General features: G+C 59.3%; 101 protein-coding genes and 2 tRNA genes (2 of these 103 only partly in view). 56 read left to right on the forward strand and 47 right to left on the reverse strand.

The annotated features are described in order from the left end of the window. Positions 1-291, forward strand: the 3' portion of a protein-coding gene (locus BLU07_RS16975) for a cytochrome c oxidase subunit 3 (protein ID WP_092389266.1). Its footprint begins 612 nt before the window's first position; the window shows 291 of its 903 coding nt (coding positions 613-903); its start codon lies beyond the left edge, outside the window; its stop codon occupies positions 289-291. A gap of 28 nt (positions 292-319) precedes the next feature. Here BLU07_RS16975 and BLU07_RS16980 read toward each other — a convergent pair whose 3' ends face one another. After that, entirely contained in the window at positions 320-532 is a 213-nt protein-coding gene (locus BLU07_RS16980) for a twin transmembrane helix small protein (RefSeq protein ID WP_407920084.1), read from the reverse strand. A 68-nt stretch (positions 533-600) separates the two neighbouring features. Between BLU07_RS16980 and BLU07_RS16985 the strand changes: the two genes are divergently transcribed. The 5 genes from BLU07_RS16985 to BLU07_RS17005 all read left to right on the forward strand — a co-directional run bounded on the left by BLU07_RS16985 (position 601) and on the right by BLU07_RS17005 (position 4572). Continuing rightward, complete coding sequence (locus BLU07_RS16985) at positions 601-1338, forward strand: SURF1 family protein (RefSeq protein WP_157719242.1); 738 nt, start codon at positions 601-603, stop codon at positions 1336-1338. Continuing rightward, positions 1331-1927, forward strand: coding sequence for a hypothetical protein (locus BLU07_RS16990; RefSeq protein WP_092389270.1), 597 nt, complete (start codon positions 1331-1333; stop codon positions 1925-1927). The genes BLU07_RS16985 and BLU07_RS16990 overlap by 8 nt, the downstream gene beginning before the upstream one ends. A 5-nt stretch (positions 1928-1932) precedes the next feature. Further along, complete coding sequence (locus BLU07_RS16995) at positions 1933-2970, forward strand: COX15/CtaA family protein (RefSeq protein ID WP_092389981.1); 1038 nt, start codon at positions 1933-1935, stop codon at positions 2968-2970. A gap of 70 nt (positions 2971-3040) precedes the next feature. Continuing rightward, positions 3041-3949 (forward strand): heme o synthase, encoded by a 909-nt coding sequence (cyoE, locus tag BLU07_RS17000; protein ID WP_092389272.1) that lies wholly within the window; start codon positions 3041-3043, stop codon positions 3947-3949. After that, positions 3946-4572 (forward strand): SCO family protein, encoded by a 627-nt coding sequence (locus BLU07_RS17005; RefSeq protein ID WP_092389983.1) that lies wholly within the window; start codon positions 3946-3948, stop codon positions 4570-4572. Before cyoE ends, BLU07_RS17005 begins: the two co-directional genes overlap by 4 nt. Before the next feature lie 7 nt (positions 4573-4579). Here BLU07_RS17005 and znuB read toward each other — a convergent pair whose 3' ends face one another. Genes znuB through BLU07_RS17020 form a run of 3 tightly spaced genes read right to left on the reverse strand, consistent with a single transcriptional unit; the run spans position 4580 to position 6616 of the window. Next, positions 4580-5365 carry a zinc ABC transporter permease subunit ZnuB gene (gene znuB, locus BLU07_RS17010; RefSeq protein ID WP_092389274.1) on the reverse strand — a complete coding sequence of 262 codons (786 nt, stop codon included), beginning with the start codon at positions 5363-5365 and terminating at the stop codon, positions 4580-4582. Then, the gene (gene znuC / locus BLU07_RS17015; RefSeq protein ID WP_092389276.1) at positions 5358-6128 is read right to left on the reverse strand and encodes a zinc ABC transporter ATP-binding protein ZnuC; all 771 of its coding nucleotides are present in this window, start codon (positions 6126-6128) and stop codon (positions 5358-5360) included. Before znuC ends, znuB begins: the two co-directional genes overlap by 8 nt. Then, complete coding sequence (locus tag BLU07_RS17020; RefSeq protein ID WP_092389278.1) at positions 6128-6616, reverse strand: Fur family transcriptional regulator; 489 nt, start codon at positions 6614-6616, stop codon at positions 6128-6130. Before BLU07_RS17020 ends, znuC begins: the two co-directional genes overlap by 1 nt. A gap of 95 nt (positions 6617-6711) precedes the next feature. Between BLU07_RS17020 and znuA the strand changes: the two genes are divergently transcribed. Further along, positions 6712-7728 carry a zinc ABC transporter substrate-binding protein ZnuA gene (znuA, locus tag BLU07_RS17025; protein ID WP_092389280.1) on the forward strand — a complete coding sequence of 339 codons (1017 nt, stop codon included), beginning with the start codon at positions 6712-6714 and terminating at the stop codon, positions 7726-7728. Between the two features lie 6 nt (positions 7729-7734). Here the strand turns inward: znuA and BLU07_RS17030 are convergent, their stop codons facing one another. After that, the gene (locus BLU07_RS17030; protein ID WP_092389282.1) at positions 7735-8691 is read right to left on the reverse strand and encodes a homoserine kinase; all 957 of its coding nucleotides are present in this window, start codon (positions 8689-8691) and stop codon (positions 7735-7737) included. Positions 8692-8698: 7 nt separating this feature from the next. Then, positions 8699-8986: a DUF2782 domain-containing protein gene (locus BLU07_RS17035; RefSeq protein WP_092389284.1), complete on the reverse strand. Its 288-nt coding sequence runs from the start codon at positions 8984-8986 to the stop codon at positions 8699-8701. Between the two features lie 72 nt (positions 8987-9058). Between BLU07_RS17035 and polA the strand changes: the two genes are divergently transcribed. Further along, the gene (gene polA, locus BLU07_RS17040; RefSeq protein WP_092389286.1) at positions 9059-11845 is read left to right on the forward strand and encodes a DNA polymerase I; all 2787 of its coding nucleotides are present in this window, start codon (positions 9059-9061) and stop codon (positions 11843-11845) included. 223 nt (positions 11846-12068) lie between these two features. Here polA and BLU07_RS17045 read toward each other — a convergent pair whose 3' ends face one another. Further along, positions 12069-13736 carry a hypothetical protein gene (locus tag BLU07_RS17045; protein WP_092389288.1) on the reverse strand — a complete coding sequence of 556 codons (1668 nt, stop codon included), beginning with the start codon at positions 13734-13736 and terminating at the stop codon, positions 12069-12071. A gap of 184 nt (positions 13737-13920) precedes the next feature. Between BLU07_RS17045 and BLU07_RS17050 the strand changes: the two genes are divergently transcribed. Then, complete coding sequence (locus BLU07_RS17050) at positions 13921-14946, forward strand: cyclase family protein (RefSeq protein WP_092389290.1); 1026 nt, start codon at positions 13921-13923, stop codon at positions 14944-14946. A gap of 67 nt (positions 14947-15013) precedes the next feature. Here BLU07_RS17050 and BLU07_RS17055 read toward each other — a convergent pair whose 3' ends face one another. From BLU07_RS17055 to BLU07_RS17095, 9 genes are all read right to left on the reverse strand, one after another. After that, entirely contained in the window at positions 15014-16957 is a 1944-nt protein-coding gene (locus BLU07_RS17055; protein ID WP_092389292.1) for a TRAP transporter permease, read from the reverse strand. A gap of 47 nt (positions 16958-17004) precedes the next feature. Next, positions 17005-18165: a TAXI family TRAP transporter solute-binding subunit gene (locus BLU07_RS17060; protein WP_092389294.1), complete on the reverse strand. Its 1161-nt coding sequence runs from the start codon at positions 18163-18165 to the stop codon at positions 17005-17007. Positions 18166-18338: 173 nt separating this feature from the next. Further along, positions 18339-20027 (reverse strand): GGDEF domain-containing protein, encoded by a 1689-nt coding sequence (locus BLU07_RS17065; protein ID WP_092389296.1) that lies wholly within the window; start codon positions 20025-20027, stop codon positions 18339-18341. 130 nt (positions 20028-20157) lie between these two features. Continuing rightward, the gene (locus BLU07_RS17070; protein ID WP_092389298.1) at positions 20158-21087 is read right to left on the reverse strand and encodes an electron transfer flavoprotein subunit alpha/FixB family protein; all 930 of its coding nucleotides are present in this window, start codon (positions 21085-21087) and stop codon (positions 20158-20160) included. Then, complete coding sequence (locus BLU07_RS17075) at positions 21088-21837, reverse strand: electron transfer flavoprotein subunit beta/FixA family protein (protein ID WP_092389300.1); 750 nt, start codon at positions 21835-21837, stop codon at positions 21088-21090. Positions 21838-22008: 171 nt separating this feature from the next. Then, positions 22009-23142, reverse strand: coding sequence for an acyl-CoA dehydrogenase family protein (locus BLU07_RS17080; RefSeq protein ID WP_092389302.1), 1134 nt, complete (start codon positions 23140-23142; stop codon positions 22009-22011). A gap of 11 nt (positions 23143-23153) precedes the next feature. Continuing rightward, positions 23154-24350, reverse strand: coding sequence for an acyl-CoA dehydrogenase family protein (locus BLU07_RS17085; RefSeq protein ID WP_092389304.1), 1197 nt, complete (start codon positions 24348-24350; stop codon positions 23154-23156). A gap of 63 nt (positions 24351-24413) precedes the next feature. Continuing rightward, a complete protein-coding gene (locus BLU07_RS17090) occupies positions 24414-26507 on the reverse strand; it encodes a 3-hydroxyacyl-CoA dehydrogenase NAD-binding domain-containing protein (protein ID WP_092389306.1) in 2094 nt (697 codons plus the stop codon). Positions 26508-26939: 432 nt separating this feature from the next. Beyond that, entirely contained in the window at positions 26940-27737 is a 798-nt protein-coding gene (locus BLU07_RS17095; protein ID WP_092389308.1) for an IclR family transcriptional regulator, read from the reverse strand. Between the two features lie 191 nt (positions 27738-27928). On the opposite strand from BLU07_RS17095, the gene BLU07_RS17100 reads away from it, so the two are divergent. Next, positions 27929-29557, forward strand: coding sequence for an AMP-binding protein (locus tag BLU07_RS17100; protein ID WP_092389310.1), 1629 nt, complete (start codon positions 27929-27931; stop codon positions 29555-29557). Then, a complete protein-coding gene (locus BLU07_RS17105; protein WP_092389312.1) occupies positions 29554-30225 on the forward strand; it encodes a crotonase/enoyl-CoA hydratase family protein in 672 nt (223 codons plus the stop codon). Before BLU07_RS17100 ends, BLU07_RS17105 begins: the two co-directional genes overlap by 4 nt. Positions 30226-30261: 36 nt before the next feature. Here BLU07_RS17105 and BLU07_RS17110 read toward each other — a convergent pair whose 3' ends face one another. The 5 genes from BLU07_RS17110 to BLU07_RS17130 form a co-directional block, all read right to left on the reverse strand. Continuing rightward, positions 30262-31065, reverse strand: coding sequence for an acyl-CoA thioesterase (locus BLU07_RS17110; protein WP_092389314.1), 804 nt, complete (start codon positions 31063-31065; stop codon positions 30262-30264). Positions 31066-31137: 72 nt separating this feature from the next. After that, positions 31138-31620, reverse strand: a complete 483-nt coding sequence (locus BLU07_RS17115) for a YbhB/YbcL family Raf kinase inhibitor-like protein (RefSeq protein ID WP_092389316.1) — start codon at positions 31618-31620, stop codon at positions 31138-31140. Positions 31621-31713: 93 nt separating this feature from the next. Beyond that, complete coding sequence (locus BLU07_RS17120; protein ID WP_092389318.1) at positions 31714-32010, reverse strand: hypothetical protein; 297 nt, start codon at positions 32008-32010, stop codon at positions 31714-31716. A 94-nt stretch (positions 32011-32104) separates the two neighbouring features. Beyond that, a complete protein-coding gene (locus BLU07_RS17125) occupies positions 32105-33310 on the reverse strand; it encodes a 3-oxoadipyl-CoA thiolase (RefSeq protein ID WP_092389320.1) in 1206 nt (401 codons plus the stop codon). Between the two features lie 3 nt (positions 33311-33313). Further along, on the reverse strand, positions 33314-34828 hold the full coding sequence (locus BLU07_RS17130) for a 3-hydroxyacyl-CoA dehydrogenase (RefSeq protein ID WP_092389322.1): 1515 nt from the start codon (positions 34826-34828) through the stop codon (positions 33314-33316). 252 nt (positions 34829-35080) lie between these two features. Here BLU07_RS17130 and BLU07_RS17135 point away from each other — a divergent pair, with 252 nt between their 5' ends. The 9 genes from BLU07_RS17135 to BLU07_RS17180 all read left to right on the forward strand — a co-directional run bounded on the left by BLU07_RS17135 (position 35081) and on the right by BLU07_RS17180 (position 47856). Then, on the forward strand, positions 35081-35509 hold the full coding sequence (locus BLU07_RS17135; protein ID WP_092389324.1) for a PaaI family thioesterase: 429 nt from the start codon (positions 35081-35083) through the stop codon (positions 35507-35509). A 10-nt stretch (positions 35510-35519) separates the two neighbouring features. Continuing rightward, entirely contained in the window at positions 35520-36863 is a 1344-nt protein-coding gene (locus BLU07_RS17140; RefSeq protein ID WP_157719243.1) for a hypothetical protein, read from the forward strand. A gap of 105 nt (positions 36864-36968) precedes the next feature. Further along, on the forward strand, positions 36969-37922 hold the full coding sequence (locus BLU07_RS17145) for an AraC family transcriptional regulator ligand-binding domain-containing protein (RefSeq protein WP_157719244.1): 954 nt from the start codon (positions 36969-36971) through the stop codon (positions 37920-37922). A 271-nt stretch (positions 37923-38193) separates the two neighbouring features. Continuing rightward, positions 38194-40158 (forward strand): alkyl/aryl-sulfatase, encoded by a 1965-nt coding sequence (locus BLU07_RS17155; protein WP_092389332.1) that lies wholly within the window; start codon positions 38194-38196, stop codon positions 40156-40158. Between the two features lie 293 nt (positions 40159-40451). After that, a complete protein-coding gene (mutM, locus tag BLU07_RS17160) occupies positions 40452-41264 on the forward strand; it encodes a bifunctional DNA-formamidopyrimidine glycosylase/DNA-(apurinic or apyrimidinic site) lyase (protein ID WP_092389334.1) in 813 nt (270 codons plus the stop codon). Positions 41265-41521: 257 nt separating this feature from the next. Beyond that, positions 41522-41854 carry a hypothetical protein gene (locus BLU07_RS17165; protein ID WP_092389336.1) on the forward strand — a complete coding sequence of 111 codons (333 nt, stop codon included), beginning with the start codon at positions 41522-41524 and terminating at the stop codon, positions 41852-41854. A 56-nt stretch (positions 41855-41910) separates the two neighbouring features. Further along, positions 41911-43764 carry a Na/Pi cotransporter family protein gene (locus BLU07_RS17170; protein WP_092389338.1) on the forward strand — a complete coding sequence of 618 codons (1854 nt, stop codon included), beginning with the start codon at positions 41911-41913 and terminating at the stop codon, positions 43762-43764. 72 nt (positions 43765-43836) lie between these two features. Further along, positions 43837-44685: an SDR family NAD(P)-dependent oxidoreductase gene (locus BLU07_RS17175; protein WP_092389340.1), complete on the forward strand. Its 849-nt coding sequence runs from the start codon at positions 43837-43839 to the stop codon at positions 44683-44685. 33 nt (positions 44686-44718) lie between these two features. After that, the gene (locus BLU07_RS17180) at positions 44719-47856 is read left to right on the forward strand and encodes a bifunctional cytochrome P450/NADPH--P450 reductase (RefSeq protein WP_092389342.1); all 3138 of its coding nucleotides are present in this window, start codon (positions 44719-44721) and stop codon (positions 47854-47856) included. Here the strand turns inward: BLU07_RS17180 and ggt are convergent, their stop codons facing one another. The 6 genes from ggt to BLU07_RS17210 all read right to left on the reverse strand — a co-directional run bounded on the left by ggt (position 47857) and on the right by BLU07_RS17210 (position 54148). Next, positions 47857-49569 carry a gamma-glutamyltransferase gene (ggt, locus tag BLU07_RS17185; RefSeq protein WP_092389344.1) on the reverse strand — a complete coding sequence of 571 codons (1713 nt, stop codon included), beginning with the start codon at positions 49567-49569 and terminating at the stop codon, positions 47857-47859. It lies immediately after the preceding gene. Continuing rightward, positions 49566-49817: a YfhL family 4Fe-4S dicluster ferredoxin gene (locus BLU07_RS17190; RefSeq protein WP_092389346.1), complete on the reverse strand. Its 252-nt coding sequence runs from the start codon at positions 49815-49817 to the stop codon at positions 49566-49568. Before BLU07_RS17190 ends, ggt begins: the two co-directional genes overlap by 4 nt. A 27-nt stretch (positions 49818-49844) precedes the next feature. Continuing rightward, positions 49845-50324, reverse strand: a complete 480-nt coding sequence (gene coaD, locus BLU07_RS17195) for a pantetheine-phosphate adenylyltransferase (RefSeq protein WP_092389348.1) — start codon at positions 50322-50324, stop codon at positions 49845-49847. Positions 50325-50434: 110 nt separating this feature from the next. Further along, positions 50435-52027, reverse strand: a complete 1593-nt coding sequence (locus BLU07_RS17200) for a GMC family oxidoreductase (protein ID WP_092389350.1) — start codon at positions 52025-52027, stop codon at positions 50435-50437. 13 nt (positions 52028-52040) lie between these two features. Further along, a complete protein-coding gene (locus BLU07_RS17205) occupies positions 52041-52571 on the reverse strand; it encodes a hypothetical protein (protein WP_092389352.1) in 531 nt (176 codons plus the stop codon). A 137-nt stretch (positions 52572-52708) separates the two neighbouring features. Further along, entirely contained in the window at positions 52709-54148 is a 1440-nt protein-coding gene (locus BLU07_RS17210) for a coniferyl aldehyde dehydrogenase (RefSeq protein ID WP_092389354.1), read from the reverse strand. A 131-nt stretch (positions 54149-54279) separates the two neighbouring features. On the opposite strand from BLU07_RS17210, the gene BLU07_RS17215 reads away from it, so the two are divergent. Next, positions 54280-54936 (forward strand): TetR/AcrR family transcriptional regulator, encoded by a 657-nt coding sequence (locus tag BLU07_RS17215; RefSeq protein WP_092389356.1) that lies wholly within the window; start codon positions 54280-54282, stop codon positions 54934-54936. Here the strand turns inward: BLU07_RS17215 and BLU07_RS17220 are convergent. From BLU07_RS17220 to BLU07_RS17235, 4 genes are read right to left on the reverse strand one after another with little or no spacing between them, the layout of a single operon-like run. Beyond that, positions 54909-55913, reverse strand: coding sequence for a hydrolase (locus BLU07_RS17220; protein WP_092389358.1), 1005 nt, complete (start codon positions 55911-55913; stop codon positions 54909-54911). The genes BLU07_RS17215 and BLU07_RS17220 overlap by 28 nt on opposite strands. Next, positions 55910-56503 (reverse strand): 16S rRNA (guanine(966)-N(2))-methyltransferase RsmD, encoded by a 594-nt coding sequence (gene rsmD / locus BLU07_RS17225; protein ID WP_092389360.1) that lies wholly within the window; start codon positions 56501-56503, stop codon positions 55910-55912. The genes BLU07_RS17220 and rsmD overlap by 4 nt, the downstream gene beginning before the upstream one ends. Next, positions 56500-57984: a M16 family metallopeptidase gene (locus tag BLU07_RS17230; RefSeq protein WP_092389362.1), complete on the reverse strand. Its 1485-nt coding sequence runs from the start codon at positions 57982-57984 to the stop codon at positions 56500-56502. The genes rsmD and BLU07_RS17230 overlap by 4 nt, the downstream gene beginning before the upstream one ends. Further along, positions 57984-59336: a M16 family metallopeptidase gene (locus tag BLU07_RS17235; RefSeq protein ID WP_407920116.1), complete on the reverse strand. Its 1353-nt coding sequence runs from the start codon at positions 59334-59336 to the stop codon at positions 57984-57986. Before BLU07_RS17235 ends, BLU07_RS17230 begins: the two co-directional genes overlap by 1 nt. Positions 59337-59456: 120 nt before the next feature. Here BLU07_RS17235 and ftsY point away from each other — a divergent pair, with 120 nt between their 5' ends. Genes ftsY through ftsX form a run of 3 tightly spaced genes read left to right on the forward strand, consistent with a single transcriptional unit; the run spans position 59457 to position 62329 of the window. Continuing rightward, entirely contained in the window at positions 59457-60653 is a 1197-nt protein-coding gene (gene ftsY, locus BLU07_RS17240; protein ID WP_092389366.1) for a signal recognition particle-docking protein FtsY, read from the forward strand. Positions 60654-60656: 3 nt separating this feature from the next. Further along, positions 60657-61325 carry a cell division ATP-binding protein FtsE gene (gene ftsE, locus BLU07_RS17245; RefSeq protein WP_092389368.1) on the forward strand — a complete coding sequence of 223 codons (669 nt, stop codon included), beginning with the start codon at positions 60657-60659 and terminating at the stop codon, positions 61323-61325. Further along, on the forward strand, positions 61322-62329 hold the full coding sequence (ftsX, locus tag BLU07_RS17250) for a permease-like cell division protein FtsX (RefSeq protein ID WP_092389370.1): 1008 nt from the start codon (positions 61322-61324) through the stop codon (positions 62327-62329). The genes ftsE and ftsX overlap by 4 nt, the downstream gene beginning before the upstream one ends. Positions 62330-62375: 46 nt before the next feature. On the opposite strand, the gene recN is transcribed toward ftsX, so the two are convergent. Then, on the reverse strand, positions 62376-64046 hold the full coding sequence (recN, locus tag BLU07_RS17255; RefSeq protein ID WP_092389372.1) for a DNA repair protein RecN: 1671 nt from the start codon (positions 64044-64046) through the stop codon (positions 62376-62378). Positions 64047-64168: 122 nt separating this feature from the next. Between recN and grpE the strand changes: the two genes are divergently transcribed. The 4 genes from grpE (at position 64169) to dapB (ending at position 68844) form a co-directional block, all read left to right on the forward strand. Further along, entirely contained in the window at positions 64169-64795 is a 627-nt protein-coding gene (gene grpE / locus BLU07_RS17260; protein WP_407920117.1) for a nucleotide exchange factor GrpE, read from the forward strand. A gap of 89 nt (positions 64796-64884) precedes the next feature. After that, on the forward strand, positions 64885-66801 hold the full coding sequence (gene dnaK / locus BLU07_RS17265; RefSeq protein WP_092389376.1) for a molecular chaperone DnaK: 1917 nt from the start codon (positions 64885-64887) through the stop codon (positions 66799-66801). Between the two features lie 85 nt (positions 66802-66886). Next, positions 66887-68026: a molecular chaperone DnaJ gene (gene dnaJ, locus BLU07_RS17270; RefSeq protein ID WP_092389378.1), complete on the forward strand. Its 1140-nt coding sequence runs from the start codon at positions 66887-66889 to the stop codon at positions 68024-68026. A gap of 11 nt (positions 68027-68037) precedes the next feature. Next, the gene (gene dapB, locus BLU07_RS17275; protein ID WP_092389985.1) at positions 68038-68844 is read left to right on the forward strand and encodes a 4-hydroxy-tetrahydrodipicolinate reductase; all 807 of its coding nucleotides are present in this window, start codon (positions 68038-68040) and stop codon (positions 68842-68844) included. Positions 68845-68921: 77 nt separating this feature from the next. On the opposite strand, the gene BLU07_RS17280 is transcribed toward dapB, so the two are convergent. Next, positions 68922-69686, reverse strand: coding sequence for a hypothetical protein (locus tag BLU07_RS17280; RefSeq protein WP_092389380.1), 765 nt, complete (start codon positions 69684-69686; stop codon positions 68922-68924). 366 nt (positions 69687-70052) lie between these two features. Here BLU07_RS17280 and carA point away from each other — a divergent pair, with 366 nt between their 5' ends. The 4 genes from carA to BLU07_RS17300 are packed head-to-tail and all read left to right on the forward strand — an operon-like array spanning position 70053 to position 75320. Next, positions 70053-71189, forward strand: a complete 1137-nt coding sequence (gene carA / locus BLU07_RS17285) for a glutamine-hydrolyzing carbamoyl-phosphate synthase small subunit (protein ID WP_092389382.1) — start codon at positions 70053-70055, stop codon at positions 71187-71189. Positions 71190-71213: 24 nt separating this feature from the next. Next, positions 71214-74429, forward strand: a complete 3216-nt coding sequence (carB, locus tag BLU07_RS17290) for a carbamoyl-phosphate synthase large subunit (protein ID WP_092389384.1) — start codon at positions 71214-71216, stop codon at positions 74427-74429. A gap of 4 nt (positions 74430-74433) precedes the next feature. After that, a complete protein-coding gene (greA, locus tag BLU07_RS17295) occupies positions 74434-74907 on the forward strand; it encodes a transcription elongation factor GreA (protein ID WP_092389386.1) in 474 nt (157 codons plus the stop codon). After that, on the forward strand, positions 74904-75320 hold the full coding sequence (locus BLU07_RS17300) for a DUF4149 domain-containing protein (protein ID WP_331457070.1): 417 nt from the start codon (positions 74904-74906) through the stop codon (positions 75318-75320). Before greA ends, BLU07_RS17300 begins: the two co-directional genes overlap by 4 nt. On the opposite strand, the gene yhbY is transcribed toward BLU07_RS17300, so the two are convergent. Further along, positions 75321-75635, reverse strand: coding sequence for a ribosome assembly RNA-binding protein YhbY (gene yhbY / locus BLU07_RS17305; RefSeq protein ID WP_092389388.1), 315 nt, complete (start codon positions 75633-75635; stop codon positions 75321-75323). Positions 75636-76014: 379 nt separating this feature from the next. Between yhbY and ftsH the strand changes: the two genes are divergently transcribed. The 15 genes from ftsH (at position 76015) to BLU07_RS17380 (ending at position 91055) form a co-directional block, all read left to right on the forward strand. Beyond that, the gene (gene ftsH / locus BLU07_RS17310) at positions 76015-77955 is read left to right on the forward strand and encodes an ATP-dependent zinc metalloprotease FtsH (RefSeq protein ID WP_092389390.1); all 1941 of its coding nucleotides are present in this window, start codon (positions 76015-76017) and stop codon (positions 77953-77955) included. A gap of 6 nt (positions 77956-77961) precedes the next feature. Next, positions 77962-78816: a dihydropteroate synthase gene (gene folP / locus BLU07_RS17315; protein WP_092389392.1), complete on the forward strand. Its 855-nt coding sequence runs from the start codon at positions 77962-77964 to the stop codon at positions 78814-78816. 76 nt (positions 78817-78892) lie between these two features. Continuing rightward, positions 78893-80236, forward strand: a complete 1344-nt coding sequence (glmM, locus tag BLU07_RS17320) for a phosphoglucosamine mutase (RefSeq protein ID WP_092389394.1) — start codon at positions 78893-78895, stop codon at positions 80234-80236. A 72-nt stretch (positions 80237-80308) separates the two neighbouring features. Next, a complete protein-coding gene (gene tpiA / locus BLU07_RS17325; protein WP_092389396.1) occupies positions 80309-81070 on the forward strand; it encodes a triose-phosphate isomerase in 762 nt (253 codons plus the stop codon). After that, positions 81067-81441: a preprotein translocase subunit SecG gene (secG, locus tag BLU07_RS17330; RefSeq protein ID WP_092389397.1), complete on the forward strand. Its 375-nt coding sequence runs from the start codon at positions 81067-81069 to the stop codon at positions 81439-81441. Before tpiA ends, secG begins: the two co-directional genes overlap by 4 nt. Before the next feature lie 18 nt (positions 81442-81459). Further along, positions 81460-81544: transfer RNA gene (locus BLU07_RS17335), tRNA-Leu, on the forward strand. A gap of 100 nt (positions 81545-81644) precedes the next feature. Continuing rightward, positions 81645-81721 (forward strand) — tRNA-Met (locus BLU07_RS17340). Positions 81722-81897: 176 nt separating this feature from the next. Next, entirely contained in the window at positions 81898-82353 is a 456-nt protein-coding gene (gene rimP / locus BLU07_RS17345; protein ID WP_157719245.1) for a ribosome maturation factor RimP, read from the forward strand. Between the two features lie 44 nt (positions 82354-82397). After that, a complete protein-coding gene (nusA, locus tag BLU07_RS17350; protein ID WP_092389400.1) occupies positions 82398-83879 on the forward strand; it encodes a transcription termination factor NusA in 1482 nt (493 codons plus the stop codon). A 60-nt stretch (positions 83880-83939) separates the two neighbouring features. Next, entirely contained in the window at positions 83940-86453 is a 2514-nt protein-coding gene (gene infB, locus BLU07_RS17355) for a translation initiation factor IF-2 (protein ID WP_092389402.1), read from the forward strand. 98 nt (positions 86454-86551) lie between these two features. Further along, positions 86552-86947 carry a 30S ribosome-binding factor RbfA gene (gene rbfA / locus BLU07_RS17360; RefSeq protein ID WP_092389404.1) on the forward strand — a complete coding sequence of 132 codons (396 nt, stop codon included), beginning with the start codon at positions 86552-86554 and terminating at the stop codon, positions 86945-86947. A 2-nt stretch (positions 86948-86949) separates the two neighbouring features. Next, on the forward strand, positions 86950-87867 hold the full coding sequence (truB, locus tag BLU07_RS17365; RefSeq protein ID WP_092389406.1) for a tRNA pseudouridine(55) synthase TruB: 918 nt from the start codon (positions 86950-86952) through the stop codon (positions 87865-87867). Positions 87868-88012: 145 nt separating this feature from the next. Next, a complete protein-coding gene (gene rpsO, locus BLU07_RS17370; RefSeq protein ID WP_092389408.1) occupies positions 88013-88282 on the forward strand; it encodes a 30S ribosomal protein S15 in 270 nt (89 codons plus the stop codon). Positions 88283-88376: 94 nt separating this feature from the next. Continuing rightward, positions 88377-90485 (forward strand): polyribonucleotide nucleotidyltransferase, encoded by a 2109-nt coding sequence (gene pnp, locus BLU07_RS17375; protein WP_092389410.1) that lies wholly within the window; start codon positions 88377-88379, stop codon positions 90483-90485. Between the two features lie 144 nt (positions 90486-90629). After that, positions 90630-91055, forward strand: coding sequence for a CopD family protein (locus BLU07_RS17380; RefSeq protein ID WP_092389989.1), 426 nt, complete (start codon positions 90630-90632; stop codon positions 91053-91055). An 11-nt stretch (positions 91056-91066) separates the two neighbouring features. Here the strand turns inward: BLU07_RS17380 and BLU07_RS17385 are convergent, their stop codons facing one another. Further along, entirely contained in the window at positions 91067-91546 is a 480-nt protein-coding gene (locus BLU07_RS17385) for a DUF2231 domain-containing protein (protein WP_092389412.1), read from the reverse strand. 123 nt (positions 91547-91669) lie between these two features. On the opposite strand from BLU07_RS17385, the gene coxB reads away from it, so the two are divergent. From coxB to BLU07_RS17415, 6 genes are all read left to right on the forward strand, one after another. Further along, positions 91670-92305: a cytochrome c oxidase subunit II gene (gene coxB, locus BLU07_RS17390; protein WP_197675035.1), complete on the forward strand. Its 636-nt coding sequence runs from the start codon at positions 91670-91672 to the stop codon at positions 92303-92305. Next, on the forward strand, positions 92298-94802 hold the full coding sequence (gene ctaD / locus BLU07_RS17395) for a cytochrome c oxidase subunit I (protein WP_092389414.1): 2505 nt from the start codon (positions 92298-92300) through the stop codon (positions 94800-94802). The genes coxB and ctaD overlap by 8 nt, the downstream gene beginning before the upstream one ends. Next, positions 94802-95161: a hypothetical protein gene (locus tag BLU07_RS17400; protein ID WP_092389416.1), complete on the forward strand. Its 360-nt coding sequence runs from the start codon at positions 94802-94804 to the stop codon at positions 95159-95161. Before ctaD ends, BLU07_RS17400 begins: the two co-directional genes overlap by 1 nt. After that, the gene (locus tag BLU07_RS17405; RefSeq protein WP_092389418.1) at positions 95161-95958 is read left to right on the forward strand and encodes a cytochrome c oxidase assembly protein; all 798 of its coding nucleotides are present in this window, start codon (positions 95161-95163) and stop codon (positions 95956-95958) included. The genes BLU07_RS17400 and BLU07_RS17405 overlap by 1 nt, the downstream gene beginning before the upstream one ends. A 123-nt stretch (positions 95959-96081) precedes the next feature. Beyond that, positions 96082-96414 carry a hypothetical protein gene (locus BLU07_RS17410; RefSeq protein ID WP_157719246.1) on the forward strand — a complete coding sequence of 111 codons (333 nt, stop codon included), beginning with the start codon at positions 96082-96084 and terminating at the stop codon, positions 96412-96414. Next, positions 96411-96839 (forward strand): group II truncated hemoglobin, encoded by a 429-nt coding sequence (locus tag BLU07_RS17415; protein ID WP_092389422.1) that lies wholly within the window; start codon positions 96411-96413, stop codon positions 96837-96839. The genes BLU07_RS17410 and BLU07_RS17415 overlap by 4 nt, the downstream gene beginning before the upstream one ends. Before the next feature lie 9 nt (positions 96840-96848). Here BLU07_RS17415 and BLU07_RS17420 read toward each other — a convergent pair whose 3' ends face one another. From BLU07_RS17420 to metE, 6 genes are all read right to left on the reverse strand, one after another. Next, positions 96849-98846 (reverse strand): trypsin-like serine protease, encoded by a 1998-nt coding sequence (locus BLU07_RS17420; RefSeq protein WP_157719247.1) that lies wholly within the window; start codon positions 98844-98846, stop codon positions 96849-96851. Between the two features lie 100 nt (positions 98847-98946). Further along, positions 98947-99162 (reverse strand): dodecin, encoded by a 216-nt coding sequence (locus BLU07_RS17425; RefSeq protein WP_092389426.1) that lies wholly within the window; start codon positions 99160-99162, stop codon positions 98947-98949. A 116-nt stretch (positions 99163-99278) separates the two neighbouring features. Then, complete coding sequence (locus BLU07_RS17430; protein WP_092389428.1) at positions 99279-99944, reverse strand: alternative oxidase; 666 nt, start codon at positions 99942-99944, stop codon at positions 99279-99281. Continuing rightward, entirely contained in the window at positions 99941-101575 is a 1635-nt protein-coding gene (locus BLU07_RS17435) for a BCCT family transporter (RefSeq protein ID WP_197675036.1), read from the reverse strand. The genes BLU07_RS17430 and BLU07_RS17435 overlap by 4 nt, the downstream gene beginning before the upstream one ends. 73 nt (positions 101576-101648) lie before the next feature. Next, positions 101649-102353: a pseudouridine synthase gene (locus BLU07_RS17440; protein WP_092389433.1), complete on the reverse strand. Its 705-nt coding sequence runs from the start codon at positions 102351-102353 to the stop codon at positions 101649-101651. 232 nt (positions 102354-102585) lie between these two features. Then, positions 102586-104877 carry a 5-methyltetrahydropteroyltriglutamate--homocysteine S-methyltransferase gene (metE, locus tag BLU07_RS17445; protein ID WP_092389435.1) on the reverse strand — a complete coding sequence of 764 codons (2292 nt, stop codon included), beginning with the start codon at positions 104875-104877 and terminating at the stop codon, positions 102586-102588. Positions 104878-104991: 114 nt separating this feature from the next. Here metE and metR point away from each other — a divergent pair, with 114 nt between their 5' ends. Then, positions 104992-105921 (forward strand): transcriptional regulator MetR, encoded by a 930-nt coding sequence (gene metR / locus BLU07_RS17450; RefSeq protein ID WP_092389437.1) that lies wholly within the window; start codon positions 104992-104994, stop codon positions 105919-105921. Here metR and BLU07_RS17455 read toward each other — a convergent pair. Both BLU07_RS17455 and BLU07_RS17460 read right to left on the reverse strand, forming a co-directional pair. Then, positions 105908-106255: a hypothetical protein gene (locus tag BLU07_RS17455; RefSeq protein WP_092389438.1), complete on the reverse strand. Its 348-nt coding sequence runs from the start codon at positions 106253-106255 to the stop codon at positions 105908-105910. The genes metR and BLU07_RS17455 overlap by 14 nt on opposite strands. Before the next feature lie 11 nt (positions 106256-106266). Then, positions 106267-107592 carry an NAD(P)/FAD-dependent oxidoreductase gene (locus BLU07_RS17460; RefSeq protein ID WP_092389440.1) on the reverse strand — a complete coding sequence of 442 codons (1326 nt, stop codon included), beginning with the start codon at positions 107590-107592 and terminating at the stop codon, positions 106267-106269. A 265-nt stretch (positions 107593-107857) separates the two neighbouring features. Between BLU07_RS17460 and BLU07_RS17465 the strand changes: the two genes are divergently transcribed. Further along, positions 107858-109489 (forward strand): methyl-accepting chemotaxis protein, encoded by a 1632-nt coding sequence (locus BLU07_RS17465; protein WP_092389993.1) that lies wholly within the window; start codon positions 107858-107860, stop codon positions 109487-109489. A 74-nt stretch (positions 109490-109563) separates the two neighbouring features. Then, the gene (locus tag BLU07_RS17470) at positions 109564-110244 is read left to right on the forward strand and encodes an MOSC domain-containing protein (RefSeq protein WP_092389442.1); all 681 of its coding nucleotides are present in this window, start codon (positions 109564-109566) and stop codon (positions 110242-110244) included. On the opposite strand, the gene dbpA is transcribed toward BLU07_RS17470, so the two are convergent. The 4 genes from dbpA to panC all read right to left on the reverse strand — a co-directional run. Then, positions 110245-111627, reverse strand: coding sequence for an ATP-dependent RNA helicase DbpA (gene dbpA / locus BLU07_RS17475; RefSeq protein WP_092389444.1), 1383 nt, complete (start codon positions 111625-111627; stop codon positions 110245-110247). A 108-nt stretch (positions 111628-111735) separates the two neighbouring features. Then, positions 111736-112917 carry an acetyl-CoA C-acetyltransferase gene (locus tag BLU07_RS17480; RefSeq protein WP_092389446.1) on the reverse strand — a complete coding sequence of 394 codons (1182 nt, stop codon included), beginning with the start codon at positions 112915-112917 and terminating at the stop codon, positions 111736-111738. Between the two features lie 90 nt (positions 112918-113007). Further along, the gene (gene acs / locus BLU07_RS17485; protein WP_092389448.1) at positions 113008-114948 is read right to left on the reverse strand and encodes an acetate--CoA ligase; all 1941 of its coding nucleotides are present in this window, start codon (positions 114946-114948) and stop codon (positions 113008-113010) included. A 93-nt stretch (positions 114949-115041) separates the two neighbouring features. Further along, a protein-coding gene (gene panC / locus BLU07_RS17490; RefSeq protein ID WP_092389450.1) for a pantoate--beta-alanine ligase crosses the window boundary here: on the reverse strand, positions 115042-115343 show its final stretch. The gene runs 562 nt beyond the window's last position; 302 of the gene's 864 nt are visible here — the last part of the coding sequence; the start codon falls outside the window, past its right edge; the stop codon is at positions 115042-115044.

Below are 115343 nucleotides of genomic sequence, written 5' to 3' on the forward strand. Positions count from 1 at the left end.
GCGCTTGGCGCGGTGTTTCTGGTCGTCCAGATATACGAGTACGTGCACGCCTATCGTGATCTTGGACTGACGCTGGATTCAGGCATCTATGGCGCGACCTTCTTCATGCTCACTGGTTTCCATGGTGTGCACGTGACCATGGGGGCATTGATTCTGCTGGTGATGCTGATCCGGATCATCAAGGGTCACTTCAGCGCCGAAAGCCACTTCGGTTTTGAAGCGGCCTGTTGGTACTGGCACTTTGTTGATGTGGTCTGGGTCGGGCTGTTCCTGTTCGTCTACGTGTTCTGATCCATTCTGTGCAGGCCGCCCTGGTTGCTCAATGCAGCCAGGGGGTATTCCAGCCCAACTGGCCACTCCAGAAGCCCCAGCTAACCAGAATCATCAAGGCGACCGTCAGACCGATACGAAAGCTTAACGCCGTGAACAGGCGGCCACTGTTGTCCGTATCCTTCATCAGAAAGAACAGGCCGCTGAACAGGCTGGCCACCAGCGCTACCAGCAGGATAAGAATGAGCAGTTTCAACAACATGCGTTTGTCCAGAGTTGTAAAGGGTGCAGCAGAGTATAGACCCTCTGGGTGGCGTAGTGGACAACCGCATGCCTGCTGATATTAACAGCCGGCAGTTCGCTCCGGGTTGGCCCCTGTGGTTGTTCACGCTGGGTTTTCTGCCGGTACTGATCAGTCTGGGTTTTTGGCAGCTGGAACGCGCCGAAGAAAAGCGGGTACTTGATCGCCAGTTGAGCGCCGCCCAGGCGCAACCGGCAGTACCCTTGTCGAGCTTGGGACCGTCGGCAGAAACTGACTGGCGCGCGGTCACCTTGCAGGGGTATTTCGATCCGCAATTGATCTGGCTGCTGGATAACCGTATCCGGGGTGGCGTAGCCGGGGTGGAAGTTTTGCAGATTTTGCACCTGGCCGACAGCGCAGAACCGGTGTTGATCAATCGCGGTTGGCTGGCTTGGCCGGATCGCAGCGAACTGCCGCAAATTCCTACGCCAGAGCAGCTCCAGTTCCTGCATGCCGAGGTATTGCCGCCAGTCGACAGTGGCTTTACGCTGGGTGACAACGACGCCGCAGGCTGGCCAAGACTGATCAGTCGTATTGAGCTCGAGCTGATGGCAGAGCAAGCCGGTCTGGCCGATAGGCCGCAGCGGTTGCGTTTGCGCGAGCCGGGCCCGGCCAGTTTCACGCTGGACTGGCCAGGGCTGCCGACATCCGCCAGCAAGCACACCGGCTATGCGGTGCAATGGTTTGCCATGGCGTTGGCTTTGATAGCGTTGTTTGTTTGGGCCGGTTTGCGGCCCGCTTCCGGGGGAAATAACAAGAATGAGTAGTCAAGAAAGCGGCCTGGCCGACAAACCCAAGGGGCAACTCAAGCTGTTGCTGATCATGGCCATCGTTATCGGCCCGATGGTAGCGGCCTGGGTGATGGTAAAAATGGAGGTGGGCATACCCACGACCTACGTCAATCATTCCACCATGGTGCCATCCGGTGTGACGGTGCAGGATTGGAGCGCCGACGTTGAGCCGCTGGGCTTCGGCTCGCCCTGGCGCTTGCTGGTGACGGCCCCGGAACAGTGCGATAACGCTTGCCTGGACCTGATACATCGAGCACGACAAATCCACGTGGCGCTGAACCGCGATGCGGTTCGTGCCCGGCATGTGTTGCTGCTTGGTCAGCAGGAGAGTGAGCGCTGGATGGAAGAGCTCCAGACCGAGTTTCCCCAGGTCAGGGTTGCGGCCCTGGACAGCACGGCCTATCAACAGAGCCTGCAGCAGCATGCACCCGAGTTGCCGGCAGGTGTCCAGCTCTGGCTGGTTGATCCACTGGGTGCCGTGGTCTTGCAGCAGGGGCCGGAAGATGACGGCAAACAGTTGCTGGAAGACCTCAAGCACCTGTTGAAATTGTCCAAGGTGGGGTAGTGAGCATGCGCAAACCTGGATTCTGGCTGGCTCTTTGCGCCCTTGGCCTGGGCTTTGTGGTGGTGATTCTCGGTGCCTATACGCGGCTGGTACACGCTGGCCTGGGTTGTCCGGACTGGCCTGGTTGTTATGGCTTTCTGTCCGTGCCACGCAGTGAAACCGGCCTTGAGATGGCGCAGCTGCGTTTTCCCGATGAGCCGCTGGAAATGTTCAAGGCCTGGGTTGAAATGATTCACCGCTATGTCGCCGGTGTGCTGGGTCTGATGATTCTGGGTCTGGCTGTATACAGCCTGCGCCAGCGCAAGCAGCCGGGCTATCCGGTATTGCTTTGCTTCGGGTTGTTGTTGATGGTAACCGCTCAGGCCATTTTCGGCATGTGGACAGTCACGCTCAAGCTCTGGCCACAAGTGGTCACCGGGCATTTGCTCGGTGGCTTTGCCACCTTGAGCCTGCTGACTCTGTTATGCCTGCGTCTGTCCGGGAAATTTCCGGCACTGAGTGGTCAGCGCGTAGCACGCTTGCGCAAACTGGCCTGGGTGGTGCTGGCCATCGTGATAACGCAGATCACCCTGGGTGGCTGGACCAGTACCAATTACGCGGCAGTGGCCTGTGTGGATTTTCCGACTTGCCACGGTGAATGGTGGCCGGAGACCGACTTTGCCACCGGCTTCAACGTGATGCAGGAAATTGGCCCCAACTACCTGGGCGGGCAAATGGACGGTCCGGCGCGTACCGCGATTCACATGACTCATCGGATCGGCGCGCTGGTTACGTTGTTTGCGGTATTGCTGCTGGCCGGGCAATTGCTGAGCCTGGGGCTGGTGCGCCTGGCAGGCCTGCTGGCGCTGGCGTTGGCGGTGCAAGTCGCTCTGGGCATCACCAACGTGCTGGCGCATCTGCCGCTGGCGGTGGCTGTTGCGCACAATGCTTTCGGGGCAGTATTGCTGTTGGTCATGGTCACGGTGGTTTACCGTTTGCGCAGCGATCGGCACAGCCGGGTTTTTTCCCGATCTGCGGATGGATTGGGGCTGGCCAGCCACTGAATCAGACCGCATACTGGGCGGCAAAACATACAAGAATAATCAGGCGCTTCGGGCGTTGGGGGAGGTAGCCATGGCAACGTTGAGCAATACTCGCGAAGGGACGACAGTCGGCTGGCGCGACTATCTGGAACTGACCAAGCCGCGTGTCGTCGCGCTGATGATCATTACATCGGCTATCGGCATGCTGCTGGCAACCGAAGGCGCTGTGCCGTGGCATGTGCTTATCCTCGGCAATCTGGGTATTGCCCTGTGTGCCGGCAGCGCTGCCGCGATCAATCATCTGGTTGACCGACGCATCGATATTCATATGGCGCGTACCCAGCGTCGTCCGATGGCCCAGGGCCGCGTCAACCCGCTGAATGCCTTGCTGTTTGCCCTGGTACTGGGTGCCACCGGCATGCTGATCCTGCTCAACTGGATCAACGCGTTGACGGCTTGGCTGACACTGGGATCGCTACTCGGTTATGCCGTGGTTTACACCTCATTTCTCAAGCGTGCAACACCCCAGAATATCGTCATCGGTGGTCTGGCAGGTGCGGCACCACCGCTGCTTGGCTGGACAGCAGTCACCGGGCAGGTCAATGCTGAAGGGCTGTTGCTGGTGCTGATTATCTTCGCCTGGACTCCGCCGCATTTCTGGGCTCTGGCAATCCATCGCAAGGAAGAGTACGCCAAGGTGGATATCCCCATGCTGCCGGTCACCCACGGCGTGGCTTACACCAAGCTGCATATCCTGCTGTATACCTTTATTCTGCTGGCGGTCAGCGTGTTGCCTTTTGTTATCCAGATGAGCGGCCCGATCTATCTGGCTGCTGCGCTGGTGCTGGGTGCGCGGTTTATTGACTGGGCCTGGGCGCTGTATCGCGACAGCCGAGAGCAGGCCGCGATCAAGACGTTCAAATTCTCTCTCTGGTATCTGTTGTGGCTGTTTGTTGCCCTGCTGGTCGATCATTACGTGGGAGTGGCCGGATGGCTCTGACCGGGATTCAGAAAACCGTAATCGTGATGGTTGCTGCGGTAGCGGTAGTGATTGGTTTGACGGTGAACAAGGTGACTCGTCCGGTGCCGCTGGACCGTGATCAACTGTCCCGCGCGGGGATTTTCCTGTTCGAGCAGCCGCGCTCGATCCCCGAGGTCAGCTTGCGTTCGGCGGCTGCTACGGCCTGGGGACGCGATGACCTGGTTGGTCAATGGGACCTGCTGTTCTTCGGTTACACTTTCTGCCCGGATATTTGCCCGACGACCATGGCTGAATTGCGTCAACTGGTCAGCGCCTTGCCGGAAGAGCGCCGCGAGCAGTTGCAGGTGACCATGGTCAGTGTCGACCCCAATCGCGATACGCCGGAACAGATGAGTAGCTACCTGAGTTTCTTCGATGCCGGTTTCAAGGGTGCGACCGGTGATCCGGAAGAGTTGGCGCGTTTGGCCCAGGCCTTGTCGGTGGCCTATATCGAGCCGGATACCAGTGAAGAAAACTATCTGGTCGATCACAGCGGCCAGGTGATCCTGGTCGATCCGCAAGGCCAGTATGCCGGTTTTATTCGTCCGCCATTGAAGCCGCAGGAACTGGCGCACTGGCTGCCGCGCGTAATGCAGGAATAACCTTCGCTCAACTGCGCCGGGGAATGCTCAGCGCGAAGATGAACAGACCGGCGGCGGTCACCACAATCGAGGGGCCGGCCGGTGTGTCGAGATACCAGGACATCGCAAGCCCTCCCAATACCGCCAGACAGCCCAGCAGGCTGGCTCCGAAGGCCATCTGCTCCGGGGTGCGGGCGTGGCGCTGAGCCGCCGCCGGCGGAATGATCAACAGTGATGTGATCAGCAGCACACCGACGATCTTCATCGCGACGGCGATCACGATGGCAATCAGCAGCATCAATGCCAGGCGAATGGCAGTGACCGGCAAGCCTTCTACCCGCGCCAGTTCCTCATGCACGGTAATCGACAACAGGCTGCGCCAGAGCAGGCCCATCAGCAGCATGACCAGCAGAATTCCGCCGAGCATCCACTGCAAGTCTTCGATGCTGATAGCCAGCAGATCGCCAAACAGATAGGCCATCAGGTCGATGCGTACATTGTCGGTCAACGCCAGCACGACCAGGCCCAGTGACAGTGTGGAGTGCGCCAGAATACCGAGCAGGGTGTCACTGGCCAGCCAGTTCTTCTGTTGCAGTGCGACCAGCAAAACTGCCAGCAGGATGCAACCGACGGTAACCGCCAGGGTCAGATTGATGTCCAGCAGCATGCCGAAGGCAATACCCAGCAAGGCCGAATGCGCCAGCGTGTCGCCAAAGTAGGCCATGCGCCGCCAGACCACAAAGGAACCCAGCGGGCCGGCGACCAGCGCCAGCGCAATGCCGGCAATCAGAGCATAAAGCAGAAAATCAGGCATGTTTGCAGTCGGGTCCGTGGCTGTGGCTGCCGGGAATCACTTCACCATGCAGGTCATGGTCGTGGTCATGATGGTGGTTGTAGACCGCCAGAGCACTGGCCTGCTCGCCAAACATGGCGACAAAAGCCGGGTCCGTGCTGACCTGTTCCGGATGTCCGGAACAGCAGACATGGCGGTTCAGGCAGACTACGGTGTTGGTGGTGGCCATAACCAGGTGCAGGTCATGCGAGACCATGAGCACGCCGCAATTGTAGCGGTCACGCAGGCGGGTGATCAGCTGATAGAGTTCGATCTGACCGTTGACGTCAACCCCCTGGACCGGCTCATCCAGTACCAGCAGGTCTGGCTTGCGCAGCAGTGCGCGGGCCAACAGGATGCGTTGCAATTCGCCGCCGGAGACCTGTTGCAGCGGGCGCTTGAGCAAATGGCTGGCGCCGACTTCACTCAGTGCGGCTTCCGCAGCCGGGCGCCGGGTGCCGGGTGACAGCAGCAGAAAACGTTCCACCGTCAACGGCAGGGTGGCATCGACCTGCAACTTTTGTGGCATATACCCAATGCGCAGACCCGAGTGGCGCTGAACCTGGCCGGAATCGGCGGCCAGCAGGCCGAGAACGATGCGTACCAGGCTGGTCTTGCCGGCGCCATTGGGCCCAATCAGGGTAACGACTTCACCGCGGCGAACCGACAGGCTGACCTGTTCGAGAATGTTGTTGCCGTTGAGTTGCAGGTTGACGTCTTCAAGACCAAGCAGCTGTTCACTCATCAATGGCTCCGGCATTGACGGCACAGGCCGAGCACTTCCACCGTCTCCGATTCCACGGCAAAGCCATGTGCCTGGGCACTATGTTCGATTGCCTGGTGGATGTCGCTGTGGTCAAGCTCAATGGCAACGCGGCATTCACGGCAAATCAGGAACTGGCCCTGATGGCTGTGTTCAGGGCTGGTGCAACCGATAAAGGCATTCAATGAGGCAATGCGATGGATCAGGCCATTGTCGAGCAGGAAGTCCAGAGCGCGATACACGGTGGGCGGTGCTGCGCGGCGACCGTCATCGCGGGACAGGGTCTCCAGAATGTCATAGGCGCCAAGTGGTTTGTGACTCTGCCAGACCAGTTCCAGCACCCGTCGGCGCAGGGTGGTGAAGCGAACGCCATCACGGGCGCAGACATGCTCGGCGGCAGCCAGCGCGTGATCAACGCATTGCTGATGGTCGTGCTGGTGCTCGTCACCGTGGTGGTGCTGGGTGGTCATGCAATACTCCTGGCGAGCGCCAAATGGCGCGACGCTGTATCTGACAGGCAATCAGCTGTTATTATATAACAAACCCGTTCCTTGAGGTATGCCCCATGCTGCGTCTGTTGCCGGCCATCCTGCTGTTGCTGGCCTTGCCATCCTTTGCTCAGGCTGATCAGCCCCGAGTCGTCACCACCATCAAGCCGCTTCAGCAGATTGCCACGGCAGTTCTGGCCGATGTTGCCCAGGTGGATGTGTTGTTGCCACCAGGTGCCTCCCCGCACGCTTACGCCATGCGCCCGTCCGATCGCCGCATGCTGATTGCGGCCGACCGTATTTACTGGGTGGGCCCTGATCTGGAATTGTTCCTGCAAAGCCTGATGGCGGAGGAAGGTAGCGCCAAAGCCCTGCTGAGCATTGATGGTCTGCAGACGCGCAGTTTCCCACAGCAACGCCATTCAGAGCAGAGCCATGCCAGCGAAGAGGGCCATGCTGGCCATGACCATGATGATCATCACGATCATGCGGAGCATTCAGGCCACAATGACCACGCCGACCACGCCGACCACGCCGACCACGCCGACCACGCCGACCATGACCATGGCCCGGGCTCTGTGGATGCGCACATCTGGTTGTCACCGGACAATGCGCGGGTGATTGCGCGTTTCATGGCGGCAGACCTGAGCGCGCTGTTTCCTGAGTATGCCGAACAAATTCAGGCCAATCAGGCTGCTTTTGATGCGCGCATCGCGGCACTCGACGCGGAACTGACAGAGCGGTTTGCGCCACTGCAAAACAAAGGCTATTTCGTATTTCATGATGCCTACGGGTATTTCGAGGACCACTACGGTCTGCAGGCTCGTGGCGTATTCAGCGTATCCCACGAGGTTCAGCCTGGTGCGCGACAGATCAACCTGTTGCGTGAGCAATTGCGCAGCAGCGGGCGCGTTTGCGTATTTACCGAACCGCAATTTACCCCGCGACTGGTGCAGAGCCTGACCCGTGATTTGCCGGTTGAGCAAGGTGAACTGGACCCCCTGGGTGTTGATCTTGCTGTTGATGCTGAGGGTTATGCGGCTTTGCTTCAGCAGCTGGCGGACAATCTGGCGGGCTGTCTGGAGCAGTTGTAACCGGTTTCAGAGTGCCAGCGGCAGGCCGATGCTGACCTGCCGGTGCTGGGCAAAAATGCGCTGGAAATGCGCCGGGTCTTTGACCAGAACACCGGGTTGGTCCTGATGCTGTGTGGCTGCATGCTGGCGTGAAAGCCAGAAGCGCAGTGCCGCAATACGCAGCATCTCCGGCCAGGCATCCAGTTCCGCAGGATTGAATGGGCGCAAGGCGGCATAGCCGGCCAGCAGTGCCCGGGTTCGTGCCGGATCCAGCTGGCACTGGCTGTTCACGCACCAGTCATTGCAGGCGATTGCCACGTCATACAGGGTAATGCCGCTGTGGGCATTGTAGAAATCGATGATTCCACTCAGGTGGTGACCATCAAACATCACGTTGTCGCGGAACAGGTCGGCATGCACAATCGCACGAGGTAAAGCCGGCGGTTGTTGCCGCCACTGGTTGATGCAGCTTACTGTCCGTTCCAGCTGCGAGCGCAATTCACCCGTTTCCAGTTCGGCAGCCAGTAAGGCACCTTGCTCTGACAGCCAGTCCAGGCCACGGTCACTGCGCCGCTCCAGTCGGCTCTGACTGCTGGCCTGGTGCAGCTGTGCCAGAGCAGTACCGACTGCCTGGCAGTCACTCGGGTTGGGTGCATTCAGGTGCTTGCCGGGCAGGCGCGGTTGCAGCAGTGCTGGTCGACCATTCAGCTGTTGCAGGCATTGTCCGTTGCGATTTTCAATGGCGTAGGGCACAGGCAAGCAGGACTCATGCAGCTCTGCCAGCAGCTGGATAAAAAAATCCAGCGCCTGCACCGGGCCACGCTCAATCAGGGTCAGCACATATTCACCGCGACTGGTGGCAACGAAAAAATTGCTGTTTTCGCTGCCCCCTTCGATGCCTTGGTAATCCAGTAACCGGCCGAGGTCAAAGGCAGTGAGAAAATCTTCCAGCTCGCTGCGATTGACCGGGGTAAATACCGACATCAGCGATCTACCACTCGAAGACTTTCCAGCTGGGAATGCGTAGCCCCTGCTGCACCTGATCAGCACGGGCAAAGTTGCCTTCCTCGTCGACCGCGACAAGGAAATAAGGGGCGCCACTGGGCGGTGTGATCTTGATCGCGTAGAGGAAACCGTTCATCCGGTATTCCTCGATAATGCGGTCGCCATCTTCGCGGATGGTCACTTCCGGTTCAGCGGTCAGGTTGTCCTGCGCGCTCAGTGGTAGACACAGGGCAAGCAGCAGCGTGCCCAGAGCAAGGCGAAGTTGTGTGGTCATGATACTCTTGTCCTTTGTATGAATGATGCTTCTATCTTAGACCCTTTTTCACTTGCATAGTTGATCCAGCGCATGACCGACCACGCTCCACTGATTCTGGTAGATGGCTCTTCCTACCTATACCGTGCCTTTCACGCCCTGCCGCCCCTGACCACATCCAGCGGTCAGCCGACCGGGGCGGTCAAAGGGGTGCTGAATATGCTCAAGAGCTTGCGCAAACAGTATCCGAAGAGTCCCTTTGCCGTGGTGTTCGATGCCAAGGGGCCAACCTTTCGCGATGAGCTGTTTGCCGAATACAAGGCTCAGCGCCCGCCCATGCCCGATGAGTTGCGTTCCCAGGTCGAGCCGCTGCATGCCAGTGTCCGCGCCCTGGGCTTGCCATTGCTGTGCATCGAAGGGGTTGAGGCGGATGACGTGATCGGCACCCTGGCGCGGCAAAGTGCAGCGGCCGGCCGTGAGGTGGTGATTTCCACCGGTGACAAGGACATGGCACAGCTGGTCGATGCCCATATCACCCTGGTCAATACCATGACCGGGACGGTAATGGATATTCAGGGTGTACACGACAAATTCGGTCTTGGTCCTGAGCTGATCATCGACTATCTGGCGCTGATGGGTGACAAGGTCGACAACATTCCCGGCGTGCCGGGTGTGGGCGAGAAAACCGCGTTGGGTTTGCTGACCGGTATTGGTGGCGGCCTGGATGTGCTCTACGCCAACCTGGAACATGTTCGCGAGCTGCCGATTCGTGGTGCAAAAAAGCTGCCGGAGAAACTGCTTGAACACAAGGACATGGCCTATCTGTCCTATGAGCTGGCGACGATCAAGATTGATGTACCGCTGGAGGTCAAAGTCGATGAACTGGAACCCCAGGCACCGGATCGCGAGGCCCTGCTGACACTGTATCGCGAGCTGGAGTTCAAGACCTGGCTGGATGAACTGTTGCGTGCCCAGCGCAGCGAAGAGGCTGGCGACGAGCGTAATGCCAAAGGGGCGACGCTAGAGGAATCCAGCGAGACAGCGGCAGAGACGCCGGAAGCCGAGGTGGAGAATGATTACCAGACAATCCTGGACCAGGCCGGGTTTGATCTCTGGATAGACAAACTGCAGCAGGCCGAGCTGTTTGCCTTTGATACCGAAACCACCAGTGTGCATGCACAACTGGCCGAGCTGGTGGGTGTATCCCTGGCGGTCAGCCCGCATGAAGCGGCGTATATCCCGTTGGCCCACAACTACATGGGCGCGCCTGACCAACTGGACCGCGAGACGGTACTGGCCGCGCTCAAACCGCTGCTGGAAGATCCGGACAAGCCGAAAGTGGCGCAGCACGCCAAGTACGACATCAACGTGCTGGAGCGCTGTGGTATTCAGGTGCGCGGGGTACGCTTCGATACCATGCTGGAATCCTATGTGCTGGATGCGACAGCCACCCGGCATGACATGGACAGCCTGGCGCTGAAGTACCTGGGGCAGAGCACTACGCGTTTTACCGATATCGCCGGCAAGGGTGCCAAGCAACTGACCTTTGACCAGATTGCGCTGGAGCAGGCGGGTCCGTATGCCGCGGAAGATGCCGATATCACACTGCGTTTGCACCAGCATCTGTGGCCGCGCCTGCAAGCCGAGCCGGGTCTGGCCAGGGTGTTACAGGAGATTGAAATTCCTCTGGTGCCGGTACTGGCGCGGATCGAGCGCAACGGCGCTCTGGTTGATCCTAAATTGTTGGGTGTGCAAAGCCGTGAGCTGGGCGAGAAAATGCTCGATTTGCAGCAGCAGGCCTATGATCTGGCCGGCCAGGAATTCAACCTGGGTTCACCCAAGCAACTGGGCGTTATCCTGTATGAAAAGCAGGGCCTGCCGGTGATCAGCAAGACCGCCAAAGGGCAGCCTTCGACCGCTGAATCGGTCCTTGCCGAGTTGGCCGAGCAGGGCTATGAGCTGCCACAGGTAATCATGCAGTACCGCACCGTGAGCAAGCTGAAAAGCACCTATACCGACCGTCTGCCAGAGCAGATCAATCCGCGTACGCACCGCATTCATACCAGTTACCACCAGGCGGTGACGGCCACCGGGCGATTATCGTCCTCCGATCCCAATCTGCAGAATATCCCCATCCGCACCGCCGAAGGGCGGCGTATTCGCCAGGCTTTTATTGCCCCCGAGGGCTATCGCCTGGTCGCAGCGGATTATTCACAGATCGAGCTGCGGATCATGGCCCATCTGGCCCAGGATCCGGGCCTGCTGGAGGCCTTCCGCAATAATCTGGATGTGCACAAGGCCACTGCCGCCGAAGTTTTTGGCGTGCCGCTGGAGGAGGTCAGTGCCGATCAGCGGCGTCGCTCCAAGGCAATCAACTTCGGCCTGATCTATGGCATGAGCGCTTTCGGTCTGGCCAAGCAGATCGATGTCGACCGCAAGCAGGCGCAGGAATATATCGACCGCTATTTCGAGCGCTACCCCGGTGTGCTGGATTATATGGAGCGCACACGGAAGCAAGCGGCCGAACAGGGCTATGTGGAAACCCTCTTTGGTCGTCGCCTCTACCTGCCGGAAATCAACGCCAAGAACCAGGCCATGCGCAAGGGCGCTGAGCGCACCGCTATCAACGCGCCAATGCAGGGCACTGCTGCAGACATCATCAAGCGTGCCATGCTGGCGGTGGATGCCTGGCTAGAGGAGAGTGGGCTGGACGCGCGCATGGTCATGCAGGTACACGATGAACTGGTTCTGGAAGTGCGTGACGACCAGCTGGACGCGCTGAGCGAGGGCTTGCGCAAACACATGAGTGAAGCGGCCGAGCTGGATGTGCCGCTGGTGGTGGATGTGGGTGTCGGTGATAACTGGGATCAGGCGCATTAGGGACGACTTATAAACAGCCCTGGCCTGATAACTTATCCGTCTGACAACTTTTTTGAACTTAACCCGCACAGCCTCGTCAGAGTTAGTGAATGGCTGGTAAGCCCTTCAAGCTCCCTAGATGTGATTTAGTGTTGGCAAATCGAACCGGGCATTCTTCCCCTAGCACAGCCCGGTGGTTAGACCCCGAACTTTTCTCCCCATAGAAGTTCGGGGTTTTTTTTGCCTACTCGAACGCTGCTGCAATGGGCTGCAAGACGCGTATCGGGCCGAAACGGGCGCTTTCCGTATAATGCTCGCGGAAAAAAACATCCAATGCATGGTTGCCACTGGACTGAGCCGACGCATTCGGCTCCTGCATGCTGTCCCAGCGCTCATCAAGTATTGCCAGGCGGGGCGGCTGGCGCGTGAAGCTGTCGATCATCTCCTGCTGTACCCGTGCCTGGGTCTGGATGCCCGGGTGCAGCTCATGCCAATAGGTCGCGCTTGACCGGTCGAGCAAAAAGTACAAGCCGACAGCATTGACGAAAACCTTGTCGTGCCGGCCACTTCCGACATAGATAGGGTCGCCTGGCTGGGTGTGGGCAAGGATATAGTCACTTGCCCGTTGATAGTCAGCATCCACTGCCACGCAGTGGCCGCGTGGCAACTGGCTGTCCTGGCACGGCAGCTGGACGGGTGTGCTGAGCCAGTGGTCAAGATTCTGGCTCAGGTTGTTCTTCACCAGTTGAATCCCGGGCAGGCAGGCCGCGCCGGCCAAGACAGCGGATACCAGTAGCAACGCCAAGCTGGCCGGCGCGCGGATAAGCCCGGGTCGCAGCTGCGGCCACAGGCTGGCCAGGCAAATCACGGACAGCAGAATGGCAGGCAACATATGCACAGCGGACACGCGAACACTGCCTTTGAGCGTAAACAGCAAACTGCACACAGCCAACAGCACCAGCAGGCTCGAGCGCTCGGGTTGCGCTGTGTACGTTCGCTGACGGCGCAGCCTGATATGGGTGAGCAGCAGAATCGGTAGAGCCAGAAAGGGCAGATAAACCGCATACTCTGCCAGAACTGAATAATGGTGGCGGGAGATGGCCAGCAAATCGCTGCCGGGCCACGGCAAAGCGCGGTGGTCGGCGTAGATGGTAGCCGGCGCCAGAACCAGGTTGAACCACAAGTCCTCAGCCCCGGCAGCCCGGAGTAAAAGCAGGAACACGGGCAGCAGAACTACCAGCACGCCGAGCGCATACCCACTGCAGATGCGTCCTGTGTGCCAGAGCGCCTCGGTCTTGTTGGCCCGGCTGACGAATTGCTGGTGGCTGACCATGGCTGCCAGTGCCAGGCAAAAATAGAACCCCAGGTCATGGCGGAACAACGCTGCCAGACCAATGATCGCGCCTGTCAGCAACAGGCGAGGGGCAGCAGGGTTGCTGGACCGCGGTAGACTGAGTATGGCCAACATCAGCAACAGCAAGGCGGGGAAAACCGGAAAACCATCCAGTTGCATGCCGAACAGAACAAGGAAGCCGATAGCGGCTGCCCCCATGGCGACCAGTGGGCCGGTATTCAGACGCACCAGGCTGAAGCATGTTGCGGTACTCAAGGCTTTCAGCGTTATGCCATACAGGCGCACAGTCAGGTCATCGGTACCGAAAGCTGCAAACAAGCCGGCCACAGCATAGAACTGGCCGGGTCCATACATGCTCCAGAAATCCCGATAGGGTATTTCGCCACCCAGTACGCGCATGGCACCAAAGGCAATGATGCCGTCGTCGTATAAGTTGAATACCGGAGCAAAGGCCAGTATTTGCACGATGAACGCTGCCAGGGCGATCGACAGAAAACCGATCAGGTTCTGCCTGGCAGAGCTGCACTGGGTAGCGGTGGATGAGAAAGTAGCCGACAAAAGGGGCTCGCTTGCGCTGTCTGGAATCCTGTGGCTGGATTATGGTTGCCTGAACAGTGGCCGTAAAGCCAGACAGGTGAGTTTCGCCTGATCACCAGCCAACACGCAGATCAATAGAGCTGCTCCGGTTGTTCGCCGGGTGGCATGGTGGCTATACAACAATAAATATGACAGAGAGGCACTCATGCGCTGGAAACACCGACCACCGGGCTCCAACTGGGGCGATTTTGGTGCCGATGACGAAGTCGGCCGACTCAACATGCTGACCCCGGAAAAGGTGCTGCAGGGAGTCGCTGAAGTCCATGAGGGACGCAGTTTCTGTCTCAGTCTGCCGCTGGATTATCCCGGCGGCAATGCGCTGAACAAACTGCGGCATCCACCGCGACGCTTCACCTCCGGTCGAGCCGCCACGCCAAACTGCAACTTTCCATTGCAGCGATTGAATCCGCAATTTACCGATGTGGTCAGTGACGATGCCGTGCTGCTGTTTACCCAGTACTCGACCCAGTGGGATGCGCTGGCGCATGTCGGCGGACTGTTTGATGCCGATGGTGACGGCGTGGCCGAACCGCTGTACTACAACGGCTGGCGCGCCGGTGAGGATATTCTTGGCCCCCGCGGTAGCGAAGATGCCCTGGAAGGGGTAGAGGCAAAGCGACTGGGTATCGACAAGATGGCGGAAACTGCCGTCAGCGGCCGCGCGGTGATGATCGATCTGGAAAAACACTGTGGTCATGCCCGCGAACTGATCGACCATGCTCGCCTGCAGTCCATTATGCAGGCAGACGGTATCGAAGTGGAGTCCGGCGATATGGTCTGCCTGTATACCGGATTTGCCGATGTCGTTCTGGGGATGCAGCGCGAACCGGATGCGCACACGCTGGAAAACAGCTGCGCCGTTCTGGATGGGCGTGACGCGGCCTTGCTGCAGTGGATCACCGACAGTGGTCTCAGCGTGCTGATCGCCGATAATTACGCGGTAGAAGCCTACCCGGCACGCCCGGGTACCGCCGATCACTGCTGCGCCGCGCTGCCACTGCACGAACACTGCCTGTTCAAACTCGGCATTCATCTCGGCGAGCTTTGGTACCTGACCGACCTGGCGCACTATCTGCGTGCCAATAACCGCTCTCGCTTTATGCTGACGGCGCCACCGCTGCGCCTGCCGGGCGCGGTGGGTTCACCGGTTTCCCCGGTGGCGCTGGTGTGAGGAAGTCGGCGGTACAGTTACGAAAATGGCCACCCGAAGGTGGCCATTTTGCGTGACTGACGCCGGCTCAGGCTGGTTGCAGTTTCTTGTGCAAGCCTGCGAGTACAAAGGCAGCGACAAGAATGCCGATCGAGAGCAGGAACAGCTGCAATTCGTTGAGCGCCAGCAGTGGGTTGTGTGGCATGGCCAGTAACAGGCCGCCGACCACCAGCATCAGGCGCAGCGGCCAATGCAGAAAGCCGCGTTCAGTCAGATTGCCGAGCCGTGGCAGGTAGCCCTGCAGGCCGCCTGCGACCATCAGAATCCCGCCGACGGCGCAGACAATGGCGACCACGATTTCGCGCGGCGTGCCTTGCAGTATCAACGCCGGTTCAAGGACGAAGAAGAAGGGAATGAAGTAGATGATACTGCCCATCTGCATCGACACGAAGCTGGTTTTCATCGGGCTGGAGCCGGCCACCGAAGCAGCGGCAAAGGCACCAATGGCGACTGGCGGGGTGATAAAGCTGAGCATGCCCCAGTAGAGTATGAACAGGTGCACCGCCAGTGGATTCATGCCGCCGTTGACCAGCGCGGGTGCAAGGGCAATGGCGAGGAAGATGTAGGCGGCAGTAACCGGCATACCGATACCCAGAATAAAGCTGGTCAGTGCGCCCATCAGCAGCAGGATAAAGATATCGCCACCGGCAATAAACAGCAGGTCATTGGCAATGGTGCCGGACATGCCGGAGACTGCCAGTGCGCCCATAATCAGGCCGACCCCGGCCATCAGGCCGGTCAGTTCGGCGAACAGTGCGCCACAGGATTCGGCAAAGTCCTTGAAGTCTTTCCATACCCAGCGGCTGTGCTTGCGCAACTGGTTGATGACCAGCAGCAGGGCGGTGGCATAGAAAGGCGCAATGGCTTCCTGTTTCATGAACAACAACATCCAGATCAGGAAGGCGAAAACGAAAATGTAGTGCCAACCTTCTTTCAGGGTTTGTCGTACGCTGGGCAGCTCGATTTCCGGCAGGCCCTTGAGGTTGTTGCGGCCGGCATAGAAATCGATCTGTACAAACAGGCCGAAGAAATACAGCGCCGAAGGAATCGCTGCGGCCATGGCGATTTCGCCGTAGGGAATATCCAGGAAGGTTGCCATAACGAAGGCAGTTGCCCCCATCACCGGAGGCATCAATACGCCCCCGGTTGACGCACAGGTTTCTACCCCGGCGGCATAGGACCTGGAAAAACCAACCTTGCGCATGGCGGGAATCGACAATGGGCCGGTGGTCAGTACATTGGTCACCACGCTGCCAGACATTGAGCCCATCAGGCCGCTGGAAAAAATCGATACCTTGGCCGGGCCACCGCGCACCTTGCCGAGCAGGGCAAAGGCAAGATCGATAAAGAATTTACCGCCACCGGTACGTTGCAAGGCAATCCCGAACAGCAGAAAGCCGATGACCAGATTGGCAAAGGCCTGCGAAGGAATGCCGAGCAGGCTCTCGTCACTGTTGGTGTGATAGATGGCGACCAGATCAATTGGCGTATGAATACCGGCAAAACTGTCGGGCAGCTTGCCGGCGAACATCGGAAAAATAGAGGCGAGAAAGACCACGGTGAAAATCGGCCAGCCACCGCAGCGACGGGTGGCTTCGAGCGCCAGTGCCCAGGTCAGCAAGCTGATGTAGACCACGTATTGCGGTGCTTCATACTCCCAGCCATGTTCGACGGCAGTTTCTGAATGGTAGATAAAGAAAATACAGCAGGCCGAGCTGGTGATAGCCATGATCCAGTCATACCAGGGGACGCTGTGGATGCGTCGGCCACGGGCTGCGGGGATGGCGATAAATACCATTGGCAACATCATGGTCAGCAGGCCGTAGATGTACTGGCCGGTCAGCATGGTATAGCCGGTGTAACTGCCCAGATTGAAAATATGATAGATCGCCAGTGCGGCGGTCAGCACAGCAACAATGCGCAGCAACAACCCGGCAACGGGATTGCGCAAGGCTTCTTGTAGTTCTGACATGCGGTGTACTCGATTCAGGTGATGGTGGTTGGATGCGGGTTCGTCGCTCAGTTGCGCCGGAAGCCGGGATCAAAGCCCTCGGCGCTCAGAGCCTGGGCACGTGTACGCATCCAGCCCATGGCAAAATCATCTTCACTGGCCTGGGGCAGGTACTCGGCCCAGGCGTTGAGCAGAATGGCCTGGCGTTGCAGCAAGGCGTCGTTGTGCGCCTGATGCTCATCGGTCCAGACGCCGGCCTCACGGAAATAGCGGATAGCCCCTTCATGGTAAGGCATGACCCAGTCGAACACCTGGCGGCTCAGTTCCCAGCCTTCGGCCCCCGGAGCCAGGCTTTTGAAATCATCATAATGCTCATCGACGAAGCGGGTCAGGGCGTAGACTTCTTCGTCATCACGGTTGGCATTGGTGACCAGAATCGGCAGCGCATAGCCGCCGCCTTGCCAGGGGTTGGACTCGGATACGCCGGCGCCCCGGGTTTCCAACTGCGGCAGGTAGTATGGAATAACCTGTTGCGCGCGTGCCCAGGCGGCCTGTTCCTCTTCGGTTTCATTTGGCATGTCGAGCCAGTTGATGCCGCGCGGACTGGAGGCAATGCGCTCCATCAATGGTGTGCGGGTCGACATCGGCATCACGTCCGCATGGCCGTTGATGATGGCTTCGATGGCTTCATTGGTGCCAGCGGCATCGACCCGGCGCACATCGTCCCAGGTCAGGTTGGCGTAAGCGAGAATGGCGGTGGTGATCATGTTGATCGAGTCGGCGCCACGAATAAAGATGATGCTTTGTCCGCGCAGGTCCGAGGGTGAATCCAACCCTGTATCGGCGGCTGCAGCCAGGCCAAAGCTCTGGGTGCCCTGGCTGGCCAGCACCATGCGAATCGGTTGTGGACCCCAGGTGGGGCGATTGAACAGAAAAATGCCTTCCTGACCAAAATAGCTGGCGATACCGCACAGACAATAGTCGGCACGGCCATTCTTCAGCGGGATCATCCGTGATACGTCATTGCGGCCGGGAAGAATACGGATGTTGCTGCCTTCCTCGTGTTTGAGCAGGCCGCCGAGAGCCGCTGCCTGGGCATAACCTGCAGCACCTGTGCCGTAGGCAGTCCAGACCATGACCCGGGGCAGGGCAGATTCGGCGAGGGCTGTCAGCGGCAGAATCAGGCCGAAAGCCAGGGTGCCGGCAAGGTGACGAAAACGCATGCGCATAGTGTAAGGCCTGTCTTATATTTGTTTTGCACAGCGAAACTGAATAGCAATTATGTTTCGCCTGTCAGAATGGTATTCTACTCATCGTGAGACACAATGCAAAAGGTCGTAGGCACAGTTAAGCTTATTTTGTCACTAATTGCAGGGACGGAAAGTGTAGGTAAAACAGGAGGTCAAGGGGTTACGATACTGCACTGATTGCGACCGGCCTCTTTGGCCTGATACAGGGCGTCGTCTGCTGCTTGCAGTACGTCATGCAGCGAGGTGTCGGCAGCGGCCAGGTAGGCGCCAACGCTGACAGTAAAGGCTGGGCCATCTTGGTCCGAGGCGTCAGCGATCATTTCACGCAGGCGTTCGGCGGTCAGGCTCAGGGTGGAACGGTCACAGGGATTGAGCAGGACCAGGAATTCGTCGCCACCCCAGCGTGCGGCATGGTCGTAGGGGCGAATGCCCGCCCGCAATTGGGTGGCAACGGTCTGCAGTGCCAGGTCGCCCTTGCCATGCCCGTGGTTGTCATTGATGTCCTTGAAGTTGTCCAGATCCAGCCAGATCAGGCCGTAGGTCTGGTTGTCCCGAAGGCAGCGAGCCTGGACTTCATGCAGCAGTTCATTCATGCCGCGGCGGTTGAACAGGCCGGTCAGGTCGTCATGCCGGGCCAGGCGATCCAGCGCCATGGTGCGTTCATGCACTTTGGCTTCGAGGTGCCGGGTGTTGTCACGAATAGCGCGGGCCATGGTGCGGAAATGGCTGATCACGCGGCCAATTTCTCCTTCGCTTGATGGCAACTCATCGGCTGCCTCGAAGTTGCCGGCCTGCACTTTTAGCATGGCTTGCTCCAATGCCAGTAGCGGGTTGAGCAGCAAGCGGCGCAAGGCAATATGCATGATCAGTAGTGCACCCAGCAGCATCAGGCTGAACACCAGGGCAACCGAAGCGAAATGGCTGACCGGCATGAGTTCGTCCAGATCGATCAGGGTGACTTCAAACCAGTCAATTGCGGGCAGGTAGGCGATACCTGCCAGATGGCGCTTGCCATCCATGCTGACGAAATCGGTGAGCACCTGTTCCGGCCCGGCGTGTTCAGCGCGAAGTTGCTCCATCATCTGGCGCATGCGCACTTCGCCGCCGTCCAGCAGCAGGTCGATACTGTTTTTCTGGCCTTCGGGTTTGACCAGGCTGGCGTAATCAATGACGTCCGGATCGCGGTGCAGCTGAATGGCACCACTATGATCAACAAACAGAGTAGTAATGCCGGGTTGACCGATGTCGACGATTTCTTCCAGAAAACTGTCAAGTTCCAGGCCGGTGCCGACCATGCCGGTGATTTCGTTATCATCGTGCATCAATACATCGATCCACAGCTTGGTAACGCCCAGCTCGACATCGGGGTTGATGTTGATATGAAATTGCTTGCCCTGTTCGATCAGCAAAAAGAACCAGGCATCGTCGGGATCATCCGGATCAAGACTGTACCGATAGGGTTCATCGACAAACTCGTTGGCGGCGTTGTTATGGTAATAAGCGCCGGATTCGCGCAGGGCAACAAAATAGTTCTGATCGCGGAAGTTGCGCCGGAAGCTTTCCATTTCGTCTTTGGCGGCTGCGAGCAAATCGGCATCTCGCGGGTTGCGCGACCAGCGACGCAATACGGTAGAGTCGGCCATCTGCATGGCCAGGGCAATTTCCCGTTCAAGGGGTTGCAGCAGGCGAGCGCTGTCATAGCGAACCTGGATTTCGGCTATGCGCAGCCCCCACTCTTCAACGATACCTTCGGCGATGCGCTCGAACACGGCCCAGGTTGCCGCCGAGGTGATCAGCAGTACGGCGGCTATCAGCAGTTGAAAGCGGGTTTTCAGGCTCACGCAGACGTATCCCGAGTACGGTGGGGTCGATGCCATTATGCTGGCATGGGTATTTTGCCTGCAACCGGCTGGCAATAAAAAACCCCGACGCTTGCGAGCCGGGGTTTTTGTCTTGCTGCAAGCGTGGTGCTTACACCTTGCTTTCCAGTTCGGGTACAGCTTCGAACAGGTCAGCCACCAGGCCATAATCGGCAACCTGGAAGATCGGGGCTTCTTCATCCTTGTTGATCGCAACGATCACTTTGGAGTCTTTCATGCCCGCCAGATGCTGGATAGCACCGGAAATACCCACGGCAACGTAGAGTTGCGGTGCAACGATCTTGCCGGTCTGGCCGACCTGCATGTCGTTGGGTACAAAGCCGGCATCAACCGCAGCGCGTGAGGCACCGACGCCTGCGCCCAGCTTGTCAGCCAGTTTGTAGAGCATTTCGAAGTTGTCGCCGTTCTGCATGCCGCGGCCACCAGAGATAACGATCTTGGCGGAAGCCAGCTCGGGGCGGTCGGACTTGGCCAGTTCTTCGCTGACGAAGCTGGAAATACCGGCGTCATGGGCAGAAGAAACGGCTTCTACACTGGCGCTGCCACCTTCGGCGGCGACGGCGTCAAAGCCTGTCGGGCGCACGGTGATTACTTTGACATCGGCAGTGCACTGCACGGTGGCAATGGCGTTACCGGCATAGATCGGGCGCTTGAACGTATCAGCGCTTTCAACGGCGATGATTTCCGAGACCTGATCGACGTCCAGCAGGGCAGCAACGCGCGGCATGAAGTTTTTGCCGTTGGTGCTGGCCGGAGCCAGAATGTGGCTGTAATCCTTGCCCAGTTCAGCGACCAGCAGGGAGATGTTTTCCGGCAGCTGGTGGCCATAGGCGGCGTTGTCAGCCAGCAGGACCTTGGTAACGCCTTCTGCTTTGGCAGCGGCGTCAGCCACGGCGGAACAGCCTTCACCGGCGACCAGAACAGCGATGTCACCGCCGATCGCCTTGGCAGCGGCCACGGTGTTCAGGGTGGCGCCATTGAGTTCGGCGTTGTTGTGTTCAGCAATAACCAAAATCGTCATTTAGATCACCTTGGCTTCGTTCTTCAGTTTGTCGACCAGCTCGTCCACAGTCTTCACCTTGATACCGGCGCTGCGGGCGGCAGGAGCTTCAACCTTCAGGGTCTTGACGCAAGCCTTGACGCTTACACCCAGATCTTCCGGCTTCAGGGTTTCCAGCGGCTTTTTCTTCGCTTTCATGATGTTCGGCAGCGAAGCATAGCGCGGCTCGTTCAGACGCAGATCGGTAGTCACGATAGCCGGCAGTTTCAGATCAATGGTCTGCAGACCGCCGTCGATTTCACGGGTGACCTTGACGTTGTCACCATCAACGGCAACTTCAGAGGCAAAGGTGCCCTGAGCATAACCGCTCAGTGCAGCCAGCATCTGGCCAGTCTGGTTGTTGTCGGAATCAATCGCCTGCTTGCCGAGGATGACCAGCTGCGGCTCTTCTTTGTCAACCACACCCTTGAGCAGTTTGGCGATGCTCAGCGAGCTCAGGTCGTCAGCTGACTCGACCAGTACTGCGCGGTCGGCACCCAGTGCCAGAGCGGTACGTAGCTGCTCCTGGGCAGCGGTCGGGCCAACGGAAACAGCGATGATTTCAGTCGCGACGCCTTTCTCTTTCAGACGCACGGCTTCTTCGACGGCAATTTCACAGAAGGGGTTCATCGACATCTTGACGTTGGCGAGGTCTACACCGGAACCGTCCGCTTTGACGCGAACTTTGACGTTGTAATCGACCACGCGCTTCACGGCGACGAGGATTTTCATGGACGTTCGTCCTCCACAGGTCTATGAGACGCCCGGCGGGCGCATGACATTCAAAAGGGTGCATAGGATAACGGTCGAAGCGGTTATCCGATAGTGCAATTTAACAGATTTCTGTGACAAAAACGCCTGATCCGGTCATTTTCTGCCCGAATCAGGCGGTAGCGCTCACGATCAGGCCAGGCTCAAGCCTTTCGAATAGGCCTGCAGATGATGGTCATCATCACCCAGTTGGTGAGAAATGGTCACCAGACGCTTGGCATAATGCGCGCCGCTGTATTCCCAGGTCATGGCAATACCACCGTGCAGCTGGATGCTCTGCTCGGCGACATACTGCGCTGCACGGTTGACGATGAACTTGGCTGCGGACAGCTTGGCAGTACGCTCGGCACTGTCATCATCATCTGCCAGACAGGCAGCCAGGATGGTCATGGACGTGGCCCGCTCCAGCTCGCTGATCATGTCGACCATGCGATGCTGCAGCACCTGGAATTTACCGATCGGTACGCCAAATTGCTTGCGGGTTTTCAGGTAATCCAGGGTCATGTCACAGGTGATGCGCATGGCGCCAACGGCTTCGGCACACAGGGCGGCGATGGCGCGGCCGGCCTGATAGGCGATAGCGTCATAGGCATTGCCGACGCTGCCCAGCAGCTCGCCTTCAGCGTTATCCAGGAACAGCTCGCAACCCTTGCGGCCATCGACGGTGGAGTAGACGCGACGGCTGACACCGTCAGTGCCTGGGTCGACAAGGAACAGGCTGATGCCTTGCTGGTCACGGACATCGCCGGCGGTACGCGCAGACACCAGAATCTTGCCGGCTGTGTGGCCACCGATAACGACACCTTTACGACCGTTCAGGGTCCACTTGTCACCGGATTGCTTGGCGGTGGTTTGAACTTCCTGCAGGTTGTAATGGCTGTGCAGCTCGTCCAGTGCGACGGCAGCTTGCAGCTCGCCACTGGCGATCTGACCCAGCAGTTCGTCTTTCTGTGCATCGCTGCCCAGTTGGGTGATCAGGCCACCGGCCAGAATCACGGATTCCATGTAGGGCTCGAGACAGATGCCGGCACCCAGCTGTTCCATGATCAGCATGGTTTCCACGCCCTTGCCACCAAAACCACCCAGCTCTTCCGGGAAGGGGATGGCGGTCAGGCCCAGTTCGCCCATCTGCTGCCAGAACTCGGTACTGAAACCGGCCTCGCTGTCGCTGAATTTAAGGCGCTTGTCAAAGGTGTATACGTCGCGTACCAGTCGCTCCGCAGTTTCCTTCAACATCTGTTGCTCTTCAGTCAATTTGAAGTCCACGGTCGACCTCCTTAAAGTTCAAGAATCATTTTCGAAACGATATTCTTCTGGATCTCGTTGGATCCGCCGAAGATCGACAGTTTGCGCATATTGAAATACGAGCCGGCCAGTGACGGACTGTAGTCTTCCAACAGGACGTCACCGTCGTAGCCATACTCCATTTCTTCCGGCAGGAAGGGCAGGGCGTAGGGCCCCAGCGCCTTGCGCATCAGATGGGTAATGGTCTGACGGATTTCAGTGCCCTGAACCTTGAGGATCGAGCTTTCCGAGCCAGGCACGCCACCTTCGGAGGCTGCCGCGACGATGCGCAGGGTACTCATTTCAGCCGCCATCAGTGACATTTCGATTTCGGCGATCTGGCTGCGGAACATGCTGTCTTCGATCAGCGGCTGGCCATTTTTCAGTTGCTTGCTGGCAATGCGCTTGAGGTTGCTCAGCGCTGCCTTGGAGGCGCCGATGCCGGCCAGACCGGTACGCTCGTGGGTCAACAGGTACTTGGCGCAGGTCCAGCCCTTGTTTTCTTCACCGACCAGGTTTTCCACCGGTACCTTGACGTCATCGAAGAAGACTTCGTTGACTTCATGCTCGCCGTCCAGGGTATGGATCGGGCGCATGGTGATGCCGGGGGTGTCCAGGTCGATCAACAGGAAGGAAATGCCTTGCTGTTGCTTGGCTTCAGGATTGGTACGTACCAGACAGAAGATCCAGTTGGCGTGCTGGCCCAGTGTTGTCCAGGTTTTCTGACCATTGACGATGTAGTGGTCGCCATCGCGTACGGCGCGGGTTTTCAGCGACGCAAGGTCGGAACCGGCGCCTGGCTCGGAGTAACCCTGACACCACCAGTCGGTACCGTCGAGGATACGCGGCAGGTAGTGGGCTTTCTGCTCTTCAGTGCCGAACTTGATGATAACCGGAGCCACCATGTTGACGCCGAAAGGCACCAGGCGCGGGGCGCCGGCAGCAGCGGATTCTTCGTCGAAAATATGCTTCTCGATCGGACCCCAATCGGTGCCGCCGTGCTCGACCGGCCAGCCGGGCGCGTACCAGCCTTTGGCGGACAGAATTTTCTGCCAGCGCTCGTGGTCTTCCTTGGACAGGTGCTTGCCCAGTTTGACCTTGGCTGAAATATCCGCAGGCAGCTCCTGCTTCATGAATTCACGCACTTCATCGCGGAAGGCGATTTGTTCAGGGGTGAAATGGATTTCCATGGGTTTTCCTCGTTTAAATACAGGTAGTGGATGGCCCGCCTCACGGCGGACCATCCCGAGTCATCACAGATCAGCGAACTTGCGCCCTTCCTTGGCCAGCTTTTCCAGCAGCGGTGCGGGTTTCCACCAGGCACCATGCTGTTCATGGAATTCGCAGATGCGGGCATAGACACGGTCCAGGCCAATGCTGTCAGCATAGAACATCGGACCACCCTGATGCGATGGGAAGCCGTAACCATTGATGTAGATTACGTCGATGTCACTCGCCCGCTGGGCAATGCCTTCCTCGAGGATCTTGGCGCCCTCGTTGATCAATGCATACATGCAACGCTCAAGAATGTACTCATCCGAGAGCGGTTGACGCTGGATACCCTGCTCTTTCGAGGCTGCTTCCAGAATGGCGGGCAGCTCAGGGTTCTCCAGCGGTGTGCGCGACCCTTTTTCGTAGACGTAGAAGCCCTTGCCGGTTTTCTGCCCCAGCATGCCGGCATCTGCCATCTTGCCGAGAATGGTCGGCAGTTTGTATTCCGGGCTCAGGGTCTCGCGTTGACGGTTGCGAATCGCCAGGCCGATATCCAGGCCAGACAGGTCACGCATGGCGAAGGGACCCATGGCCATGCCGAACTTTTTCAGCACACCATCGACTTGAGCCGGGGTAGCGCCTTCTTCCAGCAGGAATTCGGACTCGCGACCGTACTGGAACACCATACGGTTGCCAACAAAACCGTCACAGACGCCAACCGGCACGGCGACTTTCTTCAGTTTCTTGCCGATGGCCATGGCAGTGGCCAGCACATCGTTGCTGGTCTTGGCGCCACGCACCACTTCCAGCAGGCGCATCACGTTGGCCGGGCTGAAGAAATGCAGACCGACGACATCTTCCGGGCGCTTGGTGAAGTTGGCAATCTCGTTCAGATCCAGCGAGCTGGTGTTGGACGAGAGAATAGCGCCGGGCTTGCAGTTGGCGTCCAGTGCCTCGAAGACCTTCTGCTTGACGCCCATATCTTCAAACACGGCTTCCACGACCAGGTCGACATCGGACAGGTCGGCATAATCGGTAATACCGCTGACCAGCGCCATGCGCTTTTCCAGCGCCGCTTCGCTCAGGCTGCCGCGCTTGACGCTCATGCCGTAGGTGTCGCGGGCACGTTCGATGGCCTTGTCGCGGGCTTCGTCGCTGATTTCCAGAATCTTCACCGGAATACCGGCATTGGCAAAGCACATGGCAATACCGACACCCATGGTACCGCCACCGATCACACCGGCGGATTTGACCTCACGTACCGGGGTATCTTTCGGCAGGTCGTCGACCTTGGAGGCCAGACGCTCGGTAAAGAAGGCATGCACCAGTGCCGCGCGCTGCGGTGATGTCAGGCATTCGCCGAACAGCTCGCGCTCACGCTTGAGGCCGTCGGCCAGTGGCAGGGTAAAGGAGGCTTCGACGGCGGATACGCAGCGTTGCGGCGAGAACAGGCCGGGCATTTTCTTGTCGATCTCGGCACGCTTGGCGGCGACCAGGGCAGCGTTATCCACGCCTTCCAGCTTGTCGGTACGCTCACCGGTGCGGCGGGCACCCTTGCCATCGGCAATCAGTTGCTCGGCAAAGGCTTTGCCGGCTGCCAGCAGGTCACCGTCGAACAATTCGTCGACTACGCCCAGCTCGTTGGCTTCCACTGCGCTGATCGGTGCACCGCTGACAATCATGTCCAGTGCTTTTTCGACGCCCACTACGCGGGGCAGGCGCTGGGTACCACCGGCACCAGGCAGCAGACCCAGTTTGACTTCCGGCAGGCCGACCTTGGCGTCTTTGCGCGCAATGCGATAATGACAGCTGAGGGCAACTTCCAGGCCACCGCCCAGAGCAGTTCCGTGGATCACGGCGATGCTCGGCTTGCTGCCGGCTTCGATGTCGTTGACCACTTCCGGCAGGCCCGGGCTCTTCGGTGGCTTGCCGAATTCCTTGATATCGGCACCGGCAATAAAGGTATTACCTTCACAGACCAGAACAATCGCCTTGACCTCGGCATCCGCCTCGGCTGCCTTGAAGCTGTTCTGCAAGCCTTCACGTACGGCAATACCCAACGCGTTGACCGGGGGGTTGTTGACCCGAATGACTGCTATGGGGCCCTGGCGTTCCAGTGTGACCACGTCCGACATGCGTAACCTCCGTTAAGGTGATTCATTTCAGGAAACCGCTGCAAACTCGCTGCGTGGCCTCGAACGCGTTAAAAGCCGGTGCGAGCATGCGCTTGCTCAGCGTGCTCATGTGCAACCGTCAACTGCGCCTTCTGGTCTGTTCTGGCCTTGTTGAGAAGGCCGGCCTGCGTTTGCAGAGATTTCTGAATTCCACTATGCGAAATAATGAAATCATATTCCGCTAGGCAAAATACAAAAAATAAAGCGGCTTGTCGATGCCTGGTTTGTGGAGAATGGGGATTTATCAGTAAAGATGATGTGTCAGCGACCCGCCAACCGGACCGATAGCCGGTTATAGACCGGCGATCAGTTAATGCCGCATTCAGCCCTGTTTGCGCTGATTGGCGATGGAAAAGCGAGTGCCGTTGCGAGGTAAACCCGGATTGCCTGGCGTCAGACGCCGAGGCGTTCGATATCCCGGGCGAGCATCGCCAGTTGGTGAGCCAGCTGGTTTTTGACTTTCTCTTCGGAGACCAGATAGGACGGCGCGCCGCAGGTCAGGGCCATGATGGTGCCGTCCTGCAGATACAGGGGTACCCCGGCGGCATTGACGTTGCGGTCCCAGTTACCCAGCGACAGGCAGAAGCCGTGCTGACGGAAATCTTCGAAGCAGTCATCCAGTTGCGCTCGCCATTCCGGCCATTGCTCCGGATTGCGCGACTCGATGGCGGCCAGTACGTGGGCCCGCTCCTCGTCTTTCATTGCGGCCAGATAAGCGCGTCCGGCAGCCGTGGTGGCCAGCGGCAAGCGCACGCCCACATCCATGCGTAGCGAGGTCGTTTCGGCGGGTCGGCAATTTTCCACATAGATCATCGACAGGCGATCACGGCAAGTCAGGCCGACCGAGGTGTTGGTGGTGCGCGCAAACTCATCCATATAGGGTTTGGCCAGTTGACGCACGCGCAAATTGGATACATAGGCGTAACCCAGTGCCAATACCCCTGAATCCAGTTGATACTTTTCCAGTTGCGGCGAGTAGCTGAGGTAGCCCAGCTTGGTCAGGGTATAGGTCATGCGCGAGACAGTGGGTTTCGGCAGCCCGGTGATGCGGGCGATATCCTGATTGCCCATGACTACAGCGCCCTGGCTGAAGGCGCGAAGAACGTCCAGGCCACGCGACAGCGCCTCGACGAATTTGCGGTCTTTGGGCTCGGCAGGGGTAGCTGGGCTGGTTTCCAGGTCGTCGTTCATACGCTCTGCTTGCTGTCTGTTCGGGCCGGCACTGCGGTCTCCGACGGTCTATTATTACGGACGTGTCCGAGTCTCATTTCGACTTTGACGCCATTGATCGTCTCAATCATTGCACAGTCATATCGGATAGAATAGCATCTTTTTGGTATTTTATTCCGCTCTGCAAAACAATAGTCCGTTAAGAGGTTTCTATGACGTCACCCGGTCAATATCAGGTCAATTCCCAGTTGGCTGAACTCGGGCACCGCAGCATTTACGACATTCTCGCCAGGGCTCGGCAAGATTATGGCAACAAACCGGCGTTCTCTTGCGGTACGGATACCCTGAGCTTTATCGACCTGGATGATCGCGCTGACCAGCTGGCCCGTTACCTGCGCCATGGGCTTGGTCTGCAACCGGGTGATCGCCTGGCGATCCTGCTGCCCAACCTGCTGCAATATACCATCGGAATCTTTGCTGCGCTCAAGGCGGGGCTGGTAATCGTCAACACCAACCCGCAGTACACCGCCAGCGAAGCATGCCATCAGTTCAGTGACTCGGGCGCCAAAGCCGTACTCGTCCTGGACAAGCTGGTCCCTCTGGTGCGCAAGGTGCAGGCAGAGACTGACATCCGGCACCTGATAGTGACGAGCCTGGATGACCTGCAGGTGCCGCAGCTGACAGCCAACAGTAGCGATGAAACGCGCTTCATGCAGGCATTGCAGCTAGGCACCGAGTTGCCGGCAGTGAGCCCCGAGCGGAACCCGGATGATCTGGCTTTGCTGCAGTACACCGGCGGCACCACCGGAGTGTCCAAAGGCGCCATGCTGACCCACCGCAATATCCTCTGCAATGTGTTGCAGGCAGTCAGTATCTTCAAGCCCGGAGAGGTCGAGTACGGCAATGAAGTGCGCGTCTCGCCCTTGCCGCTGTACCATATCTTCGCTTTTACCGCGAACTGCATCGCCTCGGTATTTACCGGTTTCCATAGCGTGTTGATCAGCAATCCGCGTGATCTGGATGGCATGATCGCTGATCTCAAGCGGCATCCTTTTACCCTGCTGACCGGGATCAACTCACTGTTCGTTTCGCTGATGGCGCATCCTGAATTCGACACCATCGATTTCAGTCGACTGAAATGGGTCAATTCCGGCGGCGCGCCCTTGAATACCGAAATTGCCAAGCGCTGGTTGGCGCGCACCGGCAGTGTGATCCGCGAAGGCTATGGCCTGACCGAAACCTCACCGGTGGTCGTCGCCTCGACCGCGAACACGCCCTACCGCGAGGGCTATATCGGCAAGGCGGTGATCGATACCTTTATGCAAACCGTGGATGATGACGGCAATCCGACCGCGCGCGGCGAGCCGGGTGAGTTGCTGATCAAGGGGCCGCAGGTGATGCTGGGGTACTGGCAGCGGGAAGACGAGACGGCCAAGACCTTCAGCGCCGATGGCTGGCTGAAAACGGGTGATGTCGGGGTGATCGACGAGGAAGGCTTCCTCAAACTGGTCGACCGCAAAAAGGACATGATTCTGGTGTCCGGATTCAACGTCTACCCGAACGATATCGAGGATGCGGTCATGCGCCATCCCGGCATCCGCGAATGCGTGGCCGTGGGTATTCCTGACGAGCGCACCGGCGAAGCGATCAAGCTGTATGTCAGTCTGCACGATGCCGAGCTGGATACGGCAAGCATCATTGCCCATTGTCGCGAACATCTGACCGGCTACAAGATTCCCAAAAACGTCGAGATTCGCGACGATCTGCCCAAATCCACCGTGGGCAAGTTGTTGCGCCGGGTGCTGCGTGACGAGGCGCGTGCCGAGGCGGGGGCAGCATGAGTCAGCGGCTGCAGTTCAACCTGAGTGACGGTCTGGCGGAGATCGTGCTGGATGACGGCAAGGTCAATGCGCTGTCCGAAGCCATGCTGGAGGAGTTGCTCGCAGCCATCGACGAGGCAGCCGCCGCGGATGCGGCCTTGCTGATCAGTGGTCGCCCGGGGTGTTTCAGTGCCGGCTATGATCGCAAGCTGATTGCCGCCGGTGGTCCTGCCTGTGACGCCATGCGTGCCGCGGGCGACCGCTTGACCCTGGCCCTGCTGGATTATCCGGCACCGCTGGTGATTGCGGCTAGCGGCCATGCCATGGCCAAGGCTGCCTTTATGCTCCTGCTGGCCGACTACCGTGTCGGCACCACCGGGGACTGGCAGGTTGCCCTCAACGAAGTGGCGATTGGCATGACCATGCCCCAGGCTGCCATGGCGATTGCCCGGGACCGGGTTGCACCCCAGTGGCTGTCCCGCTGCGCGCTGCAGGCACAAGGTCTGACTCCTGAGCAGTCGGTGCAGGCAGGCTTTTTCGACGAGCTGCATGCCAGCGAGCATGTGCTGCTGGAAGCGCGCAGCCATGTGCAACGCCTCGCGGCCTTGCCTCGCAGTGCCTACCGCGAGACCCGTGCCTTGCTCAATGCGCCCTTGCGCGCTGCGGTAATGCCCTGGTTGCAGGCATGACCCGGCCGGGCCACCCACCGGTTGGCCCGGAACTGACTATTCCTTGAAGTAAGCTACCTGCGTGCTGGTCAGCAGCAGGGTGCCGTCGCTTGCCCAGAGGTGTGCGATCTGGTCGGCATAGTTGTGGTGATAACGACTGGCGCCGGCCTGGCCAAGCAGAAAGTCGCTACCGGCGCGTTGCAGGTCGTCCTGAGTGGCATGAAAGTAATGCGTCATCGACACGGTACCCGCCGGGGTGAATGCCTGGCGGCGGCTGAAAATCCGCGGTGCAAAAATGTCGCCAATCGCTGTCAGCGCGGCAAAATCCAGTGGCCGTGGTGGCTCATCACGCACCCAGAGCAGGCTGTCATTGGACTCTTCGCCGCCTGGCTGGAAGACGCCACTGATATAGCGCATATCGTAATGCTTGAACCAGGCCCGTTCATGCCGCTCCATGCGGGGTAGCTCGTCGACGGCAGGGGCCTGCGGGCAGGCAGCTACCTGCTCTGACCAGGTTTCCCGGCGGTTGGCAAAGAAGGCGGTGGCGCTGGTCATTACCTCACCGTCCTGACGCAACAACAGCAACCAGTGCTGGGTGGAGCGGTTGGTGCGCAAGGGTGTGGCTTCGACCTCGAAATCGCCGAGGGCAACCGGGCCGGCAAAGTTGACCGTCAGGGACACCGGATCACCGAGGCGAGCGGGGTGTTGCAAGGCGGCATTCAGCAGAGTGGCAGCGGTCATACCGCCAAAGGGGCCGACCATATTCAGGTAGGTTTCATCGCAATGGCCACTGAATTGATTGGCCGCCGTCATTTGCAGGCGAATGGCCTGGTCAAGGGCATGGGTCGTAGAGGTAGTCATCGGGGATTCCGAACTGCGTTGACAGGCAAGGTGGCACGGCAGGCGCCGTGCCACCCGGAGGGAGGGGTAAACTCAGCCGCGTTTGTAAGTACCGATCAGGCGGTTCATGGCCAGCGCATGTGGCTCGATTTTGGCCAGCAACTCCCACAGGGTGAGGCCAGGTGGCAGCTGCAGGTCTTCATCCAGGGCAATAACCCAGAAATAGTACTGGTGCAGGCCGTGACCTTCCGGAGGCATGGGCCCGTTATAGCCGCTGTTGCCAAAGTCATTCTTGCCGCGGGTGTATTCCTGAATGCCTTCGCTCAGGGCATTCACCGAGCCGGGAATGTTGTACAGCGTCCAGTGGACAAAGCCATAGGTCCCGCGCGGGGTGATCAGTGGGGCATCCGGGTCGTGGCAAATGATCGCGTAGCTTTTGGTTTCGGCCGGAGCATTGGCCCAGCTCAACTGTGGCGACACATCGGCTCCTTCGCCGGTGTGCCGTTTTGGAATCGGGCTGGCGGGATCAAAGTTGCTGCTGTTCAAGGTCAGTTCATTGGAAAAAGCAAAACCCATAATCGTCTCCTTGCAAGTGGATAACGTGATTGGAAAACGTCTTCAGCCTAGCCCTTTACGGCCAGCCAGGACAACCGTATGGGCAGCGCAATGTCAGCGAATCAGCGCGCTGAGCAGCCAGAGGCCGAGCAAAATCCAGATTATTCCGGCAACAAAGCGCTTGCGAAACATACGCTGCACGCCAAGGTAAATCAGAAACAGGCCGAGTATCACGGCGGCAAAAGTAAGAATGCCGCTGTCGACCCCGAGCGCCTGCGAGAAGCCGTTGATAAAGGCCGTACTGGCCCCGGTAATCATATCGAACAGCCACATAAGGCTATCGATTATGACCCGAATAACTGTGCCCAGAGCGGCACCGAGCCATTCAAACGGGTTGGAGGTGGTAGACATCTTTTGAATAGCCTCTGTGCTGGATACAGCCGCCTACTCTAACAGAAAGCCTAAGCCGCAGCGGCAAGCTGATGCTTGCCGCCACTCACTGCGTTTAATCGAGGCGCTCGATAACCGTAGCAACACCTTGACCCAGACCAATGCACAGGCTGACCAGTGCATAGCGCTTGCCGGTCCGTTCCAGCTGGCGCAGGGCGGTCAGTGTCAGGCGTGCACCCGAAGCCCCCAGCGGGTGGCCAACGGCAATGGCGCCACCGTTCGGGTTCAAGCGTGGATCATCAAAGGCAATGCCCAGTTGCTTGCAACAGCCCAGCACCTGGGCAGCAAAGGCTTCGTTGATCTCGATCACGTCCATATCGGCCAGGCTCAGGCCGGCACGGCTGAGCGCTTTCTTGCAGGCTTCAACCGGGCCCAGGCCCATCACGCGGGGCGCAACGCCGGACACGGCACCACTGATAATGCGTGCACGGGGTTTGATGGCATATTTCTGCCCGACCGCCTCGTTGCCGATGATCAATGCGGCAGCGCCGTCATTCACACCGGAGGCGTTGCCCGCGGTCACTACGCCACCTTCAAACAACGGACGCAGCCCGGACAGGGCTTCGAGGTTGCTCTGCGGGCGCGGGTGTTCGTCCTGATCGACCAGTTTGGCCGGCTTCTTGCGACCCTGGCTGACTTCGATCGGCAGAATTTCATCGGTAAAGAAGCCTTCGCTGCGCGCCTTTTCATACAGCGCCTGGCTGCGGGCGGCATAGATGTCCGCTTCTTCGCGACTGATGCCCTGCTCGGCGGCCACGTTGTCTGCGGTTTGCGGCATGGTGTCGTCGCCAAAGGCCTTTTCCACCCTGGGGTTGGGGAAGCGCGCGCCAATAGTGCTGTCAAAGGCACGGAAATCCCGCGAATAGGGGCTTTCACTCTTGGCAATTACGAAGGGCGCGCGGCTCATGCTCTCGGCACCGCCGGCGACGAACAGCTCGCCTTCGCCGCTTTTTACTGCGCGCGAGGCATCCAGAATGGCGGCCAGGCCGGAACCGCACAGGCGGTTGACGGTAACCCCGGCGACTTCCGGCGGCAAGCCGGCCAGCAAACCGGCGTGGCGGGCAATGTTGCGCGCATCTTCGCCGGCCTGGTTGGTATTGCCCATGACCACGTCTTCGTAGTCTTCGCCGGCAAAGGGGTTGCGCGCAACCAGTGCACGCATCACTTCGGCCAGCAGGTCATCCGGGCGCACGCTGGCGAGGGCGCCGGCGTGGCGGCCGAAGGGGGAACGCAAACCATCATAAATATAGGCAGTCATTATCGATTACTCCTGAGAATCCGGGGTGGTCAGCGGCAGGTCGAGCTGTACCCGGCGACGCAGCCAGGGGCTCGGGCGGTAGCGCGGCTCGCCATACACTGCCTGCATGTTGTTGAGTACCTCGAGCACGGCCTGTTTGCCGTAGTGCTCGCCGAAGGCCAGTGGGCCTTTCGGGTAACCAAGCGCCAGTTGCAGCGCCCGGTCGAGGGTTTCCGGGGTGGTTATGCCTTTCTGCGCGATTTCGCAACCCAGATTGATCACACTGGCGATCAGGCGCTGAATAACGAAACCGGGTGAGTCGTTGATCAGTTCTACCGGAACGCCGTCAGCACTCAGTGCCTGGCGGGCCTGGGCCGCGACGTCGGCGCTGGTCGCGGGGTTGCGCATCAGGGTGCGGCGCTTGTCCCAGGTGGCAAAGGTATCCAGAGCCAGGGTGCGACTGGCATCCAGCCCCTGATGCACCAGGGCATGGGTGCAATCTTCACCCCGTGGGGTAACCAGGCAGATGGCCTCTTCGCTCGGCAAGTTACCGGTTTCCAGTGTTGCACCAGCGACCGTCAGTACCGCATGCACATCGCTGCGAACGGCGGCATCATGGCTGTCGAGCCAGAACGGGCGGTCGATCAATAAGGTTTCCGGTGTTGCTTCCGCTGTTTCAATTTTCTGGCCGTCTTCGTAGCGATAGAACCCCTGGCCAGTCTTGCGCCCAAGCAGGCCTGCAGCCACGCGTTGCGCGGCTATGAAAGACGGCGTGTAGCGCGGGTCGTGGTAGAACTGTTCGTACACTGACTCCATGACCGCATGGGATACATCCAGCCCGGTCAGGTCGAACAGCTCGAACGGACCCATGCGGAAGCCGGGGCCATCACGCAGGATGCGGTCGATTTGCTGCGGCGTGGCGACACCTTCGCTGAGCATGCGCAGTGCTTCGGTACCGAAGGCGCGGCCGGCGTGGTTGACCAGGAAACCGGGGGTATCCGGTGTGATTGCCGGGAAGTGCCCGGCCTTGTCCGCCAGCTCGACCAGGCCCTGGATATAGCGCTCATCGGTGCGCGCACCACGGACCACTTCGACGATTTTCATCAAGGGTACGGGGTTGAAGAAGTGGAAGCCGGCAATACGTTCCGGGTTCTGGCAACCGGCAGCAATGCGGGTTACCGACAGGGAGGAGGTGTTGGTGGCCAGCACGCAATCAGTGCGCACGATACCTTCGAGCTCGCCGAAAACTTTCTGTTTTACCTCGAGGATTTCGACGATGGCTTCGATGACCAGATCGCAGTCCTTGAACTCTTTCAGGTCAGTGGCCGGCTGCATACGCGACATGATGGCGTCGAGTTCGTCCTGGCTCAGCTTGCCCTTGGCGACCGACCGCTCCAGCAACTTGCGATTGAATGCCAGCGCCTCGTCAATGGCCTCGCTGCGGGTGTCGTAGAGCTGCACTTGCTGGCCGCTGGTAGCGAACAGCTGGGCGATACCTCGGCCCATGGCGCCAGCGCCAATTACGCCAATCCGGTTGAACATGCATTGCCTCCTCGTTTACCCTATTTGTTTCGCATAGCGGAATAATATTTCGTTTAATTGTGCGAGATTAAATCCTGCGCAGTATCAGTGCAAGTTCAAGCCTTGCCAATTTGGATCACTTGCGCACAATGCCTACGCCTGCTGAAGTTATGTCTCAGGGCTGGTTCATCAATGGAACAGCAGGTATCCGGACAAGGCCTGTCCAACGCAAATTATCAGTCTAGTCATCTTTTATATCGGTGAGGTAACAGCGTGGATCAAGCAGAACGGCAGGCGGTAGCACGCAGTGTGACCGGATTTTTCCAGGACATCGGTTGCGAGCTGGAGGAATACAGTGAAAATCGTGCCGTGGTCGGGCTGACGCTGACGCCAAAGCACCTGAACAATGCCAGCAACCTGCACGGTGGCGTTACCGCAACCCTGCTCGATATCGCCATGGGCCTGTGTGGTACCTGGGCGGAGAAGGCCGATGAGCGCCGGGTGGCGATTACCCTGTCGATGAATGTGAATTTCACCGCAGTGGCCGGGGCCGGCACCCATATTCGCGCCATTGCGACCTGCCGTAACAACGGCCACAAGATATTCATGGCCAGCTGTGATCTGGTCGATGAGCACGGCAAGCTGCTTGGTTTTGGTGAGGGCGTGTTCAAGAAGGGTGCATACCGCAAGGATCTGCCATGAGTCTGTTGGCGTGAAAATGGCGCTGCTGCCACTCGGGGTTGCCCTTGAGCTGCTGGCGCTGTTGTCAGGTTTGTCGTCGTTCAGTTGGGCGGCGGCACTGGCTTTTGCGTTGTATTTCTTGTTGCACTTTACCCGGCTCAATCCTTACCCGCGTTGGCTGGGTATCATTACGTTTGCGGTTTTGCTGGCGGCGCTGTTCAGCCCGCGGACATCCGCTGAATTATGGCCTCGGCTGGCCAGTTCGGCGGCCTATTACACGTCGTTTCTCGGTGCGCTGGGCCTGATGCAGTTGTTGGCCATGCGTTTGCCGCAGCTGCGCGATTTGCACAAGGCCTTGCTTACGGGCCCGAATGTGATTCTCTATCCACGTTATGTGCTGACTGCGGGCAGTATTGGTTCGATTCTCAATTTCGGCATGATGAACCTGCTCTGCGGCACCCTGGTGGAGCATCTGAAACGCTATTCGCTGTCCGAGGCGGACCGCATTGCCGGTTTGCGCAGTGTGATGGTAACCACGTTGCGCGGTTTTGCCCTGGTGCCCTTGCTGGCGCCGACCAGTGTGACCATTGCGATCATTACCCGCGAGATGCCGGAGTTGTCCTGGAGCATCATGGTGCCTTTCGGCATTGTTGCGGCCATGATGATGATTGGTGTCGGTTGGTACCGGGAAACCCAGGGGCTGATTGCGTTGCGTGACAGCATTGGTGATGCATCCAAGGCCGATGGCATGATTTCTCTGCTCTTGGGCAGTTTGCTGGGCTTGTTGGCAATTGGTGTGCTGGCCACCTTTTCGGGCTTGTCGGCGTCGCAGTCGGCGATGGTGCTGGTGCCGGTGGGGGTGATTACCTATCTGCTCTGGCGTGATCGCTCGCCGAAGCTGGCGCTGCGTCAGGTCGGTGAGAATATGATGAGCATGCACAACGAGATGTTCATCTTTGGTTGTGCCGCGCTTCTGGGTGGCATCCTCGGGGCCGTAGCGCCACTGGAACAGCTGGCAGCCTGGCTGGCGCAGGAGCCGAAATACAATGTGCTGCTGGCGATAGCGAGCCTGTTCAGCACCATCACGCTGGCGGTGATAGGGGTGGCGCCCATTGTGTCACTGTCGTTGATTGCGGGGTTGCTGGCGCAGTTGAACCTGTTGGGTGTGCCGATTCTGACACCGGCGGTGGGCTTGATGTGCGGCTTCTCGCTGGCAATGATTTTCTCCCCCTTCGGGCCCTCGACATTGATCCTGTCGCGTTACAGCGGCGTGCCGCCGATGCAGGTGGCCTTTGGCTGGAATGGGCGCTTTGTGCTGAGCGTGATGCCCTTGTTGCTGCTGCTGTTGCTGTTTACGTATTGGCTGTATGGGTAAGGGCAAAGCTGACAGCCAAGAGCCTTAAACCAGTAGCTGACTAGCGCGCATAATGACAGCATTCTCAATGGTTCCATCATTATGTATTTCGGGAGGTTCAGTGCCATGACAGAGGCGTCCATACCTGCACCGCCACCCGCCCAGCCGATTTCTCGTTATCACCGTGGCCCCATGGGGCGGATGCTGGAGGCATTCCTGCAGCGTCCGGGTGTTGATCAGCGTGATTTCAGCCTGGTCGAGCTGGGGCGTCTGTGGCAGCTTGCCGGGGAGGTTGATCCGGCCATCGGCTTGCATCTGTTCGCCCGCTTTACGCCCCAGGACTGGCACATAGTGGCCTACCTGACACTTTTTGTTGACCGGGTTGAAACGGCTTTTCGTCTGTGGCGCAAGTACGGGCCGCTGGTTACCGAGGCGCACCAGGTTGGGCATGTCGACGCCGAGGGCCTGATGGGGATCGAGCTGTCAGTCGATGAGCCGGATGAGTATGCGCACTATCTGATAGAGCATTACGCTGTGATGTCGTTGACCATGTTGCGGCATGCCACCGGTCAGCGGCTTTACCCGCAGCGGGTTCAGTTCCGGCATGCCCGTCCGCACTATGCTGAGGCCTATGCGGCGTGTTTTGGTCCATCGGTCGAGTTTGGCTGTGAGCACAATCGGCTGTTGTTTGACCACGCCACAGCGAACTTGCCAATGCAGGGGCACAATCAGGTGCTGACCGAAGTGATTTGCGGTGAGCTGGACCGGCGTCTGTCCAGTCGTCGTCAACTGGATGGCTGGGCCGGCAAGGTGGCGTTGCACAGTCGCAAGGCGTTGCTGGAGGGCCGCGTTCCGAGCCTGGAAAGTGTGGCCAGTGACATGCACCAGAGTTCGCGAACCCTGCGTCGCCGCTTGACCGATGAGGGCATTAATTACCGTGCCATTCTGGATCACGTGCGCGCTGACCTTGAGCAGTATCTTGAGCTGCAAGGGCTGAGCAGGGCCCAACTGGCTGAGCGCCTGGGTTACAGCGAAACAACGGCCTACCTGCATGCGCGCAAGCGCTGGTGTCAGGACTAAGCTGCCAAACTGCGGTTTTCCATCATCCGATTGTCCAGAATTACCAGCATTTCGGCCTGTTCGGTCACGGTCAACCTTGCTCCCTCCGCGCATACTCCCTTCAAGGACATAATCACCTCGACAGCGACAGGTAGCCCTTTGCGCTTTTTGCGTGCCAGGGCTTCACTTCTGGCTGGGTGTGATGTCCCGGTTTTCATGAAGCCTGATGGGTCGGAATCACTTTTGCCGATTGTCAGGCTGGTTGCGTTTCATTGCGTACAGGAAAATAACAATGCATAACTCATTCTCTTGCCGGGTTGGCGTGGGCCTGTTCGGCCTGGTCCTGGCCGGCACAGTTCTGGCCAGTCCGAAAGCTGCCGAACCTGCCACCACTAGGGCCAATGCTGCGGTGCTTGAACAACTGCCTTTTGCCGATACGCGGGCCTTTGATGATGCCCGGCGCGGTTTCATCGGCGCCTTGCCGGACGGCCTGGTGGTTAGCGACACCGGTCACACGGCCTGGAATATGGCGCCTTATGCCTTTCTGCAAAAGGAAACCGCACCCGATACAGTCAATCCGAGTCTGTGGCGGCAGGCGCGGTTGAACGCCATCCACGGTTTGTTCGAGGTGGTTGAGGGCATGTACCAGATTCGCGGCATGGATCTGGCCAATATGACCATTATCGAGGGCGAGACCGGGCTGACCATTATTGACCCGTTGCTGACACCCGCGACGGCCAGGGCAGGGCTTGAGCTGTATTATCAGCATCGCCCTGAAAAGCCGGTGGTCGCTGTGCTTTACACCCATAATCATGCCGACCACTTCGGTGGGGTGAAAGGGGTCACCAGTGAAGAGGAGGTGCGGTCCGGCAAGGTGAAGGTGTATGCCCCCTACGGTTTTATGCAGCACGCGGTAGCGGAAAATGTGATCGCCGGCAATGCCATGACGCGGCGGGCGATTTATCAGTTTGGTAATGACCTGCCGCCGGGTGAACGGGGTCATGTCGATACCGGGCTGGGCAAGGCACTGGGTAATGGTCCGATTTCGCTGATTGCGCCAACCGATACGGTGCCGGATAACGCGACGCTGGAGATTGACGGCATCACCATCGAGTTCCAGATGGCCCACGGCACTGAAGCCGAGTCGGAAATGATGATGTTTTTCCCGCAGTTCAAGGTACTCAATACGGCAGAAATCACCAGCCAGCATCTGCATAATATCTATACCATCCGGGGCGCAGCGATTCGGGATGCCAGTGCCTGGTCGCACTATATCGACAAGGTGCTGGAGCGTTTCGGCGATCGCACCGATATTCTGGTTGCCCAGCACCACTGGCCGATCTGGGAGCGCGAACAGGCCCAGCACTTTCTCGCCAGGCAGCGTGACCTGTACAAGTTCATCCATGACCAGGCAGTGCGTCGGATGAATCGGGGTGAGTTGCCGGGTGATATTGCCGAGAACCTGATCTTGCCCGCCAGTCTGGATCAGGAATGGTCTTCGCGCGGTTATTACGGCACCGTCAAGCATAATGCGCGGGCTATCTATCAGCGCTATATGGGTTGGTACGATGCCAATCCGGCCAACCTGGATCCTTTGCCGCCGCAGCAGAATGCGTCGCGCACCATTGCCTACATGGGTGGCATTGAACAAGTGATTGAGCGGGCGCGCGAAGATTTTGCCAAGGGCGATTATCGCTGGGTGGCCTGGGTGATGAACCAGGCGGTGTTTGCCGAGCCGGACAATCGCGCTGCCCGTGAATTGGCAGCCGATGCACTGGAGCAGTTGGGGTATCAGGCGGAAGCCGGTACCTGGCGTGGCGCCTATCTGACGGGTGCCCAGGAACTGCGCAACGGGGTAGACGAATTGCCCCGTGGTGGCCTGCAGCCGGATATGTTGCAAGCGCTGGAAGCGGGTATGTTTTTTGACTTGCTGGCGGTGCGCCTGAATCCTGACAAGGCAGCCGGCAAGCACCTGGTGATCAACTGGACGCTGACGGATCTGGAAGAAGATTTCCGCCTGAACCTGGAAAACTCGACCCTGACTTATCGGGCCGGCACCCTGGCTGAGCAGCCGCATGTCAGCGTCAGCATGACCCGGGGCGCCCTGGATCAGATCCTGCTGGCCAAAACGACCTTCCCGGAAGCGGTACAAAGCGGTCAGATCACGTTGGACGGTGAACCCAATGCCTTCTTTGGCTTGCTGCAGATGCTGGAAGAGCCACCGCATGATTTTCCAATCGTTGAGCCGGTGCGGTAGGGAAACACTGATTAACTGCACAATCTCTACCAGCTTGATTGGCGTTGACCGGCTCTGGACCGTTAGATGCCAGGGATGGCATCTACGAGCCCCCAGGGAAGGGTTTACGGCGTGTCCAGAGCCGGTCGGCGCCAATCAGGCTGACACACATAAACCGATTTAATCAGTGTTTCCATCACCGTTACACAAAAGCCCAGGGGCAGTCGCGTGAGTTGCTGCCCCTTTTTTGTTCTCTTGCTACCATGGCGCCTGCCTGATTCCCGCCCCTTGATTGTCAGAGAGCGAAGCGCTGCATGCCTGAATTACCTGAAGTAGAAACCACCCGCCGTGGTATTGCGCCGTACCTGGAAGGCAAACGGGTGACGCAGTTGATCGTGCGTGACCGGCGTTTGCGCTGGCCGATTCCGGAGGATCTGGCCATCCAGATCGAGGATCAGGTGTTTACCCGGATTGATCGTCGGGCCAAGTATTTGTTGATGCATATCGGCGGCGGGGTGCTGATCGGGCATCTGGGCATGTCGGGCAATATGCGTCTGGTGCCGATCGGTACGCCGGCGGCCAAGCATGCGCATGTGGATATCGAGCTGGATTCGGGGCTGGCGCTGCGCTACACCGATCCGCGCCGCTTTGGTGCCTTGCTGTGGAGTAATGACCCCATGGCCCATCCCTTGCTGGCCAGCCTCGGGCCGGAGCCGTTAAGTGAAGCGTTCAATGGTGAATTGCTGTACCAGCGTTCGCGGGGCAAACGCTCGGCGGTGAAGCCGTTCATCATGGACAATGCAGTGGTGGTCGGGGTCGGGAATATCTATGCCAGTGAGGCGTTGTTTGCTGCCGGGATAGATCCGCGGCGCGAGGCCGGGCGCATCAGCAAGGCGCGCTATGTGCAGCTGGCGCTGGAGATCAAGCGCATTCTGGCCTATGCCATTGAACGCGGCGGCACGACCTTGCGTGACTTTACCGGTGGTGACGGGCAGCCGGGGTATTTCAAACAGGAGCTGTTTGTCTATGGCCGCGGCGGCGAGTTGTGCAAGGTCTGTGGGCGCACCTTGTCCGAATGCCGGCTGGGCCAGCGGTCGAGTGTCTACTGCTCCAGCTGCCAGCGTTAGGAAAGCGCTAATTAATTACACAAATACTTGGCAGCCTCAACCAGGCTGAAACACTGCGCTGGCAACACCGCCTACCAACTATGTGTTGATGCATCTGTTTAGGTGAGTATCGACATTTCAAGCACTTACCAAAATTTTTTGCCGCGGATTCCGTAACATCGGGATTTATGCCTACAATGGAAAGGTGTATGCAGTGCTCGGGACGAGTGTTGCTCGCCAATAACAATGCCTATCGGGCCACAACCAGGGATCCAATCATGCGCCTGTTACGTCAAACTACTGCTGTACTCGCCGGTATTCTGCTCAGTGCCAGTGTGCTGGCGGCCGATAACGCCTACGGTTACGAAGAAAGTGAACCGGGCATCTTCGCCATGACCAGTGACCTGCTGATTGCTCGCCCCTTGCTGCTGGGCGTGACGGCGGTGGGTGCGACTGTCTTTGTCGTCAGCCTGCCCTTCACGGCAATGGGAGGGAATATCCCGGAAGCAGGTCGTGAATTGGTGGTGCGGCCGGGTCGCGAGACCTTCGTGCGCTGCCTGGGCTGCACCAAAAGCGGCTATGGCCGCAAGCAACAGGACGGAAACCGCTGATTTTCGGCGTTTCCTGATCTGACCAGCCGGGCGCTCAGCCCGGCCTCAGGGGTCATATGAAAGCATTTCTGACACCCAGATGGGTGCCAGCAGTCTTGCTGGTGCTCATTGTTCTGTTCTTCTGGCGCCCCGAACTGGCCACTCTGGCGGCGGGTATCGCACTTTTCATGTTGGGTATGCACCATCTTGAGGATGGTTTCCGCGCCTTTACCGGGGGTGCGCTGGAACGGTGGTTGTCGCGCAGTACCAACCGCATGTGGAAAAGCCTGCTGTTTGGCGTGGTGAGTACCGCGCTGGTGCAATCGAGCTCACTGGTAACCCTGTTGACCATTGCCTTCCTGAGTGCCGGCCTGGTCAGCCTGATTGCCGGTATCGGGATTGTGTTTGGCGCCAACCTGGGGACCACCACGGGTGCCTGGCTGATTGCGCTGGTAGGCCTGAAGATTGATCTGGCGGCGGTGGCCATGCCCCTGCTGGTGTTCGGCGTGATGCTCGGTCGCCGTGTCGAAGCGGTATGGAAGGGGCTTGGTCAGGTACTGCTGGGTATCGGTTTGTTGTTCCTGGGTATAGACCTGATGAAAGCCGGTTTTGAAAGCTTTGAAGGTGTGCTCAATCTCGAGCATTACCAGCTCAGCGGTTGGACCGGGGTCCTGGTGTATACCTTTATCGGGCTGCTGGCGACTGTGCTGATGCAGTCCAGCCATGCCTCGATGATGATAACTCTGGCGGCGCTGGCCAGCGGTCAACTGGCCTACGGCAATGCGCTGGCGATGGCGATTGGCGCCAACCTGGGTACCACGGTTACGGCGGTAATCGGCGCCATGGGGTCAAACAATGCCGGGCGTCGGTTGGCCGGGGCACATATTCTGTTCAATCTGGTCACTGCCGTGGTGGCTCTGGTCATTCTGCCCAGTCTGACGCGCGTTGTTGAAGATTTGTCAGCCTGGCTGGGTATAGCCGCTGATGCCCATACCCTGAAACTGGCGCTGTTTCATACTCTGTTCAACGTTCTGGGGCTGGCCATCATGCTGCCCTTTGTGCCTTTGATGGTGAAATATCTGATGCGTTGGCTGCCAGATGTCGCAGCTGTGGATCCGGCTCATCCCGATCTCAGCGAGCAGCCGCCGATGCGCGCTCATTATCTGAATGACTCCAGTCTGTTGCATGCTGACGCGGCACTCAAGGTACTGGATCAGGAAGTGCGCCATCTGGCGGAGTTGAGCCGCGAAGTGATCGGTTCGGCACTCTATCTGCCGGATCTCAAGGCCGGTTTGAACAATGAACAGTTACTGGCTCGCCTGCAGGCACCGGTGCCCATGGATGAGCGGGTGGAAGCCGATGTGCTTTATGAGCGCCATGTCAAAGGGGTCTATGGCGATATCATCGATTTTATCAGTCGCCTGGATACCTCTTTGCTACCGGAGCAACAGCAGCAGTTGATGGATTACAGCCTGGCGGCGCGGGACCTGGTCGAGTCGGTCAAAGCGGCGAAACATCTGCAAGCCAATTTGCGACGCCAGATTGACAGCGCCCAGCCGACTATCCGCAACGCTTATGACCGCCTGCGCTGGCAATGCATCCAGGCCATGAAAAGTCTGGATGCACTGGCGGTAGTTGGTGACGGCATGGATACGCGTCGTCTGGCTTTTGCCGATTACGAACGCCTGGAAAAGCAGTTTGCCGACACCTTCCAGCGTGAGGTACAAAGTGCACTGCGCAATCGGGAAATGGACGGTTGGCAGGCTTCATCCTTGCTCAATGACCTGCATTATCTGTTGCGTATTCAGCGTCATTTGGGCCTGGCCTATGCCGCGCTGGATGAGGTCGCGGCTCTGGCGGCAGCGACGGACAAGCCGGTGGAGAAGTCGCCGGCTGACCGTGAGCGTGTCGAGCCAACTGTGGATGCCTGATCCGGTTACTTGCAGTATCCGCTCCGGGCTGGCCCCGCATGGCCCGGAACAGAATAAGAACAAGGAAAAACAATGCGAGATTTCAGTAATAAAGTGGCGGCCATTACCGGCGCCGGTTCGGGAATTGGTCGGGCCCTGGCCCAGAATCTGGCCGCCAAGGGCTGCCATCTGGCGCTCAGCGATGTGAACAGCGAGGGGCTGGCAGAAACTGCCCGGCTGTGCGAAGCCAGCGGGGTCAAGGTAACCACGGCAGCGCTGGATGTTGCCGACCGGGCGGCAGTCTTTGCCTGGGCCGGGCAGGTGGTGCAGGAACACGGTCGGGTCAATCTGATCTTCAACAATGCCGGGGTCGCGCTCAGCGTGCCGGTGGAAACCGCTCGCATTGAAGACTTCGAGTGGCTGATGAACATCAACTTCTGGGGCGTGGTACACGGTACCCAGGCCTTCCTGCCGCATTTGCGGGCCTCCGAAGACGGCCACGTGATCAACATTTCCAGCCTGTTCGGGCTGATTGCCGTACCCACCCAGGGCACCTACAACGCCAGCAAGTTTGCCGTGCGCGGTTATACCGAAGCCCTGCGCATGGAGCTGGAGATGGCCGAAGCCCCGGTCAGTGTCACCTGTGTGCACCCCGGCGGCGTTGCCACCCGGATTGCCGACAGTGGGCGGGTGGATGCCAGCGTTACCGATGTCACTGGCGAGAGCGCTGAAGAAGCCCGCGCCAATGCGCGCAAGGCGATTCAGACCACCACACCGGCCTCGGCAGCCGAGCAGATCCTGCGTGGTGTCGAGCGCAATGCCCGGCGCGTGCTGGTCGGTCCGGATGCGCGCTGGCTGGATCGTCTGGTCCGACTGCTGGGTAGCAGCGCCTACCAGCCGGTACTCCTGTGGATTCTGCGCAAACGCAAAAGCAACGTCTGAACCACGCCTGTCGTCTGCCAGAGAAGAATAACAATGACCGATATCAGCATTCCGCAGCCCAAGCCAGCTCCCTGGCTGGGCAATTTGCCCGACATTGATCCGCAAACGCCGATCCAGTCGATGATGCAACTGGTCCGTGAATACGGCCCGCTGATGCGGCTGGATTTCCCCGTTGGCCGCGTGCTGATGCTCAGCTCGCAGGCGCTGGCCAACGAAGTCTGTGACGAAAGCCGCTTTGCCAAGAAAGTGCATGCTTCCCTGCAGCAATTGCGCGCGATTGGCGGTGACGGCCTGTTTACCGCCTACAACGACGAGCCGAACTGGGGCAAGGCGCATCGCATCCTGATGCCGGCTTTCGGCCCCATGGGGCTGCGCGACATGTTTGAGCCCATGCTGGATATCGCCGAGCAGATGCTGACCCGCTGGGAGCGTTTTGGCGCCCATGTCGAACTGGATGCCGCCGAACAGATGACCCGTCTGACGCTGGATACCATCGCCCTGTGCGGCTTTGACTATCGCTTCAACAGCTTCTATCGGGATGACCTGCATCCCTTTGTCGATGCCATGATGAGCAGTCTGACCGAGGCGGGTATCCGCTCGCGGCGGCCACCCTTTATCAACAAGCTGCGCAAGAAGGCCGCGCGCCAGTTTGATAAGGATACCGAGCTGCTCTATGGGGTCTCGGACCAGTTGATTGCCGAGCGGCGCAAGCGCCCGGTCGACAAGCCGGACCTGCTCAACCGCATGCTCGAAGCCGTCGACCCGGTTACCGGCGAGCGGCTGTCGGATGAGAATATCCGCTATCAGATGGTTACCTTCCTGATCGCCGGGCATGAAACCACCAGTGGACTGTTGTCTTTTGCACTGTATTTTCTGCTCAACAATCCGGAGGCGCTGCGCAAGGCGCAGGCCCAGGTTGATGCGGTGATGGGTGAATCCATCCCGACCCTGGATCACCTCTCACGGCTGCGCCATGTCGAACAGATCCTGATGGAAACCCTGCGCCTGTGGCCCACTGCGCCGGCCTTTGCCGTCAGCCCGCATGAAGACACCCTGCTGGCCGGCAAATACCCGGTCACGCCGCGTGACGTGCTTATGGTCATGTTGCCGATGCTGCACCGTGACCCTGCTGTCTGGGGCGATGATGCCGATGCCTTCCGCCCCGAGCGGTTTGACCCCGAGCTGGAAAAGGCCTTGCCGCCGAATGCCTGGAAGCCCTTTGGCAACGGCATGCGCGCCTGCATTGGTCGCCCCTTCGCGATGCAGGAAGCCATGCTGGTGCTGAGCATGCTATTGCAGCGCTTTGACATAGAAGCGGTGGACCCGAACTACCCGCTGCAGATCAAGGAAACCCTGACCCTGAAACCCGAAGGTTTCCAGATCCGGGTACGCCGCCGCAACAACCAGCCGCAGCGCTGGGCCGGCGTGGTGGCTACGCCACAGGAAGCGCCAACCGCCAAAACCACTGCGCACGCGGAGACTAGCGCCAAAGGCGTACCCTTGCTGGTCCTGTACGGCTCGAATACCGGCAGTGCCGAAGCCTTTGCCCGCCGTATCAGCGAGGAAGCCGCCCACAATGGCTTTGCTGCGCGCTGCCATAGTCTGGACGAGCAGACCGGCAGCTTGCCGACCGATGGCCCGGTATTGCTGTTGAGCGCCTCCTACGAAGGCGAACCACCGGACAATGCCCGGCGTTTTGTTGACTGGCTGGCGGATCAGCCGGCGGACAGCCTGACCGGTGTGCGCTATGCCGTGTTCGGCTGCGGCAACCGCCAGTGGGCATCAACCTACCAGGCGATTCCGCAAAAGCTGGATGACTGCCTGCAGCGGGCCGGGGCCGAAGCCCTGTTGCCGCGCGCCGAAGCCGATGCCAATGCCGATTTCTTCGCCACCTTTGATGACTGGTATCGCGGCCTGTGGCCGACGCTGGCAGAGGCCTGCGGTATTGAATCAGTCGCCCAGGCACCCAGCATCAGCCTGCAGGCCTCAAGCCAGTCGCGCTGTCGGGCGCTGAATCAGCCGCAGATGCAGCTGGCGCAGGTGCTGGACAACCGTGAACTGGTCGCGACGGCCAATGCCAACAGCGCCCCGGACGGGCGCAAGCGGAATATCCAGCTGGCCCTGCCCGACGGTATGACCTACCAGACCGGGGATTATCTGACAGTACTGCCGAGCAATCCGCCGGCTCAGGTCCAACGGGTGTTGCGGCGCTTCGGCCTGACCGCCGATACCCGCATCAGCGCCGATGCCGTGCCCGGATTCTGGAATGCCACGCAATCGCTGGGCGATCTGCTCAGTCATTATCTGGAACTGGCGCAACCGGTCAGCCGTCAGCAATTGCAGCAGCTCTGTGCTGCCACCCGCTGTCCGCCGGAAAAAGCGGAACTGGAGGCCTTGCTGGCCCCCGAGGTGTTCCAGCGCGAGCTGGCCCAGCCACGTGTGAGCGTGCTGGAGCTGCTGGAGCGGGTACCGGGGTGCGAGCTCTCGCTGGCCGATTATCTGGCCATGTTGCCGCCGCTGCGCCCGCGCCAGTACTCGATTTCATCCGCGCCCGCGCAGCACCCCGGCCAGTGCAGCCTGACCCTGTCGGTACTGCAGGGCAAAGCCTGGTCCGCGCAGGATGATTTTGTCGGTGTGGCGTCCAACTGGTTGGCGGGACTGCGCCCCGGTGATCGTTTGCCGGTGCTGGTGCAGGCGTCCAGCTTCCATCCCCCGGCCGAGGTGCAGCAACCGATAATCATGGTGGCTGCCGGAGCCGGACTGGCGCCGTTCCGTGGCTTTATCCAGCAGCGCGCCGCCAACTGGCCTGAAGGACAAGCGCCAGATCTGTTGTTTTTCGGTTGCCGCAACCCGGAGGCCGATCTGCTCTATAGCGATGAGCTGGAAGCCTGGCAGGCAGACGGGGTAATCAGCCTGCATACCGCCTTCAGCCGGCGTGACGGCGAATACATTCAGGCGGTGTTATGGCGTGAGCGGGAACAGGTGATGGACCAGCTGGCAGCGGGCGCCAGCCTGTACGTCTGCGGCGAGGGCGAAAAAATGGCTCCGGCCGTGCGCGATACCCTGATCCGCGCCTGGGCCGAACGCGAAGGCGTTGACCAGGCCGCAGCCGCTACCTGGTTTGCCGGCCTGCGTGAGCGAGGGCGTTATGCAGAGGATATTTTCGCCTGATCAGGGCGCCGCAGCTTCAACGCGACTCTCGCCTACGCCGCGTGGGTCGCTGGCGGCCTCGAGTGTGTCGCTGCCCTTGTGCCAGATCACCAGCTGCATGTCGCCGTAGTCACGGCCGACTTCGTGCAGGTCATGGCCGAGCGCTTCCAGCGCCTTGCGCTCATCGGCGTTGAAGGTGTCGCTTTCGTGCTGGATACGGTCGGGCAGATACTGGTGGTGAAAGCGCGGGCGGGTGACGATCTGTTCGGCGTTGGCGCCCTGGCGGGCGGCTTCGATGCCGAGCAGTACCATGGTGATGATACGGCTGCCGCCGGGCGTACCAATCAGCATCAATTGGTCCGGGCTGTCGAGGATGGTCGGGGTCATGCTGGAGAGCGGGCGTTTGCCGGCCTCGACGGCATTGGCCTTGCCCCCGGCCAGGCCGTATTCGTTGACGCCATGAATGTCGGCGGCAAAGTCGTCCATCTCGTTGTTCAGAATCACGCCGGTACCGGGGATGGTCATGGCGGCGCCGAAGGGCAGGTTAATGCTCAGCGTGGCGGCAACGCCATTGCCCTGGGCATCCAGCAAGGAAAAGTGCGTGGTGTTGTTGCCTTCACTGAACAGCTGCGGCTCGCCCAGGCTGGCACTGGGAGTGGCCTGCTCGGGGTCGATCTGTCGGGCCAGTTGTGCCGCATAGTCGGCGCTGAGCAAGTGTGCGACCGGTACGTCAACAAAGTCGCTGTCCCCCAGCAGCACCGAGCGATCACGATAACTGCGGCGCATCAGTTCGACCAGGTGATGGGTCCGGGCGGTACTGGCGTAATCCGTGGCGGGCAGGTGTTGCTGGCCCTGCAGTATCTGCGCCAGGGCAATGCCGCCAGCAGAGGGCAGGGGGCTGCTGATCACCTCGGTATCCCCGAGCCTGAAGCTTACCGGTTCCCGTTCGATGATCCGGTACTGGTCAAAATCGGCTTGCTGCCAGATACCGCCGGCAGCCTGCACGCCCTTGAGCAGTTGCTCGGCCACCGGGCCCTGATAGAAACCGGCGCGGCCATTGGCTGCCAATAAACGCAGGGTTTGGGCCAGCTCGGGTTGCCTGATCAGGGTGCCCTCGGCAGGAATCTCGTTGTCACGCAGAAACAGGCGGGCGGTTTCCGGGTCGCTGCGCATGGCTTCAAGGCGAAAGCCGCCGAGTGCCTGATAACGCGTGGTCACCGCAAAGCCGTGTTCTGCGGCGGTAATCGCCGGCGCCAGGCTCTGGCTCAGCGGCAGTTTGCCGTAGTGCTCGGCCAGGTGCACCAGCGCTGCCGGCAGGCCGGGAATGCCAGCAGCCAGGGCGCCATTGATGCTGGGTGCACGCTGTACGTCGCCGCCTTCATCACGGTACAAGTCCGGGTGTGCCTTGAGCGGAGCCGTTTCGCGGGCATCGACAAACAGGTGGCGCACGCTGCCATCGTCCTCGACCAGGCGCAGCAGGTAAAAGCCGCCACCGCCCAGGCCAGAGCCATAGGGTTCAACCACGCCCAGGGTCGCACTGGCGGCAATGGCGGCATCAAAGGCGTTGCCGCCGGCGTTGAGGATCTGGTCTGCAGCGGCGGTGGCAATCGGGTGTGCGGTGGCAATGGCGTGGCGTTCGGGAGCGGCCTGCAGGGACAGCGAGAAGCTCAGCAGCAGACTGAGCAGCAGGCCCTGCAGGCTAGGGAAGGGCGTCAGGCGAAGGCGTGAGGTCATGCTTCCCCGGTAATGATCTTGTACTTGTCCATCAGCTCATCCTTGCTTTCCACATGGGCAGGATCCAGTGGAATGCAGTCCACCGGGCACACCTGCTGGCACTGGGGCTCGTCATAGTGGCCGACGCACTCGGTACACAGATCGGGATCGATCACGTAGATCTCTTCACCCTGGGAGATGGCGTTGTTCGGGCACTCGGGTTCGCAGACATCACAATTGATGCAGTCATCGGTAATGATCAGGGCCATACAAATGCTCCGGGAAAGCAGGCGGTATCAGTCGTGATAGCGCTTGAGCAGGGCTTCATGCACTGCCGGGTGTACAAACTGGGAAATATCGCCACCGAGGGAGGCAATTTCACGCACCAGGGTGGAAGAAATGTAAGAGTACTTTTCCGAGGGGGTCAGGAACAGACTTTCGACCTGCGGGGCGAGCTGGCGGTTCATATTGGCCAACTGGAATTCATACTCGAAATCCGAGACCGCACGCAGGCCACGCAACAGGATATTGGCATCGACTTCCTTGACGAAATGCGCCAGCAACGAGGAAAAGCCCACCACTTCCACATTCGGCAGGTGGCTCAGCACTTCGCGCGCCAGTTCAACCCGCTGCTCAAGCTCGAAGGCCGGGTTCTTCTTGTTGCTCGCCGCAACGGCGACCACTACACGGTCAAACAGCTTGGACGCCCGTTCGGCCAGGTCGGTATGGCCTTTGGTGATGGGGTCGAAGGTGCCGGGATAAAGCGCAGTATTCATCGGGCGGTTCCTGGATCAAGGACGTGAACTGCAGATGGTAGCCCAACGCCAAAGCGGGGCCAAGCGGCTAAATGGTTTCGGCCGGGCATGCTGGCCCGGCCGGAGTGCTGTCAGGCCACCAGGTCATCACTCAACTGACTGGCCAGGCGGCCAACCAGACCGTAGATCGACAGCTGGGGATTGGCGCCGACGCTGGTCGGGAACAGTGAGCCGTCGAGCACCGAGAGGTTGCTCAGTTGATGATGTCGGCCCTGGCTGTCGACCACCGCCTGCTGGGGATCTTCACCCATGGCACAGCCTCCCATCACGTGTGCGCTGGCCAGGCGGACGTCGTAAATGCGATAGCTCAATTGCTCGATCTGCGTTTTGTAGTCGGCGAGGTTGCGGCTCAGACGGCCGTGCGCATGGACCGGCAACACGGCTTTGGCGCCCGCAGCAAACTGGATTTCGCCCATGGCTTGCCAGGCCCGACGGGCGCCTGCCCAGAGATAGTCATTCAACGGGTAATCCAGTGTCGGGCTGCCATCCTTGCGCAGCACCACCTGGCCGCCCTGACTTTGTCCGTGAAAGCCGTCACGCATCAAGGCAATCATCACATTACTGTAGGCCAGACGTTGCATGCGTTCGAGGCTCTGCTGGCCGTGCCCGCCCAGGGTTGCAGAGATCAGGCTGGGTTGCATTGGCGGTACTTCCAGCTTGAAGCCCATGGGGCCGGTGGGGCCCTGATCCCACTGGAATTCATCGGAATAGATGGATTGCGGCGCACCGTAAAAGCCGTCAATGCGTTTATCGAACTGTGCTACCGAGAAGTTGACTGGATGCAGGAAGGTGCGCTTACCCAGCCGGCCATGGGGGTCAGGCGCTGCCGAGCGCAGCAACAGGGCCGGCGAGTTGATGCCGCCGCCGGCGAGCACCACATGCCTGGCTCGAAGAGTCACACGAGGCCCGTCGGCGCGGGTCATGGTGTGGTTCATGCCACGGGCTTCCACGCCGGTGACCTGATCGCCGTCGAATACCAGACGTTCGGCGCGCAGACGATGAATCAGGTGCGCGCCAGCATCCAGTGCTGCGGGCACACTGGTAACCAGCATGGATTGTTTGGCATTCAGCGGGCAGCCGGTACCGCAATAACCCAGATTGGCACAGCCGCGCACATTCCGTGGAATCACCGCCCAGTGCAAGCCGAGCTGTTCGCAGCCGGATTTCAACACATCATTGTTGGCATTGGGTGGCACGGCCCAGGGAGCAATACCCAGGCGCTCTTCGGCGCGCTGGAACCAGGGGGCCATACTGGTGCTGTCCAGCCCCTTGACCTGATGTGCTTCGGCCCAGTGCTGCAAGGTGGCTTCCGGGGTACGGAAGCTACTGGTCCAGTTGACCGTGGTGGTACCGCCAACAGCGCGGCCCTGCAGGATGACAATGCCGCCATCACTGGTCGAGCGAGCGCTGCCTTCCTGATACAGCTCGGCATAGGCCTTGGCTTCGTCGCCCTTGAAACTGCTGGAAGTAAACAGCCCGCCCTCTTCAACCATGAGGACGCGCAAGCCGGACTGGGCGAGAATTTCTGCGCTGGTCGCGCCGCCGGCACCGGTGCCGATGATGAGCACATCGGCGTCAAAGCTGCTGTCGGTTTCCAGGCTGGTAGCATCGGTGACCTGCCAGCCACGGGCAATGCCCTGGGTATAGATATCGGGTATCGACATGGGGAATTCCTGGTCAGATGGCCGGCGGGCCGGGGTATTCGATGCTGTCCCATGTGGCAGGCAGCGCGTACCAGGCCATGAGCAACAGTTGCGTCAGTGCGTTATGGCCTTGGCGCAGCAAGGCCAGACGGCTGTCACGCCAGCGTTGCAGGAAGTGGGCAACCTGCTCTGGCTGGGCCTTTTCCCAGCTGCCCCAGATGCCGGTCATTGGGCCTCGGGTTACCCCCATGTTGAGCAGGTCGAGCATTTCATACAGGTCCTGATGAATCTGTGTGGACATGTATGACAGGCTCCAGTCCAATTGGCGCAGGGCTGCTGGCACTTGCGCAGGCATGGCCGGGTGGGCACCAATCAGGGCGGGCAGTATGACACCGAGAATAACCAGATCGTTGCTTCGCAGCACCTGATAATCGGTCGCTGGGTCACTGCTGCTGCAACGGGTCAGAGTGGCGGTAACGCCAACAGTGGTAAGCACCAGACTGGCGCCGGCACCCAGTTTAAGCAGCTCGCGGCGGCTCAACCGGGCTTGGGTAATAGAGGACATCGTTAACCTCACTTGTGTGGCTGGACCACTTTTTTGTTGTTCTTTACCTGCAATTTGGCCAGCAAATTTCTGGCAATCAGGCTGAAGCACGGAGCTGGTTCAATCAGTGTTTCCTTTGCCTTGACGTAACAGCACTCTTACCGAATAAACAGCTTGTACACCCACTGCAGCAACTTCCCTCCATAGGGCGGATAGATAGGCCGTGCACCGTTGAAGCGTTGCTTGATATACACACCCTTGGCCTTGCTGAAGGTCAGAAAGCCTTCGTGGCCGTGGTAGTGGCCCATACCAGAGGGGCCGACACCGCCAAAGGGCATGTCATCCTGGGCAACGTGCAAAATGGTGTCGTTGATACACATGCCGCCAGCATGCGTCAGCTCGCTGATGCGTTGCTGCTCGTGGCGGTCATAACCAAAGTAATACAGCGCCAGGGGGCGCGGGCGGTCGGCAATGTAATCCAGCGCCTGCTGCAGGTCCGCGTAGGGCACGATAGGCAGAATCGGGCCAAAGATCTCTTCCTGCATCAGCGTCATCTGGTTATCGCTGTCCAGTACCAGCGTCGGCGGAATGATGCGCGTATCGCTGAAGTCTTCATTGGCCGGGTTGATCGGAATCAGCCGCGCACCCTGGCTTTCGGCCTGTTGCAGCCAATTGCTCAGGCGCTGGTATTGGCATTGATTGACGATCCAGGTGTAATCCGGGTTATCGCGCAGGGTCGGATACATCGTGCTCAGGCGCTTGCTCAGCGCCTCGGTCAGCTCGGCTACCTTGCTTTCAGGGCAAAGCACATAGTCCGGCGCCACGCAGGTTTGCCCGGCGTTGAAGCCCTTGCCAAAGGCAATGCGTTCGGCGGCATCGGCAATCGGCATATCCGGCGCAATCAGCGCCGGTGACTTGCCACCCAGCTCCAGCGTCACCGGCGTCAGGTTCTCCGCCGCCGCGCGCATCACATGGCGGCCGATTTCAGTGCCGCCGGTAAACAACAAATGATCAAAGGGCAGTTTGGAGAAGGCCTGGCCCACGTCAACCTCGCCGGTGATCACCGCGACTTCATCCTCACCGAAACAGCTGGCCAGCATTTGCCGCAGGACAGTGGCCGTTTCCGGAGTGGATTCGCTCATCTTGATCATCGCCCGGTTACCCGCAGCCAGCGCGCCCACCAATGGGCCGAGGGCCAGATAGAGCGGGTAATTCCAGGGCACGATAATGCCGACCACGCCCAGCGGCTGATACACCACCCGCGCCTTGCCCGGCTGAAAGGCCATACCCACCTGGCGCCGCGAGGGCTTCATCCAGCCGCGGATACGCTTGGTGCTGTACTTGATGGCTTCGACCGAGGGTAGCAATTCGGCCAGCAAGGTTTCATCGGCGCTGCGGCGGCCAAAGTCACTGCTGATCGCTTTGATCAGGGGCTGTTGATAATCGATCAGCGCCTGTTTCAATTGCTTCAGGGCATTGATGCGCTGTTCAGCGGATGGCATCGGGGCGGCACGAAAGGCTTTTTGCTGCTGCTGGAAAATCCTGTGCATGGCATCGATGGCATCTGTGCTTTCAGGTGTTGGCTGCGCGGCGTTCATAAAGCCTCCGGGGCGTGGTCAGCAGCCTTGGGGCACGCCGGGTTTCGGCTATTGCGCAGGTGCTGTATTGTTATGCTGAAAAATAATTTAGAGTAAATGCTCTATTCTGTCAAATAGCTGCGGAAACATTGATGAAAACCCGTGAACGCATCCTGCAAGCCAGCCTCGCGCTGTTCAATGAACAGGGTGAGCGCCAGGTGACGACCAATCATATTGCTGCTCATCTGGGCATTTCGCCGGGGAATCTTTACTACCACTTCCGCAACAAGGAGCAGATCGTTGCCGAACTGTTCAGTCGCTATGAAACCCAGCTTGCCGACAGTCTGGCCTTGCCGGTTGATCGTGGCCTGGTTGCAGAAGACAAGGTGCATTATCTGGAGACCCTGTTTCAGGGGATCTGGGATTACCGTTTCCTGTACCGGGAACTGGAGCATTTGCTGCTCAGCGATCCGGCGTTGTCAGCACGCTTCCGTCCTTTCGCCCAGCGCTGTATTGCCCAGGGCCGGGCGATCTATCAGGGGCTTGTTGATGGCGGGATTCTCTGTGCCGAACGTACCGATCCACAGGCAATGGCGATCAACAGCTGGTTGTTGTTGACCAACTGGGTATCCTTCTTGTGCTCGGTCGTCAGCAATGAGCCAGGTCAGGCACTGGACCAGCGCTTGTTGCGTCGGGGGGTCCATCAGGTATTGGCGCTGGAGCGCGGCTTGCTCACGCCGGAAGCTGCAGTTGTAGTCGAACAGGCGATGGCGGACTTCTATCAGCCGTTGCCGGGACTGGATGCCTGAATCACGCTGGCCAGCCAACCGGGAAAGCGCTGCTCCAGATAATAGCGTGGCCGCCATGGCGGGCCTTCAACAAAGCCGACATGTCCGCCAGTGGGGTAAAGCTCCATTTGCGTGTCTGGGGCCAGCTCTGCTTGCTCGGGAATGCTGTATGGATACACAAAAGGATCGTCCAGCGCCTGGATAATCAGCGTGGGTACGCGGATGGCGGAGAGAAAGTAGCGGCTGCTGCAGCGACGGTAGTAATCCTCTGCACTGGCAAAGCCATGCAGGGGGGCGGTTATGCGATGATCGAAATCCCAGAAGCTGTCCATGTCTTCCAGCGAACCAATCGCCTCAAGGCGCGCATGTTCCGCGTGCAGGCCCTGATGGGCAAACAGCCGCTGCTTGTTGCGTGTGTAGGCCAGCAGGTCTCGCAAAAAGCGCGCCTGATAAATGCGTGAAAAGCCCTGACCGATGCGGTCGGCGCACTGGTCGAGGCGAAAGGGTACCGAGACGGCGGCAGCGGCTTTCAGCCGGCAGTCGGCACCGCATTCGCCGAGGTATTTGAGCAATACATTGCCGCCCAGCGAATAACCGACGGCGGCCAGGGTGCGCCCGAGTTGTTGCTGGCTGAGATAATCCACCACTTCGGCGAGGTCTTCGCTGGCGCCGGAATGGTAACTGCGCGCCCGCTGGTTGGGTTCGCCGGAGCAGCCACGCCAGTTCACCGCCACGCTGGGCCAACCCTGCGCTGCCAAGGCCTGTTGCTGGCCAAGGATATACAGCGAATTGGAACTGCCTGTCAGACCGTGCAGCAGAATCACCAGCGGTGCATCGGGGTTATCCGGGCCGTACCAGTCCAGATCCAGAAAGTCGCCATCGCTGAGGGTCAGGCGTTGCCGCTGGCGGTGGAGTTGCGGTGCGCGGCGGAAAAACGGACTGAACAGGGTCTGACTGTGCCCGCCGGGCAGCCAGCGCGACGGGCGGAACAGGCTCATGCCTGGCGTTGCCACAGGCTGTACCAGACCTTGCCGGCGCGCTTTTCCCGGTGCAGGTGCCAGTTAGCCGGCAGGGCAAGCTGTGCCGGGCTTTGCTCGCTTTCCAGGTAAACCCAGGCGCGGCTGGTCAGCCAGCCATTGGTTTCCAGCGCCTGGCAGGCCGGCAGCAACAGATCCTGATGAAAGGGCGGATCAAGAAAGGCCAGCTCATAGGGTTCAGCCGGGGGCAGCGCCACCAGGCTCAGGGCATCCTGCTGGCGAACGTCGGCGCGATCACACTTCAGCGTTTGCAGGTGCTCGCGCAGGGTGCTGACTACCTCGCGGCTAAGGTCACAGGCGAGCACTTCGGCAGCGCCCCGTGACAGGGCTTCGAGCGTCAGTGCGCCACTGCCGGCAAACAGATCAAGACAGCGCGCGTTTTCCACCTGGCCGCCAAGCCAGTTGAACAGAGTTTCACGCACCCGATCCGGGGTAGGTCGCAGGCCAGGCTGAACGACAAAGTCGAAGCGGCGGCTGCGCCATTCGCCGGCAATAATGCGTACCTGACTGCGTTCCGGCTTTTTCGGACTACCGGGTTTGCGTGCGCTCATGCGTCGTCCTCATCCAATGGCGGGCCCAGGGTTATGGTCAGGCGCTGTTCGGCAGGGAGGTGTTGTTGCAGTGCTGTGCGGATATCTTCAGCACTCAGCGCTTCAATCTCTTTGATAAATTGCTGCATCTGGTTGGCTGGCAGGTCATAGAAGCCGTTGGCTGCCAGCTGGCTGACAATGGCGCTATTACTCGAGGTACCCAGTACAAACTGGCCAAGCAACTGGCGTTTGGCGCGCGCCAGTTCATCGTCGCTGGGACCTTCGGCAATGAACTGATCCAGCGTCTGGTTGATGACGTCGAGGGCTTCGCGGGCCTGATCGCTGCGCGTCTGCATGCTGATCATGAAGGGACCTCTGGCCGCCATGGGGGTAAACCCGCTGCTGACTGAATAGGATAGCCCGCGCTGTTCCCTGATCTGTTCCATTAGTCGCGACCCGAATCCGGAACCACCAAGAATCTGGTTGGCGACGTAGAGTGCGGGGTAATCGGGGTCATGCCGGGTGACACCGTGCTGGCCGATCAGGATATGGGTTTGCTGGCTGTCGAAGTCGACATGCCGGTGGTCGCCCGCGACCTCGGGCAGAGCAGGCAACTCGTCGGCGACACGGCCTTGTGGCAGCGCATCAGCCAGCTGTTGGGCAATCTGCTCGGCCTCGTTGCGGTCCAGGTCGCCAACCAGAGCAATGGTCAGGTTGCTGGCGTTGTAAAACTGCTTGTGAAAGTCGTGCAGTGCCTGCGGTGTCAATGCCGCCAGGCTGTCCACACTGCCTTGCGGCAAATGACCATAGGGGTGGTCCGGATAGAGTGCGCTCCAGAAGGCTTCACTGGCCAGAGCCGCGGGCCGCTGCTGGCGGAGCTGCAGGCCGGCCAGATACTGCTCGCGTAGCCGCTCGAAAGCGTCTTCGGGAAAGCTTGGGGCTGCTACTACCTGAATAAAAAGATCCAGCGCCGCTTGCCGTTGCTCCATCGCGCTCAGGCTGCGCAGGTTGGCGGTAGCCATATCGCGATGTGCGCTGTTGTCGAACTGGGCGCCCAGCTCTTCAAAGCCGGTGGCAATGGCCCCGGCATCCAGCTCGCCACTGCCTTCTCCAAGCAGACTGTTGGTCAGGCTGGCGATACCGGGTTGATCGCCATCACGGCTGGCCCCGGCGGCAAACACCAGGCGCAGGTCGAACATCGGCAACTCCGGTGCCGGCATGAAGTACACCAGCCCGCCCTGGGTCGTGCGCCAGCTCTGCAAATCGAGCTCACGACTGGGCAGTGGTTGATCATCCACCAGTACGCTCAGCGATTCCAGGCGGGGCAGGTCGGCTGCATTCAGGCCGGGAATCTCGAGGTCATTGACCGATGCTGGTTCCATTTCACTGGTCGGTGAAACAGGTTCGCGTTTCTCGGTTTCCCGCCACAGCAGCAGGGCGACCACGATCAGCATAACAATGGCGCCGACCCAGCGCGCCGGTGACATGGGTTGTACGGACATCAACGGGACTCCTTCAAATGGGCAGGCAATACGTGACTGCGGGTCAGGCGCTCGGGTTGCAGGTAACGACGAGCGACGTCACTGACCTGTTCGGGCGTGATTGCCTGCAAGCGCTCGATATCCTCGTCCAGCAGGCTCCAGGGCAGGCCGACACTTTCCAGTTGGCCGATCAGGCGCGCCTGATGGCTGATGCTGTCTTGAGCGAAGACCAGTTGGGCGATGACCTGATTGCGCACGCGGTCCAGTTCATCCGCACTCGGTGGTTCGGCTTGCAGGCGTTCGATCTGTGCGTGAATACCGGCTTCCAGTTGTTCCAGGTCGGCATCGCGCGACTGGTTGGGAATGCCGCTGAACAGGAACAGGGTATCGCCGCGGCTGAACGCGTCGTAATTGGCGCCCACCGAGGTGGCAATGCCGCTACCGCGCTCCAGTTCACTGGCCAGCCGCGCGCTATGGCCGGCATCCAGTACACCATTCAGCAGGCGCAAGGCATAGGCTTCCCAGTCTTCTTCGGCGGTGACCAGGCCAGGGACGTTGTAGGCCATCAGCAGGGTCGGCAATTGCACGTTGAGGTACTGTGTAATGCTGCGCTCGCCACCGGCAGGCAGCTCCAGCGGTGGCCGACGCGGCGGCACAGGGCCGGCCGGAATCGGGCCAAAATAAGTTGTTGCCAGTTCTCGGGCCGTAGCCAGATCAATATCCCCGGCAAGCACCAGAATGGCGTTGCCCGGATGGTAATGCAGGTCGTACCAGGTACGCAGGTCGTCGACCGTCAGGCGCTCGATATCATGCATCCAGCCAATGATCGGCTGACTGTAGGGGCTGGCCATATAGGTCTGGGTCAGAAAACGCTCGTAGGCCAGCGAATTGGGGTTGTCATCCACCCGCAGGCGACGCTCTTCCTTGATTACTTCCAGTTCGGACAAAAATTCGTCTTCCGGCAGGGTCAGGCCGCGCATGCGCTCGGCTTCGAGTTCCAGCGCGATCGGCAGCAGGTCGCGACTGAGCAACTGGTAGTAACCGGTATAGTCGCGTCCGGTAAAGGCGTTTTCCTGTGCACCGAGTGCACTCAGCAGCCGTGAGGCCTGGCCGGGTTCGACGTTGTCGCTGCCCTTGAACATCATGTGCTCGAGTACGTGGGAGATGCCGGTCAGCCCCGGTGGTTCGTCACTGCTGCCGACCCGGTACCAGAGCTGGGAAACCACCACCGGGGCGCGTCGGTCCTCGCGCACGACGACCTTGAGGCCGTTATCCAGAGTGAATTCATGGGTACTGTCTGGCGCTGCTGCCAACAGCGGGCTGCTGACGAGTAGCAGCAGCAAAGGCAAACAGATTCTAAAACTCGCGCGCAACATTCGATGTCGTCCCGTTCAGTCGAGGGTCATACCGCCAAGGGCGGAAGTGGGGTAGGATAACTCATCCTTCAATGCGACCGCGAAAGCGAATCGCCTGACTCTAGATAGTGAACATCCATGTTTGGTTCCAAAGACAAAGCAACACCGCCTGGCAACGCGGCGGACGGGCAGGATGCCGGCAAGCAGGAAAAAAAAGGCCTGTTTGGCTGGATCAAGAAAAAGGGTGATGACAGTGCAGACCCGCCTGTCGAACAATCAGCCAGCGCTCCATCCGCAGAGCCCGGCGAACCCTCGACCGGTGACGCCGCTGCGCGCCAGGTAGCGGCCGAACTCTTCTCCGGGCTGGCCGAAGAGCAACCGCCCGCCGCAGAAAAACCTGCCGAGAGCGAACCCAAAGGCTTCTTCGCCCGCATGAAGCAGGGACTCTCCAAGACCAGCAACAATCTTGGCGAGGGTATGGCGAATCTGTTCCTCGGCGAGAAAGACATCGACGACGAACTGCTGGAAGAAATGGAAACCCGCCTGCTGATGGCCGATGTCGGTATCGAGGCAACCATGTTGATCATGGAGTCTCTGCAGGGCAAGGTGCGCCGCCGTGAATTGTCCGACCGCAAGGCGCTGTACCGCGCGCTGCAGAATGAACTGGAAGCGCTGCTCAGCGATGTTGCCAAGCCGATGCAGGTCGACAGCGCGAAAAAGCCCTATGTGATCCTGGTGGTCGGCGTGAACGGCGTCGGCAAAACCACCACCATCGGCAAACTGGCCAAGCGGCTGCAAAGCGAAGGCAAGCAGGTCATGCTGGCTGCCGGCGACACCTTCCGCGCCGCTGCCGTCGAGCAGTTGCAGGTCTGGGGCGAACGCAACCAGATTCCGGTCGTTGCCCAGCACACCGGTGCCGATTCCGCCTCGGTGGTTTTTGATGGGCTGCAAGCGGCGAAATCGCGGGGCATGGATGTGCTGATCGCCGATACCGCCGGCCGTCTGCACAACAAAGACAACCTGATGGACGAGCTGAAAAAGGTCAAACGGGTAATGGCCAAGCTGGACGGCGAAGCCCCGCACGAAGTGCTGCTGGTGCTGGATGCCGGTACCGGCCAGAACGCCATCAGCCAGACCAGGTTGTTCAACGAGGCCGTCGACCTGACCGGCCTGGTACTGACCAAGCTGGACGGTACCGCCAAGGGCGGGGTGATCTTTGCCCTGGCCAAGCAGTTTGGCTTGCCGATCCGTTACATTGGTGTCGGTGAGCAGATTGATGATCTGCGCCCGTTCACTGCACCTGAATTCGTCAAGGCACTGTTTGGCCGCGAGTAAGCGATGATTCGTTTCGAGCAAGTAGGCAAGCGCTACCCCAACGGCCATATGGGCCTGGACGGGGTGAGTTTTCATATCCGCCGCGGTGAGATGGTGTTTATCACCGGTCACTCGGGCGCCGGCAAGAGCACCCTGCTCAAGCTGATCATGTGCATGGAGCGCCCGAGCAGCGGCCAGGTGCATATCGGCGGGCAGGATCTGCGCGATCTCGGCAGTAACGATATTCCCTACCTGCGTCGGCAGATCGGCGTGGTGTTCCAGAATCACCAGTTGCTGTTTGACCGCACCGTGTTCGATAACGTCGCCCTGCCATTGGTGATCAACGGCACCCCGACCGATGAAGTGGGCCGCCGGGTGCGCGCCGCGCTGGACAAGGTGGGCCTGCTGAACAAGGAAAAGAGCTACCCGATTGCCCTCTCTGGCGGTGAGCAGCAGCGCATCGGCATCGCCCGCGCCGTGGTGCACAAACCGGCCCTGCTGCTGGCCGATGAGCCGACGGGTAACCTGGATCCGTCGCTGTCGGCGGAGATCATGGCGTTGTTCGAGGACTTCAATCGGGTCGGCGTTACGGTAATGATTGCCAGTCATGACTTGCCGTTGATTGCTCAACTGGATCACCGCATGCTGACCCTGGATCAAGGTCAGTTGGTGACCGACGGGGAGCAGGCATGAGCGCAGACAAGAAAGCTCCGGAGCGCAAGGAAGCGCGACGCAAAAGTGCCAGCGGCGCCGCCCGGTCACGGCGTGACTGGCGCCATCCGTTGCGTGGCTGGGCGGCCAGCCATCGGGACAGTGCCCAACAGGCTGTTACTCAGTTGCGCCGTTACCCGTTCAGCAGTGCCATGACAATTCTGGTAATTACCATTGCGCTGGCCCTGCCGATGGGGCTGTCGGTGCTGATCAATCAGATCGGCCAGCTGGGTATCGATTGGCAAAGCTCTACTCAGCTGTCGGTGTTTCTCGAAGATCGCGTCAGCCAGGAAGAGGCTGACACGCTGAGTGCCGACATGGCCGCTCTGCCTGGCGTCGCCAGTACGGAGCTGCTGGATCGCACCCTTGCGCTGGCCGAGTTCCAGCAACATTCCGGCATGGGCGATGCCTTGCAACAGCTGGATTACAATCCTTTACCGCATGTCATTGTGGTCACGCCGACCTCGCTCACTGGTGGCGCGACCGCGCTGGAACCTTTGCGTGATCGCCTGGCCCAGCTGGAAGGGGTCGAGCTGGTTCAGATTGACCTGCTCTGGGTTGAGCGTCTGGCAGCCATTCTGAACATGCTGGAGCGTTTCGTCGGCGGTCTGGCCCTTATGTTGGTGCTGGCGCTGTTGCTGGTGATTGCCAATACCATCCGCCTGGCGATTGAAAGCCGACGTGACGAGATTCAGGTGGTCAAACTGGTCGGTGGCACCGATGCCTTTGTGCGCCGGCCTTTTCTGTATATCGGCGTGCTCTACGGGCTGATAGCCGGTTTGTTGGCCTGGTTGCTGCTGAGCATCGGCCTTTTCTGGCTCAACCGCACCGTGCGTGAGGTCGCCAGGCTGTACAACAGTGATTTCGGCCTGGGTCTGATGCCCTTTGGTGACGGGCTGACATTGCTCGCCGGCGCCATGTTGCTGGGCCTGGTTGGCGCCTGGTTGGCAGTTGGTCGGCATATTCGGGCCATTGAGCCGCAGTAGGCTGGAGGGCTCCCAGCCTCGCTATCAGCCTGCTGGTCTGATTTTCTCAGTTGACGGCAGACAACAGTTTTTTCGCGTGGGCCAGCGACTCTGCCGTCATGTCCAGGCCTCCGAGCATGCGGGCAATCTCCTCGGTGCGCTTGTCGCTGTCGAGACGGTCAATACAGGTCCGGGTTGAATGCTTGCTCTGCTCCTTGCGCACAAACAGGTGCTGGTGGCCTTGCGCGGCGACCTGGGGTAGATGCGTAACGGTAATGACCTGGCCATTGGCACCCAGTTGACGCAATAACTGCCCGACAATTTCTGCGGTGGGTCCGCCAATCCCGACATCTACTTCATCAAATACCAGTGTGGGGGTGCGAGAGGTTTGTGCGGTGACCACCTGAATCGCCAGGCTGATTCGCGACAGCTCGCCGCCCGAGGCCACCTTGGCTAGCGGTTTGCAGGGTTGGCCGGGGTTGCTGCTGACCAGAAATTCGACGCTTTCCAGGCCTTGCGGCGGATAGCGCTCGGCATCCAGGGCTGTCAGTTGCAGTTCGACCCGCCCGCCCGGCATGCCCAGTTGCTGGATATTGCTGCTGACCGCCTTGGCCAGCTTGCTGGCTGCTTTGCTGCGCGCGGCACTCAGTTTGTCAGCCAGTTGCCGATAGTGTTCGCGGTAGGCCTGAAGCTCTTCCTGCAGGCGTTCGGTATCGGCATCCTGTTGCTGAAACCGTTCCAGTTCGTCGCTCAGTTGCTGTTGCAGCTCGCCCAGTTGCTCGGGCTGGATACGGTGTTTGCGGGCCAGTTCATAAAGGGCACTCAGGCGTTCTTCCACGTCCTGCTGGCGAGCGGGGTCGGCTTCGAAATGATCCAGGTAGCGGTTCAGCTCGCCCATGGCTTCTTCGACCTGTATCTGCGCGCTGGCCAGCAGGTTCTGAGCTTCCTGCAGGTGGCGGCTGTGTTCGCTGATGCCATCGAGCCGGCTCAGGCTGGCATTCAGTGATTGCAGTACGCTGCCACTGTCGCTTTCGCTGCACAGGCTGGTGATCTGCTGGCAGTTATGCAGAATCTGTTCGGCATTCGCCAGTTCACGCTGCTCCAGTTCCAGTTGGGTCAATTCGCCTTCCTGCAGGCCGAGATTGTCGAGCTCTTCCAGCTGGTAGCTGAGCAGCTGCTGACGCGCGCTCTGCTCCTCGTTGCTCTGGCTGGCCTGCTGCAAGGCCTGCTCGGTCTGCCGGCAGCGTTGGGCTGCCAGCTGCACCTGGCGCGCCAGATCGCCGTGGCCGGCATAGTCATCGAGCAGGCGGCGGTGGGAGTCTGTTTTCAACAGTGACTGATGTTCGTGCTGGCTGTGAATATCAATCAGCATCTCGCCGAGGCTGCGCAAATCCTGTTGCGGGCAGGGGCTGCCATTGATGTAGCCGCGGGAGCGACCCTCAGCGGTAATCACCCGACGCAGGATGACCTGATCATCGCTGTCCAGGTCGCGCTCCTGCAACCAGCTCCGGGCTTCGCTGATGTTGCTGATGTCAAAGGTGGCGAGGATGTCGGCCTTGTCGCTGCCGGGACGCACGGCACCGCTGTCGGCGCGGTCGCCCAGGGTGAGCGCCAGGGCGTCGAGCATGATGGATTTGCCCGCGCCGGTTTCTCCCGAGACCACGGTCATGCCCTGCTGAAAGTCCAGTTCCAGGTGGTCGACAATGGCGTAATTGTTCACCGCAAGGTGCACCAGCATGGGCTCTCTCCTTCGAAATCCGGTCTGGTTATTTATACAGTACTTTTTCCATGTCTGGCAAGCGCTGGAAAATCCCCTGGCGTTAACCCTTGAAGCCTGGGTTGCATGTCCCCATATAGGTCATCAGTCAACGCTCAAACGGGCTTGTCGCCCAAGCATTACAGGAGATCAGTATGGCGGATGAACAGAAGCAGGATCAGCAGGCAGCCGAGCCGATCGAGCAGGAGGATGCGGCGTCAGAGAATGATCTTGAGGCTCGCGTCGAGAGCCTGGAAGAACAGCTGGCCGAGGCGCAGGATCAGGTAATGCGTGCTGCGGCTGATGTGCAGAATGCTCGCCGCCGGGCAGAACAGGATGTCGAGAAAGCGCACAAGTTTGCACTGGAAAAATTCGCCCATGACCTGTTGCCGGTGCTCGATAGCCTGGAACGCGGGCTGGAATTGTCTGACCCGAACGATCCGGCGATCAAGCCGATGCGAGAAGGCATCGAGCTGACCCTGAAGATGTTTGCCGACACGCTGGCTCGCTTCAACCTGGCCGTCGTCAACCCTGAGGGTGAGCCCTTCAATCCTGATCTGCATCAGGCGATGGCCATGGAAGAAAGTGACAAGGTTGAACCCAATACCGTGCTCAAGGTGTTCCAGAAAGGGTACACCCTGAGCGGACGCTTGCTGCGTCCGGCCATGGTGGTGGTAAGCAAGGCGGCCAGCGCCAAGCCGGAAACGCCGACAATTGATGAGCAGGCTTGAAATCAGCCGCAGCGGCCCCATTAACGGGGCATGACAGTTAAACCCTGCCGCCGGGATTCCGCGGCCAAGTGATTTGGAGAGTGAAGATTATGGGCAAGATTATCGGTATCGACCTGGGGACTACCAACTCCTGTGTTGCCATTATGGAAAACGGCACGGCGAAAGTCATTGAAAACGCGGAAGGTGCGCGCACCACGCCGTCCATCGTCGCCTACAGTAACGACGGTGAGACCCTGGTCGGCCAGTCTGCGAAGCGCCAGTCGGTCACCAACCCGCACAATACCTTGTTCGCGGTGAAGCGCCTGATCGGCCGTCGGTTTGACGAAGAAGTCGTGCAGAAAGACATCAAGCTGGTGCCTTACAAAATCGTCAAGGCGGATAATGGCGATGCCTGGGTAGAAGCCAAGGGCGAGAAAATGGCACCACCGCAGGTGTCTGCCGAAGTGCTGAAGAAAATGAAGAAAACCGCCGAAGACTACCTCGGCGAGCCGGTTACCGAAGCGGTGATTACCGTGCCGGCCTACTTCAATGACAGCCAGCGTCAGGCGACCAAGGATGCTGGCCGTATCGCCGGCCTGGAAGTCAAGCGCATCATCAACGAGCCAACGGCTGCTGCACTGGCCTACGGCATGGACAAGGCGCGTGGCGATTCCACCATTGTGGTCTATGACCTGGGTGGCGGTACTTTCGACGTATCCGTGATCGAAATTGCCGAAGTGGATGGCGAGCACCAGTTCGAAGTGTTGGCGACCAACGGTGATACTTTCCTCGGTGGTGAAGATTTCGACATCCGGTTGATCGATTACCTGGCTGACGAATTCAAGAAAGACAGCGGTGTGGATCTGCACAATGATCCGCTGGCCCTGCAGCGTCTGAAAGAAGCCGCAGAGAAAGCCAAGATCGAGTTGTCTTCCAGCCAGCAGACCGAAGTCAACCTGCCGTACATCACGGCTGATGCTTCTGGTCCCAAGCACCTGGCGGTCAAAGTGACGCGTTCCAAGCTGGAGTCGCTGGTTGAAGATCTGATCACCCGCAGTCTCGAGCCGTGCAAGGTAGCGATGAAAGACGCCGGTATCGACATGAGCGAGCTGAGCGAAGTGATTCTGGTCGGCGGTCAGACCCGTATGCCGATGGTGCAGAAGGCCGTTACCGAATTCTTCGGTAAAGAGCCACGTAAAGATGTGAACCCGGATGAAGCGGTAGCCGTAGGTGCGGCTATTCAGGGTGCGGTTCTGTCTGGTGATGTGAAAGACGTGCTGCTGCTCGACGTGACGCCGCTGTCACTGGGTATCGAAACCATGGGCGGTGTGATGACCTCGTTGATCGAGAAAAACACCACTATCCCGACCAAGAAGTCGCAGGTGTTCTCGACCGCTGATGACAACCAGACGGCAGTAACCATTCACGTGCTGCAGGGTGAGCGCAAACAGGCCGGACAGAACAAGTCACTGGGTCGTTTCGACCTGGCCGACATTCCGCCGGCACCGCGCGGCATGCCGCAAATCGAAGTCAGCTTTGACCTCGACGCCAACGGCATCCTTAACGTCTCGGCCAAAGACAAGGCGACCGGCAAGGAGCAGTCGATTATCATCAAGGCCTCGTCCGGTCTGACCGATGAAGAGATCGAGAAGATGGTGCAGGACGCCGAGGCGAATGCCGAGGAAGATCGCAAGTTCGAAGAGCTGGTGACGACTCGCAACCAGGGTGACCAGTTGCTGCACGCGACACGCAAGACACTGACCGAAGCCGGTGACAAGGCGACCGATGACGAAAAAGCGGCCATCGAGTCGGCTCTGAGTGAGCTGGAAGAAACGCTCAAGGGTGATGACAAGGCGGCCATCGAAGCCAAGATCAACGCGTTGTCCGAAGCCTCTGCGCCACTGGTGCAGAAGATGTATGCCGAACAGGCACAAGGGGCTGAAGGTCAGGCACAGGATGCTGCTGGCGATAACAACGCTGATGATGTCGTTGACGCGGAGTTTGAAGAGGTCAAGGACAACAAGTAAGTCCTTGTACGACCGAGCCAGGCAACGCGGGATTCATTCCCGCGTTGCTGTTTGTGGCACAGGCCCATATTGAGGGAAACCAAGAATGGCCAAGCGTGATTATTATGAGGTGCTGGGCGTTGAGCGTGGTGCCAGTGATGCCGAGCTGAAAAAGGCTTACCGCCGTCTGGCGATGAAATACCATCCCGATCGCAATCCCGATGATGAGGATGCGATCGAGAAGTTCAAGGAAGCCAACGAAGCCTACGAAGTGCTGACCGATGGCAACAAGCGCGCGGCCTATGATCAGTATGGTCATGCTGGCGTTGACCCGAACATGGGTGGCGGCCAGGGTGGAGGTTTTGGCGGTGGTGCTGACTTCTCCGATATTTTTGGCGATGTATTCGGCGATATTTTCGGTGGCGGCCGTGGCCGAGGTCGTTCCAGTGTGCAGCGAGGCAGTGATCTGCGTTACACCCTGGAACTGGACCTTGAGCAAGCGGTGCGGGGTGATGAAGTCACCATCCGCATTCCTACGCTGGAAGAGTGTGAAACCTGCGATGGCAGTGGGGCCAAGAAGGGCTCCAGTCCGGTGACCTGTACCACCTGCGGTGGTATTGGTCAGGTACGCATGCAGCAGGGCTTTTTCTCGGTGCAGCAAACCTGCCCGCGTTGCCATGGCACTGGCAAGATGATTACCGACCCGTGCACCGATTGCCATGGTCAGGGACGCAAAGAGAAACAGCAGACCCTGTCGGTGAAGATTCCTGCCGGGGTGGATACCGGTGATCGCATCCGTGTCAGCGGCAAGGGTGAGGCTGGCCTGAATGGTGGCCCGCCAGGTGATCTCTATGTGGTGGTCTCGGTGCGCGAGCACAAGATTTTCCAGCGTGACGGCAAGAATCTGTTCTGTGAAGTGCCGATCAGCATCACTGATGCGGCGCTGGGTGGCGAGCTGGAAGTGCCGACCCTGGATGGCCGGGTCAAGCTGAAAATTCCTGCCGGTTCGCAAACCGACAAGCTGTTCCGTATGCGTGGCAAGGGGGTCACCCCGGTGCGTGGCGGCGCTACCGGTGATCTGCTCTGCCGTGTGGTAGTGGAAACGCCGGTCAACCTGACCAAGCGTCAGCGTGAATTGCTGGAAGAGTTGCGCGAGACCTTGCAGGAAGAGGGTAGCAAGCAGTCACCGCGGGCCAACAGTTGGTTCGAGGGCGTGAAAAAATTCTTTGATGACATGAAGTCATGAGTGAGGCGGCGATGACACGAGTTGCGGTAATCGGCGCGGCTGGTCGTATGGGCAAGACCCTGATCGAGGCGCTGACACAGACCGAAGGCACCACGCTGACCGCAGCAATCGAGCGCCCGGAAAGCAGCCTGTTGGGTGCCGATGCTGGCGAGCTGGCTGGCGTCGGCAAGCTGGGGGTGGCGGTTACTGGCGATCTGCAGGCGGTGACTGACAGCTTCGATGTGTTGATCGATTTTACCCACCCGACTACTACCCTGGTCAATCTTGGTATCTGCAGGGCTGCCGGCAAGTCCATGGTCATCGGTACGACCGGCTTTTCCGAGGCGCAAAAGGCCGAATTGGCAGCGGCTGCCAAGGATATCAGTATTGTCTTTGCGCCCAACTTCAGTGTCGGTGTCAACCTGTGTCTCAAGCTGCTGGATATGGCAGCGCGGGTCATGGGCGAGGATGCCGATATCGAAGTCATTGAAGCGCATCACCGGCACAAGGTGGATGCTCCATCGGGTACCGCCTTGCGTATGGGTGAAGTAGTTGCCGATGCGCTGGGGCGTGATCTGGGCAAGGTGGCGGTCTACGGTCGTGAGGGTCAGACCGGTGCGCGCGAGCGCGACACCATTGGCTTTGCTACCGTGCGTGCCGGTGATGTGGTCGGTGACCATACCGTGCTCTTTGCTACTGAAGGTGAGCGGGTGGAAATCACCCACAAGGCCTCCAGTCGCATGACCTTTGCCAGGGGGGCTGTGCGTTCCTGTGCCTGGCTGCAGGGCAAGCCGGCGGGTTTGTTCGATATGCAGGATGTGCTAGGTCTGAAAGGCTGAGAGCGTCTCTGGTCGTCAGGCAGGCAATAAAAAACCCGGCTGCGTGAGCAAGCCGGGTTTTTTGTGGCTGGCTGGGCTCAACCGGTAGTGCTGATACGGAGTTGTTCGCGAGCCAGATTGTTCAGGGTGTCGGTATTGCGCAGCAGGTAAAAAGCAGCAATGGTCGGCACCCAGTCCTGATAGTAGGTGATCAGGCGGGGCTGGATGAAGCTGTATTGCTGGTCCAGTTGGGATATCGCAGCAGCCTGCTCGGGCAGCAGGCTGCGCATGGTGCTGAAGCGTTCGACGATGCTGGCATTCATGTCGCTGAAGATGCCTTCGTGGGTGTCCATGAAATAGACGCCGATCGAGCTGAACATGTTGTTCTGATAAAGCAGCAGGATCTGGTTGGTTTCCAGGCTTTGCTGATGCAGTACGGCAAGGCGTTCGTCGGCCAGATCGGCATGCTCGGCATAGCGTTCGGCAAGCACCTCGTCCAGCTGGGCATGCGTCTGCATGATGCGGTTGACCGTGGCAAGGTTGTAGTGCGCCTCGTCTTCCGGCTGGTTTTCCAGGTCACGAATCATGCCGGTGAACTGGTCAAAAACAGTCCTCAAATCGCTGGGATTGTCGATCTGGCGGATGCGGCTGTCCATGCCGTCCAGGGCCTCGTGGTAAGCCTCCCGGTGGCCGGGTTCACGCACGCGCTGATAAAGGTTGTTGTCGATCAACAGATAGGTGGCAGCCTTGTAACCCTCACTGCGAATTTCGTGCAGGGTCTGCAGGGTCTGCAGATCAGCCTTGACCAGTGGTGCCAGGCAGAGCAACCCTACCGCTAACAAATACTTCAGGTGCTTTGACATGCTCGATTCCCTCGGGGCGTTCTTGTTGTTCTGTGCTGGTCATCTGCAAACACATTCCATGGCGCAGACGCCTTTTAATACAGACTGACGTGCAGTTTTAGCACAGTTGGCGAACAGAATGAATACTTTCGGTCGGTTGTTGGTCAGGCAAGCAGGCACCGAAACAGAGCCTTGCCTGTCCATTGATGGGCAAATGGCCGGTGTGGTGTGGATATTTATGCCCTCAGCCGGTAAACTTGCGGGCTAATCTGTCTTTCAGCGCGTATCTGACAATGCCTTGATGCGGGATGAAGTGGTCATACACCTCATTCCCGCTTTTGTGCAGCCCGCGTTTGGTGAAACGTGTCAGCTCAATCGGAGGTTTTCTTGTCCAAGCCAGCCATTCTAGCCCTTGCCGATGGTAGTGTTTTTTACGGTGAGGCCATCGGCGCCGACGGCCACAGTGTCGGCGAGGTCGTGTTCAATACGGCCATGACCGGTTACCAGGAGATCCTGACCGATCCGTCCTATTCCCGTCAGATCGTGACCCTGACCTATCCACACATCGGCAATACCGGGGTTACCCCTGAAGATGTCGAGTCTGACCGCGTGCACGCCGCCGGGCTGGTTATCCGTGACCTGCCGCTGATGGCCAGCAGCTGGCGCAGCAAGCAATCGCTGGATGACTACCTGCGCGACAACGGCATTGTCGCCATTGCCGGTATCGATACCCGTCGACTGACGCGGATTCTGCGTGAGAAGGGCTCGCAAAACGGTTGCATCATTGCCGGTGATCAGGTCGACGCCGATCAGGCACTCGGGCTGGCGCGTGATTTCCCGGGTCTCAAGGGCATGGATCTGGCCAAAGAGGTCACCGTCAAGGACAGCTACCAGTGGCGCTCCGGTGTGTGGGCGTTGGCGAGCGATAGTCACCCGGAGCACGCGGATGCCGATCTGCCTTATCACGTGGTGGCCTATGACTACGGCGTCAAGCAGAACATCCTGCGCATGCTGGTTGCACGTGGCTGCCGCCTGACCGTGGTGCCGGCGCAGACGCCGGCCAGCGAAGTGCTGGCACTGCAGCCTGACGGCGTATTCCTGTCCAACGGCCCGGGTGATCCGGAGCCCTGTGATTATGCGATCACGGCCATTCGCGAGGTGCTCGAGACCGACATGCCGGTATTCGGTATCTGCCTGGGCCATCAGCTGCTGGCGCTGGCCTCCGGCGCCAAAACCCTGAAAATGGGCCACGGCCATCACGGGGCCAACCACCCGGTGCAGGATCTGGACAGCGGTGTGGTGATGATCACCAGTCAGAATCACGGGTTTGCTGTCGATGAAACCAGCCTGCCGGCTAACCTGCGTGCCACGCACAAGTCATTGTTTGACGGCACCCTGCAGGGTATCGAGCGTACCGACAAGGCTGCATTCAGTTTTCAGGGTCACCCGGAAGCCAGCCCGGGCCCGCACGATGTTGCGCCGCTGTTCGACCGTTTCATTGCTGCCATGGCCGCCCGCCGCTGAGCCCTCAAGGATTTGTAGACGACTATGCCAAAACGTACTGACATCAAAAGCATTCTGATCATCGGCGCCGGCCCTATTGTGATTGGCCAGGCCTGTGAGTTTGACTATTCCGGCGCTCAGGCGTGCAAGGCGCTGAAGGAAGAAGGCTTCCGCGTCATTCTGGTCAACTCCAATCCGGCGACCATCATGACCGACCCGGCGATGGCCGATGCCACCTATATCGAACCGATCAAGTGGCAGACTGTCGAGAAAATCATTGCCAAGGAGCGTCCGGACGCGGTGCTGCCGACCATGGGTGGCCAGACGGCACTGAACTGCGCTCTGGATCTGGAAAAACACGGCGTACTCGACAAGTACAATGTCGAGATGATCGGTGCCAACGCCGATACCATCGACAAGGCGGAAGACCGCTCACGCTTTGACAAGGCGATGAAATCCATCAACCTCGAGTGCCCGCGTTCGGGTATCGCCCATAACATGCAGGAAGCCTACGGCGTGCTCGATCAGGTTGGCTTTCCGTGCATTATCCGGCCGTCCTTCACCATGGGTGGCACGGGTGGCGGTATCGCTTACAACCGTGAAGAGTTTGAAGAGATCTGTACCCGCGGTCTGGATTTGTCGCCGACCAACGAGCTGTTGATTGATGAGTCGCTGATCGGCTGGAAGGAATACGAGATGGAGGTGGTCCGTGACAAGAAGGACAACTGCATCATCGTCTGTTCGATCGAGAACTTCGACCCCATGGGTGTGCACACAGGGGATTCCATTACTGTCGCGCCGGCGCAAACGCTGACCGACAAGGAATACCAGATCATGCGTAACGCCTCGCTGGCGGTATTGCGTGAGATCGGCGTGGAAACCGGTGGCTCCAACGTTCAGTTCGGTATCTGCCCGGATACCGGCCGCATGGTCGTGATCGAAATGAATCCACGGGTATCGCGCTCTTCAGCGCTGGCGTCCAAGGCGACCGGTTTCCCGATCGCCAAGATCGCTGCCAAGCTGGCCGTGGGCTACACGCTGGACGAGCTGCACAACGATATTACCGGTGGTCGCACCCCGGCGTCCTTCGAACCGGCGATCGATTACGTAGTGACCAAGATCCCGCGTTTTGCCTTCGAGAAATTCCCCAACGCCGATGCGCGCCTGACCACGCAGATGAAGTCGGTCGGCGAGGTGATGGCGATTGGGCGCACTTTCCAGGAATCGCTGCAGAAAGCGCTGCGTGGCCTGGAAGTCAGTGCCATGGGGCTGGATCCCAAGGTCGAGCCTACCGATGCCGAGGCGCGCACGCAGATCACCCGTGAGCTGACCGTGCCGGGTGCTGACCGCATCTGGTATCTGGCGGATGCCTTCCGCATCGGCATGAGCCGTGAAGACGTATTTGCCCTGACCAAGATCGATCCCTGGTTCCTGATCCAGCTGGAAGACCTGGTCGCCGAAGAAAAGGCCATTGCCACCGGTGGTCTGGCTGATCTGGATTACACCCTGATGCGCCGTCTCAAGCGCAAGGGGTTCTCCGATGCGCGCCTGGCAGAACTGCTGGCGGTGAGCGAGAAGAGTCTGCGTAACCATCGCCACAAGCTGAAGGTGCTGCCGGTGTACAAGCGGGTGGATACCTGCGCCGCCGAGTTTGCTACCGATACGGCCTATATGTACTCGACCTATGAAGAAGAGTGCGAAGCCAATCCGACCAGCCGTGACAAGATCATGGTGCTGGGTGGCGGCCCCAACCGCATTGGTCAGGGTATCGAGTTTGACTACTGCTGCGTGCATGCTGCGCTGGCCATGCGCGAGGACGGTTATGAAACCATCATGGTCAACTGCAACCCGGAAACCGTCTCTACCGACTATGACACTTCCGATCGCCTGTATTTCGAGCCGGTCACCCTGGAAGACGTGCTGGAAATCGTCCGGGTCGAGAAGCCCAAGGGCGTGATTGTGCAGTATGGCGGTCAGACCCCGCTGAAACTGGCGCGTGCGCTGGAAGAGGCCGGTGTGCCGATTATCGGTACCAGCCCGGAAGCGATTGACCGCGCCGAAGATCGCGAGCGCTTCCAGCAGATGGTCGAGCGGCTGAAGCTGTTGCAGCCAGCCAACGATACCGTACGCAGTGAAGAAGAAGCGATTCGTGCGGCGAACAAGATCGGTTACCCGCTGGTCGTGCGTCCGTCTTATGTGCTGGGCGGCCGGGCGATGGAAATCGTTTACCAGGAAGATGAACTCAAGCGTTATCTGCGTGATGCGGTGAAAGTGTCCAACGACAGCCCGGTGCTGCTGGATCACTTCCTCAACTGCGCCATCGAAGTGGACATTGATGCGGTATCCGACGGTACCCACGTAGTCATCGGTGCAATCATGCAGCATATCGAACAGGCCGGCGTACACTCGGGTGATTCCGCCTGCTCGCTGCCGCCTTACTCCTTGCCGGCTGCAGTGCAGGACGAGATTCGCGAGCAGGTGCGCAAGATGGCACTGGAGCTTGGCGTGGTCGGCTTGATGAATGTGCAGATGGCAGTGCAGGGTGAGACCATCTATGTGATCGAGGTCAACCCGCGCGCGTCGCGTACCGTGCCTTTTGTGTCCAAGTGCATCGGTCAGTCATTGGCCAAGATCGCCGCCCGTGTCATGGCCGGCAAGACCCTGGCCGAAGTCGGCTTCACTGAAGAAGTGGTGCCGACCTACTTCAGCGTCAAAGAGGCGGTGTTCCCGTTCGCCAAGTTCCCGGGCGTGGATCCTATCCTTGGTCCGGAAATGAAGTCGACAGGTGAGGTGATGGGCGTCGGTGACAGCTTTGCCGAGGCCTTCGCCAAGTCCCAGGTGGGTGCCGGCGAGCGTTTGCCGACCGAGGGTTGCGTGTTCATCAGTGTGCGTGAAGACGATAAGCCCTTTGTGGCCGATGTCGCCCGTGATCTGGTCGAGCTTGGATTTGAGGTGGTCGCTACCAGCGGCACGGCGAAAGTGATCGAGGCGGCCAATATTCCGGTACGTCGGGTCAACAAGGTGACCGAAGGCCGTCCGCATATTGTCGACATGATCAAGAATGATGAAATCAGCCTGGTGATCAATACGACCGAGGGCCGGCAGTCGATTGCCGATTCCTACTCCATTCGACGCAATGCCCTGCAGCACAAGGTCTATTCGACCACTACGCTGGCGGGTGGCGAGGCGATTTGCGAGGCATTGAAGTTTGGTCCCGAGCGGGCGGTGCGTCGCCTGCAGGATCTGCACGCGGGGATTTGATGCGATGAAATATCCAATGACCAAAGAGGGTGCAGAAGCCCTCGAAGTGGAACTCAAGCACCTCAAGAGTGTGATGCGTCCGCAAATCAGCAAGGCAATTGCCGAGGCGCGTGAGCTGGGTGACCTCAAGGAAAATGCGGAATACCATGCCGCGCGGGAACAGCAGGGTATGGTCGAGGCGCGCATCCGTGATATCGAAGGTCGTCTGGGTAATGCCCAGATCATCGATATCACCACCATTGCGCATACCGGCAAGGTGATATTCGGTACCACGGTCACCATTGCCAATGTGGACACCGACGAAGAGGTGGTTTACCAGATCGTGGGTGAAGATGAGGCGGAGATCAAGAAGCGCAAGATTTCGGTTACCTCACCCATTGCCCGTGCCCTGATCGGCAAGGAAGAGGGTGACGTGGTGACAGTGCAGACCCCGGGTGGTCTGGTGGAGTACGAAATCGTCGAGGTCAGCCACCTGTGAGTACGCCTGCGGCCATGCCGGGTTTGCGCGGCGGCCGCATTGCCTGGCAATTGAGTCAGACCCTGTGGGTAGGGGGTGCCTGGGTATTGCACTTTGTGCTCATGCCGGCCTTGCAGCAATACGGTCTGGCGCCTCGATTGCAGCAGGATCTGGCGGAATACCTGTATCCACTGATGACCGGATTTGCAGCCGTGTGCATCGCGCTGCAGTTGGCTCTGGTTGCCTGGTTGTTGCGCCGGCGCTTCTGGTCTGACCTGCGCGCGCAATTGTTGTTGCTGGCGGCCGTCGCCTGCGCCGCATTTTTCGTTCTGCGCGGACTGGGCGAGGTAGACTACTTGAGTGGCCTGGCGTATCTGGTCATGGCCTTTGCCGGGCTGGTGCTGCTGTTGCAGCGCCGCCCGGACGAAGAGTGATCAGAGCTCTTTGTAACGCAACAGGTTGGACAGGTTGCGGTTCGGCTCGGGGTTGCGTTTGAGCAGTACCGCCATTTTCCCGATCACCTGAACCAGTTCAGCGCCGGTCTGTTTGCACAGCTCGGCGATCAACGCCTGTTTGGCTTCACGGTCGCTGACGTTGATGCGAATCTTGATCAGTTCATGGTCGTTGAGTGCACGTTGCAGTTCGGCGATAACGCCTTCACTGGCGCCCTGTTCACTGACCAGTACCACCGGTTTGAGATGATGGGCGATGCGTTTGAGATCTTTTTTCTGTGCCGAGCTGAGCGCCATAAGAATCCGTACAATGTGATGAAAGGGCTGAAAAGTCGGCCCGGTAAAAGTAGTTCCCAGTATAACCGGCGGATGCCTGCGATGCATAAGGGATTCCCGGTACTGTCGAAAACTGACGGAAAGCGTGCGGCTGGACCTTGATGTTTCCATCATCACCCCAAGTATAGAGGGGTATGACGGTGGCAGGGTGGCGCTGTGTACCTTGAAATCCGGCAAGCCGACGAACCTTTGAGGGGATGGGCTGTTTCGCGACATAGCGGGTTACAGCCACAAGCTGCCGAGCGGTTGAAACTGGTGTAAGGTATTAGGGTCATAGAACTGAATTCAGACAGGCAGCGACGGAGTTCCGGCGCACCACGAGGGTAGTAATTTGAACGACATGGCGAAAAACCTGATTCTGTGGTTGATCATTGCCGCGGTGCTGGTCACGGTAATGAACAACTTCAGCAGCAGCCCCGAGCCGCGCACAGTGAACTATACCGAGTTTCTTGAATTGGTCAGGGATCGCCAGGTCGAGCGTGTAACCGTGGATGGGCATACCATTGTTGGCCAGCGTCGGGATGGCGGTGAATTCCGCACCATTCGTCCGGCGATTCAGGATGCCGGCCTGATCGGCGATTTGCTGGACAACGACGTTGTGGTTGAGGGCAAACAGCCTGAACAACAGAGCATCTGGACGCAGCTGCTGATTGCCAGCTTCCCGATTCTGATCATTATTGCGATTTTCCTGTTCTTCATGCGCCAGATGCAGGGCGGCGGCGGTGGTCGTGGTGGCCCGATGAGCTTCGGCAAAAGCAAAGCCAAAATGCTGGCAGAGGATCAGGTGAAAACGCGGCTGGCCGACGTTGCCGGCTGTGATGAAGCCAAGGAAGAAGTGGGTGAGCTGGTCGACTTCCTGCGCGATCCAGGCAAGTTTCAGCGCCTGGGTGGTCATATTCCCCGTGGCGTATTGATGGTGGGTCAGCCGGGTACCGGTAAAACCTTGCTCGCCAAGGCGATTGCCGGCGAAGCGCGGGTCCCCTTCTTCACTATTTCCGGCTCGGATTTCGTGGAAATGTTCGTGGGTGTCGGTGCCAGCCGCGTGCGCGACATGTTCGAGCAGGCCAAGAAGCATGCCCCCTGCATTATTTTCATCGACGAAATCGATGCTGTTGGTCGTCACCGGGGTGCCGGTATGGGCGGCGGGCATGACGAGCGTGAACAGACGCTGAACCAGTTGCTGGTTGAAATGGACGGTTTTGAGGCCAACGACGGCATTATCGTGGTCGCTGCGACCAACCGCCCGGATGTGCTGGATCCAGCATTGCTGCGTCCAGGTCGCTTTGACCGCCAGGTGGTTGTCGGGCTGCCGGATATTCGTGGTCGTGAGCAGATTCTGAAGGTTCACATGCGCAAGGTGCCGATGGGTGATGACGTCAAGCCTGCGGTGATTGCTCGCGGCACGCCCGGGTTCTCCGGTGCCGATCTGGCCAACCTGGTCAATGAAGCCTCTCTGTTTGCCGCTCGTGCCAACAAGCGGTTGGTCGATATGAAGGAATTCGAGCTGGCCAAGGACAAGATCATGATGGGCGCCGAGCGCAAATCCATGGTCATGTCGGAGAAGGAAAAGCTGAATACCGCCTATCACGAGTCAGGCCATGCGATTGTCGGCCGCCTGGTGCCTGATCACGATCCGGTCTACAAGGTATCGATCATTCCCCGTGGCCGGGCCCTGGGTGTGACCATGTTCCTGCCTGAAGAAGATCGTTACAGCCTGTCCAAGCGGGCGTTGGAAAGCCAGATCTGCTCACTGTTCGGTGGTCGTATTGCCGAAGAAATGACCCTGGGCTTTGATGGTGTGACTACCGGCGCTTCCAACGATATCCAGCGCGCTACCCAGTTGGCCAAGAACATGGTGACCAAGTGGGGTCTGTCGGAAAAAATGGGGCCGCTGCAATATGCCGAAGAAGAGGGTGAAGTCTTCCTCGGCCGCAGCTCCGGTAGCAGTCAGAGCAGTTTCTCCGGTGAAACCGCCAAGATGATTGACCAGGAAGTTCGTCGCATCATTGATGAATGTTACGGTACGGCCAAGCGTTTGCTGGATGAAAACCGTGACAAGCTGGAGTTGATGGCTCAGGCATTGATGAAGTACGAAACCATTGATACCGAACAGATTGACGAGATCATGTCGGGCAAGGCCCCCAAACCGCCGAAAGACTGGTCAGACGACAAGCCTTCCGGTCCGTCGGCTGCCGCTGGTGATGCGGGCGAGGATGATGCCGAAGAAGACCGCAGCCGAGATCGCAATGATCCTATCGGCGGCCCGGCCGGGGAACACTGACGCTCCATGGCTGATGCAGTACGTGCTCGCTGGCTGCCGTGTGGCAGTCAGCGGCTAGATCTTTCTACCACCCAGGTCATGGGTGTTCTCAATGTCACGCCAGACTCGTTTTCCGATGGCGGCCACTTCAGCAAGCTTGATGCGGCTTTGTATCGCTGTGAGCAGATGCTGGATGAAGGTGCCACCTTGATTGATGTGGGTGGCGAGTCTACGCGTCCCGGGGCAGAGCCGGTCAGCGCTACGGAAGAGCTGGATCGGGTGGTGCCGGTGGTTGCGGCCCTGCGCGAACGCTTTGATGTGGTGGTATCCATGGATACCAGTACGCCCGAGGTTATGCGTGCCGGCGCTGCCGCAGGCGCCGGAGTCATCAACGATGTGCGCGCTTTGCGTCGTTCTGGCGCTCTGGCTGCCGCTGCCGAGACGGGTCTGGCGGTCTGTCTGATGCATATGCAGGGTGAGCCGGGATCCATGCAGGCAGCTCCGCACTATGAAGATCTGCTGGCTGAGGTCAGTGCTTTTCTTGGTGAGCGGGTGGCAGCTGCCCGCGCAGCCGGCGTGTCGGAAGAGGCGTTGGTGATCGATCCCGGTTTCGGTTTTGGCAAAACCCTTGAGCACAACTTGCAGCTTTTTGCCCGGATGTCCGAGGTGGCACCCTTGCAGCGCCCGCTGCTGGTCGGGGTATCCCGCAAAAGCATGATCGGCAATGCCTTGCAGCGCCCGCTCGAACAGCGTCTGGCTGGCGGGTTGGCGCTGGCCAGCCTGGCGGTCACTCTCGGCGCGCGGATTATCCGCACCCATGATGTGGCAGCCACTCTGGATGCGGTGCGCATGACCGAAGCGGTACTGGCCTCGCGCGGCTGAGTTGCTGCCAGTTTTGCGCCGATCTGCGACAATAACGGCAAACGGCAGCCACGCCGAATCGCTACAGGAACACAGCATGCAGAAAAAATACTTTGGCACCGACGGTATTCGCGGTCAGGTCGGCCAACACCCGATAACACCCGAATTCATGCTCAAGCTGGGCTGGGCAGTAGGTACTGCCTTCGGTGGTGAAGTCGACTGCAAGGTCGTGATTGGCAAGGATACGCGCATTTCCGGCTACATGTTTGAGTCTGCGCTGGAGGCGGGGTTGTCGGCGGCAGGCGCCGAGGTGAAGTTGCTTGGCCCGATGCCTACTCCGGCGATTGCTTATCTGACGCGTACTTTTCAGGCTGACGTCGGTATCGTTATCAGCGCCTCGCACAATCCCTTTTATGACAACGGCATCAAGTTCTTCTCCGCGTCGGGCAGCAAGTTGCCCGACGAGATGGAGCTGGAAATCGAGCGCCTGGTTGACGGGCCCATGTCCGTGGTCGATTCCTCCCTGCTGGGCAAGGTGGCACGGATAGATGATGCCTCCGGGCGCTATATCGAGTTTTGCAAAAGCAGCGTGCCGGTGGGTACCAGTTTTCGCGGTATGAAAATAGTGCTCGACTGTGCCCATGGTGCGACCTACAAGGTGGCGCCCAGTGTGTTTGCCGAGCTGGGTGCCGATGTCAGTGTGATCGGGGCAACGCCGGATGGGCTGAACATCAATGCCGAGGTTGGCTCGACGCATACACAGGCATTGCGCACCGCAGTCCTCAAGCAGGGTGCCGATCTCGGGATCGCCTTTGATGGTGACGGTGACCGGGTGATGATGGTGGACAGTCAGGGCAACGAGATTGATGGCGATCAGCTGCTCTACATCATGGCCATGGATCTGCACGAGCGTGACCTGTTGCGTGGCGGTGTAGTTGGCACGCAAATGAGCAATCTGGGTCTGGAATTGGCGCTGGGCAAACAGGGTATCGAGCTGGTGCGCGCCAGGGTGGGCGACCGCTACGTCATGAGCGAGTTGCGTACACGGAACTGGATATTGGGTGGTGAGTCCTCTGGGCATCTGGTGTGCCTGAACAAGACGTCGACCGGTGATGGGATTATCGCCGCCTTGCAGGTGCTCAAGGCGCTGGAGCGTAGTGGCAAGAGCCTGCCCGAGGCGCTGTCGGGCATGCAGAAGTGCCCGCAGACGCTGATCAATGTCCGCTACCAGGCCGGCACCCAGGCACCGCTGGATGATCCCGGTTTGCAAGATGCGGTGGCCGCTGCAGAGCAACGCCTGGCTGATCGCGGTCGTGTGTTGTTGCGGTTGTCGGGGACCGAGCCGCTGATCCGCGTCATGGTCGAAGGACAGGATGCGATCGAGGTCAGGCATGAGGCTGCCGCGCTGGCTGAGCGAGTGCGCCTGTTGTTTGCTGAATAAACCCGGGCGAGCGGTTGTGTCGCTGCAGCAACTTGGTTAAGATTGGCGCCCGCTTGAGCAGAGAGGTTGGGCATGCGCCGTCCGCTGGTAGCAGGTAACTGGAAAATGCACGGTACCCGGCAGTCTGTCGATCGTCTGCTGGACGAGCTCTGTCGGGAGGATTGGCCTGAACAGGTTGACCTGATGATTGCGCCGCCAGCGCTGTATATCGAGCGCTGTCTCTCGGCTCTGGCATCGACACCGTTGCGCCTGGCGGGTCAGACCAGTGCCTGGCAAGCCGAGCCGGGCGCTCTGACCGGCGAGATATCGCCGGCCCAGCTGCGTGATGCAGGTTGTGAATATGTATTGGTAGGCCACTCCGAGCGGCGCAGTCTGTTTGCCGAAACAGATGAGTCGATCTGCCGCAAGTTTGCGGCGGCGCTGGCATGTGGCTTGCGCCCCGTGCTGTGTGTGGGTGAGACGCGCGAGCAGCGTGATGCCGGGGCAACGGCCGAGGTGGTTGGGTCTCAGCTACAAGCCGTGCTGGATGTGTTTGGCGTCGGTGGGTTGGCTCAGGGTGTGATAGCCTACGAACCGGTTTGGGCTATTGGCACCGGCTTGACGGCCAGTCCTGACCAGGCGCAGGACGTACATGCCATGGTTCGCGCTCGTCTGGCCTTGCTGGATGATGAGCAGGCGCAGGCAGTACAGATAGTTTATGGCGGCAGTGTCAAGGCGGATAACGCCGAAGAGCTGTTTGCCATGCCGGATATCGATGGCGGGCTGGTTGGTGGGGCCTCGCTCAATGCAGAAGAATTTGGTGCGATTGCGCGCGCCGCGGGAAAAGCATCATGATTGAAACCGTTATTGTTATTGTCCACCTGGTCGTCGCCATTGCGTTGGTTGGCCTGGTGTTAATGCAGCAGGGAAAGGGAGCCGAAACCGGTGCATCCTTTGGTTCTGGCGCTTCAGGTACGGTTTTTGGCAGCCAGGGCGCGGCAACCTTTCTAAGTCGCTTGACTGCTGTGCTGGCTGCTGTATTCTTCGCAACCTCGCTGGGTCTGGCTTATTATGCCAGTACGCAGGCAAGTCAGATTCGTGACGGTGGTTTGCCGGATCCGGTGCTGCTGACCGAGCCTCAGCCTGCGATCAGTGATGATGTGCCTGTTCTGGAAGAGCAGGATACGGAAGCTCCGGCTACCGGTGATGTACCCTCGGTTGACTGAAGGGTCGACACAGTTTTTGCGGAAGTGGTGGAATTGGTAGACACGCTATCTTGAGGGGGTAGTGCCTTCGGGTGTATGGGTTCGAGTCCCATCTTCCGCACCAATCTCTCAGAGCCTCTTATGGGGCTCTTGTCTTGCAGGGGGCGTTTGCGCCGGTTGTCATGTTTGGCTTCCGGGCGTATAATTCATGCCCTCGGATTCGACGCGGGGTGGAGCAGTCTGGTAGCTCGTCGGGCTCATAACCCGAAGGTCGTAGGTTCAAATCCTGCCCCCGCAACCAGTTTAAGGCCCCTGTTCAGGGGCTTTTTATTAGGGGTTTTGTCTGTCCCGGCGGCGTTTCCGATCGGGGTTTTGGCGTACCCCGGAAGTCTGGACCCTATGCTTGGCATCAGGGTGGCCAGAGTCGTGATGGGCCAAGGGCCCATTTTTTGTTGGTGGAGAAAGAGGCAAGTCAATTTGGCTGGCAAGCAGACCGAACTGGAAGCATTGTTGGTACCCGGCATAGAATCGCTGGGCTATCAGTGCTGGGGTATTGAATATCTGTCGCAAGGGCGGCATACCCTGCTGCGGGTGTATATCGATCATGCCGATGGTATCGATGTCGAAGCCTGTGCAGCCGTCAGCCGACATCTGAGCGGTCTGCTCGATGTGGAAGACCCGATCAGCAATGACTATACCCTGGAGGTTTCTTCCCCAGGCATGGACCGGCCCCTGTTTACCCTTGAACAATATCAGGCGCACATTGGCGAACAGGTCAAGGTCAAACTGCGCAGTCCCTATGAAGGGCGCAGGAATTTTCAAGGCATCATTCGCGGCACTGAAGCCGATGAGGTGGTGCTGCAGGTGGATGATCACGAATATCTGTTGCCGATTGATACGATCGACAAGGGCAATATCATACCCCGTTTTTGAGGTGGGCTAACCGCCCCTCTGGATGGCTTTAGGCGAGGCATACGATGAGCAAAGAAGTGCTGCTGGTTGTGGAATCCGTTTCCAACGAAAAAGGCGTGCCACCCGGCGTAATTTTTGAGGCCCTGGAACTGGCATTGGCCACGGCAACGAAAAAGCGCTACGAGGACGAAGTCGATGTGCGCGTCGAGATCAACCGTCAGACCGGTCTGTACGACAGCTACCGTCGCTGGACAGTGGTCGCCGATGAAGATTTTGAAGAGCCGGAAATGCAACTGACACTGGATCAGGCGCAAGAGCGTGATCCGTCGTTGGAGATTGGCGCGGTTATCGAAGAAAAAATCGACTCGATCGAGTTCGGCCGTATTGCCGCACAAATCGCCAAGCAGGTCATCGTGCAGAAAGTGCGCGAAGCCGAGCGGGCCCAGGTCGTCGATGCCTACCGCGAACGGGTTGGCGAAATCCTCAGCGGCACAGTGAAGAAAGTCACCCGTGACAGCATTATTGTTGATCTGGGCAACAATGCCGAAGCGGTATTGCCGCGCGAGGAAATGATTCCGCGCGAGACTTTCCGCAGCGGCGTGCGTATCCGTGCCCTGCTCAAGGATATTCGTACCGAGAACCGTGGTCCGCAACTGGTGCTGTCACGCGCTTGCCCGGAAATGATCATGGAGCTGTTCCGCATCGAAGTGCCGGAAATCTCCGAAGGCCTGATCGAACTCATGGGGGCTGCCCGTGACCCGGGGTCGCGGGCCAAGATTGCCGTGCGCTCGAAAGACAAGCGCATTGATCCCCAGGGTGCCTGCATCGGTATGCGCGGTTCGCGCGTGCAGGCGGTAACTGGTGAGCTGGGCGGCGAGCGTGTGGATATCGTGCTCTGGGACGATAACCTGGCTCAGTTTGTCATCAACGCCATGGCGCCGGCTGAAGTCGCTGCCATTATTGTCGACGAAGATACCCACGCAATCGACATTGCGGTCGGGGAAGACAATCTGGCGCAAGCCATTGGCCGTAGCGGTCAGAATGTTCGTCTGGCCAGCCAGTTGACTGGCTGGACGCTGAACGTGATGACCGAGGATGACATTCGCGCCAAGCAGGAAGCCGAGACAGGCGATATTCTGCAGCTGTTCATGGACGAGCTGGATGTGGAAGACGACCTGGCCAGTGTGCTGGTTGAAGAAGGCTTTACCAGTCTGGAAGAAGTGGCTTACGTGCCAATGGAAGAGATGCTCGAAATCGACGGTTTTGACGAAGATATCGTCACTGAGCTGCGTGCCCGGGCCAAGGATCGTCTGTTGACCAAGGCGATCGCCAACGAGGAGAAGCTTGAAGAGGCCCAACCGGCCGATGACCTGCTGGGGATGGACGGTATGGAACGCGCCCTGGCATTCCAACTGGCGGCCAATGGCATTGTGACCATGGAAGACCTGGCCGAACAGTCGGTGGATGACTTGCTGGATATTGACGGTATGAACGAAGAGCGGGCCGGCGCCTTGATCATGGCCGCTCGTGCCCCCTGGTTTGCATAACCGGTCGGTGCTGGAGACAAGCCTGCGGTGACGCATGGATCCGACTGAGGAGAGACGTGAATGGCTGAAGTAACGGTCAAAGAATTAGCCGCTGAAGTAGGTACGCCGGTTGAGCGCCTGCTGCAGCAGATGAAAGAAGCCGGGCTGGAACACAGCAAGGCCGAGCAGAATGTGAGCGACAGCGAAAAACAGATGCTGTTGACCCACCTGAAAACAGCTCATGGTGGCGAAGCCAGTGGCGAGCCGCGCAAGATTACGCTGAAGCGCAAGACCGTAAGCAAGCTGCGGGTTGCCGGCAGCAAGACGGTCAACGTTGAAGTGCGCAAGAAGAAGACGTATGTCAAGCGTGATCCGGCCGAGCTGGAAGCCGAGCGCGAGCGTGAGATAGCCGAGCAGCGTGATGCTGAAGAAGCGCGCATCAAGGCTGCTGAAGAGGCGAAGACGCGTGCCGAGGAAGAAGCGGCACGCAAGGCTGAGGCGGAGTCCAAGTCTGCAGCCTCTACGGCCAAGCCAGAGGCGGCAACCGAGCCGACTCCGGCACCGGCGCCCGAACCGGCACCGGTAGCGCCCATTGCTCCCGAGCCAATCGTCGAGAAGAAAAAAGAAGAGCCACGGCGCAAACATGCCGCCCCTTCACGTGCTGATGACGACGAAGAACGTCGTCGCAAGCGCGCTGGTGGCCATGCTGGCAGCAAGGCTCGCAATACCGGCCGCATAATGGATGAAGATGGCGGCGGTGGCCGGCGTCGTGGTGGTGGCAGCAAGCTGAAGGCGAACAAGAAGCGCAATCAGCATGGCTTCGAGAAGCCGACAGGTCCCGTGGTTCGCGAAGTGGTCATCGGTGAAACCATCACGGTCGCCGAGCTGGCACAGAAGATGTCGGTCAAAGCAGCCGAAGTGATCAAATACATGTTCAAGAACGGCACCATGGTGACTATCAACCAGGTGTTGGACCAGGATACTGCGGCCATTGTTGCCGAAGATATGGGTCACAAGGTCAAGCAGGTGCGTGAGGACGAGATCGAAGATCAACTGGTCGAGACCCATGCCCACGAAGGCGAGCTGGTGTCACGTGCGCCGGTGGTTACCGTCATGGGTCATGTTGACCATGGCAAGACCTCGCTGCTCGATTATATTCGTCGCGCCAAGGTGGCTTCCGGTGAGGCAGGTGGTATTACCCAGCATATCGGTGCCTATCATGTGGAAACCGAGCGCGGCATGGTCACCTTCCTGGATACCCCCGGTCACGCGGCCTTTACTGCCATGCGTGCTCGCGGTGCCAAAGCCACGGATATCGTGATTCTGGTAGTAGCCGCCGATGACGGCGTGATGCCGCAGACCGAAGAAGCCGTGGCGCACGCCAAGGCAGCCGGTGTGCCGCTGGTCGTTGCAGTCAACAAGGTCGACAAGGAAGATGCTGATCCGGACCGTATCAAGAACGGTCTGGCTGCGCTGGATGTGATCCCGGAAGAGTGGGGCGGCGACACCATTTTCGTCCATGTATCGGCCAAGGTCGGTACCGGGATTGACGATCTGCTGGAAGCTGTCCTGCTGCAGGCTGAAGTACTTGAGCTCCAGGCGCAGCCATCGGCACCGGGTCGTGGTGTGGTGATCGAATCCCGTCTAGACAAGGGGCGTGGTCCGGTGGCTTCCGTACTGGTTCAGACCGGTACCCTGCGCCAGGGTGATATTGTCCTCGCGGGTGTCAATTATGGCCGCGTGCGCGCCATGCTGGATGAAAACGGTCAGCCGGTGAAAGAAGCGGGTCCGTCGATTCCGGTCGAAATTCTTGGCCTGGATGGCACGCCGGATGCCGGTGACGAGCTGAACGTCGTCGCTGATGAACGCAAGGCGCGTGAAATTGCCCTGTTCCGCCAAGGCAAGTTCCGTGAGATCAAGCTGGCTCGGCAGCAGAGCGCCAAACTGGAAAACATGTTCGAGAACATGGGCCAGGGCGAGAAGAAAACGCTCAATGTGGTGCTCAAGGCTGACGTGCGCGGTTCACTGGAAGCGCTGCAAAGCTCACTCGGCGAACTGGGTAACGATGAAGTTCAGGTCAAGATCGTTTCCGGTGGTGTCGGTGGTATCACTGAAACCGACGCCAACCTGGCACTGGCCTCGAACGCCGTTGTCTTTGGTTTCAATGTGCGGGCTGATGCCTCGGCGCGCAAGATCATTGAGAGCGAAGGTCTGGACCTGCGTTACTACAGCGTCATCTATGAAATCATTGATGATGTGAAGAAGGCTTTGACCGGGATGTTGGGCAGCGATGTTCGCGAACAGATTCTCGGCGTAGCCGAAGTGCGTGATGTGTTCCGTTCACCCAAGTTCGGTGCCGTGGCTGGTTGTATGGTCATCGAAGGCACTGTTTACCGTAACCGCCCGATTCGCGTACTGCGCGAAGACGTGGTCATCTATGAAGGCGAGCTGGAATCCCTGCGTCGCTTCAAGGATGACGTCGCCGAGGTGCGTAATGGTATGGAGTGCGGCATCGGGGTGAAAAACTACAATGACGTTCGCGCCGGTGATCGCATCGAGGTGTTCGAGCGCGTTCAGGTAGCGCGGACCCTCTAAACCCAGCTGAAAGCTGGAAGCTGAACACCGGGTGTTGCCTCAGGGCGGCATCCGGTTGCCAGCTTCCGGCTTTGTGCTTTCTTGTGAGGAGCACGAAAGTGGCCAAAGAATATAGTCGTACCCAGCGCGTTGGTGATCAGATCCAGCGCGAGCTGGCGTTGCTGATTTCGCGTGAGGTCAAGGACCCACGGCTGGGTATGGTGACCGTGACTGCGGTGGATGTCAGCCGTGATCTGGCACACGCAAAGGTGTTCATTACCCTGATGGGCAAGGACAGCGATGAGGATATCGCGCAGAATCTGGAGATCCTCAAGGATGCTGCCGGTTATCTGCGTATGTTGCTCGGCCGCAGCATGAAGCTGCGTAGCGTGCCGCAACTGCACTTCCATTATGATGAAAGTGTTCGTCGTGGGGTACGCTTGTCGTCATTGATCGAGCAGGCGGTGGCAGAAGATCGCCGGCACCATAAAGATAGTGGCGACAAGGAGTCGTGACCGTGGGAGTACGTCGCAAGCGCCGGGATGTCGATGGCGTACTGATTTTTGACAAGCCACTGGGCATGACCTCGAACGCCGCGCTGCAGAAGGTACGCTGGCTGTTCAATGCCAACAAGGGTGGGCATACCGGGAGTCTTGATCCTTTGGCCACTGGCGTACTGCCGCTGTGCCTGGGTGAAGCGACCAAGTTCTCCCAGTATTTGCTGGATGCCGACAAGGCCTATATCACCGAAGGTCGTCTGGGCATGACCACCACCACCGGCGATGCCGAAGGTGAGGTGCTGGAGATCAGGCCGGTGGCTGTCGATCTGGCGGCGGTCGAGGCGGTCTTGCCGCGTTTTCGTGGCGCCATCGAGCAGGTGCCGCCGATGTATTCGGCACTGAAAAAGGATGGCCAGCCGTTATACAAACTGGCGCGGGCCGGCGAAACCGTGGAGCGTGCTGCGCGATCTGTTACTATTGATCGATTAACCCTGCTGGGGCTGGATGGTGATCGTCTGCGCTTGCAGGTGCACTGCAGTAAAGGCACCTATATCCGCTCCCTGGTGGAAGATATCGGTCAGGCTCTGGGCTGCGGTGCCCATGTTTCGTCCTTGCGGCGGATTCAGGCTGGCCCTTTTGTCGAGGCTCAGTGCGTGACGCTGGAACAACTGGAAGCCATGCATGCCGACGGCGGCGCCGAGGCGCTGGATAGCCTGTTGCTGCCAATGGATAGCGGCCTGGAAGACTGGCCAGAAGTACAATTGACCGAGGATACCGCGCATTACCTGAACCATGGACAGGCAGTGCGCGTACCCGGTTCACCGGCCTTTGGTCTGGTCCGTCTGCGTGATCCGGCCGGGCGCTTTATCGGTATTGGTGAAATGACCGATGATGCACGCGTGGCACCGAAGCGTTTGATGCGCTTCAATGGCTGATAATTAAATCGCCTGTGGCTTCGGCTGCAGGAACCGAGTTGACCCGTCAGGGTCACAACGAGGGTGGCTGTCAACAGGCACGGTCATTCCTCGCTATATCACACGGGACAAGATCCCGGCCTGTTACCTCAGAGGAAATTTCAACATGGCACTGAGCGTTGAAGAAAAGGCTGCAATCGTTTCTGACTACCAGCGTGGCGAAGGTGATACTGGTTCTCCGGAAGTCCAGGTAGCGTTGTTGACGGTAAACATCAACAAGCTGCAGGGTCACTTCAAGGACAACAAGAAGGATCACCATTCGCGTCGCGGTCTGATCCGCATGGTTAACCAGCGCCGCAAGCTGCTGGATTACCTGAAGTCGAAAGACACTACGCGGTACAGCGATCTGATTGGCCGTCTGGGTCTGCGTCGCTAAGCGATAGCACCCTTTTGGACATGACCGGGTCCGATTCCCGGTCATGCCCAGGATTCCGCCCGAAGGCAAGTAGAGAAGAGAGAGAAGCACCGTGATGAAACCGGTAATCAAGCAATTCAAGTTGGGTGACAGCACTGTCACTCTGGAGACTGGCCGTATGGCCCGCCAGGCTTCTGGCGCCGTACTGGTCAGCGTCGATGACGCCGTCAGCGTACTGGTCACCGTGGTCGGCGCCAAGAAAGCCGATACCGGCAGGGACTTTTTCCCGTTGTCGGTTCACTATGTCGAAAAAACCTATGCCGCCGGCCGTATCCCCGGCGGTTTTTTCAAGCGTGAAGGGCGTCCGTCCGAGAAAGAGACCCTGACCTCGCGTTTGATTGATCGCCCGATCCGTCCGCTGTTCCCCGAAGGCTTCATGAATGAAGTGCAGGTTGTCTGCACTGTGGTGTCAACTGACAAGACCACTGACCCGGATATCGCCGCCATGCTGGGCACCTCAGCTGCGCTGGCCATTTCCGGCATTCCTTTCGAGGGCCCGATTGCGGGCTCGCGCGTCGGGTTTGACGAGAACAACGGTTACATCCTCAACCCCAACTATGAGCAGCTGAAGAGCTCGCGACTGGAAATGGTGGTTGCCGGTACCGAAGACGCCGTACTGATGGTTGAGTCGGAAGCGCAAGAGCTGACCGAAGACCAGATGCTGGGCGCCGTACTCTTTGCCCACATGGAATTCCAGCCGGCCATTCAGGCCATCAAGGAATTGGCAGCCGAAGCTGGCAAGCCGACCTGGGACTGGCAGCCGGAGCCGGAAAATACCGCGCTGCTGGACGCCGTCAAGGCCCAATTCGGCTCGTCGATTGCTGCGGCTTACACCATCACTGACAAGATGGAGCGTTACACCCGTCTTGGTGAGTTGCGTAATCAGGCCATTGAAGCGATTGCTGGCGAGGCAGATGATCAGCCCAGCGCTGGTGAGGTCAAGGATGCCTTCGGTGAAATCGAATACCGTACCGTGCGTGAAAGTGTGGTCAACGGCAACCCGCGCATCGACGGTCGCGACACCAAAACCGTTCGCCCGCTGAATATCGAAGTCGGCGTACTGGGTCGCACCCATGGTTCCGCACTGTTTACCCGTGGTGAAACCCAGGCTTTGGTGGTAACCACGCTGGGTACTGCGCGTGATTCACAGCTGCTGGATACGCTGGAAGGTGAGAAGAAAGACCCCTTCATGCTGCATTACAACTTCCCGCCCTATTCGGTCGGTGAGTGCGGTCGTATGGGCGGCACTGGCCGCCGTGAAATCGGCCACGGTCGTCTGGCCCGTCGTGGTATCCAGGCTGTGATGCCGGATATGGAAGAATTCCCCTATACCATTCGTGTCGTTTCTGAAATTACCGAATCCAACGGTTCCAGCTCCATGGCGTCAGTCTGTGGTGCTTCGCTGGCGCTGATGGATGCGGGCGTACCGCTGACCGCACCGGTTGCCGGTATTGCCATGGGTCTGGTCAAGGAAGGCGACAAGTACGCGATCCTGACTGACATTCTGGGTGATGAAGATCACCTCGGCGACATGGACTTCAAGGTAGCCGGTACCGAGAAAGGTGTGACTGCCCTGCAGATGGACATCAAGATCAACGGTATCACCGAAGAGATCATGGAAACGGCGCTGGCCCAGGCACTGGAAGCACGCCTGAACATCCTGCAGCAGATGAACCAGGTGCTGCCAGCATCGCGCAAGGAGCTGTCTGCCAACGCCCCGACCATGATCAGCATGAAGATCGATTCCGACAAGATCCGTGACGTGATCGGCAAGGGTGGCGCGACCATTCGCAGCATCTGCGACGAGACGGGCGCTTCAATCGATATTACCGATGACGGTACGGTGAAGATCTTTGCTGCCAGCAAGGATGCGGCGAATGCCGCCAAGGCGCGGGTTGACGGCATCACTGCCGAGGCTGAAATCGGCAAGATCTACAGTGGCAAGGTCGAGCGCATCGTTGATTTTGGTGCCTTCGTCAACATTCTGCCGGGTAAGGATGGTCTGGTACACATTTCCCAGATTGCCAACACCCGCATCGAGAAAGTCACCGATGTGCTGCAGGAAGGCCAGGAAGTCCGTGTTCTGGTGCTTGATGTGGACAACCGCGGTCGTATCAAGCTGTCGATGAAAGATGTCGACGCTGCCGAGGTGAGCGGGGTCTGAGACCTGCGCTGATTGGCGGTAACAAGAACCCGGCCTATGGCCGGGTTTTTTGTGTCTGCTCAACCGCTTGCGGTGGTGTACTTTGCTTTAAAGCGTCAGCCGCGTTTAAATGAGGTACATTTTCCGAATCAGGGTCGAGTCCTTATGCTCTGGTTGTTAACGTTGCATATTGCCGCCTTGCTGATCTGGGCTGCCGGACTTGTCTATCTGCCTTTGCTGATTGCCGGTACGCGAAGGGACAGTCTGGATCTGGGTGGCGCGCCCACCAACGCCGACTCCATTGCCCGCTGGTTGTTCACCCGCATGGCCAGTCCGGCAGCTGCAGTGGCCATTGTCGCTGGTAGCGCTGTATTCCTGATCAACGGCACCACTGATCTCTGGCTGATGGCCAAGTTGTCCCTGGTTACCCTGCTGGTCGTGGCGCATGCATTGGGTGGCTTCTTGGTGATTCGTCTGGAAGCGGGTAAATCAGTGGTGTCTGCCAGTTACACCTTGCTTGCCAGCGTGCTCTTGCTGTTGGCAGCCATTCTCTGGCTGGTACTGGCCAAACCGGTATGGGGGTGGAGCTGATGGCGCTTGATTCAGGGCCGGGTGTCGCGATTCTGCGCCCCGTCAATATCAACGCCAACGGCATATTCATACACCAGTTGGCCGCCAAGATAACCCGTTACCGCGATCAGCAGCCCACTGAGCAGGCTCAGATAAAGGCCCCAGGGAAAGATGCTGTCGCTCACATGCTGCAATCGCAGCGACCAGTTCAGACTGGCCAGCGACAGCAGCATGATCGCCAGCAAGCCATGACTCCAGCCGCTTACCAGGCGACGAATACGGCGCACAGCGAGCAAATCCAGCATGCCGACCAGCCCGGCCAGGCACCCCCCGATGGCACCCACACCAGCGAGCCACAGACTGGCTCGTGCCCAGAAAACATCGGCAGTCCAGAGAAATGCCAGATCGCTGCCAATCAGCCCGATCAAGGCGGCAACCGGGAAATGCACCAGGGCCGGATGCAAGGGGTGACCACGAATGGCCATGCGGCTGGGGATCTGCGTTGTGGGCATGGGCTGTCTCGTCTGCGCACTGTGATGGTTGGAGTCGGCAAAGACCGGCATCGATTGCCTTCAAGGTTAACAGCCTGCACGGTTTTGGCCAGCTCTGTGCTGCTGGCAGGTTGCAGCGGTCCCTTGTCGACTCTGGATCCGGCGGGCCCGGCAGCGGCTTCGGCAACCCATATATGGTGGGGCATGTTTACCGTGGCCAGTGTCGTGCTCCTGGTGCTCTGCAGTCTCTGGTGGTATGCCATGCGTCGTTCGCCCAGTGAATTGTCGCCGACGCGGCAGGCACAACTGGAGCGCCGTTGGATTGTCGGCGGTGGCCTGATGCTGCCAATGGCCTGTATCGGTGTCTTGCTGCTCTTCGGCATACCGGCCGGGCAGCGCATGTTGCCCTTGCCGGTCGATAGCAGGGAGCCGCTGGTGATCGAGGTCACCGGGCATATGTGGTGGTGGCAGGTTGAATACCCCGAGCAGGGCATCGGGTTGCAGAATGTGTTGCATATTCCGGTCGATCACCCGGTGGATATCCATTTGCGCAGCGCTGATGTGATCCACGCTTTCTGGGTGCCGCGTCTGGCCGGCAAGCTGGATGCCATTCCCGGGCGCACGAATGTGCTGCGTCTGCAGGCCAGCCAGAGCGGTGAGTTTCATGGCCAGTGTGCCGAATTCTGCGGGGCTGGCCACAGCCATATGCATTTCCGGGTAATCGCCCATGAGGCAAACAGCTTCGGGGACTGGATCAAGGAGCAAGGTAGCGATGAGTGAACCCGGCAACACCCGTGCGCATACCATGGCAAAGGTCTGGGCCAATCTGCCGGGCTGGGGGCAACTGGCGGCGGTCAATCACACCAGTATTGGCCTGCGCTTTATTGCTACCGGCATGTTGTTCTTTCTGGTCGGTGGTGTCTTGGCCATGTTGGTGCGCTCGCAACTGGCTTTGCCGCAACAGGAACTGATCAGTCCGGAAGCCTACAGCCAGCTGTTTACCATGCATGGCACGGTGATGATGTTCCTGTTTGCCATTCCGGTGCTGGAAGGCCTGGCGATCTACCTGATCCCCAAGTTTATCGGTGCCCGTGATCTGGTGTTCCCGCGGATCAGCTCGCTGGGCTATTACTGCTATCTGTTCGGTGGGCTGATTATTCTGTCCAGCCTGTTTTTCGGTGTGGCACCGGATTCCGGCTGGTTCATGTATACCCCGCTGAGCAGTGCCGAGTTTTCCCCGGGGCCGGGGTCGGATTTCTGGTTGCTGGGGATTACCTTTGTCGAAATATCTGCCATGGCAGCGGGCATCGAGTTGACCGTCTCCATTCTGCGTACCCGCGCGCCGGGTATGACGCTGAGCAAGATGCCTATCTTCTGCTGGTACATTCTGGCCATGGCGCTGATGATCGTGTTCGGCTTTCCGCCACTGATTCTGGGCAGCATTCTGCTCGAGCTGGAACGTGCAGGGGGCATGCCGTTTTTCAGTGTCGCCGGGGGCGGCGACCCCTTGCTCTGGCAGCACCTGTTCTGGTTGTTTGGTCATCCCGAGGTATACATCATCTTTCTGCCGGCGGCGGGCATCGTCTCGACGCTGATTCCGGTGTTTGCCCAGCGCCCGCTGGTGGGGTACCGCTGGGTGGTGCTGGCGATCCTGCTGACGGGGTTCATCAGTTTCGGACTCTGGGTGCACCATATGTTCACCGTGGGGATTCCCCAACTGGCGCAGCTGTTCTTCTCCCTGGCCAGTATGCTGGTCGCCATCCCGACGGCGATTCAGGTGTTTGCCTGGCTGGCTACGCTGTGGAGCGGAAAGGTGCGGTTTGAGTTGCCGATGCTGTGGATATTCGGCTTTCTGGTGATTTTCGTGTGTGGCGGTCTGACCGGCGTCATGCTGGCGCTGGTACCGTTCAACTGGCAGGTGCACGATACCCATTTTGTGGTTGCCCACCTGCACTATGTGCTGGTCGGCGGCATGTTGTTTCCGCTGCTGGCGGGTCTGTATTACTGGTTGCCACAATTGACCGGTCGCATGCCGAGCAAGCGCCTGGGCACCTGGGGCTTCTGGCTGATCTTTGGCGGGTTCAATGCCACCTTCCTGTTGATGCACCTGACGGGCTTGTTGGGTATGCCGCGACGGGTGTACACCTACGAAGCCGGGCTGGGTTGGGACTGGCTCAACCTGTTGTCCTCGATGGGTGGCTTTGTCATGGCCGCGGGCCTGGCGATGGTGCTGCTGGATCTGTTGCTGCACAGTCGCTTCGGTCGTCCGGCGGGGCGCAACCCCTGGCAGGCGGATACCCTGGAGTGGGCAACGGATATGCCGCCGACGACGTACAACTTTGCCAGTATTCCCGAGATCAGCGACCGGCACCCGCTGTGGCGTGATCCAGCCTTGCCGACGCGTATCGCCGATGGTGACTATGGCTTGCCCGATGCCTGGCATGGCCGGCGTGAAATGGTCGGCACCGATGCCATCAGTGCACGGCTCAAGGAGGTGGTGCACTTGCCGACCAACTCCTGGTGGCCCTTGCTGGCCTCGCTGGGGCTGGCTCTGGTCTGTATCAGCTTGCTGCTGCGGATCTATCCCCTGGCGCTGGTGGGTTGTGTTCTGGCAGCAATTTTCCTGTTGCGCTGGAGTTGGGAGAATGGCGTCCAGCGCCATGCTGCGCCGCTGGGTGTGGATGAGCCGGAGCACCCGCCCTTGCATTCGCGTACCCAGGATGGTCCCGGCCGCTGGGGCATGCTGGTTACCCTGATGGCCGATGCGGCCCTGTATCTGTCACTGCTGTTTGGCTGGTTCTATCTGTGGACGGTAGCGCCCAATTGGCGATTGCCGGATCAGCCGGTCTTTGAACTGCTTGGCCTGGTACTCTGCGGGGCTCTGCTGACGGCCGCCTGCTGGCGTTACCAGCATCTGGTTCGGCAGTTGCAACAGGGCAAGGGTGAGGGCCTGAACTGGGCTGTCATGCAAGTCGCGCTGCTGGGTCTGGCGCATACGCTGGTGCTGATCAAGCTGCTGCTTGATGCTGATCTGCAGCCACAAAGCCTGACCCATGACGCGATCATCCTGGTCATGCTCTGCTATCTGTTGTTCCACAGCGGCCTGGCCAGCGTGCTGACCCTGTTGCAAGCCTGGCGGGTGCGCCTGGGTTATGTCAGTGCGCAATTGCCCTACGAAACCCTGGTACTGCGGCCTTTCTGGCAGTACAGCCTGACGGTGTACTGGGTCAGTGTAGTGGCCTTTGTGCTATTGCCAACCTGGTGGGGTGCGGCCTGATGCGTGCTGCTCTGCTGGCGCTCTGGCGTCCTGATCATCCGGCGCATGCACTGGTCGGCTTGTTGCTCTGGTGTCTGTGGTTTGTGCTGCTGTATGCCGGCCTGTCACTGGGTTGTGCCGGGTTGCCGGAAGCCGGAACATGGGCATCGCCCTGGAATGCGATCAATCTCGGGCTGGGACTCATGACCTTGCTGTTTCTGGCACTCTATGCCCTGCTGGTCTGGCGTAGCTGGCGTGCTCTGCAGGGCAAACCGCAAGCGCAGTTCATCGTCTGGTTAGGCTTGCTGGTCAACCTGTTGTCAGCCGCAGCCACTCTGTTTGTGGTCTTGCCCATAGTTTATCTGCCGCCATGTATCTGATGCCTGTCTTGTTCGCTGCGCTTTTACTGTCGATCAGTCCGCACGCGACGGCGCACAGCCTGTTTGACAGCCAGGGTCCGGAACAATGGTCAGCCGGGCTTACGGCACTGTTGCTCGGCGTATTCTGGGTCCTGTACTGGCAGGGCAGTCGACGACGGTCACCCGGGCGCTGGTCCAGCCTCGTCTTCTATCTGACCTTGTTGCTGGCGATTCTGAGCCTGCTGGGCCCACTGGATGACTGGGCCAAGACCAGCACTGCGGCGCACATGACCCAGCATATGTTGCTGATGGTGGTGATCGCGCCGCTGTGGGTGTTATGCCGGCCTTTGCCACAACTGGCCGCCGGCTGGGGGCGGCATTTGCGTGGCCTCTGGCAGCCAGCCCTGCGGATGGCCAGGCATCCGCTGTATATGGCTTATCTGCACGGATTCTTTATCTGGTTCTGGCATGTGCCGCGCTTCTACATGCTGGCGGTCGAGGATCCCTGGTGGCACCTGATCGAGCACCTGTGTTTTCTGCTCTCGGCCGGGTTGTTCTGGTGGGCAATCCTGCGTGCCAGTGCGCGCAACCTGCCGTTGGCCCTGCTGGCGTTGTTGTTTACCCTGATGCATACCGGTTTTCTCGGCGCCCTGCTGACCTTTGCCAGCAGCCCGCTGTACGGCGAGGCGCGTAGCCTGCAGGACCAGCAACTGGCTGGCCTGATCATGTGGGTAGCGGCGGCGATTCCCTATCTGATGGCTGCGGCCTGGCTGGCGCGGCGCTGGTACCGGCAACTGCTGGCGCAAGGGCGACTCTAGCGTCCCTTAACAAAGTTCGTCGCATTTCAGAGCCTGAATCAGATGTTCAGGGACACCAGGCTGGGCCTGACCGGGTTTGGCTGGCAGAATAGCCCTCAGTTTCGCGCCCGGGGAGGCCGCTGTATGCAAATGATCCTGCTGTTGGTTGCACTGATTCTGTTTCTGGTGGTGCCGGTGATGATCGCCGCGCGCCTGGTCAAGGCGGAGAAAACCGGTTTTATGCCGGCGCTGGTGGCGGTCGTCTTGTTGACCGGGCTGTTTGCCGGGCTGGAAATGCTTGCGCTCAGTGAGTGGGTAACCATGCTGTTATCGGCACTGATTGGCGCCGGGGTTTTTGCCTTTGCTCTGGGTACCAGTATTTTGCGTGGCTTTTTGATCAGCGTCATTGTGGTGTTGTTGCAGGCAGCGCTGCTCTATCTGTTGCTGGGTGTCTGGCTGGGTGATGGTGCACTATGACCGACAAACCCGGATATGGCGAGGCGGATGCCTCCTATCAGGCAGCCGGCGGCATTGAGGGTATTCGGCGGCTGGTGGATGACTTCTATCAGGTGATGGATACCTGGCCGGATGCAGAACGTATTCGCCGCATGCACCCGGCCGACCTGAGCCCGGCGCGCGACAAACTGAGCTGTTTTCTGTCCGGTTGGCTGGGTGGCCCAAGGTTGTTTCAGGAGACGTACGGCAGTATCAGTATTCCCGCCTTTCATGCCCGCTGGCCAATCGATACGGCAGATGCCGAAGCCTGGCTGGGGTGCATGCAGCAGGCGATTGCGCGACAGCCATGGTCTCCGGCATTCAAGGACTACCTGTTGCGACAGCTGGCTGTCCCCGCTCAGCGGGTAGTGCAGGCCGCCCAGGCACGTCAGGCGGCGCAGCAGTAAACGGGTTTCTTATGGCGTAGTCCAGGTGTAGTACGCAACGCCTTCATATATATAGGAGGCAAAACGTTCAATCACACTGTCCCGTTCAGCAGCACTCATGGTGTAAAAATGAGAGCGGGTTGCGGTGTTGTAGAAGCGATACAGCGGCTGGCTGCCAGAGCCGAAACCGGTTTGCGCATGCCAGGCGACACCTTCATAAATATAGCTGGGGAAGCGCTCGATGACAGAGTCACGCTCGGCCTGGCTGATGGTATAGAAATGACTGCCGGTTGCTTCGTTGAAGAAGCGATATACCGGACTTAGTCCGCTGCGACTGGCCGGATAAGCGTAGAAAGCCACCCCCTCATAGATAAAGCTGCTAAAGCGTTCAATAACATTGTCGCGCTCTTCCGCACTGGCGGTGAAGAAATGTGCCCGCGAATTATTGTTGTAGAAGCGGTATACCGGGGTTCGCAGGTCTTCAGCTGGCGGCAAGGCGGGGTCAGTCGGTTCCGGTTCGCTGGGTTCACTGGGTTCCTGCGGCGGTGGTGGCGGTGGCGGCGGAGTGCTGGCATTCAACCATTGCTGCATACCATCCTGATAGGCCAGGTCAAAACGTCCATAAAAATCCGAACCATCGGGTGCATCGCAGGAAGAATTGCCCCCGGTTAACTGACCAATCAGAAAACGTTGCCCGTTAGTGGGCCAGAACAGCCCGGAACCACTGCTGCCGGGTTCAACAACCCCGCTAGACCAGGTGACGCCCAGGTGGGTAGTGTTGGATTGAGGGCCTGACGTGCACTGAGTCAATCCGCACGTAAAGTACTGAGAAAAATTGGCTATGGAAACCTTCTGCAGGTCGCCCCTCGGGTGATGCAGGCTACCCAGCTCCTGCCCACTGCCGGGCAACGCATTGGTCCAACCCAGGAAGTTGACCCCTGCTGGCGGGGTGTTGTTCAGCCGCAACAGGGTTGTATCCGTGCTGCTGGCGGTATAGAGCAAGGTACTCCCACCGGTCAATGTCCGCGAGAGGTTGCTCAGGTTGTCGGAATTGCAGGTGGTACTGCGATAGAACCAGAAGGTTTGCAGGGTAGAGGCTACATTCTGGGTGGACAGGCAGTGGTTGGCGGTCAGGAAGTAGGGGGTTGAGCTGTTGCTGGTGTCATTCAGCAGGGAACCCGAGCATAGGAAGGAGCTGCCGGTTGACGGGTTGGAAAAGAGCATGCGGGCTACGCCGTTGCTGACCGTTTCCCATTCTGGCCGACAGATCGAATCGAAGTTACAGCTACCGCTGTCGCCGATGGCTTTCAGCCAGGGGTTGGTTGCCATCGGACTGACGTCCAGATGCGACATGTGCGGAACCGAGAGCTGGAGGTCGTCTGGATCAACGCCGGCGGGCAGAATGATTTCCAGCAGAGTACTGTCGCCAGTCTGATAGGGAGCTGCAAATCGTCTGGCCTGATCGGATTCGGGGGTCTCCGCATGGTTCAGGAAGATGCGGTCAAGCATACTCATGGCGCTGATGGTGGCTGCTTCGTCAGGATTGCCACCACTGAAGTGAAACTGAATGCGTGGATCAAGATGCTCGATATGCAAAATCAGTCGATTGCCGACAGCACCCGGAGACGTGAACTCGATTGCACTGGCCAGGCTACCATCATCCAAAGCTTCCCACTCCAGCCTGGCCGCCAGATCGCCGATAGTCTCGGTTTGCTGCACACTGCGGCCGGTGCCGACTTGTAGCGGGGCAGCCAGTGGATCAGCGGCAGTTGGAGCAGGCTGCTGCTTGTTCTGCACGAAGGGGGGCAATACGACCTTAGCGGGGACCGCTTTGCGTTTGCTGATGACGCGCTGGACATCATCCTCGACCCCGTCAGCGGTGGAAGCCTCATTGAACGACGTGTGCAGCGGAGCTACCCACTCGATGGGAGCGGCATTGAGGGTTGCCGGCACTGCAAGGCTACACAGCAGCGCGAGCGTGATGAAGGCGTAACGCAGGTAATTGTTAGACTGTTGACGCATTGTCATGACACTCTCGCTACTGAAGGCAGTAATGAACGTATTCTAATAGCTGTGCCGTCATTGGCACAGCTATTTACTGAAGCCAGCAAGACGATGAGGCGCGGGCTTAGCTGCCTTCGATGCGAAAGCCAAGTTTCACCACGACCTGATAGTGGCCTACCTTGCCGTCGACCACATGGCCACGCGTCTCGACAACTTCAAACCATTCCACATTGCGCACATTCTTGCTGCATTCGGCGATGGCATTGTTGATTGCGTCTTCAATGCTGTTTTTTGATGAGCCGACAATCTCAACCCTTTTGTAAACATGGTGATCACTCATGTGTTTACTCCGGTTATGAATGTGATTTCAGTATGGCACAGCGGTCATGACCCTGCAGGTGAAGGAAGTATCCTGATATATCAGTCATCGGTCTGGTATTGCCGGTGGGTGCCCTCTCAGTCACTGGCTTCCTGCGGGCGATCGAAACGATCGGCAAAGTCATGATTGACATCACGGTGCTCGGCTTCGTCGGCGCGCACTGCAATGACCACTTCACGCAGCCGGGCATCGGCAGGAAGCTGCCAATAATCGATGGCGATCCGGGGTGCCGGTACGTTTTCCAGTTTGCCGTTGTCTATTTCGGCCAGGTACTGGGTATAGCTGTAGACGGCCTCTTCTTCGAAGTAGCCGACCAGGCGGTGGGCGGTGCGTCCGGAAATGACATAGAGCAGGAAAAAACAGGTAAAGAAAATGCCCTGGGCGAGCAGGATGACCATGCGCTCGAACCAGTTCGGTCGAGCGATTTCCACGAACGTCATCAGGTGCATACGCTCGTTTTCCGCTTCCGCCAGCAGGGTATGAATCCAGTCGCGGTCATCCTCCAGCCGACGCAGGCTGCGCATGTGGCGAATCATGCCACCGACCATGCCGGGTACCCCGGCTACGGTTTCCAGCACCACGGCGCGATGACCGTAGCGTTGGGCAAAAAACAGGTCGGCAAAAAAACGCAGCAAGCGGGTGAGCCGAAAGGCAATCTGATCGGAGAGCCCTTTTGGCGCCCGGTGCTTTGCCAGTGGATCTTCACAGGCGATGGTACTGTTGTCAGGTTGCTGTTGGCTCATTCTCGCTCTCCTGATGGTGGCGCAGCGGTAACCTCTGCCGGATCGGCGGCAAGTGGTGACCCGGGAGATACTTCTGCACCCAGGTGATCATTGGCATCCAGCATACGCATCAAACGCTCATGGGTAACGGCCGCATGCAATTCAATTTGTCGCTGTTCGTTGCGTAGAGCAGTGAGCAGGGAAATAGCCATAAAAATCATCAGTAACATGAAGGGCAAGGCGGCGAGGATGGAAATCGTCTGCAGTGCAACCAGGCCACCGCTGAGCAGCAGTACCCCGGCTACCAATACCTGGATCAGGCCCCATGTCAGACGTGACCAGCGTCTGGGGGTCAAGACGCCGTGGCTGGTAAACATGCCGAGGACGAAAGTGGCCGAGTTGGCGGAGGTGATGACGAAAAGCGTTATCAATACCAGCATCAGCAGGCTACTTGCGGCGCTGCCGGGCAGTTGGGCGAGCGTGGCAAACAGGCCGGCACTCATCTCTTCGGCGACCACGGCGCTGATGCCGGCCTCGGCGAACAGCTCGAAATACAGTGCCGAGCCGCCAAAGGTGGCAAACCACAGCATGCTCAACAAGACCGGCATACCAATCACGCCGATAACGAACTCGCGCACCGTGCGGCCGCGTGAAATACGTGCGATAAAACTGCCGACAAAAGGCGCCCAGGACAGTCCCCAGGCCCAGTAGAAAATGGTCCAGCGTTCCACCCAGTCATCGCCGGTATAGGGCGACATGATCAGGCTCATGCCGATCATGTTGCTGGCGTAGTCGCCCAGCGCTGTAGTCATCACGGCGGTGATGAAGTCGGTTGGCCCAACCAGGAAGACGAAGAGCAACAAACCTCCAGCCAGCAACATGTTGGCATCGCTGACATAGCGAATGCCGCTTTCCAGCGGTGCCATGGCACAGAGCAGAAAGATGATTGCCACACCGGCCAGAATGGCCAGTTGTTGCGGACTGCCAAAGCCGATGCCGGCCACACTGACCAGGCCACTGTTGATCTGGATAACGCCCAGTCCCAGTGTGGTCGCGACACCGAAGACAGTTGAGACCACGGCAAGAATATTGATTGCATGCCCCCATCCGCCGTCTACCCGTGAGCCCAGGCTTGCGCGGAAGGTTTCACTGATCAGGCCGGGTCTCTGCTGGCGGAAACGCACGTAGGCGATTGCCAGCCCGACCACAGCAAAGTTGGCCCACTGGTGAAAGCCCCAGTGAAACAGCGAATATTGCATGGCCAGTTGCGCTGCCCGGGGGCTGCCGGCATCGGCCTGGCCGAAGGGCGGGCTGGCCAGGTGACTCATGGGTTCGGCAACTGCCCAGAACACCAGGCCAACGCCCATGCCGGCAGAAAAGATCATCCCCAACCAGGCCAGGTAGGAAAACTCTGCTGCTTCGCCGTCCGCGCCGAGGCGGATGCGCCCATAGTCACTCAGGCCAATGCCGATACAGAAGAGCAGGAAGCCTGTCGTCGCAAAAAGATACAGCCAGCCGAAGTGCAAGGTGGTGAATTGCAGTGCTTGCCCAGCCCACTGCGCCAGTTGCTCGGGGTGGCTGGCACCCAGCAGTACAAAGAGCGACAGCAGAATCAGTGAGCAGTAGAACACCCAACCGGGGCGACGGTTCATGAGCACTCCTGTGCATGGTCAGCAATCAGGGAGCAGCCTAACATGCGAGAGCAGCCTGGCTGAATGATCCGGGTCAGGTTGGATCCTGCACGGCATGGATTTCCCTACTGCTTAATGGCCTGAAGTCACCGGGTGCCAGTGCCGGGTCCAGTTGCAATGGCCCCATGCGCTCACGATGCAGAGCACAGACTCGGTTGCCCACCGCATGGAACATGCGTTTGACCTGATGATGACGACCTTCGTAAATACTGAGCAGGGCCTGACAGGGACCGAGAAGTTGCAGTGCAGCCGGGCGGGTATACAGGTTTTCCCGGGCCAGAAAGATACCATCAGCAAAGCGGGCTGCCGCCTCGGGTGAGATGGGTTCGCTGGTGGTTACCCGGTACACCTTGGCCAGGTCCGAGCCGGGGGCTGTCAGCCGGCGTGACCATAGACCGTCGTTGGTCAGCAACAGCAAGCCGGTGGTGCTGCGGTCAAGGCGACCGGCCAGGTGCAGGTGTTCACGCAGTTCGGCAGGCATCAATTCCAGTACGGTCGGGTGTTGCGGGTCCTGAGTGGCACTGAGGTAGCCGGCGGGTTTGTGCAGCATCAGGTAATAGCCGGGTTTTGCCACTTGCAGGCAATCGTGGTCAAGGGTGACCTGCATAAAGGAGCTGATGGCCTTCAGGCCATCGCGGCAGATCTGATCATCTACCCGTACCCGGCCTTGATGCAACAGGTCGCGTGCGGTCTGTCGACTGATGCCATTCTGGTTGCTGAGGAGTCTGTCCAGACGCATGGGATAAGCTTTTCTCCCGGTTTCAGTGCGGTTGCACCCTTGCTGACAACTGATCGGTCAACAATGCCCTCAACCGCCAGGGGGCGCAACTCACTGCAGTGCAGGTTGGCTGCCTGCGGGCAGCCTCAGCGGCCGGATTGATCAATGCGCATGGCACTGTCGCGCGATAGTGCCATGTCGAGTCTTGTTTGTCGCCGCCCCTTTGGACGGTCGACAGTTGAATACTCAAGGTTCAGGCCGCTGCCTCGGCATGTTTGCTGCGCAGCTGGCGCGCGGCGGTGACCATCGCCTGCAAAGCCGCGCGGGTTTCCGGCCAGTTGCGGGTTTTCAGACCACAGTCGGGGTTGACCCACAGGCGCTCCAACGGAATAACCCGCTGTGCCTTGTTCAGCAGCTTGACCATGTCGGCTTGCGATGGCACCCGAGGTGAATGGATGTCATACACGCCCGGACCGATGGCATTGGGGTAGGCGAAATCGGCAAAGGCATCCAGTAGCTGCATATCCGAGCGCGAGGTTTCAATGGTGATCACATCCGCATCCATGGCAGCAATGGCATCCAGCGTATCGTTGAATTCGCTATAGCACATGTGCGTATGGATCTGGGTGCGGTCATCGACCCCGCTGGCGCTGAGACGAAAAGCGCGCGCAGCCCAGTCCAGGTAATGCGGCTGGGCTGTGCGTCTTAGCGGCAGGCCTTCACGAAACGCAGGTTCGTCAATCTGGATAATGCCGATGCCGGCCGCCTCCAGATCAACCACCTCATCACGCACTGCCAGCGCCAATTGCAGGGCACTGGTTTCGCGGCTGACATCCTCGCGAGGGAAGGACCACATCAGCAGGGTCACCGGGCCGGTGAGCATACCCTTGACCGGTTTCCCGCTCAGGCTTTGTGCATAGCGTGTCCATGCGACCGTCATCGCTTGCGGACGGCTGACGTCGCCAACGATGATCGGTGGTTTTACGCAGCGTGAACCATAGCTTTGAACCCAGCCAAAGCGGGTAAAGGCATAGCCCTCGAGTTGCTCCCCAAAGTATTCGACCATGTCGTTGCGCTCGGCTTCGCCGTGCACCAGTACGTCCAGCCCGAGTGTTTCCTGCTCGGCGATGACCTGAGCTATCTCGGCACGCATGGCGTTGTTGTAACTGGCATCATCCAGTTTGCCCTGGCGCCAGGCTTTGCGCTGTTGGCGAATATGGCTGGTCTGTGGAAAAGAGCCAATGGTCGTGGTGGGTAATAGCGGCAATTGCAGCTTTTCCTGCTGCAGGGCAGCCCGTTCGGTGAACGGCGTTGCCCGTACACTGTGTTCTGGCGTCAGTGCTTGCAGGCGTTTAGCAACGGTGGAATTGTGCACCCGGGCTGATGTTGTACGGGCTTGCTGTACCGCGACCGAATCAGCCAAAGCTTGCTGCACATCCGAGCGATCCGGCGTACGCAGGGCCTGGGCGAGCAGGGTGACTTCCTGCAGCTTCTGTTCGGCAAAGGCCAGCCAGCTACGCAGTTCCGCATCCAGCTCGCTCTCGCGGCCAAGATTCACCGGGCTGTGCAGCAACGAGCAACTGGGTGCTACCCATAGCTGCTCACAGCGTTCGGCAGCTGACGTCAACAGCTGGAGCGCGTGTTCAAGATCACAGCGCCAGACATTCCGGCCGTTGACCACGCCCAGGGACAGGACCTTGTATGCAGGTAAACGATCGAGCAGCAATGGCAACTGCTCGGGCGCGCGCACCAGGTCGGCATGCAGACCAGCCACCGGCAAGCTGCAAGCCAGGCCGAGGTTGTCGTCGAGGCTGTCAAAATAGGTGGCCAACAGTAGCTTGACTGGCGCCCGTTGCAGTTGGCTGTAACTGCTTTCAAAGGCGGCTTTCCAGTCGCTGGGCAGGTCCAGTGCCAGAATCGGTTCATCGATCTGCACCCAGTCGATACCCTGTTCAGCCAGGCGCTGCAGAATACTCTGATATACCGGCAGCAAGCGCTCCAGCAGTTGCAAACGATCAAAGTCGGCGCCCTTGATCTTGCCCAGCCAGAGCCAGGTCAGCGGTCCGATCACTACCGGTTTGACCCGGTAGCCAAGAGCCTGCGCCTCGGCGACCTCGTCGAACAATTGTGTCCATTGCAGGCTGAAGGTCTGTTCGATGTGCAGTTCCGGCACCAGATAGTGGTAGTTGGTATCAAACCACTTGGTCATCTCGCAGGCGAAGGTGCCTTCCTTGTGCGGATGCGTGCCACGGGCCAGATGGAACAGGGTATCCAGGTCAGGCTCGCCAGCATCGGCAAAGCGCTCGGGTATGGCGCCGAGCATCAGGCTCTGGGTCAGCACCTGGTCATACCAGTGAAAGTCGCCGACGGGTAGCAGATCCAGCCCGGCTTCGGCCTGCTGCTGCCAATGTTCATGGCGTAACGTTCGGCCGCAGTCTTCCAGTGCGCTGCGCTCGAGCTTGCCGCCCCAGTAGTCTTCAAGGGCAAATTTCAGTTCACGGTCGCGCCCGATCCGCGGAAATCCCAGGTTGTGGGCAATGATCATGTTGGCTCTCCTTGGGTGGCCATATTGTTGGCAACAAGGGTCGGCTTTTAATCATGTTGAATCAAACTCATTGTATTAATGCTAAGATCAAGTTTTATTCACGTTGGAGGCGGCATGCTGGAATTACGGCACCTGCGTACCCTGGTCAGTTTGCGCGAGGCAGAGAGCCTGGTAGAAGCGGCGGAACGGCTGCATCTGACCCAGTCCGCGCTGTCCCATCAGTTGAAAGATCTGGAACAGCGACTGGGTTTGCCATTGTTTGTGCGCAAGACCAAACCGGTACGTTTCACCAGTGCCGGCCTGCGCCTGTTGCGCCTGGCCGATCAATTACTGCCACAGGTGCGCCAGGCTGAACGGGATTTGCAACGGCTTGCCGGTGGTCAGGCTGGACGGTTGCATATGGCGATTGAGTGCCACAGTTGTTTCCAGTGGTTGATGCCGACCATTGATCAGTTCCGCATCGCTTGGCCGGAGGTTGAGGTGGACTTTGCTTCCGGCTATTTCTTTGCTCCGCTGCCGGCGCTGGCACGGGGCGACCTGGATCTGGTGGTGACGTCGGATCCGCAGACCTTGCCAGGTATCAGCTATGTCCCGTTGTTCACCTATGAAGCACTCTTGGCGGTGAGCAATCAGCACCCACTGGCCGCGCGCAGTCACGTCGAGCCGGCCGATCTTGCCGGTGAAACCCTGATCACCTATCCGGTTGAGCGTGAGCGGCTGGATGTGTTCAAGCAGTTTCTTGATCCAGCCGGGGTGGAGCCCTTGAGCGTTCGTACAGCCGAATTGACGGTGATGATGCTGCAGTTGGTCGCTTCCGGACGAGGGGTCAGTTGTCTGCCCAATTGGGCATTGGCCGAATACAGCCAGCGCGGCTATGTCAGCGCCCGTCGTTTGGGGGCCGAGGGTCTGTTCGGCACTCTGTTCGCAGCGGTGCGGGAGGATATGCTGGGCATGTCTTACCTGCAGGACTTTCTGCTGACGGCCAAGGATACGTCTTTTGCCACGCTCGAAGGTGTCAGTGCCAAACCGGTCAGTCAGGTTTAACCGGTTGCTTGCGCAACAGGTAGCTGGCCGGGTGAATCAGGACAAACGCCAGTAATGTCACACCCAGCAAGGCACCCAGCATGGCCACCCAGTCGAAAGTGCTGGCAACATAGGCGAGCCTTGAATGGGTCAAAGCGGGAATCCACAGCAGCCCGCTGAGACCGGTCAGCGCCGCCAACAACAGGCTGAGGCCTTTGCGGTGCTGCAAAAACCGGTAACCGCGGAGGCGGGCCACAACCTGCAGCGCAAAAAACACCGCTAGCAACAGGGTAATAAGCCACAGGTATGGCATTACGGCATAGCCGAGAATGGTCAGTGCACCGGTAAAAGTCATCAGCTCGTCTCCTAGGCGCGGCCTTCCAGCACTGCGTAATAGGCCGGTTGCAGCATCTTGTCTTTCATCGTCCAGGTCACCCAGGATTCTTCGGTCGGGTCAATGAAAGGGAAAGAGGGCAAGAAGTTCATGTCATAGCCAAACTCCACCAGCATGGCTTTGCCGATGCCGGTAATCATCGGGCATGAGGTGTAGCCGTTGTGCTGGAGCGGGAGCGGCAGCCCCTGCATCTGTGCCAACAGATTGGCTTCGACCACCGGTGCCTGAGCCTTCACGCTGGCAGCGGTTTTGTTGATCGGTGCACCGATAACATCGCCAATGCCGAATACTTCCGGATAACGGCGGTGTTGCAGGGTATGGATATCGACATCCAGCCATTGCCCGATAAAAGGGCCTTCCTGGGCGGCCAGGCCGCATTGGCGAATCGCGTCCGGCGCACTCATTGGCGGCACCACATGCAGGAAATCAAATGACTGTTCGCTGGTCGAGCCGTCGGTTAGCCGGAAATGGGCGACTCGGCGTTCAGGTTCAATAGCGGTCAGAGTGTGGAAGTTGTGTTGCTGTACGCCCTGATCGGCAAAACGCTGGATGACGAAGTCATTGACCCAGGGTTGGCTGAATACGCGGTCACCGGGACAGAAAAAATCCACTGCGTAATTCTCCCGCTGCCCGGTACTTTCAAGTCGTGACAGGGTGGTAAAGGTCATTTTCAGCGGCGCGCCGGCACACTTCATGGCTGTCGGTGCCATGGTGAACAGGCCTCGTCCCGAGCCCTTGGCGATCCACTGCAGAATCAACTGATTGGTGGCAGTCGCCGCCTCCAGACTGGCGTAGACACTACCGATACCATGCTTGCCAATCAGCCGGGTATCCATGCCCTCAATCAGGTCGTAATTGAGTTGCAAGCCAGTGGCCACAATCAGGTAGTCATAACTGAGGTTGTCGCCGTTACTGAGCATGACCTGACGGTTATCCGGATCGAAGTCATGGGCGGAGGCCTTGATCCAGTTAACGTCAGCAGGTACAAAACGGGCGTTTGGGCGCGTAGTTCCCTGGGGTTGCCAGACCCCGGATGCCACCAGCGTCCAGCCCGGTTGATAATGGTGAATCTCGCGCTCATCCACCAGGCTGATGCGCGCACCGTCCAGGCTTCGCGACAGCCGGTTGGCCATCGCCATGCCTCCGGCACCAGCACCGATAATGACAATATGCGCCGAAGTCTTGAGACCGCTGGCATAAAGCCCATGGCTGGTCAGCAAGCCACTGGCACCTGCCAGGGCAGCAAATTTGAGTAGCCGGCGGCGGCCGGGACTGGCGACAGTGGGAGTGCTGATCATGGTGGCTCTCGCTTTATTCTGCTTATACCCCCAAGTGTATGTTCCGGCGTTATCGCTGGCTACTGATGCTGATCAATAAATGATCATTCTTTAGTCGTATACATGCTTCGTCAGTGCTGGCGTTATATTGTCAGATCACCGAAGAGCCGCCCGTTGAATACTGGATTGCTCATGGTTATGGATTTCTGCTGGCACCTTGCCTGCTGCTGACTACACTGAAGACTATCTGGACCCGCATTCAGCGGACCTGATCGAGGCACTTGCCATGCTATTCCGCACTCTGCCCATCAGCTTGCGTCTGTGGCTGATCCTGGTTTTTTCGTTAGTCCTGCTGTTGGCTCTGGGCAGTCTGTTGCTGGTGCAACTGAATGCCCAGTTGCATGCCGGCAAGGTCGAGATGACGCGCAATGTGGTGGCCAGCACCAGTGGGGTTCTGGGGCACTATCACCAGCTGGAGCGAAACGGCGAGCTGACCCGTGAGCAGGCCCAGCAGGCAGCTATGGAGCAGATTCGGGGTTTGCGCTACGCCGGTCAGGAATACTACTGGATCAATGACCTGCACCCTCGAATGGTCATGCACCCGACCAACCCGGCGCTGGAAGGTGAAGACCTGTCTGGCTATCGTGATCCGGATGGCAAGGCGCTGTTCAATGAAATGGTCGCCGTTGCGCGCAGCAGCGGTGCTGGCCTGGTGGAATACCGCTGGCCCAAACCTGGCGCGACCGAGCCGGTGGAAAAAGTCTCCTATGTACAATTGTTCGAGCCGTGGGGCTGGGTTCTCGGCTCCGGCGTGTATATCGATGACATTCGTGCCTTGTTTCGCCAGCAGGCGCTGCAGGCCTTTGGCCTGATTCTTGTGGTTGCGCTTTTACTCGCGCTACTGGTCGGCTTGATCGGGCGCAGTATCAACCGCCCGTTGGCGGCAACGGTAGATGCGTTGGCCGACATTGCCGAAGGTGAAGGTGATTTGACCCATCGACTGGATACACAGGGCCGAGATGAACTGGCTGGTCTGGCTGGTCATTTCAATGCCTTTACCGGCAAACTCGCGGCTCTGGTGCGCCGCCTGCTCGGTTCGGCCCAGTCACTGGATACGGCTGCCACCGAACTGGGAAATATGGCCCAGCGGACCCAGCAACACAGCGCCGAGCAGTCGCAACAGATGGAGCAGGTGGCGACGGCGGTCAACGAAGTCAGTTATGCGGTACAGGATGTGGCCAAGCATGCGGAGCAGGCAGCAGAGCAGGTACGCACCGCGGATGACGCTGCACGGGAGGGGCAGACCGCGGTGCATCAGGGCGTTGCCGAAGCGCAACAACTGGCCAGCACCATGACGCGGGCAGTCACCACCATGCAGGATGTGGAGCGCGAAACCGCCCAGATCGGCAAGGTGCTGGATGTGATCCAGGCGATTGCCGAGCAAACCAACCTGCTCGCGCTGAATGCGGCTATTGAAGCGGCGCGTGCCGGAGAGCAGGGACGGGGCTTTGCCGTTGTTGCCGATGAAGTACGCCTGCTGGCGCAGCGTACACAAAGTTCCACAGCGGAAATTCATCAGATGATCGAGACCCTGCGTGCGTATGTCAGTGAAGCGGTCAAGGTGATTGGCGAGAGCAGTCAGGCGACCGAGCGCACGGTGACGCGGGTGAATGAAACGGGTGAGCGCTTGCAGGACATCGTCAACGCCTTGCAGCAGGTCAGTGGGCTCAATCAGTCGATCGCCAGCGCCACGTTGCAGCAATCCCATGTGGTTGAAGAGATCAATCGAAACGTGACCAGCGTCGCCGGGCTGGCGCGTGACAATGCGGCTGCGGCAGATCAGGCCAGCGCTGCGGGTGCGCAATTGACTGCATTGGCGCAAGATCTGAACCGTTTACTGGGTGATTTCCGGGTCTGATCCTGATCAGCCCTATTGGCTGGCGAGCTGCAATTGGTTAGGGTGTTGACTGATTGATCAAGACGAGAGCAGCCATGCAAGGGGACAGTATCCAGGTTCTTGCCATCAGCACCGCCCAGGCACAGAACTTCACCGTCGGCCAGCGCACGTTGCGTACTGGGCATTTCAAGCAACCACAGGCCGGCGCGGTCGACATTGGCACGGAAGGTATTGCCGGCGACTTTATCGGCAACCCGAAACATCATGGCGGGCCGGATCAGGCACTGTATCTGTACAGTCAGGCTGATGCTGACTGGTGGGCGAATGAGCTGGATCGGACGGCGCTGCCTGCGGGATTTTTCGGGGAGAACCTGACCATCGATGACTGGTGGCCGGCGGTGCGTGTCGGCGACCGCTTGCAGTGTGGAGATCTGCTGCTGGAAATTACCGGGCCGCGGATACCGTGCGCCACTCTGGCAGCGCGGGTAGGTGATGCCGGTTTTGCCAAGAGCTTTGTCAAGGCGGAACGCCCCGGGGCCTATGTGCGTGTGCTTCAAAGCGGCGAAATCAAGGCAGGCGATAGCTTGCAGGTTCAGCCAGCCAGCGAGGCTTTTCCGACCGTGGTTGAACTGTATCGCTTCTGGCACACGCGGCGCCAGGACGCCAGCTTTGTGCAGCGCACACTGGCCGCCCCCGTGGCGAGTCGTATGCGGGCAGAACTGGAAGAGCTGGCGGCGCGGCAGGCAAAGGAAACCCAGCCGCTGCCGGGTATCTGATCAGACCTGACGTGCGCGTACGCTGCGGCCTTTCACCTTGCAGCCCTGCAAACCCTTGAGTGCCGCGCTGGCATGCTCGCGCTGGATGGCGACATAGGCGCAGGTATCAAACAGATTGATCTTGCCGACAGCGGTGCCGGGCAGCCCGGCATCCTTGGTCAGGGCGCCGAGAATATCCCCTGGGCGCAGCTTGCTCTTGCGTCCGGCATCCAGCTCCAGGGTCACCATGCTGGCGGCCTGTGGCTTGGCCGCCGTTGGCGCCAATTGCTCCAGAGTACGCATGTCGGGTGTCTGCTCGGTGAAATGCCCGATCTCTTCAACCCGCTGTGTTTCCTTTGGGGTAAACAGCGAGACCGCACGGCCAGACTGGCCGGCGCGACCGGTACGACCGATACGGTGTACATAAGTGTCGGCATCGCGCGGCACATCGAAATTGATCACCAGCGGCAGATCCGGCAAGTCCAGCCCGCGGGCGGCGACATCGGTGGCAATCAACCAGCGCGCGCTGGCGTTGCTGAAGCGCACCCAGACCTGGTCACGGTCTTTCTGGTCCAGGTCGCCATGCAGGGCCACCGCCGCAAAGCGATGCTGGCGCATAAAGTTGGCCAGCTCGGCACACCCTTGCTTGGTCTGGCAGAAAATCATCCCGGCCTCCGCCGGATGCTCGGCCAGTACTCGCAGCAACACGTCGGCCTTGTCGCTGGCCTGGGCGACGCGGTAAAAGGTTTGGGTGATCTGGTCCTGAGCATTGCCACTGCTGACCTGAATACGTTCCGGTGCGCGCTGGAAGGCGGCACTCAGCTCGGCAATGGCATCCGGGAAGGTGGCAGAAAACAGCAGTGTCTGGCGCTGGTCGGGGGTTTGTTGGGCGATGTTGACGATGCTGGGGTAAAAGCCCATATCCAGCATGCGGTCGGCCTCATCCAGCACCAGAGTGCGCAACTGATCCAGTTGCAGGGTCTGTTTGCGCAGGTGATCCTCGATGCGCCCGGGCGTGCCGACGACGATATGTGCGCCATGCTCCAGCGAGCCGATTTGCGGGCCGATTGGCGTGCCGCCACAGAGGGTAAGCACTTTGACATTGGCCAGCGGCTTGGCCAGCTGACGAATGCTCTCGGCGACCTGGGTTGCCAGTTCGCGCGTGGGGCAGAGTATCAGTGCCTGGCAGCCGAAAAAGCGCGGGTTCAGGCGTTGCAGCACGCCAAGGGCAAAGGCGGCAGTCTTGCCGCTGCCGGTATCGGCCTGGGCGATCAGATCCTTGCCGGCGAGCACGCGTGGCAGGCTTTGTTGCTGGATCGGCGTCATCTGCGCATAGCCAAGCCGCTGCAGGTTATCCAGCAGCTCGGGGTTCAAGTCCAGTTGGGAAAAATCAAGGTCAGACACAGGCAGGCTCGGCTCACGCGGCAGAAAAAGGAGCCAAGCCTAGCAGAGGCGGGGGATTGAGGATAGCGCGAGCAGACGGGCAGTCAGGGGACTGCCCGTCCTTCAGACTCAGTTGCGCTCGATGGCCAACGCCACGCCCTGACCGCCGCCGATGCACAGGGTGGCCAGACCCTTTTTGCTGTCGCTGCGGATCATTTCATGCAGCAGGGTGACCAGCACGCGGCAGCCGGAAGCGCCGATCGGGTGGCCGAGGGCAATGGCGCCACCATTGACGTTGACCTTGCTGGCATCCCACTGGAGTTCACGGCCGACCGCCAGGGCCTGGGCGGCAAAGGCTTCATTGGCTTCAATGCGGTCCAACTCATTCAGTTGCCAGCCGGCTTTTTGCAGGCAGCGCTGGGTGGCCGATACCGGGCCGATACCCATGATCGCGGGGTCAACCCCGGCGTTGGCATAACCTGCCACGCGGGCAAGTACGGGCAGCCCCAGTTCTTTTGCCTTGCTGGCGCTCATCAACATGACCGCAGCGGCGCCATCATTCAGGCTGGAGGCATTACCCGCGCTGACAGTGCCATCTTTCTTGAAGGCCGGGCGCAGTTTACCCAGGCTTTCGGCGCTGATGCCGTCACGTGGCTGCTCGTCAGTCACTACCTGCAGCGGCTCGCCCTTGCGCTGGGGCACGCTGACTGGCGTAATTTCGTCGGCAAAGTGCCCGGCTTTTTGCGCGGCCACGGCCTTTTGTTGCGAGGCGGCGGCGAAGGCGTCCTGGTCTTCCCGGCTGATCTGGTATTTCTCCACCAGATTCTCGGCGGTGATACCCATGTGATAATCGTTGAAGGCATCCCAAAGACCATCGTGAATCATGCTGTCGATCACCTGGCCATGGCCCATGCGCTGACCGGTGCGTGAGGTGGGCAGCAGGTGTGGCGACAGGCTCATCGACTCCTGACCGCCGGCAATCATGATCTCGGCATCGCCACAGCGGATGGCCTGAGTGGCCAGATGCAGGGCCTTGAGGCCGGAGCCACAGACCTTGTTCAGGGTCAGTGCCGGCACGCTGTGCGGCAGGCCGGCATGAATGGCCGCCTGGCGCGCCGGATTCTGGCCACAACCGGCGGTGAGCACCTGACCGAGGATAACTTCATCGATGGTGGCCGGGTCGACCCCCGTTTGCGCCAGAAGGGTTTTGATCACAGTGGCGCCCAATGTGTGGGCGGGGACCTGGGCAAACTGGCCGCCAAAACTGCCAATGGCGGTACGGCTGGCGGCTACAATCACGACCTCTTGCATGAACGACTCCTGGCACTCTGTTCTCTGGGCTGACTAGGATAGTGCTCCCGGTCACCAACGGCAACGTCAGCGACCATTTTGTTCACAGCCTCAGGCGCGGTTGAGTCGATGGGCAATCAATTCCTCGACGACTGCCGGATCAGCCAGGGTTGAGGTATCACCAAGGCTCTCCAGTTCATCTTCGGCAATTTTGCGCAGGATACGTCGCATGATCTTGCCCGAGCGGGTTTTTGGCAGCCCCGGCGTCCACTGGATAAATTCCGGCTTGGCAAAGCCGCCCACCTGCTCGGCAACAAAGGCCTTGAGTTCGCTGATCAGGGCATCACTGGGTTCGACATCATGCATCGGCATCACGTAGGCATAGATGGCCTGGCCCTTGATGTCATGCGGACAACCCACTACAGCTGCTTCGGCGACTGAATCATGCAGAACCAGTGCGCTTTCCACTTCGGCGGTGCCTATGCGGTGGCCAGAAACGTTGAGTACATCATCTACCCGGCCGGTGATCCAGTAGTAACCGTCCTCATCGCGCCGAGCCCCATCGCCGGTAAAATAAAGGCCGGGGTAGGCACTGAAATAGGTGTCGACCAGACGCTGATGATCACCATAGACGGTGCGAATCTGGCTCGGCCAACTGCGCTTGAGCACCAGGTTGCCGCTGGCAGCACCCTGCAATTCCTTGCCGTCAGGGTCCATCAGCGCCGGTTCCACACCAAAGAAGGGGCGGGTTGCCGAGCCCGGCTTGAGGTCGGTGGCGCCGGGCAGGGGCGTAATCATGATGGCGCCGGTCTCGGTCTGCCACCAGGTATCCACAACCGGGCAACGTGAGTCGCCGACGACGTGGTAATACCATTCCCAGGCTTCCGGGTTGATGGGTTCACCCACAGTGCCCAGAAGGCGCAGGCTGCTGCGCTGGCAGGAGGTAACGAACTCGTTGCCCTTGGCCATCAGCGCGCGAATGGCCGTGGGGGCGGTGTAGAAAATATTCACCTGATGCTTGTCGACCACCTGCCAGCAGCGCGAAGCATCCGGATAAGTCGGCACCCCCTCGAACATCAGCGTGGTGGCACCGTTGCACAGTGGGCCATAGACGATATAGCTGTGCCCGGTGATCCAGCCGACATCGGCCGTGCACCAGTAAATTTCGCCGGGTTTGTAGTCGAACACATAGTGATGGGTCATGGCGGCGCTGAGCAGGTAGCCACCGGTGGTATGCAGCACGCCCTTGGGTTTGCCGGTGGAGCCGGAGGTGTAAAGAATAAAGAGCGGATCTTCGCTGTCCATCGGTTCTGGCGCACAGTCGGCACTGACCTGCTCGATCGCTTCGTGGTACCAGAGATCTCGGGTTGTATCCCAGTCGATGGTTTCACCGGTGCGGCGCACGGTGATGACGCTATGCACATTGGGACATTTGGCCAGGGCTTTATCCACATTGGCCTTGAGCGGTACCGGCTTGCCACCGCGCACGCCGTAATCGGCGGTAATCACGGTCTGGCAGTCGGCATCGAGGATACGGTCACGTACTGCATCGGGCGAAAAGCCACCGAAGACCACCGAGTGGACGGCACCGATGCGGGCGCACGCGAGCATGGCATAGGCCGCTTCGGGCACCATGGGCATGTACAGACACACCCGGTCACCCTTTTTGACGCCGCGACTTTTCAGCACATTGGCCAGGCGGCAGACTTTTTCATGCAATTCGCGGTAGCTGATGCGCGCATCGTCGGTCGGTTCGTCACCTTCCCAGATGATTGCGGTCTGTTCTCCCCGGCTGGACAGGTGACGGTCGATGCAGTTGACGCTGACATTCAGCTTGCCACCAATGAACCAGGCGGCCTGGCCTTGCCTGAAATCGCAGTCACTGACGGTATGCCAGGGGTGCTCCCAGGTCAGAAAACGTTCGGCCTGCTCGGCCCAGAATTGCTCGGGTTGCTCAATGGATGCGCGGTACATGGCCTGATAGCCGGCCTCATCCAGATGGGCGGACTCTCGGACCTGATCGGTGACCGGGTGAAGCTCTTTCGGGTACATGCTCGGCTCGCTCTTGTTGTTGTCGGCGATAGCGCGACCGCAGGCGGTCGCGCATGGCTGTTCCCTACAGGATTGACCCTAATGGCCGGCAATTCAACCCTGCTTTGGTCGCATGCTGAAACGCAGGTTGTCGATCAGGCGGGTTTTGCCCAGAAAAGCGGCGGCAAGAGCAACCCCGGTCCGGGTATCCGGGCCAATGGCAGCCAGGCTGTCGGCATCGCGCAGGTCGAGGTAATCTGCTGTGAAGCCTGCACTTTCCAGGCTGTGGCGGGCCGTCTCAATGATGGCGGCATAATCGCGTCGACCGCTCTGTACTGCCGCAGCAATCTGCTGCAGTTGTTGGTACAGCAAAGGTGCCTGCTGACGCTGTCTGGGGGTCAGGTAGCCGTTGCGCG

Source organism: Halopseudomonas salegens, from assembly GCF_900105655.1.
Lineage (GTDB): Bacteria > Pseudomonadota > Gammaproteobacteria > Pseudomonadales > Pseudomonadaceae > Halopseudomonas > Halopseudomonas salegens.

Bases quoted from the DNA above. Each gene is read 5' to 3' on its own strand.
- BLU07_RS17060 (WP_092389294.1), bottom strand. From the start codon at position 18,165: ATGCGCATGCGTTTTCGTCACCTTGCCGGCACCCTGGCTTTCGGCCTG.
- mutM (WP_092389334.1), top strand. From the start codon at position 40,452: ATGCCTGAATTACCTGAAGTAGAAACCACCCGCCGTGGTATTGCGCCG.
- recN (WP_092389372.1), bottom strand. From the start codon at position 64,046: ATGCTGGTGCACCTTGCGGTGAACAATTACGCCATTGTCGACCACCTG.
- dnaK (WP_092389376.1), top strand. From the start codon at position 64,885: ATGGGCAAGATTATCGGTATCGACCTGGGGACTACCAACTCCTGTGTT.
- yhbY (WP_092389388.1), bottom strand. From the start codon at position 75,635: ATGGCGCTCAGCTCGGCACAGAAAAAAGATCTCAAACGCATCGCCCAT.
- BLU07_RS16985 (WP_157719242.1), top strand. From the start codon at position 601: ATGCCTGCTGATATTAACAGCCGGCAGTTCGCTCCGGGTTGGCCCCTG.
- ctaD (WP_092389414.1), top strand. From the start codon at position 92,298: ATGAGTGAACCCGGCAACACCCGTGCGCATACCATGGCAAAGGTCTGG.
- BLU07_RS16990 (WP_092389270.1), top strand. From the start codon at position 1,331: ATGAGTAGTCAAGAAAGCGGCCTGGCCGACAAACCCAAGGGGCAACTC.
- BLU07_RS17090 (WP_092389306.1), bottom strand. From the start codon at position 26,507: ATGTCGGACGTGGTCACACTGGAACGCCAGGGCCCCATAGCAGTCATT.
- acs (WP_092389448.1), bottom strand. From the start codon at position 114,948: ATGTACCCGAAAGAGCTTCACCCGGTCACCGATCAGGTCCGAGAGTCC.
- BLU07_RS17205 (WP_092389352.1), bottom strand. From the start codon at position 52,571: ATGTCCTCTATTACCCAAGCCCGGTTGAGCCGCCGCGAGCTGCTTAAA.
- BLU07_RS17415 (WP_092389422.1), top strand. From the start codon at position 96,411: ATGACCGACAAACCCGGATATGGCGAGGCGGATGCCTCCTATCAGGCA.
- BLU07_RS17100 (WP_092389310.1), top strand. From the start codon at position 27,929: ATGACGTCACCCGGTCAATATCAGGTCAATTCCCAGTTGGCTGAACTC.
- secG (WP_092389397.1), top strand. From the start codon at position 81,067: ATGATTGAAACCGTTATTGTTATTGTCCACCTGGTCGTCGCCATTGCG.
- BLU07_RS17380 (WP_092389989.1), top strand. From the start codon at position 90,630: ATGCTCTGGTTGTTAACGTTGCATATTGCCGCCTTGCTGATCTGGGCT.
- BLU07_RS17440 (WP_092389433.1), bottom strand. From the start codon at position 102,353: ATGCGTCTGGACAGACTCCTCAGCAACCAGAATGGCATCAGTCGACAG.
- BLU07_RS17115 (WP_092389316.1), bottom strand. From the start codon at position 31,620: ATGGGTTTTGCTTTTTCCAATGAACTGACCTTGAACAGCAGCAACTTT.
- BLU07_RS17410 (WP_157719246.1), top strand. From the start codon at position 96,082: ATGCAAATGATCCTGCTGTTGGTTGCACTGATTCTGTTTCTGGTGGTG.
- BLU07_RS17400 (WP_092389416.1), top strand. From the start codon at position 94,802: ATGCGTGCTGCTCTGCTGGCGCTCTGGCGTCCTGATCATCCGGCGCAT.
- znuB (WP_092389274.1), bottom strand. From the start codon at position 5,365: ATGCCTGATTTTCTGCTTTATGCTCTGATTGCCGGCATTGCGCTGGCG.
- metE (WP_092389435.1), bottom strand. From the start codon at position 104,877: ATGATCATTGCCCACAACCTGGGATTTCCGCGGATCGGGCGCGACCGT.
- BLU07_RS17180 (WP_092389342.1), top strand. From the start codon at position 44,719: ATGACCGATATCAGCATTCCGCAGCCCAAGCCAGCTCCCTGGCTGGGC.
- BLU07_RS17430 (WP_092389428.1), bottom strand. From the start codon at position 99,944: ATGAGCCAACAGCAACCTGACAACAGTACCATCGCCTGTGAAGATCCA.
- BLU07_RS17435 (WP_197675036.1), bottom strand. From the start codon at position 101,575: ATGAACCGTCGCCCCGGTTGGGTGTTCTACTGCTCACTGATTCTGCTG.
- BLU07_RS17420 (WP_157719247.1), bottom strand. From the start codon at position 98,846: ATGACAATGCGTCAACAGTCTAACAATTACCTGCGTTACGCCTTCATC.
- BLU07_RS17175 (WP_092389340.1), top strand. From the start codon at position 43,837: ATGCGAGATTTCAGTAATAAAGTGGCGGCCATTACCGGCGCCGGTTCG.
- BLU07_RS17480 (WP_092389446.1), bottom strand. From the start codon at position 112,917: ATGCAAGAGGTCGTGATTGTAGCCGCCAGCCGTACCGCCATTGGCAGT.
- BLU07_RS17095 (WP_092389308.1), bottom strand. From the start codon at position 27,737: ATGAACGACGACCTGGAAACCAGCCCAGCTACCCCTGCCGAGCCCAAA.
- BLU07_RS17075 (WP_092389300.1), bottom strand. From the start codon at position 21,837: ATGAAAATCCTCGTCGCCGTGAAGCGCGTGGTCGATTACAACGTCAAA.
- ftsE (WP_092389368.1), top strand. From the start codon at position 60,657: ATGATTCGTTTCGAGCAAGTAGGCAAGCGCTACCCCAACGGCCATATG.
- glmM (WP_092389394.1), top strand. From the start codon at position 78,893: ATGCAGAAAAAATACTTTGGCACCGACGGTATTCGCGGTCAGGTCGGC.
- BLU07_RS17165 (WP_092389336.1), top strand. From the start codon at position 41,522: ATGCGCCTGTTACGTCAAACTACTGCTGTACTCGCCGGTATTCTGCTC.
- metR (WP_092389437.1), top strand. From the start codon at position 104,992: ATGCTGGAATTACGGCACCTGCGTACCCTGGTCAGTTTGCGCGAGGCA.
- ftsX (WP_092389370.1), top strand. From the start codon at position 61,322: ATGAGCGCAGACAAGAAAGCTCCGGAGCGCAAGGAAGCGCGACGCAAA.
- BLU07_RS17465 (WP_092389993.1), top strand. From the start codon at position 107,858: ATGCTATTCCGCACTCTGCCCATCAGCTTGCGTCTGTGGCTGATCCTG.
- BLU07_RS17130 (WP_092389322.1), bottom strand. From the start codon at position 34,828: ATGTTCAACCGGATTGGCGTAATTGGCGCTGGCGCCATGGGCCGAGGT.
- BLU07_RS17070 (WP_092389298.1), bottom strand. From the start codon at position 21,087: ATGACGATTTTGGTTATTGCTGAACACAACAACGCCGAACTCAATGGC.
- BLU07_RS17460 (WP_092389440.1), bottom strand. From the start codon at position 107,592: ATGATCAGCACTCCCACTGTCGCCAGTCCCGGCCGCCGCCGGCTACTC.
- BLU07_RS17455 (WP_092389438.1), bottom strand. From the start codon at position 106,255: ATGACTTTTACCGGTGCACTGACCATTCTCGGCTATGCCGTAATGCCA.
- BLU07_RS17190 (WP_092389346.1), bottom strand. From the start codon at position 49,817: ATGGCCCTGATCATTACCGATGACTGCATCAATTGTGATGTCTGCGAA.
- ftsH (WP_092389390.1), top strand. From the start codon at position 76,015: ATGGCGAAAAACCTGATTCTGTGGTTGATCATTGCCGCGGTGCTGGTC.
- BLU07_RS17030 (WP_092389282.1), bottom strand. From the start codon at position 8,691: ATGTCGGTATTTACCCCGGTCAATCGCAGCGAGCTGGAAGATTTTCTC.
- BLU07_RS17020 (WP_092389278.1), bottom strand. From the start codon at position 6,616: ATGACCACCCAGCACCACCACGGTGACGAGCACCAGCACGACCATCAG.
- ftsY (WP_092389366.1), top strand. From the start codon at position 59,457: ATGTTTGGTTCCAAAGACAAAGCAACACCGCCTGGCAACGCGGCGGAC.
- carB (WP_092389384.1), top strand. From the start codon at position 71,214: ATGCCAAAACGTACTGACATCAAAAGCATTCTGATCATCGGCGCCGGC.
- BLU07_RS17210 (WP_092389354.1), bottom strand. From the start codon at position 54,148: ATGAACGCCGCGCAGCCAACACCTGAAAGCACAGATGCCATCGATGCC.
- BLU07_RS17050 (WP_092389290.1), top strand. From the start codon at position 13,921: ATGCGCTGGAAACACCGACCACCGGGCTCCAACTGGGGCGATTTTGGT.
- BLU07_RS17220 (WP_092389358.1), bottom strand. From the start codon at position 55,913: ATGAGCCTGTTCCGCCCGTCGCGCTGGCTGCCCGGCGGGCACAGTCAG.
- BLU07_RS17120 (WP_092389318.1), bottom strand. From the start codon at position 32,010: ATGTCTACCACCTCCAACCCGTTTGAATGGCTCGGTGCCGCTCTGGGC.
- rsmD (WP_092389360.1), bottom strand. From the start codon at position 56,503: ATGAGCGCACGCAAACCCGGTAGTCCGAAAAAGCCGGAACGCAGTCAG.
- BLU07_RS17385 (WP_092389412.1), bottom strand. From the start codon at position 91,546: ATGCCCACAACGCAGATCCCCAGCCGCATGGCCATTCGTGGTCACCCC.
- dnaJ (WP_092389378.1), top strand. From the start codon at position 66,887: ATGGCCAAGCGTGATTATTATGAGGTGCTGGGCGTTGAGCGTGGTGCC.
- BLU07_RS17105 (WP_092389312.1), top strand. From the start codon at position 29,554: ATGAGTCAGCGGCTGCAGTTCAACCTGAGTGACGGTCTGGCGGAGATC.
- BLU07_RS17055 (WP_092389292.1), bottom strand. From the start codon at position 16,957: ATGTCAGAACTACAAGAAGCCTTGCGCAATCCCGTTGCCGGGTTGTTG.
- BLU07_RS16980 (WP_407920084.1), bottom strand. From the start codon at position 532: ATGTTGTTGAAACTGCTCATTCTTATCCTGCTGGTAGCGCTGGTGGCC.
- BLU07_RS17280 (WP_092389380.1), bottom strand. From the start codon at position 69,686: ATGTCAAAGCACCTGAAGTATTTGTTAGCGGTAGGGTTGCTCTGCCTG.
- BLU07_RS17200 (WP_092389350.1), bottom strand. From the start codon at position 52,027: ATGTCGATACCCGATATCTATACCCAGGGCATTGCCCGTGGCTGGCAG.
- BLU07_RS17145 (WP_157719244.1), top strand. From the start codon at position 36,969: ATGACAGAGGCGTCCATACCTGCACCGCCACCCGCCCAGCCGATTTCT.
- BLU07_RS17470 (WP_092389442.1), top strand. From the start codon at position 109,564: ATGCAAGGGGACAGTATCCAGGTTCTTGCCATCAGCACCGCCCAGGCA.
- rpsO (WP_092389408.1), top strand. From the start codon at position 88,013: ATGGCACTGAGCGTTGAAGAAAAGGCTGCAATCGTTTCTGACTACCAG.
- nusA (WP_092389400.1), top strand. From the start codon at position 82,398: ATGAGCAAAGAAGTGCTGCTGGTTGTGGAATCCGTTTCCAACGAAAAA.
- BLU07_RS17425 (WP_092389426.1), bottom strand. From the start codon at position 99,162: ATGAGTGATCACCATGTTTACAAAAGGGTTGAGATTGTCGGCTCATCA.
- ggt (WP_092389344.1), bottom strand. From the start codon at position 49,569: ATGACCTCACGCCTTCGCCTGACGCCCTTCCCTAGCCTGCAGGGCCTG.
- BLU07_RS17170 (WP_092389338.1), top strand. From the start codon at position 41,911: ATGAAAGCATTTCTGACACCCAGATGGGTGCCAGCAGTCTTGCTGGTG.
- BLU07_RS17230 (WP_092389362.1), bottom strand. From the start codon at position 57,984: ATGTCCGTACAACCCATGTCACCGGCGCGCTGGGTCGGCGCCATTGTT.
- greA (WP_092389386.1), top strand. From the start codon at position 74,434: ATGAAATATCCAATGACCAAAGAGGGTGCAGAAGCCCTCGAAGTGGAA.
- folP (WP_092389392.1), top strand. From the start codon at position 77,962: ATGGCTGATGCAGTACGTGCTCGCTGGCTGCCGTGTGGCAGTCAGCGG.
- BLU07_RS17405 (WP_092389418.1), top strand. From the start codon at position 95,161: ATGCCTGTCTTGTTCGCTGCGCTTTTACTGTCGATCAGTCCGCACGCG.
- coaD (WP_092389348.1), bottom strand. From the start codon at position 50,324: ATGAATACTGCGCTTTATCCCGGCACCTTCGACCCCATCACCAAAGGC.
- infB (WP_092389402.1), top strand. From the start codon at position 83,940: ATGGCTGAAGTAACGGTCAAAGAATTAGCCGCTGAAGTAGGTACGCCG.
- BLU07_RS17110 (WP_092389314.1), bottom strand. From the start codon at position 31,065: ATGACTACCTCTACGACCCATGCCCTTGACCAGGCCATTCGCCTGCAA.
- BLU07_RS17155 (WP_092389332.1), top strand. From the start codon at position 38,194: ATGCATAACTCATTCTCTTGCCGGGTTGGCGTGGGCCTGTTCGGCCTG.
- znuA (WP_092389280.1), top strand. From the start codon at position 6,712: ATGCTGCGTCTGTTGCCGGCCATCCTGCTGTTGCTGGCCTTGCCATCC.
- pnp (WP_092389410.1), top strand. From the start codon at position 88,377: ATGAAACCGGTAATCAAGCAATTCAAGTTGGGTGACAGCACTGTCACT.
- cyoE (WP_092389272.1), top strand. From the start codon at position 3,041: ATGGCAACGTTGAGCAATACTCGCGAAGGGACGACAGTCGGCTGGCGC.
- polA (WP_092389286.1), top strand. From the start codon at position 9,059: ATGACCGACCACGCTCCACTGATTCTGGTAGATGGCTCTTCCTACCTA.
- BLU07_RS17085 (WP_092389304.1), bottom strand. From the start codon at position 24,350: ATGGAAATCCATTTCACCCCTGAACAAATCGCCTTCCGCGATGAAGTG.
- tpiA (WP_092389396.1), top strand. From the start codon at position 80,309: ATGCGCCGTCCGCTGGTAGCAGGTAACTGGAAAATGCACGGTACCCGG.
- BLU07_RS16995 (WP_092389981.1), top strand. From the start codon at position 1,933: ATGCGCAAACCTGGATTCTGGCTGGCTCTTTGCGCCCTTGGCCTGGGC.
- dapB (WP_092389985.1), top strand. From the start codon at position 68,038: ATGACACGAGTTGCGGTAATCGGCGCGGCTGGTCGTATGGGCAAGACC.
- znuC (WP_092389276.1), bottom strand. From the start codon at position 6,128: ATGAGTGAACAGCTGCTTGGTCTTGAAGACGTCAACCTGCAACTCAAC.
- BLU07_RS17215 (WP_092389356.1), top strand. From the start codon at position 54,280: ATGAAAACCCGTGAACGCATCCTGCAAGCCAGCCTCGCGCTGTTCAAT.
- BLU07_RS17035 (WP_092389284.1), bottom strand. From the start codon at position 8,986: ATGACCACACAACTTCGCCTTGCTCTGGGCACGCTGCTGCTTGCCCTG.